Source organism: Bacillus sp. EB106-07-01-XG149 (assembly GCF_058791555.1).
The window spans coordinates 697,015-812,357 of the sequence record NZ_JBYTDP010000001.1; the positions used below are offsets into that span (position 1 = coordinate 697,015).

Annotated in this window: 113 protein-coding genes, 3 pseudogenes and 1 riboswitch (1 of these 117 running past the window's edge); of the genes and pseudogenes, 24 read left to right on the forward strand and 92 right to left on the reverse strand. The window is 34.3% G+C overall.

Annotated elements, in window-relative coordinates; translation table 11 throughout:
* Positions 1-168: 168 nt before the first annotated feature.
* The 3 genes from rluF to AC3WTA_RS03555 form a co-directional block, all read right to left on the reverse strand.
* Positions 169-876 carry a 23S rRNA pseudouridine(2604) synthase RluF gene (gene rluF / locus AC3WTA_RS03545; protein ID WP_001222161.1) on the reverse strand — a complete coding sequence of 236 codons (708 nt, stop codon included), beginning with the start codon at positions 874-876 and terminating at the stop codon, positions 169-171.
* A 186-nt stretch (positions 877-1,062) separates the two neighbouring features.
* Positions 1,063-1,683, reverse strand: coding sequence for a YdbC family protein (locus AC3WTA_RS03550; protein ID WP_000925141.1), 621 nt, complete (start codon positions 1,681-1,683; stop codon positions 1,063-1,065).
* A 206-nt stretch (positions 1,684-1,889) separates the two neighbouring features.
* Positions 1,890-2,255, reverse strand: coding sequence for a hypothetical protein (locus tag AC3WTA_RS03555; RefSeq protein ID WP_097860495.1), 366 nt, complete (start codon positions 2,253-2,255; stop codon positions 1,890-1,892).
* Between the two features lie 132 nt (positions 2,256-2,387).
* On the opposite strand from AC3WTA_RS03555, the gene AC3WTA_RS03560 reads away from it, so the two are divergent.
* From AC3WTA_RS03560 to AC3WTA_RS03570, 3 genes are all read left to right on the forward strand, one after another.
* Complete coding sequence (locus AC3WTA_RS03560) at positions 2,388-2,963, forward strand: hypothetical protein (RefSeq protein ID WP_000732314.1); 576 nt, start codon at positions 2,388-2,390, stop codon at positions 2,961-2,963.
* 208 nt (positions 2,964-3,171) lie between these two features.
* Positions 3,172-3,291: riboswitch (glycine riboswitch) on the forward strand.
* Positions 3,292-3,398: 107 nt separating this feature from the next.
* The gene (locus tag AC3WTA_RS03565) at positions 3,399-4,766 is read left to right on the forward strand and encodes an alanine/glycine:cation symporter family protein (protein WP_000451054.1); all 1,368 of its coding nucleotides are present in this window, start codon (positions 3,399-3,401) and stop codon (positions 4,764-4,766) included.
* Between the two features lie 232 nt (positions 4,767-4,998).
* Positions 4,999-6,192, forward strand: coding sequence for a S8 family peptidase (locus AC3WTA_RS03570; RefSeq protein ID WP_000790928.1), 1,194 nt, complete (start codon positions 4,999-5,001; stop codon positions 6,190-6,192).
* 100 nt (positions 6,193-6,292) lie between these two features.
* Here the strand turns inward: AC3WTA_RS03570 and AC3WTA_RS03575 are convergent, their stop codons facing one another.
* Both AC3WTA_RS03575 and AC3WTA_RS03580 read right to left on the reverse strand, forming a co-directional pair.
* On the reverse strand, positions 6,293-6,817 hold the full coding sequence (locus AC3WTA_RS03575; RefSeq protein WP_000666442.1) for a DinB family protein: 525 nt from the start codon (positions 6,815-6,817) through the stop codon (positions 6,293-6,295).
* 14 nt (positions 6,818-6,831) lie between these two features.
* A complete protein-coding gene (locus AC3WTA_RS03580) occupies positions 6,832-7,599 on the reverse strand; it encodes a DUF3891 family protein (RefSeq protein WP_000577278.1) in 768 nt (255 codons plus the stop codon).
* Between the two features lie 204 nt (positions 7,600-7,803).
* On the opposite strand from AC3WTA_RS03580, the gene AC3WTA_RS03585 reads away from it, so the two are divergent.
* Positions 7,804-8,076 (forward strand): HU family DNA-binding protein, encoded by a 273-nt coding sequence (locus AC3WTA_RS03585; protein ID WP_001043960.1) that lies wholly within the window; start codon positions 7,804-7,806, stop codon positions 8,074-8,076.
* A gap of 37 nt (positions 8,077-8,113) precedes the next feature.
* Here AC3WTA_RS03585 and AC3WTA_RS03590 read toward each other — a convergent pair whose 3' ends face one another.
* From AC3WTA_RS03590 to AC3WTA_RS03635, 10 genes are all read right to left on the reverse strand, one after another.
* Positions 8,114-8,656 carry a hypothetical protein gene (locus tag AC3WTA_RS03590; RefSeq protein ID WP_000959141.1) on the reverse strand — a complete coding sequence of 181 codons (543 nt, stop codon included), beginning with the start codon at positions 8,654-8,656 and terminating at the stop codon, positions 8,114-8,116.
* 35 nt (positions 8,657-8,691) lie between these two features.
* A complete protein-coding gene (gene sfp / locus AC3WTA_RS03595) occupies positions 8,692-9,441 on the reverse strand; it encodes a 4'-phosphopantetheinyl transferase Sfp (protein WP_000573029.1) in 750 nt (249 codons plus the stop codon).
* A gap of 63 nt (positions 9,442-9,504) precedes the next feature.
* Positions 9,505-10,947, reverse strand: coding sequence for an MDR family MFS transporter (locus AC3WTA_RS03600; RefSeq protein WP_000644766.1), 1,443 nt, complete (start codon positions 10,945-10,947; stop codon positions 9,505-9,507).
* Complete coding sequence (locus tag AC3WTA_RS03605) at positions 10,947-11,171, reverse strand: MbtH family protein (protein ID WP_000184070.1); 225 nt, start codon at positions 11,169-11,171, stop codon at positions 10,947-10,949. The genes AC3WTA_RS03600 and AC3WTA_RS03605 overlap by 1 nt, the downstream gene beginning before the upstream one ends.
* A complete protein-coding gene (locus tag AC3WTA_RS03610) occupies positions 11,168-18,328 on the reverse strand; it encodes an amino acid adenylation domain-containing protein (RefSeq protein WP_492332821.1) in 7,161 nt (2,386 codons plus the stop codon). The genes AC3WTA_RS03605 and AC3WTA_RS03610 overlap by 4 nt, the downstream gene beginning before the upstream one ends.
* Positions 18,329-18,361: 33 nt before the next feature.
* Positions 18,362-19,255 (reverse strand): isochorismatase family protein, encoded by an 894-nt coding sequence (locus AC3WTA_RS03615; protein ID WP_001007295.1) that lies wholly within the window; start codon positions 19,253-19,255, stop codon positions 18,362-18,364.
* 30 nt (positions 19,256-19,285) lie between these two features.
* Positions 19,286-20,902, reverse strand: coding sequence for a (2,3-dihydroxybenzoyl)adenylate synthase (locus tag AC3WTA_RS03620; protein WP_000948426.1), 1,617 nt, complete (start codon positions 20,900-20,902; stop codon positions 19,286-19,288).
* A gap of 12 nt (positions 20,903-20,914) precedes the next feature.
* The gene (gene dhbC, locus AC3WTA_RS03625; protein ID WP_001003905.1) at positions 20,915-22,114 is read right to left on the reverse strand and encodes an isochorismate synthase DhbC; all 1,200 of its coding nucleotides are present in this window, start codon (positions 22,112-22,114) and stop codon (positions 20,915-20,917) included.
* A gap of 26 nt (positions 22,115-22,140) precedes the next feature.
* Complete coding sequence (gene dhbA / locus AC3WTA_RS03630) at positions 22,141-22,926, reverse strand: 2,3-dihydro-2,3-dihydroxybenzoate dehydrogenase (RefSeq protein WP_001020439.1); 786 nt, start codon at positions 22,924-22,926, stop codon at positions 22,141-22,143.
* Positions 22,927-23,553: 627 nt separating this feature from the next.
* On the reverse strand, positions 23,554-24,756 hold the full coding sequence (locus tag AC3WTA_RS03635) for an L-lactate MFS transporter (RefSeq protein WP_000748913.1): 1,203 nt from the start codon (positions 24,754-24,756) through the stop codon (positions 23,554-23,556).
* A 481-nt stretch (positions 24,757-25,237) separates the two neighbouring features.
* Between AC3WTA_RS03635 and AC3WTA_RS03640 the strand changes: the two genes are divergently transcribed.
* Positions 25,238-25,423 carry a YkvS family protein gene (locus AC3WTA_RS03640; RefSeq protein ID WP_000646791.1) on the forward strand — a complete coding sequence of 62 codons (186 nt, stop codon included), beginning with the start codon at positions 25,238-25,240 and terminating at the stop codon, positions 25,421-25,423.
* Between the two features lie 58 nt (positions 25,424-25,481).
* Here AC3WTA_RS03640 and AC3WTA_RS03645 read toward each other — a convergent pair whose 3' ends face one another.
* Positions 25,482-25,781, reverse strand: coding sequence for an ArsR/SmtB family transcription factor (locus AC3WTA_RS03645; protein ID WP_000214798.1), 300 nt, complete (start codon positions 25,779-25,781; stop codon positions 25,482-25,484).
* Positions 25,782-26,111: 330 nt separating this feature from the next.
* Here AC3WTA_RS03645 and AC3WTA_RS03650 point away from each other — a divergent pair, with 330 nt between their 5' ends.
* Positions 26,112-26,285: a hypothetical protein gene (locus tag AC3WTA_RS03650; protein WP_001142748.1), complete on the forward strand. Its 174-nt coding sequence runs from the start codon at positions 26,112-26,114 to the stop codon at positions 26,283-26,285.
* 123 nt (positions 26,286-26,408) lie between these two features.
* Here AC3WTA_RS03650 and AC3WTA_RS03655 read toward each other — a convergent pair whose 3' ends face one another.
* From AC3WTA_RS03655 to AC3WTA_RS03670, 4 genes are all read right to left on the reverse strand, one after another.
* Positions 26,409-29,498 carry an AAA family ATPase gene (locus AC3WTA_RS03655; protein ID WP_492332822.1) on the reverse strand — a complete coding sequence of 1,030 codons (3,090 nt, stop codon included), beginning with the start codon at positions 29,496-29,498 and terminating at the stop codon, positions 26,409-26,411.
* Positions 29,495-30,652: an exonuclease SbcCD subunit D gene (locus AC3WTA_RS03660; RefSeq protein WP_000765143.1), complete on the reverse strand. Its 1,158-nt coding sequence runs from the start codon at positions 30,650-30,652 to the stop codon at positions 29,495-29,497. The genes AC3WTA_RS03655 and AC3WTA_RS03660 overlap by 4 nt, the downstream gene beginning before the upstream one ends.
* 15 nt (positions 30,653-30,667) lie before the next feature.
* Positions 30,668-30,907, reverse strand: a complete 240-nt coding sequence (locus AC3WTA_RS03665) for a DUF2584 family protein (protein ID WP_000667347.1) — start codon at positions 30,905-30,907, stop codon at positions 30,668-30,670.
* A 183-nt stretch (positions 30,908-31,090) separates the two neighbouring features.
* Positions 31,091-31,348, reverse strand: a complete 258-nt coding sequence (locus tag AC3WTA_RS03670) for a hypothetical protein (RefSeq protein WP_001119403.1) — start codon at positions 31,346-31,348, stop codon at positions 31,091-31,093.
* Positions 31,349-31,664: 316 nt separating this feature from the next.
* Here AC3WTA_RS03670 and AC3WTA_RS03675 point away from each other — a divergent pair, with 316 nt between their 5' ends.
* Together AC3WTA_RS03675 and AC3WTA_RS03680 are read left to right on the forward strand one after the other, a co-directional pair.
* Positions 31,665-32,720, forward strand: coding sequence for an enoyl-CoA hydratase/isomerase family protein (locus AC3WTA_RS03675; protein ID WP_000134917.1), 1,056 nt, complete (start codon positions 31,665-31,667; stop codon positions 32,718-32,720).
* Positions 32,721-32,944: 224 nt separating this feature from the next.
* Positions 32,945-33,577 (forward strand): LysE family translocator, encoded by a 633-nt coding sequence (locus AC3WTA_RS03680; RefSeq protein WP_000572332.1) that lies wholly within the window; start codon positions 32,945-32,947, stop codon positions 33,575-33,577.
* A gap of 70 nt (positions 33,578-33,647) precedes the next feature.
* Here the strand turns inward: AC3WTA_RS03680 and AC3WTA_RS03685 are convergent, their stop codons facing one another.
* From AC3WTA_RS03685 to AC3WTA_RS03720, 8 genes and pseudogenes are all read right to left on the reverse strand, one after another.
* Entirely contained in the window at positions 33,648-35,108 is a 1,461-nt protein-coding gene (locus tag AC3WTA_RS03685) for a CoA-acylating methylmalonate-semialdehyde dehydrogenase (protein ID WP_000633348.1), read from the reverse strand.
* A gap of 22 nt (positions 35,109-35,130) precedes the next feature.
* Positions 35,131-36,021 carry an NAD(P)-dependent oxidoreductase gene (locus AC3WTA_RS03690; RefSeq protein ID WP_000719429.1) on the reverse strand — a complete coding sequence of 297 codons (891 nt, stop codon included), beginning with the start codon at positions 36,019-36,021 and terminating at the stop codon, positions 35,131-35,133.
* A gap of 16 nt (positions 36,022-36,037) precedes the next feature.
* On the reverse strand, positions 36,038-37,747 hold the full coding sequence (locus AC3WTA_RS03695) for an acyl-CoA dehydrogenase FadE (protein ID WP_000416018.1): 1,710 nt from the start codon (positions 37,745-37,747) through the stop codon (positions 36,038-36,040).
* Between the two features lie 154 nt (positions 37,748-37,901).
* Positions 37,902-38,810, reverse strand: coding sequence for a methylisocitrate lyase (gene prpB / locus AC3WTA_RS03700; RefSeq protein ID WP_000312656.1), 909 nt, complete (start codon positions 38,808-38,810; stop codon positions 37,902-37,904).
* Positions 38,811-38,828: 18 nt separating this feature from the next.
* A complete protein-coding gene (prpD, locus tag AC3WTA_RS03705) occupies positions 38,829-40,265 on the reverse strand; it encodes a 2-methylcitrate dehydratase (protein WP_000598118.1) in 1,437 nt (478 codons plus the stop codon).
* A gap of 98 nt (positions 40,266-40,363) precedes the next feature.
* Positions 40,364-41,485, reverse strand: coding sequence for a citrate synthase (gene mmgD / locus AC3WTA_RS03710; protein WP_002096629.1), 1,122 nt, complete (start codon positions 41,483-41,485; stop codon positions 40,364-40,366).
* Between the two features lie 396 nt (positions 41,486-41,881).
* A pseudogene (locus tag AC3WTA_RS03715) lies at positions 41,882-42,072 on the reverse strand (hypothetical protein); the annotation flags it as partial.
* A gap of 68 nt (positions 42,073-42,140) precedes the next feature.
* The gene (locus AC3WTA_RS03720) at positions 42,141-43,286 is read right to left on the reverse strand and encodes an MFS transporter (RefSeq protein ID WP_000440677.1); all 1,146 of its coding nucleotides are present in this window, start codon (positions 43,284-43,286) and stop codon (positions 42,141-42,143) included.
* Positions 43,287-43,523: 237 nt separating this feature from the next.
* Here AC3WTA_RS03720 and AC3WTA_RS03725 point away from each other — a divergent pair, with 237 nt between their 5' ends.
* Positions 43,524-43,805, forward strand: a complete 282-nt coding sequence (locus AC3WTA_RS03725; protein WP_000270180.1) for a hypothetical protein — start codon at positions 43,524-43,526, stop codon at positions 43,803-43,805.
* 72 nt (positions 43,806-43,877) lie between these two features.
* Here AC3WTA_RS03725 and AC3WTA_RS03730 read toward each other — a convergent pair whose 3' ends face one another.
* Positions 43,878-46,385, reverse strand: a complete 2,508-nt coding sequence (locus AC3WTA_RS03730; protein WP_070168778.1) for a transglycosylase domain-containing protein — start codon at positions 46,383-46,385, stop codon at positions 43,878-43,880.
* A gap of 465 nt (positions 46,386-46,850) precedes the next feature.
* On the opposite strand from AC3WTA_RS03730, the gene AC3WTA_RS03735 reads away from it, so the two are divergent.
* The gene (locus AC3WTA_RS03735) at positions 46,851-47,060 is read left to right on the forward strand and encodes a KTSC domain-containing protein (RefSeq protein ID WP_000977084.1); all 210 of its coding nucleotides are present in this window, start codon (positions 46,851-46,853) and stop codon (positions 47,058-47,060) included.
* A 68-nt stretch (positions 47,061-47,128) separates the two neighbouring features.
* Here AC3WTA_RS03735 and AC3WTA_RS03740 read toward each other — a convergent pair whose 3' ends face one another.
* The 5 genes from AC3WTA_RS03740 to AC3WTA_RS03760 all read right to left on the reverse strand — a co-directional run bounded on the left by AC3WTA_RS03740 (position 47,129) and on the right by AC3WTA_RS03760 (position 49,836).
* Positions 47,129-47,341, reverse strand: coding sequence for a YqaE/Pmp3 family membrane protein (locus tag AC3WTA_RS03740; protein ID WP_000990228.1), 213 nt, complete (start codon positions 47,339-47,341; stop codon positions 47,129-47,131).
* A gap of 208 nt (positions 47,342-47,549) precedes the next feature.
* Positions 47,550-48,209, reverse strand: a complete 660-nt coding sequence (locus AC3WTA_RS03745; RefSeq protein WP_492332823.1) for a DUF6944 family repetitive protein — start codon at positions 48,207-48,209, stop codon at positions 47,550-47,552.
* 209 nt (positions 48,210-48,418) lie between these two features.
* Positions 48,419-49,126, reverse strand: coding sequence for an SDR family oxidoreductase (locus AC3WTA_RS03750; protein ID WP_001189475.1), 708 nt, complete (start codon positions 49,124-49,126; stop codon positions 48,419-48,421).
* A 132-nt stretch (positions 49,127-49,258) separates the two neighbouring features.
* Positions 49,259-49,459 carry a hypothetical protein gene (locus AC3WTA_RS03755; RefSeq protein ID WP_000977406.1) on the reverse strand — a complete coding sequence of 67 codons (201 nt, stop codon included), beginning with the start codon at positions 49,457-49,459 and terminating at the stop codon, positions 49,259-49,261.
* 41 nt (positions 49,460-49,500) lie between these two features.
* Positions 49,501-49,836 (reverse strand): hypothetical protein, encoded by a 336-nt coding sequence (locus tag AC3WTA_RS03760; RefSeq protein ID WP_001066871.1) that lies wholly within the window; start codon positions 49,834-49,836, stop codon positions 49,501-49,503.
* Positions 49,837-50,045: 209 nt separating this feature from the next.
* Between AC3WTA_RS03760 and gerPF the strand changes: the two genes are divergently transcribed.
* Entirely contained in the window at positions 50,046-50,261 is a 216-nt protein-coding gene (gene gerPF, locus AC3WTA_RS03765) for a spore germination protein GerPF (RefSeq protein WP_001141565.1), read from the forward strand.
* A 218-nt stretch (positions 50,262-50,479) separates the two neighbouring features.
* On the opposite strand, the gene AC3WTA_RS03770 is transcribed toward gerPF, so the two are convergent.
* The 6 genes and pseudogenes from AC3WTA_RS03770 to AC3WTA_RS03795 form a co-directional block, all read right to left on the reverse strand.
* Complete coding sequence (locus AC3WTA_RS03770; RefSeq protein ID WP_001000637.1) at positions 50,480-50,815, reverse strand: YolD-like family protein; 336 nt, start codon at positions 50,813-50,815, stop codon at positions 50,480-50,482.
* 457 nt (positions 50,816-51,272) lie between these two features.
* Positions 51,273-51,679, reverse strand: a pseudogene (locus AC3WTA_RS03775) (hypothetical protein).
* Between the two features lie 224 nt (positions 51,680-51,903).
* Positions 51,904-52,122: a hypothetical protein gene (locus tag AC3WTA_RS03780; RefSeq protein WP_000864294.1), complete on the reverse strand. Its 219-nt coding sequence runs from the start codon at positions 52,120-52,122 to the stop codon at positions 51,904-51,906.
* Between the two features lie 220 nt (positions 52,123-52,342).
* A complete protein-coding gene (locus AC3WTA_RS03785) occupies positions 52,343-52,594 on the reverse strand; it encodes a hypothetical protein (protein ID WP_002096635.1) in 252 nt (83 codons plus the stop codon).
* Between the two features lie 441 nt (positions 52,595-53,035).
* Positions 53,036-53,887 (reverse strand): peptidylprolyl isomerase PrsA, encoded by an 852-nt coding sequence (locus tag AC3WTA_RS03790; protein ID WP_000727485.1) that lies wholly within the window; start codon positions 53,885-53,887, stop codon positions 53,036-53,038.
* A gap of 192 nt (positions 53,888-54,079) precedes the next feature.
* The gene (locus AC3WTA_RS03795; protein ID WP_000540547.1) at positions 54,080-55,093 is read right to left on the reverse strand and encodes a glycoside hydrolase family 25 protein; all 1,014 of its coding nucleotides are present in this window, start codon (positions 55,091-55,093) and stop codon (positions 54,080-54,082) included.
* A 281-nt stretch (positions 55,094-55,374) separates the two neighbouring features.
* On the opposite strand from AC3WTA_RS03795, the gene AC3WTA_RS03800 reads away from it, so the two are divergent.
* Positions 55,375-55,569 (forward strand): hypothetical protein, encoded by a 195-nt coding sequence (locus AC3WTA_RS03800; RefSeq protein WP_000412573.1) that lies wholly within the window; start codon positions 55,375-55,377, stop codon positions 55,567-55,569.
* A gap of 907 nt (positions 55,570-56,476) precedes the next feature.
* Here AC3WTA_RS03800 and AC3WTA_RS03805 read toward each other — a convergent pair.
* From AC3WTA_RS03805 to AC3WTA_RS03835, 7 genes are all read right to left on the reverse strand, one after another.
* Entirely contained in the window at positions 56,477-57,088 is a 612-nt protein-coding gene (locus AC3WTA_RS03805; protein ID WP_050552152.1) for a hypothetical protein, read from the reverse strand.
* A gap of 106 nt (positions 57,089-57,194) precedes the next feature.
* Positions 57,195-57,731, reverse strand: a complete 537-nt coding sequence (locus tag AC3WTA_RS03810) for a C1q-like domain-containing protein (protein WP_001278094.1) — start codon at positions 57,729-57,731, stop codon at positions 57,195-57,197.
* Positions 57,732-57,974: 243 nt separating this feature from the next.
* A complete protein-coding gene (locus AC3WTA_RS03815; protein ID WP_000417675.1) occupies positions 57,975-58,286 on the reverse strand; it encodes a hypothetical protein in 312 nt (103 codons plus the stop codon).
* Positions 58,268-59,290 carry an anti-sigma factor gene (locus tag AC3WTA_RS03820; RefSeq protein ID WP_000180313.1) on the reverse strand — a complete coding sequence of 341 codons (1,023 nt, stop codon included), beginning with the start codon at positions 59,288-59,290 and terminating at the stop codon, positions 58,268-58,270. The genes AC3WTA_RS03815 and AC3WTA_RS03820 overlap by 19 nt, the downstream gene beginning before the upstream one ends.
* Entirely contained in the window at positions 59,280-59,780 is a 501-nt protein-coding gene (locus AC3WTA_RS03825) for a sigma-70 family RNA polymerase sigma factor (protein WP_000401928.1), read from the reverse strand. Before AC3WTA_RS03825 ends, AC3WTA_RS03820 begins: the two co-directional genes overlap by 11 nt.
* 614 nt (positions 59,781-60,394) lie before the next feature.
* A complete protein-coding gene (locus AC3WTA_RS03830) occupies positions 60,395-60,646 on the reverse strand; it encodes a DUF3947 family protein (RefSeq protein ID WP_000500106.1) in 252 nt (83 codons plus the stop codon).
* Between the two features lie 341 nt (positions 60,647-60,987).
* Positions 60,988-61,386, reverse strand: coding sequence for a CHRD domain-containing protein (locus AC3WTA_RS03835; protein WP_000464529.1), 399 nt, complete (start codon positions 61,384-61,386; stop codon positions 60,988-60,990).
* 200 nt (positions 61,387-61,586) lie between these two features.
* Here AC3WTA_RS03835 and AC3WTA_RS03840 point away from each other — a divergent pair, with 200 nt between their 5' ends.
* On the forward strand, positions 61,587-61,724 hold the full coding sequence (locus tag AC3WTA_RS03840; protein ID WP_000443219.1) for a DUF3956 family protein: 138 nt from the start codon (positions 61,587-61,589) through the stop codon (positions 61,722-61,724).
* 123 nt (positions 61,725-61,847) lie between these two features.
* Here the strand turns inward: AC3WTA_RS03840 and AC3WTA_RS03845 are convergent, their stop codons facing one another.
* The 3 genes from AC3WTA_RS03845 to AC3WTA_RS03855 form a co-directional block, all read right to left on the reverse strand.
* Positions 61,848-62,123, reverse strand: coding sequence for a hypothetical protein (locus tag AC3WTA_RS03845; RefSeq protein ID WP_000525902.1), 276 nt, complete (start codon positions 62,121-62,123; stop codon positions 61,848-61,850).
* A gap of 235 nt (positions 62,124-62,358) precedes the next feature.
* Positions 62,359-63,015 (reverse strand): DUF6944 family repetitive protein, encoded by a 657-nt coding sequence (locus AC3WTA_RS03850; protein ID WP_000431331.1) that lies wholly within the window; start codon positions 63,013-63,015, stop codon positions 62,359-62,361.
* A 280-nt stretch (positions 63,016-63,295) separates the two neighbouring features.
* Complete coding sequence (locus AC3WTA_RS03855; protein ID WP_000862002.1) at positions 63,296-63,649, reverse strand: hypothetical protein; 354 nt, start codon at positions 63,647-63,649, stop codon at positions 63,296-63,298.
* Positions 63,650-63,856: 207 nt separating this feature from the next.
* Here AC3WTA_RS03855 and AC3WTA_RS03860 point away from each other — a divergent pair, with 207 nt between their 5' ends.
* From AC3WTA_RS03860 to AC3WTA_RS03875, 4 genes and pseudogenes are all read left to right on the forward strand, one after another.
* On the forward strand, positions 63,857-64,465 hold the full coding sequence (locus AC3WTA_RS03860; protein WP_000807977.1) for a hypothetical protein: 609 nt from the start codon (positions 63,857-63,859) through the stop codon (positions 64,463-64,465).
* A gap of 516 nt (positions 64,466-64,981) precedes the next feature.
* A pseudogene (locus tag AC3WTA_RS03865) lies at positions 64,982-65,290 on the forward strand (site-specific integrase); the annotation flags it as partial.
* 86 nt (positions 65,291-65,376) lie between these two features.
* Positions 65,377-65,691 carry a thioredoxin family protein gene (locus AC3WTA_RS03870; RefSeq protein WP_000658778.1) on the forward strand — a complete coding sequence of 105 codons (315 nt, stop codon included), beginning with the start codon at positions 65,377-65,379 and terminating at the stop codon, positions 65,689-65,691.
* 300 nt (positions 65,692-65,991) lie between these two features.
* Positions 65,992-66,873: a cation diffusion facilitator family transporter gene (locus tag AC3WTA_RS03875; protein ID WP_000380378.1), complete on the forward strand. Its 882-nt coding sequence runs from the start codon at positions 65,992-65,994 to the stop codon at positions 66,871-66,873.
* Here AC3WTA_RS03875 and AC3WTA_RS03880 read toward each other — a convergent pair.
* From AC3WTA_RS03880 to AC3WTA_RS03900, 5 genes are all read right to left on the reverse strand, one after another.
* Entirely contained in the window at positions 66,863-67,498 is a 636-nt protein-coding gene (locus AC3WTA_RS03880; RefSeq protein WP_000833364.1) for a phosphatase PAP2 family protein, read from the reverse strand. The two genes, AC3WTA_RS03875 and AC3WTA_RS03880, sit on opposite strands and share 11 nt — an antisense overlap.
* 77 nt (positions 67,499-67,575) lie before the next feature.
* A complete protein-coding gene (locus AC3WTA_RS03885; protein WP_000486601.1) occupies positions 67,576-68,331 on the reverse strand; it encodes a sporulation protein in 756 nt (251 codons plus the stop codon).
* Positions 68,313-69,134 carry a serine/threonine protein kinase gene (locus AC3WTA_RS03890; RefSeq protein WP_000872029.1) on the reverse strand — a complete coding sequence of 274 codons (822 nt, stop codon included), beginning with the start codon at positions 69,132-69,134 and terminating at the stop codon, positions 68,313-68,315. Before AC3WTA_RS03890 ends, AC3WTA_RS03885 begins: the two co-directional genes overlap by 19 nt.
* Positions 69,134-69,316, reverse strand: coding sequence for a hypothetical protein (locus tag AC3WTA_RS03895; protein WP_000473373.1), 183 nt, complete (start codon positions 69,314-69,316; stop codon positions 69,134-69,136). The genes AC3WTA_RS03890 and AC3WTA_RS03895 overlap by 1 nt, the downstream gene beginning before the upstream one ends.
* Before the next feature lie 110 nt (positions 69,317-69,426).
* Positions 69,427-69,606: a YozD family protein gene (locus AC3WTA_RS03900; RefSeq protein WP_000658451.1), complete on the reverse strand. Its 180-nt coding sequence runs from the start codon at positions 69,604-69,606 to the stop codon at positions 69,427-69,429.
* A gap of 150 nt (positions 69,607-69,756) precedes the next feature.
* Between AC3WTA_RS03900 and AC3WTA_RS03905 the strand changes: the two genes are divergently transcribed.
* Entirely contained in the window at positions 69,757-69,924 is a 168-nt protein-coding gene (locus tag AC3WTA_RS03905) for a DUF3930 family protein (protein ID WP_000456535.1), read from the forward strand.
* Between the two features lie 4 nt (positions 69,925-69,928).
* On the opposite strand, the gene yodN is transcribed toward AC3WTA_RS03905, so the two are convergent.
* The 10 genes from yodN to AC3WTA_RS03955 form a co-directional block, all read right to left on the reverse strand.
* Positions 69,929-70,591: a germination protein YodN gene (gene yodN, locus AC3WTA_RS03910; protein WP_000101496.1), complete on the reverse strand. Its 663-nt coding sequence runs from the start codon at positions 70,589-70,591 to the stop codon at positions 69,929-69,931.
* 189 nt (positions 70,592-70,780) lie between these two features.
* Entirely contained in the window at positions 70,781-70,996 is a 216-nt protein-coding gene (locus AC3WTA_RS03915) for a YozE family protein (protein ID WP_000750728.1), read from the reverse strand.
* A 72-nt stretch (positions 70,997-71,068) separates the two neighbouring features.
* Positions 71,069-71,341 (reverse strand): YokU family protein, encoded by a 273-nt coding sequence (locus tag AC3WTA_RS03920; protein WP_000995761.1) that lies wholly within the window; start codon positions 71,339-71,341, stop codon positions 71,069-71,071.
* A complete protein-coding gene (gene kamA / locus AC3WTA_RS03925; protein ID WP_000902134.1) occupies positions 71,338-72,759 on the reverse strand; it encodes a lysine 2,3-aminomutase in 1,422 nt (473 codons plus the stop codon). The genes AC3WTA_RS03920 and kamA overlap by 4 nt, the downstream gene beginning before the upstream one ends.
* A gap of 210 nt (positions 72,760-72,969) precedes the next feature.
* Positions 72,970-74,355 carry an arginine utilization transcriptional regulator RocR gene (gene rocR / locus AC3WTA_RS03930; protein WP_078183181.1) on the reverse strand — a complete coding sequence of 462 codons (1,386 nt, stop codon included), beginning with the start codon at positions 74,353-74,355 and terminating at the stop codon, positions 72,970-72,972.
* Positions 74,356-74,454: 99 nt separating this feature from the next.
* A complete protein-coding gene (gene ablB / locus AC3WTA_RS03935) occupies positions 74,455-75,300 on the reverse strand; it encodes a putative beta-lysine N-acetyltransferase (protein WP_000878611.1) in 846 nt (281 codons plus the stop codon).
* Entirely contained in the window at positions 75,297-76,565 is a 1,269-nt protein-coding gene (locus AC3WTA_RS03940) for a peptidase (protein WP_000436671.1), read from the reverse strand. The genes ablB and AC3WTA_RS03940 overlap by 4 nt, the downstream gene beginning before the upstream one ends.
* A 15-nt stretch (positions 76,566-76,580) precedes the next feature.
* Complete coding sequence (locus tag AC3WTA_RS03945; protein ID WP_000525267.1) at positions 76,581-77,243, reverse strand: CoA transferase subunit B; 663 nt, start codon at positions 77,241-77,243, stop codon at positions 76,581-76,583.
* A complete protein-coding gene (atoD, locus tag AC3WTA_RS03950; protein WP_000208097.1) occupies positions 77,228-77,926 on the reverse strand; it encodes an acetate CoA-transferase subunit alpha in 699 nt (232 codons plus the stop codon). Before atoD ends, AC3WTA_RS03945 begins: the two co-directional genes overlap by 16 nt.
* Positions 77,923-79,233, reverse strand: coding sequence for an aspartate aminotransferase family protein (locus AC3WTA_RS03955; protein WP_001205890.1), 1,311 nt, complete (start codon positions 79,231-79,233; stop codon positions 77,923-77,925). The genes atoD and AC3WTA_RS03955 overlap by 4 nt, the downstream gene beginning before the upstream one ends.
* A gap of 1,003 nt (positions 79,234-80,236) precedes the next feature.
* Here AC3WTA_RS03955 and AC3WTA_RS03960 point away from each other — a divergent pair.
* On the forward strand, positions 80,237-80,986 hold the full coding sequence (locus AC3WTA_RS03960) for a DUF4397 domain-containing protein (RefSeq protein WP_000083268.1): 750 nt from the start codon (positions 80,237-80,239) through the stop codon (positions 80,984-80,986).
* Between the two features lie 33 nt (positions 80,987-81,019).
* Here AC3WTA_RS03960 and AC3WTA_RS03965 read toward each other — a convergent pair whose 3' ends face one another.
* On the reverse strand, positions 81,020-82,153 hold the full coding sequence (locus AC3WTA_RS03965) for a BA2291 family sporulation histidine kinase (RefSeq protein WP_000425102.1): 1,134 nt from the start codon (positions 82,151-82,153) through the stop codon (positions 81,020-81,022).
* Between the two features lie 234 nt (positions 82,154-82,387).
* Here AC3WTA_RS03965 and AC3WTA_RS03970 point away from each other — a divergent pair, with 234 nt between their 5' ends.
* The gene (locus tag AC3WTA_RS03970) at positions 82,388-82,780 is read left to right on the forward strand and encodes a YueI family protein (protein WP_000247569.1); all 393 of its coding nucleotides are present in this window, start codon (positions 82,388-82,390) and stop codon (positions 82,778-82,780) included.
* 121 nt (positions 82,781-82,901) lie between these two features.
* On the opposite strand, the gene AC3WTA_RS03975 is transcribed toward AC3WTA_RS03970, so the two are convergent.
* Both AC3WTA_RS03975 and AC3WTA_RS03980 read right to left on the reverse strand, forming a co-directional pair.
* Complete coding sequence (locus AC3WTA_RS03975) at positions 82,902-84,326, reverse strand: aldehyde dehydrogenase family protein (RefSeq protein ID WP_000716466.1); 1,425 nt, start codon at positions 84,324-84,326, stop codon at positions 82,902-82,904.
* A 132-nt stretch (positions 84,327-84,458) separates the two neighbouring features.
* Entirely contained in the window at positions 84,459-85,814 is a 1,356-nt protein-coding gene (locus tag AC3WTA_RS03980; RefSeq protein ID WP_002096645.1) for a hemolysin family protein, read from the reverse strand.
* Positions 85,815-86,169: 355 nt separating this feature from the next.
* Between AC3WTA_RS03980 and racA the strand changes: the two genes are divergently transcribed.
* Entirely contained in the window at positions 86,170-86,712 is a 543-nt protein-coding gene (racA, locus tag AC3WTA_RS03985; protein WP_000456015.1) for a chromosome-anchoring protein RacA, read from the forward strand.
* A gap of 96 nt (positions 86,713-86,808) precedes the next feature.
* On the opposite strand, the gene AC3WTA_RS03990 is transcribed toward racA, so the two are convergent.
* From AC3WTA_RS03990 to gntK, 14 genes are all read right to left on the reverse strand, one after another.
* Positions 86,809-87,405 (reverse strand): hypothetical protein, encoded by a 597-nt coding sequence (locus AC3WTA_RS03990; protein ID WP_000487799.1) that lies wholly within the window; start codon positions 87,403-87,405, stop codon positions 86,809-86,811.
* A 275-nt stretch (positions 87,406-87,680) separates the two neighbouring features.
* Entirely contained in the window at positions 87,681-89,531 is a 1,851-nt protein-coding gene (locus AC3WTA_RS03995) for a hypothetical protein (protein ID WP_001178707.1), read from the reverse strand.
* A complete protein-coding gene (locus AC3WTA_RS04000; protein WP_001236572.1) occupies positions 89,521-91,341 on the reverse strand; it encodes a DUF8727 domain-containing protein in 1,821 nt (606 codons plus the stop codon). The genes AC3WTA_RS03995 and AC3WTA_RS04000 overlap by 11 nt, the downstream gene beginning before the upstream one ends.
* 106 nt (positions 91,342-91,447) lie before the next feature.
* Positions 91,448-91,708: a hypothetical protein gene (locus AC3WTA_RS04005; RefSeq protein WP_000391452.1), complete on the reverse strand. Its 261-nt coding sequence runs from the start codon at positions 91,706-91,708 to the stop codon at positions 91,448-91,450.
* Positions 91,709-91,783: 75 nt separating this feature from the next.
* Positions 91,784-93,211, reverse strand: coding sequence for a basic amino acid/polyamine antiporter (locus AC3WTA_RS04010; protein WP_000129472.1), 1,428 nt, complete (start codon positions 93,209-93,211; stop codon positions 91,784-91,786).
* Positions 93,212-93,424: 213 nt separating this feature from the next.
* Positions 93,425-94,936, reverse strand: coding sequence for an ABC transporter permease/substrate-binding protein (locus tag AC3WTA_RS04015; protein WP_000129148.1), 1,512 nt, complete (start codon positions 94,934-94,936; stop codon positions 93,425-93,427).
* A gap of 3 nt (positions 94,937-94,939) precedes the next feature.
* On the reverse strand, positions 94,940-95,887 hold the full coding sequence (locus tag AC3WTA_RS04020; RefSeq protein WP_000614066.1) for an ABC transporter ATP-binding protein: 948 nt from the start codon (positions 95,885-95,887) through the stop codon (positions 94,940-94,942).
* Positions 95,888-95,987: 100 nt separating this feature from the next.
* Positions 95,988-96,545 (reverse strand): YdcF family protein, encoded by a 558-nt coding sequence (locus AC3WTA_RS04025; RefSeq protein WP_001045782.1) that lies wholly within the window; start codon positions 96,543-96,545, stop codon positions 95,988-95,990.
* A 79-nt stretch (positions 96,546-96,624) separates the two neighbouring features.
* Positions 96,625-97,161 (reverse strand): NADPH-dependent FMN reductase, encoded by a 537-nt coding sequence (locus tag AC3WTA_RS04030; RefSeq protein ID WP_000780363.1) that lies wholly within the window; start codon positions 97,159-97,161, stop codon positions 96,625-96,627.
* Positions 97,162-97,307: 146 nt separating this feature from the next.
* Positions 97,308-98,462, reverse strand: a complete 1,155-nt coding sequence (locus AC3WTA_RS04035; RefSeq protein ID WP_000420438.1) for a CgeB family protein — start codon at positions 98,460-98,462, stop codon at positions 97,308-97,310.
* 34 nt (positions 98,463-98,496) lie between these two features.
* Complete coding sequence (locus AC3WTA_RS04040; RefSeq protein ID WP_000526208.1) at positions 98,497-99,717, reverse strand: tetratricopeptide repeat-containing glycosyltransferase; 1,221 nt, start codon at positions 99,715-99,717, stop codon at positions 98,497-98,499.
* Positions 99,718-99,989: 272 nt separating this feature from the next.
* Positions 99,990-100,886, reverse strand: coding sequence for a phosphogluconate dehydrogenase (NAD(+)-dependent, decarboxylating) (gene gnd / locus AC3WTA_RS04045; protein WP_000765990.1), 897 nt, complete (start codon positions 100,884-100,886; stop codon positions 99,990-99,992).
* Between the two features lie 18 nt (positions 100,887-100,904).
* A complete protein-coding gene (locus tag AC3WTA_RS04050) occupies positions 100,905-102,254 on the reverse strand; it encodes a GntP family permease (protein WP_000260206.1) in 1,350 nt (449 codons plus the stop codon).
* Positions 102,255-102,268: 14 nt separating this feature from the next.
* Entirely contained in the window at positions 102,269-103,807 is a 1,539-nt protein-coding gene (gene gntK, locus AC3WTA_RS04055; protein ID WP_000450012.1) for a gluconokinase, read from the reverse strand.
* A 512-nt stretch (positions 103,808-104,319) separates the two neighbouring features.
* On the opposite strand from gntK, the gene AC3WTA_RS04060 reads away from it, so the two are divergent.
* The gene (locus AC3WTA_RS04060; RefSeq protein WP_000902494.1) at positions 104,320-105,222 is read left to right on the forward strand and encodes an ABC transporter permease subunit; all 903 of its coding nucleotides are present in this window, start codon (positions 104,320-104,322) and stop codon (positions 105,220-105,222) included.
* Positions 105,219-106,238, forward strand: coding sequence for an ABC transporter permease (locus AC3WTA_RS04065; protein ID WP_000836586.1), 1,020 nt, complete (start codon positions 105,219-105,221; stop codon positions 106,236-106,238). Before AC3WTA_RS04060 ends, AC3WTA_RS04065 begins: the two co-directional genes overlap by 4 nt.
* A gap of 130 nt (positions 106,239-106,368) precedes the next feature.
* On the opposite strand, the gene adhP is transcribed toward AC3WTA_RS04065, so the two are convergent.
* The 5 genes from adhP to AC3WTA_RS04090 form a co-directional block, all read right to left on the reverse strand.
* Entirely contained in the window at positions 106,369-107,406 is a 1,038-nt protein-coding gene (adhP, locus tag AC3WTA_RS04070; RefSeq protein WP_000649116.1) for an alcohol dehydrogenase AdhP, read from the reverse strand.
* A 388-nt stretch (positions 107,407-107,794) separates the two neighbouring features.
* On the reverse strand, positions 107,795-108,649 hold the full coding sequence (locus tag AC3WTA_RS04075) for a MurR/RpiR family transcriptional regulator (RefSeq protein ID WP_001119634.1): 855 nt from the start codon (positions 108,647-108,649) through the stop codon (positions 107,795-107,797).
* A 192-nt stretch (positions 108,650-108,841) separates the two neighbouring features.
* Complete coding sequence (locus AC3WTA_RS04080; protein ID WP_000694649.1) at positions 108,842-109,489, reverse strand: response regulator; 648 nt, start codon at positions 109,487-109,489, stop codon at positions 108,842-108,844.
* Between the two features lie 14 nt (positions 109,490-109,503).
* Positions 109,504-110,622 carry a GAF domain-containing sensor histidine kinase gene (locus AC3WTA_RS04085; protein WP_001008443.1) on the reverse strand — a complete coding sequence of 373 codons (1,119 nt, stop codon included), beginning with the start codon at positions 110,620-110,622 and terminating at the stop codon, positions 109,504-109,506.
* A 163-nt stretch (positions 110,623-110,785) separates the two neighbouring features.
* A complete protein-coding gene (locus AC3WTA_RS04090) occupies positions 110,786-111,679 on the reverse strand; it encodes a mechanosensitive ion channel family protein (protein WP_000055440.1) in 894 nt (297 codons plus the stop codon).
* 254 nt (positions 111,680-111,933) lie between these two features.
* On the opposite strand from AC3WTA_RS04090, the gene AC3WTA_RS04095 reads away from it, so the two are divergent.
* Positions 111,934-112,383: an NUDIX hydrolase gene (locus tag AC3WTA_RS04095; RefSeq protein ID WP_000540502.1), complete on the forward strand. Its 450-nt coding sequence runs from the start codon at positions 111,934-111,936 to the stop codon at positions 112,381-112,383.
* Between the two features lie 35 nt (positions 112,384-112,418).
* On the opposite strand, the gene AC3WTA_RS04100 is transcribed toward AC3WTA_RS04095, so the two are convergent.
* The 5 genes from AC3WTA_RS04100 to dat all read right to left on the reverse strand — a co-directional run.
* Complete coding sequence (locus AC3WTA_RS04100) at positions 112,419-112,967, reverse strand: cysteine hydrolase family protein (RefSeq protein ID WP_000816760.1); 549 nt, start codon at positions 112,965-112,967, stop codon at positions 112,419-112,421.
* A 114-nt stretch (positions 112,968-113,081) separates the two neighbouring features.
* Complete coding sequence (locus AC3WTA_RS04105; RefSeq protein ID WP_078183176.1) at positions 113,082-113,276, reverse strand: hypothetical protein; 195 nt, start codon at positions 113,274-113,276, stop codon at positions 113,082-113,084.
* A gap of 85 nt (positions 113,277-113,361) precedes the next feature.
* Entirely contained in the window at positions 113,362-113,850 is a 489-nt protein-coding gene (locus AC3WTA_RS04110; RefSeq protein WP_000713502.1) for a putative periplasmic lipoprotein, read from the reverse strand.
* 259 nt (positions 113,851-114,109) lie between these two features.
* Complete coding sequence (locus AC3WTA_RS04115; RefSeq protein WP_001105302.1) at positions 114,110-114,757, reverse strand: nitroreductase family protein; 648 nt, start codon at positions 114,755-114,757, stop codon at positions 114,110-114,112.
* A 98-nt stretch (positions 114,758-114,855) separates the two neighbouring features.
* A protein-coding gene (gene dat / locus AC3WTA_RS04120; protein ID WP_000648370.1) for a D-amino-acid transaminase crosses the window boundary here: on the reverse strand, positions 114,856-115,343 show its 3' portion. It continues 388 nt past the right edge of the window; 488 of the gene's 876 nt are visible here — the last part of the coding sequence; the start codon falls outside the window, past its right edge — the gene reads right to left on this strand; the stop codon is at positions 114,856-114,858.

Consider the following 115,343-nt stretch of genomic DNA (forward strand, 5'->3'; position numbering starts at 1 on the left):
GTATAACCGGATAAAATAACTCGTGTCCTTTTCTTTGCTTTTAAAAGTACATCCATTAATTGTTATTTACTATATCTTATTCATTTTATTTTTGCAAGTGTTTAAAAATGATTTTTTATTTAATAAAAAAGAAACCAAAAATAGATTTTGGGTTTCCTCTTCTCAATTTTACCAATCTTGTGGTTCATAATTTAAGTCTGAAAATAGACGTCGTTTCTCTTTCTTCGATAAATCTCTCCACTGTCCAACAGGTAAATTATTTAATTCTATATTCATAATTCTTGTACGCTTTAAAGTGTATACTTGATAACCTAAAGCTTCACACATACGACGAATTTGACGATTCAACCCTTGAGTTAAAATAATTTGGAATTCATATTTTGATAACTGTGTTACCTCACAAGGAAGCGTTTTCGTTCCTAAAATTTTCACACCAGCTGCCATTTTCTCTAGAAAATCAGGTGTAATTGGCTTATCTACTGAAACGATATATTCTTTTTCATGTTTGTTTTCAGCACGTAAAATTTCATTTACAATATCACCATCATTCGTTAATAAAATTAAACCGTCTGAGTCTTTATCAAGACGTCCAATGTGACTAATTCGTAATGGATGATTCACTAAATCGATAATATTACCTTTTACAGCTTTTTCACTCGTACATGTAATACCTACTGGTTTATTTAAAGCGATATATACGTGATCTCGAGCAATACGAAGCTGCTCTCCATTTACGCGTACATCATCACCTGGATTTACTTGGTCACCAATTTTTGCAACCTTACCGTTAATAATTACTCTTCTCTCATTAATTAATTTATCTGCTCCACGTCGAGACGCTTTTCCAGCTTCACTAATAAATTTATTGATACGCAAATTAGGCACATCCTTTTCTAAACAAAATTTCAAGCTCACACTGCTTCTACCGTACAATACAAAAGGGTAAGCCTTCTATTATAACTTAAATATATTAACATGAAAGGGTATATAACGTCTTCTATTAATTACTCGTTTATAAGAAAATATCTTTATTATACATTCATTTATGCACGTTTTGAACACTTAATATACAAGCCACTCTTCCTTACATACAGCTTGTTTACCTCTTATATCTTCTAAATCCTCATGAATATTAGCTAGTTTATACAGCTCTGAGAAAATCTCTTCTACATAATTTTGATGCGCCATTTCATCTTTCCAATAAGTTAACACTATGTAACGATTTTCAGTTTTTAAAGACTTCCCAACTACTCCACCTATCATCCCGTTTGCTTTTTTCATTCCTTTATTCCAAATTGTTTCTTGTTTATGTAAAAACTGCTTTTCCTGTTCCACCTTTACATCACATATAGCAACTCTGACAAATGACCCTTCTGTAACAACCTCTTTCAAAGGCATATCAGTTATATCATACAATGTTTGAAACAGTTCAATTTCACATGAAAGAAACGTATCCTCTTGATTACTATTTAAATAAATGGTATCGTGAGCACCATTCATAAATGATTGATACGCCCCCCTATCATTCCATAAAGTATAAACACACGCCTCATCTTCATTCCATCCACCAAATTGTCCGTGAAAACCATCTAGATGCTGTATATCACGCCATTTTTCTTGTGCGATTGAAAATAACTCTTTTTTCTCTTCTTCCACCTTACAGTAGATTGTTTTTAGTAACATTTTTAACTCCCCCTTAGGATATAATTTATCTTCCACTTATATTTTTTAGTTTACATAATATTTTTATAATCTCCTCATTGCTCTTTATGTGCATATAGAACTAATCATATTTATCACTATATCTATCAAACCATCTATCTGATTTCATTTCAAATAATTCAGAATAAAAAGAAAAGTTGTAACCCTTAACGAATTACAACTTTATCTTACCTCCCTTCCTTATTCATCTTTTTTTCAAATAAATAATACGTAATTTCTCCCGGATAATGTACTACCGTTACCTTCCTCTCCCCTTTTTTAAAACTATTAGTATGCCCGTTTTCCCCTAAGTGCTCCCATCCACTTGCCTTTGTAATAGGTATTACACTTATATATTTATAATCCGCTTCATTATCATCGTTAATATGGATTGCTGACATTGGTACTGGAAAATCTTCCATTTTAGATTCTTTGTCCAGATATATGAGTGCAAATAAGCCAACTAATATCATAGCCATTGAAATATTTGAAGCTAGCTTTTTTCTATTCGTTTTCACTAAAAACCCTCTTTTCTCACATATTACTTTCATCATTTTACTAATCTTAGTTATTTATGTATATAAAAAATATAATTAAAATCAATTACATACTATATTCTCTACCATTAATAATATTATTGTTATATATTATAATTATAAAATGTTTATTTTTGGAGGGATTACCCATTGAAGAAATTATTTTTTAATAAATGGACAATAGTTATTTCTATTTTTATTATTACCTGTACGATTTTCTACACAACTAAAGATAAAAATAATAACGAAAAAACCACCGTAGAAACAATTGATACAAAAACTTTTAAAACTAAATTACAACCAAAAATTGATGAATTAACTACAAATTATAATGACATCATCGAAAAAGATTGGTTGCCTGCCTGGGAAGAGATTAACACGAACGGAGATTCAGTAGACAGAAATAAACTATTAGTCACAATGACTGCTATTTCCAAGCAATATGAAAAAATAATAAACGAAATAGACACTGTGAAAATTAAAGAAAATATATCGGAAGTACAAATACAAGAACAACTAATTTATTTCACAACTGAATTTAAGACTGCTTCTAAATTTATGAAAAACGCAGCAGATTTAATTATAGACGGAGCAAATAACTCTACTCCTTCCAATGAAACAATTGAAAATACTAAACATGCTTTAGGACTTGCGGACCAACATATTGTCCTCGCTTTATCTACGTTAAATGAAGTTGAAGTTAAATTAGGACTTGCAAAAAAATAAAACTGGTTACTATTTTAAAATAAAAAAAGATTGCAATTCACATTTTGTCTGTCTATAATGTTTTTATTGATTTACAATCAATGTTTTTATAAATTTTATAATTCGGATGAACCATTCAGGAGAAGGTCTATTGATCTACCGACGGGGCAAAAAGTTGCTGAATCAACTTTGAAACTCTCAGGTCTTGGTTACAAGTAGAACTGCATGGGGACGAATCTCTGGAGAGACTCCCTCTCGCTTGATATAGCGCGGAGGAAAAAGAGCACCGAAGGAGCAAATCCGCTACTATAGCGGATAATCTCTCAGGTAAAAGGACAGAGACAAGCGAAAGAAAATGCCGATTTGTATCGGTTTATTTTTCTATCCCTTGTTTCTCCAGAGACCATTTCATTTACTTGAAGTGGTTTTTATTTTTTCATAAAAAGGAGAATACAGATGGAGACAGTAAGTACAGTATTAGAACAAATCAATCACTATGTGTGGGGATTACCAACGTTGTTGCTACTTGTTGGTACTGGTATCATTCTCACAGTGCGTTTAAAAGGTTTACAGTTTAGTAAACTATTATACGCTCACAAACTAGCTTTTAAAAAATCAGAAGATACATCCTCCTCTGGAGATATTAGCCACTTCCAAGCACTTATGACAGCTATGGCGGCAACGATTGGTATGGGGAATATAGCCGGTGTTGCAACTGCTGTGACAATTGGTGGACCCGGTGCAATCTTTTGGATGTGGATTACTGCTTTGTTCGGTATGGCAACAAAGTATGCCGAAGCCATTCTTGCGGTGAAATACCGTGTTAGTAATGAAAATGGTGAATATTCAGGTGGTCCAATGTACTATTTAGAACGTGGTTTAGGTAAGAAATGGCTTGCTGTTTTATTCGCTATATTCGGTACAACTGCTTCTTTCGGTATCGGTAATATGGTGCAATCTAACTCAGTTGCAGAGGCAATGCGAATTAATTTCTCTTTCCCCCCTGCTTTAACTGGTATATTCATGTCGTTTTTAATCGCCATTGTTATTTTAGGCGGTGTGAAAAAAATCGGGAAAGTGACAGGATACATCGTTCCTATTAAAGCTTTCTTTTATATCATTGCTGGACTTATTATTATTTTCTATCACTACGATCAAATTCCAGAAGCATTTTCACTTATTTTTTCTGGCGCATTCAATGGTACTGCAGCTGCTGGTGGTTTTATTGGCGCAACAATTGCATCTGCAATTCAAATTGGAATGGCGCGCGGTGTATTTGCGAACGAAGCTGGTTTAGGGAGCGCCCCTATTGCAGCAGCGGCTGCAAAAACAGATTCGCCTGCAAAGCAAGCTTTAGTTTCTATGACTGGTACTTTTCTAGATACGTTTATCGTATGTACAATTACAGGGCTAGTATTAATTACTACAGGTGCATGGAAATCAGGTAAAACTGGCGTTGAAGCGACGACACTTGCGTTCCAATCTGTATTTGGCACTGCTGGTAGTATGATTCTTGGTATCGCAATTATATTATTTGCCTACTCTACTATTTTAGGATGGTCGTATTACGGCGAGAAGTGCGTGGCTTATTTGTTTGGAGAAGGTGCTGTTAAATATTATAAAGCAATCTTTATCGTCATGATTGCAATTGGTGCGAATTTAAAATTAGGCATCGTATGGACGTTTGCTGATATTGCAAATGGACTTATGGCGATTCCAAACTTAATTGGCCTTATTGGGTTAAGTGGTATTGTTGTTGCTGAAACAAATCGCTTTTTACAAGCAGAAAAATTGAAAGAAAGTCATAAAAAACAGGCAAGTTAATCTATGAAAAAAGGAATGACTCATACATGATGAGCATTCCTTTTTTTATCCCCTCTTTTACTTAATTACTTTCATTAAAAATATATTTATATCAATGTTTACTCCTTTTTATTCCTCCAAAAGTTTTTCACATAAATGTCATAAATCGTATGGTCTAACTATATAGTTGAAAAAGAATGCGACATTAAAGTGTCGCTGAAAAACTCATACAAGAAAAGGGAGGAAAAATCTTTTGAAAAACAAAATCATTGTTTTCCTATCTGTTTTATCTTTTATTATTGGTGGTTTCTTCTTTAACACGAATACTTCAAGCGCTGAAACATCATCTACTGATTACGTTCCTAACCAATTAATCGTTAAGTTCAAGCAAAATGCATCTTTAAGTAATGTGCAATCTTTTCATAAATCTGTCGGAGCCAATGTCTTATCTAAAGATGATAAGTTAGGTTTTGAAGTCGTTCAATTTTCGAAAGGTACTGTAAAAGAAAAAATAAAGAGTTATAAAAATAATCCAGATGTAGAATATGCAGAACCGAATTATTACGTTCACGCCTTTTGGACTCCAAACGACCCATATTTTAAAAATCAATATGGATTGCAAAAGATTCAAGCTCCACAAGCTTGGGATAGCCAACGAAGTGATCCTGGTGTAAAAGTAGCTATTATTGATACAGGAGTTCAAGGCTCACACCCTGATTTGGCTTTGAAAGTAATTTACGGGCATGATTATGTTGATAACGACAATACATCTGATGATGGTAATGGTCATGGTACACATTGCGCTGGAATTACTGGAGCACTTACGAATAACAGTGTCGGAATTGCTGGTGTTGCCCCACAAACTTCAATTTATGCTGTCCGCGTATTAGATAATCAAGGAAGTGGGACTCTTGATGCTGTAGCGCAAGGTATTCGAGAAGCTGCTGATTCGGGTGCAAAAGTAATTAGTTTAAGTTTAGGAGCTCCAAATGGTGGTACTGCATTACAACAAGCCGTTCAATATGCATGGAATAAAGGTTCTGTTATAGTTGCAGCTGCTGGAAATGCTGGAAATACAAAAGCTAATTACCCTGCTTATTACAGCGAAGTGATTGCAGTTGCTTCTACAGATCAATCAGATAAGAAATCTTCATTTTCTACTTATGGTAGCTGGGTAGATGTTGCAGCACCAGGTTCAAATATATATTCCACATATAAAGGAAGCACGTATCAATCATTAAGTGGTACATCTATGGCAACACCTCATGTTGCAGGAGTCGCTGCTCTTTTAGCAAATCAAGGATATAGCAATACACAAATCCGCCAAATTATTGAGTCTACTACTGATAAAATTAGTGGTACAGGTACGTACTGGAAAAACGGTAGAGTCAATGCATATAAGGCTGTACAATACGCTAAGCAATTACAAGAAAATAAAGCTTCTTAAGAAATAAAGCAAAACTTTAATCAGTCGATCTATCATTAATACGAAATAAAATAGAAGGAGAGACTTCTACAATTAAAGCCTCTCCTTCTTACAAACTATATTACTCCCCCTGCTTTTTAACCATATGTAAATATAGCACAAAATCCGTCATTGTCGATGAATGACCAAGTTGACGGATCATCGCTGTTATATTTCCTCTATGATATGTCCCATGATTTACAACATGTTGTACTAACTCTAAAATTGAAGTTTCTAATTTCCCTGCATATGGATTCTCAATAACAAATACAGCATTCACGTCTTGTATTGTAATTAAGAAGTCTTTATATTGATTTGCCATGTTTTCAAACATTTTTTCTAATTCATGTAACGATTTAGTTTCGATTTGTTTGCGTAAATTTTCTCGGTCTTGTATTGCTTCATTCATACTTTTACCATGCAATACGTGTAACCACACTTGATCTGTAATATAAATATGCGTAAAAGTATCCTTAATTGATGGAAATACACTCTGTATCTGTTCATTAAAAATAGTCTCATAGCTTGGTAATTCTTTTAGTCGATTGAATAACCGTATATTAGCCCAAGCATGGTAATCCACCTGTTTTAACATGTACTCTTTCAATCTAAATCGCCTCCTTATTGTACGAAACGAATGTTTTGTTTCTCCATTTCCGATTCTCTATCAGCTTTTGCAATTCCTTTTTCTTCAATTTCACGTTTATTTATTGTTTTATAATTTACATACGTATGAAATTCCGTTTGAAATGGAAACGGTGTAATCCGAATTGTTTCCTCGTCCACCCATTCAGCTTGAATAGGTTTCTCCACTTTACTATTAAACATTTCTGTTCCTTCAAAACCATCTTTAAACAAATCAATTTCATCTGTCTTTTCTACGCCAGGTTTATTCATACACACATATAAAGAAAGTTCATCGCAAAACTTTAATAATCTATAATGTTTATCGAACATCGCAAATTGTTCTTTTGTTAACGTTTTCAATATTCTTTTTTGTCGTTCCAATTCCCCTGTATAAAATGAAAGCATCTCTTCATCTTCATCATTTAATGGAAATGATAAAAAATGTTTACTACAAAGTAATGCTCCGTATGGATTTGAATCTTCAATTTCATTCAAACCAATCGTATAAAAAACAAAACGCAATGAACTTGGACAATCCATAAATGTATATGGAATATTTTTAGCATCATTCAAAATTGGTACTTTATCAAGTTCTATCCATCCTCTATCATGCTCATATATTGCATCAATTGTCTCTTTTAAGTATGTTTCATCTTCAAAAAAATCTTCTTTTATATGCTTTGCAATCTCTCCAGCTAAAAAACCATGATCATGTTGACGAATTAATATACTTTCTTTCTCATTCTTTTCACGAAAAATCATTCATATTCTCCCCCTCATCCTCATATTACAGCGTTTTCTATACATCAATTCTTAATTAATCCCTAATTATTAGCAGGGATTCAGTCTCTTACAACGAAATTAACATAACTATATAGTATTCTTTCTAACCATATAAATAGCTTTCTCTATACTATCCATTATACTAAAACATTCATTCTAAAAAACTTTTTATGAGGTGAAAACATGAACAAAACAGAATTAGTTAAAAACGTGGCACAATCCGCTGATATTTCTCAAAAGGAAGCTTCTGCAGCGGTACAATCCGTATTTGACACAATTGCTACTGCATTACAATCAGGCGATAAAGTTCAATTAATCGGCTTTGGAACTTTTGAAGTGCGCGAAAGATCTGCTCGTACAGGACGTAACCCGCAAACTGGCGAAGAAATTCAAATCGCTGCCGGTAAAGTTCCAGCATTTAAAGCAGGTAAAGAGTTAAAAGAAGCTGTTAAATAAACAAGAAACCAGCCATTTTATAGGCTGGTTTCTTGTTTTATTTAAGTAATTCCTTTATATTCTCAGCATGATACACTTCACAAATATAAAATATACATTTGCAGTTACTTACAATTTGATATTTTCTAGTTGGATACACATTCGCCGTAACAGAGCATCCATCAAACAATTCAATAATATTCCCAGATGGCTGATATCCTTCGTATAGTACGTTTCTTCTTACTTCCATCTTTTCTATAAGTTTTTCAACTGGAATATTTCCACTCTCTAATTCACTCTTAATTGTATTTGGTAAAAACGAAGTGTCCGCAAAAATTAGATTCTCAGATAACACTTTTCCTTTATAACTAACATTGGATACACGGTAAAGAAATGTTCCGTTTTTATCAAAGAAATTCTTTGCTTCTTTTGGGATGTACTGTCTATCAAGTACCTCTTGTTCGAGAACATCAAACTGAACTGTATCATTCAAAAGCTTTTCTAATGCATGAATAGATGATGTATCTCCAGAAAATAAAATATTTTTTATTGCTTGTACATTATAAGTGAATTCATTTGTTCTATTTTCCGCTACTAACATGAGGAACACCTCTTCTATAAGATTTTTTATTTAACTTATTTATAATTTAAAAGCGCTACTGCATCTAACTGTGTGATTTCAGTTACTTCTTTACTAAATATTGCAATTGAAGCCATATAATCTACACTAGGCCTTATATCTGCCATCATTGTATTTTCTACTAATTCTTGCCTATCCTTAAAAACTAACAAATTTGGAGGATCATTTGGAGCCGACACAGTAATATGTACTGGCGGAATCATTAGTCCTTCACCTGTCGCTTTTAGTACTGCTTCTTTTCGAGTCCAATATGTTAAAAAACCTTCTATTTTCTGTTCATTAGGTAATTTCATAACTTGTGCTATTTCAATGTCTGTTAATACGCCCTCTGCCATTTTCATAACATCTACATTTGGATTCATTTGTTCAACATCAACGCCAACAAGTGCAGACTTTGTAAATGCAACAACAACCCACTCACCCGAATGTGAAACAGATATTTGCGGCATTCCTTCTGGTAATTGTGGTCTACCATGTTGTAACTTACATACAGGGCACATTCGATCAATCGGTACTTGAACTGGCGACATAGAAAGGATCTTTCCAAGAACTAATCTACTAATTACACAACCTATTATAAATCGTGCACGATCTGCCGATTGATGATATGAATTTGCTTTCTCTCGTTCAACATCGTTTAGTAAATTGTAATGCCCTGATTGTAAATCTGAAATTCTTGCCCACCATATTTGACAACTATTCTCATTAAGAGTTGGTACAGAATCTACAACTTTACTCTCTATCATGTAAACTCTCTCCTTCTTAGTACGAATATCACTTTATTTCAAAAATATTATCATGCTATTAACTTATTCGTTTACAGCTTCTTTCTCTTTTTGTAATACAGGTAACGGCTTTTTCTTCTTCTTTGCCATTACCTCTTTATCAGAAATACGTAAAGAAAATAGTAATGCTACAAGTAAAAATATTGCTGATCCAATTAATGCAGCTTGATATGGTAAGAAATCTGACTGAGCATTATTTTGTACACTATTATTTCCAAAACCGGCTAGTATACTAGCTAAAACTGCAACTCCTATCGCTGAACCTAATCGATTTTGCACATTAAATATAGTCGTAGCTCTCCCCATAGAAGGTGGCGTGATATTATTAAATGCCGAAAATTGAACTGCTCCAACAGACTGACCTAAGAAAATACCGATACCAAACAATAATGCCCGAATTTGCCATGGGTTCGTATCGTGATTTACAAAACTTAATAAAACAAAAATAATCGCCGTACAAATTAGTCCAATAGAAATTACCTTTCGAGCTCCTAATTTCTTATATGACCATGGGACAATCTGTGACGATATCATTAACCCAATCGCCTCTGGGAATGTCGTAAGACCTGATTCCAATGCGGAAACTCCTATTACATTTTGATACATAAGTGGAAAAACAAATAACATTCCTAGTAAACCAGCGGATGAAAACAATGAAATAAGACTCATTTTTCTAAAGACTGGTTCTTTTAATAAGCGTAAATCTAACATCGGTTGCTTTACTCTAAGTTCTACAATGATGAACAATGTAATGAGTACAATCCCAGCTATCCCAGTACTCATAATTTCTGGAGAAACCCAGCCTTTTGATGGTCCTTGGCTAAGTGCATAAATAAGCATCGCAAATCCTGGTGCTGAAAGAACAAAACCGCGAGAATCAAAGCGACCAGCTGATTTTTCAATATGCTCTTTTAAAAATAGAAGACCGAATAGTAACGCTAAGATTCCAAACGGTACATTAATATAAAATGCCCAGCGCCAAGACATTTGATCTACAAAGAAACCGCCAATAATTGGTCCTACTGCCGGTGCGACAGCAATTGGCAACACAATAAACCGTGAAATTTTCGGCCTTTCCTCTGGTGAGAATGTTCGGAATAACATCGCCATCCCAACTGGCGTTAAAAGCCCCCCGCCAGCACCTTGAATGATACGAAAAATATTCAATGAAGTAATATCGTTCGCTATTCCACATAATACAGACGCAGTTGTAAATACGAAAAGAGCAGTTAGAAATACCCTTTTCGTACCGAAGCGATCTCCTAACCAACCAGAAATCGGAAGGAAAACAGCTAAGCTAACTAAATACCCAACATTAACCGTCCCCATTGCAGATGGAGGCACTTGTAGTTCTTTACTTATTGTTTGGAGTGCTACATTCACAATCGTTGCATCCATCGCAGCCATAAACATCGCTGTTATATATACGATACTTACAACTATTTTTGGATTTATTTTTGCCTTCATTATCGTTTTCCTACTAATATTTTTTCGCCAACTTGATTACTTTTTGGATTCAAATCTTTCCAGTTATTTTCAACATATTGTAAACAATCATTCCTACTAGCCTCTTCATGTACGACATTCCAACCAATAGGTACATCAAGAAAGACAGGCCAGAGAGAATACTGGCCCTCCTCATTTTTTAATACTTTGTATGTGTAATTATCATTTTCAAACGGATTCGTCATACTGTACTTACCCCTTTCTTATTCTGCAAATATTTCGCTAATACTTGTCCAATTTCTGTAAGTGGTCCTGGTTGACATAAATCTTTATGTCTACAATCAATATCGTGTTGCACAATTTGCCCATCTAAATAATTTAGCCACGTATTTGGAGAGATAGGATCAAACCAGTCTGGTATAACAGTAGATCTAAAGAATAAAATATCTCCGTTATAAACTTTCGGTACATATTTCCCTAACAATCCTACCGAATTTACATATGTTTCTTTCAAGTTCAAAATAGTCTCTTCTTCAAGACTTGCTAATGCACTACCATCTTTACGAAGTATTTCTACTGCACTTTCCATCGTAAGTGGTTTACCATCCATATTATCTGGATCGTATCCGCCTAAAGCAAGTAATGCGATTAACGCTTCTTCTTCAGTAGGTGCTTCCGTATTCGGTAAGAAGTGACCTGGATAAGAATCTAACATAACGAGTAATTCTACTTCTTCTCCTTCATTTTGCAGTTGCGCCGCCATTGCATGAACAACATTTCCTCCGAGCGACCAACCGAGTAACCGATATGGTCCGTGAGGCTGTACTTCACGAACGTGTTTTAAATAATCCGCCGCCATCTCCTCTAAACTTCTTGGAAGTTCTTCATTTTTAGCGATACCACGTGCTTGGACACCGTAGATTGGATAATCTGTCCCTAAAGATTTCATAAGTCCTGCATAGCACCAACTTAATCCACCTGCTGGGTGTACACAAAATAGTGGTAGTTGTTCTCCGCTTGCTCGTAATGGAAGCAACACATCAAGTGCACTTTGTCCATTTCCGACCTCAAGTCTTTCAGCAAGACCCGCAACAGTAGGTGCGGCAAATAAAGTTCCGATATTTAGTTCAACCCCAAGTGCTTCTTTAATACGACTCATAAGCTGCACTGCAAGAAGTGAATGGCCACCTAGATCAAAGAATCCGTCATCAATTCCAATTTGCGGCACACTTAAAACTTCTGTAAACAAGTCACATAACATTTCTTCTTGCGGTGTTCTTGGTCCACGACTAGAAGATGATGCGATAAATTCTGGAGCCGGCAATGCCTTTCTATCTAATTTACCGTTTGGAGTTAAAGGCAACTCATTTACTACTACAAAAGCGTATGGAACCATGTAATCTGGTAAACTACCTCCAGCATACTTACGCATTTCATTCGTATCAATCATTTCATTATTTAATGCAACGATATAAGAAACTAACCGTTTATCCCCTGGTTGATCTTCCCGTACAATAACAGCTACTTGCTCAACTTTAGGATGTTTCATTATTACCGCTTCTATTTCCCCTAATTCAATTCGGAATCCACGAATTTTTATTTGATGATCTGCACGTCCTATATAATCTAGCGTCCCATCTTGACGCCAACGTGCTAAGTCTCCAGTACGATACATTCTTGTACCTGGCTTACCAAATGGATCTGCAATAAAACGTTCTGCAGTTAAACCTGCTCTTCCTAAATATCCACGAGCAAGCCCTGCACCTGCAACATACATTTCTCCAACTACTCCAGGTGGCACCGGTTGTAAATAGTTGTCTAACACATACACTTTAAGATCAGGTATACTACACCCAATTAAACTATTTGCTCGTAAAGAGACGATTGTTTCATCTAATTCAATATAACTAACATGTACTGTCGTCTCCGTAATACCGTACATATTAATAAGTTTTGGTGCGTTATGAGAATGTCGACTATACCAATCTTCTAATCGACTTAGCTCAAGTGCTTCTCCTCCAAAAACAACATATCGTAAAGATAATTTTTGGCCAATTTCTTCATTTTCACGATCTGCTTGCATCAATTGATAGAACGCTGATGGAGTTTGGTTTAAAACAGTTACCTTTTCTTTAACAAGAAGTTGTAAAAATTCTTTCGGTGAGCGACTTACAGTATGTGGTACTACGACTAAACGCCCACCATATAATAAAGGTCCCCAAATTTCCCAAACCGAGAAATCAAAAGCATATGAATGAAACATTGTCCATACATCGTTCTCGTCAAATTGGAACCAATGATCAGTTGCGCCTAAAAGTCTTACTACATTTTGATGAGGTATCATAACGCCTTTCGGTCTACCAGTTGAGCCTGATGTATAAATAACATACGCAATGTGGGAAGGAGATAACTGCTTCATGAGCTCCATTTCATCAATATTGTCTTCACTATATTTCTCAATTTCCCCTATTACTTTCACATCATCAACTAAAATTTTCAGTTCCTCATCACATTCAATTTCCACATCTGAATTTGTTAAAACACATGATGGTTTCGCATCGTGGAGCATAAATGAAATACGATCTGACGGATAATCCGGATCTAACGGAAGGTATCCCGCACCAGCTTTCAGAACAGCTAGTAAGCTTACAACCATATTTAAAGATCTCGGCATCGCTAAAGCAACGAGTTGATCAGGGCCAACTCCTTTTGCAATTAGCAATCGAGCTATTTTATTCGCTTTTTTATTCAACTCTTCATAAGTTAACTTTTCATCTTCAAAGACGACAGCAATAGAATTTGGATTTATATGAGCCTGCTTTTCAAATAATTGTGGCAATGTCATTTCTGGTACAATTTGAAAACCACCATTCCACTTTTCTAACACTGTATTTTTCTCTGCTAAAGTTAATATTTCTAATGTGCCAATTGATTGATCCGGATGTTTCGCTGCATCAGCCAATAACAAAATGAATCGTTCAATCAATTTTTGAATCGTTTCACGTTTATATAAATCCGTACTAAATTCTAGTAACCCGTGTAAGCCGTCTGGCGTACCATCAACTCCGTTACTCTCGCTAATTTCAAATGTTAGATCAAATTTCGCAGAACCAACGCTTTGAATTTCAAGGTTCGCTTCTATATCCGGAGCATCAAACGTTGCTTCTGGCGTATTTTGGAAAGCTAACATAACTTGAAACAGCGGATGACTATTTCGAGTACGTACTGGGTTTAACACTTCAACGAGTCGTTCAAATGGAACATCTTGATTTTCATAAGCTGCAAGATTTGACTGCTTCACTCTATTTAATAATTCTTTAAAACTTGGATCTCCTGATGTATTTGTACGTAACACTAATGTATTTACAAATAAACCAACTATGTCAGTGAGTGCATCATCGTTTCTTCCAGCAATCGGACTACCGATTGGTATATCAGTACCTGCACCTAATCTTGTAAATAGCGCACTAAGTCCTGCTTGCAACACCATAAACAAACTAACTCCGTTTTTCCGTGCAAGCTCTACTAACCTACTATGCATACCCGCATCTATTTGAAAATGAATTGTTTCTCCGCGATAACTCGTTTCAATTGGACGCTGGTAATCTGTAGGTAACTCCAGCTGATCTGGTAAACCTTCTAGCTCTTTCTTCCAAAACTCTAATTGTGTTGAAATAAGACTCTCTTGTGTAGTTTCATCACCAAGCAACTGTTGTTGCCAAAGTGCATAATCTGCGTATTGAACTGGAAGTGTCTCTAACTGAACTCTGTTACCTTGACATCGTGCTTTATATGCCGCTGTAAAATCTCTCGTTAACGGTTGTAATGACCAGCCATCCCCTACAATATGGTGCAATAGAATTAGTAATACATGTTCGTTTTCATTCACTGTAAATAGTTGCAGACGAACTGCTGGTTCAACATCAAGGTTAAAACTATATCTTACCGCCTCTACAAGCACACTTTCTAATTCATCTTTACATGTTTTTGTTATTATCATCTCTAGATTTAAATTTTCCATATCTAAAATTTTCTGATAGGAACTACCTAATACGTTAGGGAAAATCGTTCTAAGCGTTTCATGTTTCTCAACTACATCATAAAAAGCACCTTGCAATGATTCCTCGTTCAACTTTCCAGAAATACGAATGACTAATGGAATATTATAAGTAGGACTTGGACCTTCTAAACAATTTAAGAACCATAACCTGCGCTGCGCAAATGAAAGTGGAACTTCATTTGGTCTACTTACTTTCTTAATAGCTGGTCTTGCAGTTTTTGCTTGATCCAATTGTTTCGCAAGTTCAGCAACAGTTGGCGATTCAAATAGTTTTCCAATTCCTAATTCAACACTTAACGTTTCACGGATTCTTGCCATTAGACGAGATGCAAGAAGCGAATGGCCACCCATTTCAAAAAAATTATCATCAATACTAATGCGAGAAACACCAAGTACTTCTGCAAATAAATCACATAATATTTCTTCTTTCGGATTTCTAGCAACTCTCTCCTTATTCATTTCATTAAAATCAGGAGCAGGTAATTTCTTTCTATCAACCTTACCATTTGGCGTTAATGGTAATTCTTCTAGCACAACAAATGCCGATGGCACCATATAATTCGCTAAACTTTCTGAAATATAAGAACGAATTTCTGAAAGGTTAATCCCTTCACTCCCTTCGGCAACGATATACGCAATGATTCGTTTATCATTTGGGCGATCTTCTCGTACCATTACTACCGCTTGTTGAATATATTCATGTCGTTGTAATACCATTTCAATTTCAGCTAATTCAATTCGGAAACCACGAATTTTAATTTGATGATCTGCGCGGCTCATGTACTCTAACACTCCATCGTTACGCCATTTTACCAGATCACCTGTGCGGTACATGCGCTTCCCTGGTTTTCCATAAGGATCTGCAACAAACCGTTCAGCCGTTAACTCTGGTTTTCCTAAATATCCGTTCGCAAGCCCTTCCCCTGCAATATATAATTCACCAATTACTCCAGGTGGTACTGGTTGTAAACCTGCATCTAATACATACACATCTGTACTCCAAATTGGCTTTCCAATAGGAGGTATACCACTTTCCCTTTCATCGATGTTCATGAAAGTAGACCAAATAGTCGTTTCAGTTGGTCCATATAAATTTGTAATAGAGCAACCTAATTCTTTTAATGTATTTGCTAAATGGGCCGGAAGCGCTTCACCACCAACGAGCACATTTAGTCCTTGTAGCCTCTCTGGATATTCAGTTACTAACGCCTGCCATAGTGTCGGTGTAGCTTGCATAATTGTCACTCTTTCTTCTTGTAACAATGCCGTTAACGCCGAAGGCTCTTGAATCACCTCTTTTGGAGCGATTGTTATACTTGCACCACTAACAAGAGGTAAATAAATCTCTAGAGCAGAAATATCAAACGCAAATGTTGTAACTGCTAATAAATGATCATTTTCATGTAATGAAAACATATCATCCATGGACAATAAAAAGTTACTTAAAGCTTTCATAGGAACAATTACACCTTTTGGATTGCCAGTTGAGCCTGAAGTGTAAATTGTATACGCAGGCTTTAAAAGTGATTCTTCATTTCTAAATGGTAGATTCATATGAGAATATGTGTTTAACGCTAGTTGCATTTTTTCACTATTTAATTCGATCTTTTTTATATCATTTTCTATAACTAAAGTTGATGCAACCGATAAATGCGTTATAATACAAGCTGGTTTTGCATCATTTACTATATAATTTATTCGCTCGGCTGGATATTCTGGATCTATCGGTAAATACGCTGCACCAGCCTTTAATACTGCTAGCATACTAACTACCATTTCCGTTGATCTTGGAAATACTAAAGCTACAAACTGATTTGACCCTATTCCTTCTTCTACTAAATAGTGTGCTAGTTCATTCGCTCGTTCATTTAGCTCTTTATACGTAAGATTTATTCCATTACAAGTAACTGCTATTTTATTTGGATTTTTTTGTACTTGTTTTTCAAATAATATAGGTAGAGAAATTAACTCTTCCGCTTCTTTAGTTTCATTCCATTCGAATAAAACTTTTTGATTTTCTTCAGGAAGAGTAATGTTTATACTTCCAATCGACGCGTCTTTTTCATAATCATTTATCACTAATTCTAATACATTCATAAATCTTTCTTTATGCAATGCTAGTTCCGAATAACTATATACCTCCGGGTTCGCATCAAAATGAATCATTAACTCATTTTCATCGAAACGTTTATAAACATTTATCGATAAATCATCGACAGGTCCTGCTGATAAATTATGTGTAATACCACGATTCCCAGCAAAATTAAGCCCATAATCAAAAGGCATCACATTCACTAACGGCCCGAATAACCTTTGATTTTCACCTAGTAACTTTAAGTCTCTTCTTAATTCCTCATGACGGTATTTATGATGACGACGTACTTCTCGAATCTCTTTAGAAACTTGCTGTAATAATTCCGCAAGAGTTATATTTGGAGTTACTGTAATACGAAGTGGTACTAAATTCATTACCATGCTCGGTGTATAAATAGATGCAGAACCGAGACGCCCCATCATTGGTAAACCTAAAACAATATCATTTGCACCTGTTAATTTATGCATATAAATACTTGTTACAGCGACAATAAATTCCGGCCAATTTGTTAACGAAACATTGATATCTTCTAGTAAAGTTTTCGTGCTAGAACTGGATAAATAAGCTGTTTCTCGTAAAAATCCATTTGATGTTCTCGGCGCTCGTTCTGCTAAACTTATGACATCCGGTTCATCTGCAAACTTTTCTAACCAAAAAGTACGATCTTCCTGAAATTGTTTAGACTCACGATACTCCATATCTTCTTGTACAACTTTTGCAAGAGAACCAAATGGCTTTTCATTCTTTCTTATTTCTTCTATAAGTGATGTATACTCTTTCGCTACCTTTTGGCTAAGAAGTGAAAATCCATAGCCATCCATCACAATGTGATGGATGCGCTGATACCAAAAGAAACGATTATTTTCAACTTGAATAAGTGCTTCAGTAAATAATTTATCTGTTTTCAAATCGACTGGCATATATAAATCATTTTTCATCCATATTTTAGCAGCCTCTTCAGGATCTTCTTCTTTACGAACGTCAATAAAATGCATATGAAAATTTGACGATTTCTCAATAACTTGCCACGGGCCAATTTCATCCTCTTCGAAACGAACATGTAGTACTTCTGCTTCTGTTACAACTTTACGTACTGCTAATTCGAAAATTTCTTGATTAATATTTCCGTTTATTTCAACATATTCCCCAGTATTATAAATCGGATTTAGCGGATCTAATTGCTGTGCAAACCACATACCAGTCTGCGCAGATGATAACGAATGACGAACCTTTTGACTATTAGGCATTCTTTACTACCCCTTTATTATGTAGTCTATTTGTTACAGCACCTGTGCTGTCTGTGAAGATAGTAAACTGTACCAATCGGAAACAGTTGGACGTTCTGCTAAATCTGCAAAAGTTATTTCTTTCCCTTCGCGACGCCACTTCTCTACTAAACTCATAATTCTGACCGAATCAAGTCCTCTATTTAGTAAGTCCTCATCAATATCAATACTCTCTACTGGCTCACGAAGTAGTTGTGCAACTAGTTCATGCACTTCCTGTATAGTGATTCCTTCACTCTCATCACTTTTTACACTTTGTAAATCTTTTAACAGTAAGTTTGTTGATGTCGTTACTGCACATCTATTAGATGCATACTCCAATGCTTGTTTATGATGGTCTAGTGAAAAATCAGCAACTGCATCTGCTACAAAAAATGGCTCTATACCATCCATAAATGCTTCGCAAGCTGTTAAAAGGCAGCCGATATGCGCATAAATACCGCAAATAATAAGTTGATCTCTTCCCTGTTCATTTAAAATTCCTAATAGATTTGTCTTTTTAAATGCACTATATCTCCATTTTGTTAAGAATATATCATCCTCATCAGGAGTAAGTTCACCGACAATTTTCTTTTTATCTGGTCCAGCAGGAATACCGTCCCCCCAAAAATCTTGTAATAACCCTCGTTGTTCTAACGTTTGTCCACCTGGTTGTGCTGTATAAACAACTGGTATACCAAGTTCCTTACATTTTTCTCTTATCACCTTAATATTTGAAATAAGTTCTACTTTTGGTGATTCTTTATCGCTATATGCATCAAGAAAATATTCTTGCATGTCATGGATTAGAAGAACCGCACGTTTCGGATCTGGTGTCCAGTTCACTTTATTTTTTGGTAGTTCTGATTCAACTGGCATTTTGTATACTGAAATAGATGGGATAGCCATCTAATCACTTCCTTCCAATTTTTATATTTTTTATTGTTTTACCGTAATAAGTTTTTCAGTAATGACTTTACGTAACTCTTTTTTGCTTACCTTTCCAACACCTGTTTGCGGGAATGATTCAATAAATTCAATTCGATCTGGAATCTTATAAGCTGCTATACCGCGTTCTCTTAAAAACATTTTTAATTCGCTTACTGTTGGAGCTTGTCCTCGAGCTATAACAAAGGCACAAGTACGTTCTCCTAAATAATCATCAGGCATTGATACAATGGCTACATCATGTACTGCATCGTGTGCTAATAGATGATTTTCAACTTCTTCCGCAGCAACTTTCTCACCACCACGGTTAATTTGATCTTTATCCCTACCTTCTACAATGATGTAACCTTGTTCATTTACTTTTACAAGATCACCTGTGCGATAAAATCCATCCTTTGTAAATGATCGTGCATTATGCTCTTCTGCTTTATAATAGCCACGAATTGTATATGGCCCTCTTGTTAACAAACTACCTACTTCACCAGGTTTCACATCGTTATCATTTTCATCAACGACCCTTACTTCATCGAATGTAGACATCGGTCTCCCTTGTGTATGAATGATGATTTCTTCCGGATCATTTAATCTCGTGTAATTTACTAACCCTTCTGCCATACCGAACACTTGCTGTAACGTACATCCAAATGTAGGGTGTATACGCTTTGCAACCTCAGCGCTAAACTTAGCACCACCTACTTGAATCACTTCTAAGCTCGATAAATCGTTATTACGAGAAGAAGCTGCATCAAGCCAAATCATTGCTAATGGTGGAACTAGAGCAGTAATCGTAACTTTTTCTTTTTCTATAAGAGCAAATGCCTCATCTGGGCTACCACCAGTTGCTAACACTACTTTTCCACCCGCATAGAAAGTTCCAAATGTCCCTGGAGAACTCATCGGGTAATTGTGCGCTACTGGAAGAACTGCCATATAGACGCTATCCGTATTCAAATTACAAATTTCAGCGCTAACACGTAAACTATAAATATAGTCATCGTGTGTTCTAGGAATTAATTTAGAAAGTCCTGTTGTCCCTCCTGATAATTGGAGAAACGCAACATCACTTGGCTGAACTGCTGGTAATGGAACGGGATCTATATACAGATCACTTATGTTCACAAACTCTTCTTCTTCTCCCACTACAATTACATGTTGTAAAGTTGGTACTTTCTCTTTCACTTCTCTTGCTAGTTTTCGATAATCAAAGCCGAGAGCCTTATCTGAAATAACGTAAGCACTCGCCTCACCAAACTCACAAAAATAACTAATTTCACTGCTTCGATGTGAAGGTAGTGCAAAAACAGGAAGTGCTCCAATTCGAAATAGCGCAAAGCATATTTCGAAAAACTCGATAATGTTGGGTAACTGTATTACAACTCGATCCTCTTGCTTTATTCCTAAATTCAGTAAACCTGAAGCTAAGCGATCTACTTTTTTATCAAGCTCACTATACGTCATATGCATATTACCACTTACAACTGCAATTTCATCTCCATACTTTTCAGCACGTTCTCTTAACAACGAACCAAATGTTTCTCCAAGCCAACATCCTTCTTCTCGATAACGATTTGCAAATTCTTCTGGCCATTCCGTGAAACCTGATAACATTATTTCTTCCCCCTATTTTTCATTCAGCGAATTATCTCTTAATCCTAAAGCCTTCAGCATTGTTTGGAACTTAGCTGATGTTTCTGCTAACTCATCTTCTGGTTTTGACTCAGCAACAACTCCTGCTCCTGCATATAATCGAAGTGTATTTTCTTGCACTTCAGCACAGCGAATTGTAACAATCCATTCACCATCTCCATTTAAATCGCTCCATCCTAGCATTCCTGTAAAGAATTCACGATCAAATGGCTCAATTTTTTGAATCGCCTCTCTCGCTTCTTCCATCGGCGTTCCGCAAACTGCTGGCGTAGGATGAAGAGCAATTGCTAATTCCAAAGAAGTAGTATTCGGATCCTTTAGTTCACCTTTCACTTCAGTAGACAAATGCCACATCGCTTCACTATGAATAACGGATGGTTTTTCCGGAACATGTAATGTATGACAGTATGGACGAAGCGCAGCAGCAACCGCTTCAACTACTACCGCATGTTCATGTAAATCTTTTGGTGAAGAAAGTAATTCCTCTGCTCTTCTCTTATCTTCCACTGGATCATCACTACGTGGTCTTGAACCAGCTAATGGATTAGAAATAACTTGCATACCATTACGTGAAACGAGTAATTCAGGACTTGCTCCAATTAATGTTTTATTACACTCGTTTTCATCTTCCGGTAAATTCACAGCAAATGTATAACCGTGCTTATTATGCTCTGCCAATTCGCGAAGTAGTTTTTGTTTATCAATCTTCTCTGAAGATTTAACATCTAACGATCTAGATAGAACGATTTTCTTTAAATCTCCGTCCTGAATTTTTTCAATCCCTTGCTTCACACCATTCATATAAACTTCAGGAGCTGGAACCGGTGTCATTTCAAATGTCAGTTTCTCATTTCGTTTTATCTCATTTGTTTTCTCTAACTGTAAACGCTCAGTAATTCTACTATGTTCTGGTACGATAAGTTGAACTTCTTTTCTACGATCAAAAGGCAAAGCACCAACAACGATAGGATTCGGATTTCCAGCTTGTTTTGCATTACTTAATACCGCTTGTACAAGTTCTGTAAAACTTTCAATTTCATGATGTTTTACTTTAGTAAACTCTCCTTCTGTCAATATCGTTCGAGTTGGTGAAGCAAAAAAGAACGAAGATTCAGTTTTATAATCTTCTAATAATTTTTCCGACAGTTCCTTTACGGCTATAAGTTCATTCATAGTATTAAAACCTCCTGAATTTTTTATTAAACTCCTAATGTAGCTCCGCCATCGACACATAAATTGTGCATTGTAATATGACTCGCTTTATCAGAGGCTAAAAACAATACTGCTTCAGCAATTTCTGAAGGTTGTGCAATTTTTTGTAACGGAATACCGAGTCTATATGTATTTTGAGAACCAGCAATTATATTTTCAGCTCCATTCTCATCAGCCCATAATAATCTTTGCATTTCAGTTTCAGTAGAACCTGGAGAAACTAAGTTACAGCGAATATTGTATGCTGCAAGTTCTAACCCTAAACATTTCATAAACATCGTCGTTGCAGCTTTTGATGCAGCATACGCAGCCATCTCCATTCTCGGAGTATTTGCCGCATTTGAGCCAACTGTAACAATTGCCCCTGACTTTCTTTGCATCATATATTTACTTACTGCTCGGCACATATAGAAAACTCCTGTAGAATTTACAGAGAATGTTTTATTCCAATCTTCATCACTTAAAGAGTGAATCGCTCCCATACGTAAAACCCCTGCAACATTTACTAATATATCTATCGGTGCTATATCATTTTCAATCCGTTCTACTACTTCTTCAACAGCGGCACTATCACTCACATCTAAACGAAAGGTTTTCACACGTGTTTCATTTAATTCATTTTCATTTAAGAGTACGTTTAACCCCTCTTCAGTTTGATCAGCCCCAATAACTGTAGCTCCTCTTTCTAAAAACATGTTTGCTACAACACTACCTATACCTTGCGCTGCACCAGTTACTAAAACCGTTTTCCCATCAAATTCCCCTATGTTCATTTCCTCTATCCTTTCATTTGAAAATTAATCTAATTAAACAAATAATGATAATGATTATCATTATTGATGTAAAAAATAATACACTTACTAAACTAATTGGTCAAGTGTACTTTTCATCAAAATATTATTCATTGATAATGTTTTTCATTTAATATTCTTACACCGAAATGATAATCTTTCTCAATAAACTTGTCAACCTATTTTTATTTTTCAGATAAAATAATTTAATGATTCTCAACACAATTACATCTAAAAGCATTAATAAGTACTTACATTACACATTTAATTCATACTCCTCTTTTTAAACTTGTAGAAGACTAACTGTAGATACCTTCCTTTACAAAGCCTTATCAAAAAACCAAGTATATATTTTCTCAACATTTTTCTGAAAATATATCTTGCAATTACTGATGTATGTCTTGTTTATAATTTAAGATTTAAGACGTATTTCGAATATGATGTATCATTTTTTGATATTCCAATATAATCCAAATAGGCATTTCACTCACTTTTTTGTCTCAAAAAATCCCAAATGTTATATAACCTCGTTACAATCATTCATAAAAAAAGCACCCTATTTAATAGGATGCTTTTTCGTATTTATAGTGTGATAGAAGATTTATATACTTATGCTACGCTGCGATACTCTTCTTCTTGTTCTTTTTTCTGCTTAGGTGCTTGAATTAAAATTGCGATAACAAATGATACGACACATAATACACCGATCACCATGAAGGTTGGTTTGAATCCACCTAGAAGTGCACCGATAAAGGAACCTGCAAGTGCTCCAAATCCAAATCCTTGATACACAATCCCGTAGTTCTTACTATGGTTTTTCATACCGTAGAAATCACCAACGATAGCTGGGAAAATAGTGATATTTCCACCAAAGCAAAACGCTACGCTTGCTACACATACGAAGTAGATACCATAATTTAAATCTACGAAACTTAAAACCAAGACTGAAGCTGCCATAACAACAAATGTACCAGTAACGATTTTTAAACGGCCGATTTTATCTGATAACGGTCCTAAAATAATACGACCTAATGTATTGAAGATTGCAACCATAGCCACCGCATTAGCTGCTGTCGCTGCGCTAAGCCCTACAAGTTGAACACCAATGTCTTTTACCATACCAATTAAGTATAAGCCACTCATACATGATGTAAATAACATAATAAATAATAAGTATACTTGTTTTGTGCCTAACATTTCTTTCGTTGTATATTCCTGAGTTTTTGTTTCATGAACTGCTCCTTGATCTGCAGCTTGATGGATTAAACAAGCACCAAGGACAATCATAGCTGTAACAATTAAACCCCAGTATATAAACGCTTGTGATACACCAACTGATTCAATTAACTGTGCGTTAACGTATTTAAAGATTAAGCTACCCGAACCATATGCAGAGACAGAAATACCAGCAATTAAACCTTTACGCTTTGGAAACCACTTTATTAAATTGGATAATGAAGTGATATATGCTGTACCATCTGCATAACCTACAACAACCCCTGCTAGTACATAAAGCAATATTAATGAGGAAGCTTGTGAACTAAGTATTAATCCTAGTCCTAATGCTAGTCCAGCTATCATAATAAGTTTACGCAGTCCCCATTTTTCTTGCAATTTACTCGCAAATAAAGTTGAAAATGCTAAGAAAAGACTAGTAATTGAGAAAGTTATAGCAACAGCGTTTAGGCTCCAACCGTATTTACTAACTAAAGGCTGATTGAATAAACTCCATGTATATATCGTCCCAAGTCCCATTTGTACTATGACTGTGCCAAGGACAACAAGCCATGGATTAACTTTTGATTTTTTCATATCATTCCGCCTCCTCTTTCTATTTCAATGCTATTAGCTAAATTTTCTTTTTTTATGTTCATATTGGTCACCTCATTTGATTTAACACCTTCATTGTATAAGATGTCCCCGCTTATGTAAGCACTTACAAGATAGAGCGTCAAAAATATGGAATCAGTTACAGAAAACGAAGGTCGAAATACAAAAAACGAATTATTAAATACGTAAGTAGCTATTATAATGTTTTGCATCAATACGACTTACAGCTGTTTTATCATCTCTCTTTATAAAAATTATGTCTCAAGTTATACGATACCTATATTGCGATATTTCGATTTACCTATGCAAACAAAAAAAACTATTTTCACACTACGATGCACTTTATTTTTTATAAAATAAAAAATATTTTATTGATAAATAAAACTAAATATTCACTAATATATCTATACGTGGTTTAATATATATAATAAAAAAATATTTCTGTCTTTAATGAGGAGGTACTATGAAAGCAAACGTAGGGGATACTATACTTTTTCAACGAAATAATTTAAAGATTACAGGATCTGTATTAAAACTTTATACTGAATCGGTCTTAGTTGAAATTACAAATGTAAGCGGTGGTACTTTTGAATTTGATCGAACGATTGTAAATCATAAAAACTATAAAATTTTAAATACGAATACATAAAACAACAAAAAATAGCCCCTGCTCACCAGCAGCGGCTATTTTATATGAAAATACTTCATTAGTTTATATATCCTAAAACACTTACAATCTTACTCGCTTTTAAATTATTAATATGATAATAAATTTCTAAGCCCCTTCTCTCAGCTCGTAACACTTTACCTTTCATTTTTGATAAATGTTGCGAAACAGTCGATTGTGGAATATTTAGTAATTCTGTTAATTGCGTTACATTACATGTTTTTCTCGTACTTAATTCATTTACAATTTGTAATCGGATTGGGTGAGCCATAATTTTTAAAATATCTACATCTTCTTCTGAAACTAAACTTTTTCTCATTTCACTCGTATATGTTGTCATAAGACATTCCCCTTTTATATGAATTTCTCTTATTTAGATCTATTTCCAAAATATTTAAAACTCCGACAAGAAACCTTTATATAAAAATAATAGAATTTTAAATTTTTAAAAACAGAACGAAATACAATTCACTTTATTTATTTGGTACATATACATAATACAATGTTAATATGTGCTCTATGTGAAGTTAGCATATATTTATAATGAAGATTTTTCAAACAATTCACATCTAACTATATACTTCCTCATAATACTATCCAGTGATTTTAACATATTTTAGGCGTTTGTATATACTATCTACAAAATAAATGTTGTTTAGGGGGATTTCAAATGCCAACAATGTTACAAGAAGAAGTTGAAGAAGCGCGCGAAACATATGTCAGTCGTATCATATTGGTCGGTGGATCAGCTTTATTTTTAGTAGGTGGTGTTATCTCGGCAATTTCGGCCTTTAAAACATATAATCGCTTGGAAAATACACCGCCTTCTACAGATAACTCTTAGGTGAATTATTTAATTCTGAATAACAAACAAATGCCGTCTCTAAAAAGAGACGGCATTTGTTTGTTCATAAGTTCTTTACTAGAAAATCGCAAACAATACTTTGTGCATGAATTACAATTGAACTTACTTCACCACAAACTTCGTCTGACTACAACCATCCTTCTGCTTCGTTACTTCTAATACAGCCGGCATTGCGTTTTTCAGCTCTTGAACGTGTGAAATGACACCGATAAATCGGCCTGATTTTTGTAAGTCAATTAAGGCGTCAACTGCTTTTGTTAATGACTCCTCATCTAATGAACCAAAACCTTCGTCGATAAACATCGTTTCGATGGAAATACCACCTTCATACGATTGAATGACGTCTGCCATTCCAAGCGCTAAACAAAGTGATGCATTAAATTTCTCACCGCCAGATAATGTTTTTACATCGCGTGTTTGACCTGTATATGCGTCGTATACATCTAAGCCTAATCCACTTTGACGATTTCTCTTCTCAACTCGTTCACTTCGTTTTAAATAAAATTGTCCATTTGATAATTTACGTAATCGTTCGTTTGCAATTTGAACAATTTGTTCTAAATACTCAATTAAGATGTAACGTTCAAATGATATACGGCTTTCGTTATCACCTTTCATTACTTCATATAAATCAACAAGTTCTTGGAAAGCTTTTTCTTCCTCATGAATTTGTTCATCAATTCGTCTAATGTTTTCATGTAAATCAGAAATATATGTTACCGCAGTTTGCGCACGTTGGCGTTTTTCTTTTATTATATCGAGATTAATTTGTAATTCTATTATGTGTTCACCTAACGCCGTAATATCCATGTACTCTTTATCTTTTAATTCAGCATGTAACTCTTCAATTTGTTTTGCAAGCACTTCAAGAGATGAATAATAACTTTGAATTTCTTTTTGTAACATCTCCATCTCAATATCACTTAATTTAGCTTCTTTATACGTGGATTGATCTGTAAATCCGCTCTGTTCAAGCTCTTTCATAAAGCGCGTAAACGTCTCTTCTTTCTTTAATTTTGTACTTTCAAATTGATTAGAAGCACTTTCCTGTTCTGCTTGAATTCGTATATTTTCATTTTGCCAATGTTGATACGCTTCCTGCACTTTCTTCCATTCGTCCTCCATTAATTTGAGTTCATGCATAGCTTGGTCAAACTGGACTTTCCAAGCTTGGACTGTTTGTAAGTTTTCAGGAATATTTTTCTTATCATGTTCATATGACGTACGAAGCTGCATACACTCCATTTCTATACGGTGCTGCTCTGTTTCTACCTCACGCTTTTGCTTTTGAAGTGCATCTATTTTTTCTTCTACGCTTTTTATATTCACAGCAGTTTGCTTACGCGTTTCTTCGCTTGCTTTTAACGTATTCACTTCAGTTGCTAATTGCTTTCCCTTTTGAACAAGCGCACTATATGTTTCAACTAATTCTTCCGAGCGATAGCCTCGCTTCTTAACATCTTCTATTACCTGCTCATATTGAAGATGATAGAAATTCCATTTCTCCTCTAATTGAAAATGTAACTTTTCAGCAATATTCTTCTTGTCTCTTAAATCATTTAACTCTTTTTCATCGATCGCATTACTTTGTTCTATAGCTTTTTTCGGATGGTTCGTACTACCGCATACTGGACAAGATCCACCATCATGTAAATGAAGAGCTAATATACCAGCTTGTTCACTTAACCAGCGGCGTTCCATATTTTCATATGCGTTCACTGCCATTTGCATCTTATTGTATGCCGCTTCTTTTTCGTTCTCGAATTTTTGTTTTTCTTGCCAAACATCATATGCTTGCTTTAAAACTTTTGCATCTTCTCGCATATTCGTTAGTTCTTCTACTTTAGCTACATATTGCTCAAGTGCTCGTTCTAATTGCTGTAATTCACCAGACATTAGCTGTTTTTGATTTGTATGCTCCTCTAATTGTCGATCTAAGTTTTGCATACTTTCTTTTAGTTTCCCTACTTGAAGTTCTGCATTTTTTAAATTCAATTGTTTCTCAGCCAATGATGCAATAATCGGTTGTAACTCTTCTAATCTTTGAACAAGTTTTTTTGCATTTTCTCTCTCAGGTTCTTTATTCTTTACTGCTTCATATTTCTCCTGAGCAAGTTCAAAGCTACTCGTTATATTTTCTTTTTTGGCGATTATTTGTTTTAACAAACTTTCAGCCTTCTGCTCATTTTGCATTGCTTCTTCATACCATTGTTCAAATGGTAATAAGCGCTTCGCTTCTTCCGCACGTTTAAAAGATGTTTCTTTCATTTCAATAACGGTACGATTTTCCTGTAAAGTATTATATTTCTCATTCTTTTGTTGTAAATCTATAAATTTCTCATTTACAGATTTCGCTGTATGAAAACGAGTTTCAGCATCTTTTAATTGCTTCGTTTGAACATCTTGTTCTAGTTGTAATTGCTCAACCTCTACCTTATACGCAGCTGTTTCTTGTTCTAATGCTTCTACTACTTGATGCGTGTTTACATGTTCTTGTTCCACTAATGTCTCTAATAATGCTCCATCGCGGATTGGTAATTTAAAAACATTACGGAAGTATAACTCTCGCTCTTTCTGCTTTTCTTGTAAAACGTCTTTCCATTGTTTTCGTTTTTGATCAAGTAACTCACGCATTAACTTATAACGATCCGTTTTAAAAATTCGACGTAAAATTTCTTCTTTGTTTTCTGTCTCAGATGTTAATAGTTTTCGGAATTCCCCTTGTGGTAACATAACAATTTGGCTAAATTGATGTTTACTTAAACCAATTAAATCTTCCACTTTTTTATTTACATCCGTTACATGGAAACGATCAACAGCTGGAACATTTTCTTCATCAATCACTTCATATAGTTCTACTGCATGTCCCGTAATTGTCTTGTTCCCTTGTTTTTTATGTCCAAGTTGTCGTTTTATTTCATAACGTTTCCCTTTTAACTGAAAGGTTAGTTCTACACTTGTATACATATTATCATCAGCAAATTGACTGCGAAGCATGCTCGTATCACTACGTTCTTCTCCGCTTGCCTCACCATATAACACATAACAAATCGCATCAAAAATCGTTGTCTTTCCAGCTCCTGTATTCCCAGAAATGGCGAAAATACGATGATCTCCAAGATCGTTAAAATCGATTACTTCTTTCTGTTTATATGGCCCAAATGCTGTCATAATTAGCTGAATCGGTCTCATCCTCGTTCACCTTCCCGTTCTTGCACTGTTTGTAGTACTTCTACAAATAGACGTTCTTTCTCTTCTGATAAATCTAAGCCTTTCATTTCTTTATAAAAAGCCTTTAATAACGATAAATCATCCGTTTTATGTCTTGAAACAGTTACTTCATTTGACTCTGTGAACTCTCGTCTTTGAATAGATCTTTCAACATGCATTGCATTTGGATATACAGAGCGTATTTTTTCCATTGGCTGCAAGACAGGATTTTCATCTAATAATTTTACAAACACGTAATCTTCACTTACTGGATGTTGTAATAATTCATCTATTTTCGCTTCTACTGTTCGCATTTTACGACGTGGTGCAAGTAACCTTTTTTCAATTGTTGCTTCACCTTGCTCGTCCAGTTCCACCTTATAATATCCTTTTTTATGTTTTTCTTCAGAAATAGAATATGCAAGTGGAGAACCTGAATATCGAATTGTCTCATTACGTACGAAATGCGCTTGATGTAAATGTCCAAGCGCTGTGTAATGAAACTTATCAAAATAATGACTATTTACGTATTCAGCACCACCAATTGAAAGTGGTCGTTCTGCATCACTTGTATTCTCTTCCGCTTCTCCCGCAGAAGTCACAAATGCATGACCAACAAATACGTGTCTTGCTTCTTTATCCATCGTTTCAGAAAGCTCATTCATAAAAATACGCATCGCATCATCATGAGAACGTACATCTTCGTTTTTCAAAACATGTCTAACTATGCTTGGATCCGCATATGGAACGAGATGGAAGTGAACCTCGCCATATTCATCATTTAATATAATTGGCTCATATGGAAATTGAAATTGTCCCACAATAAATAATCCTTGTTTCTTCATTAAACTACTTCCAAAATGAATACGATCTGGACTATCATGGTTTCCTGCAACCGCAATAACTGGTGTTTGTAAATCAATCACTATTTTTTGTAAAACATCATTTAATAAGTCTACTGCTTCCGTAGGTGGAATTGCTCGGTCATATAAATCCCCTGCAATAATTACGGCATCTGGTTTTTCTTCTTCAACAGCTTGTACAAACTGATCTAATACAATCTTTTGATCTTCAGTCATATACACGCCATGAACGAGCTTTCCTAAATGCCAATCCGCTGTATGAAATAACTTCATAGTTTCCTGCTCCTTTTAATTTACTGATTTTAGTGATACGAGTTGATAGTTTATTGTAGTTTTTCCGTTTTCCCACTCTAACTTTTGTATCATTGCACTACCAATTCTTTCTTCATTTGATTTATATAAAGGCAATATTTCTTGAACTGTAAATAAGTGATAACCATCCAATTTTAATTGAAATATGTTTTCTTCTATATGTAATCTTACTTCTTTTTCATTTGAAATAATTTTTGTGTGCATCTCAAATTTCATGACAGATACAACCCCTTTTTCTAATCTCTACACTATTAATAGTATATTGGCTATGCAAGATTGACAAGTAAATACACGGCAAAGTACACACTTTTCTATCGCTATATGTTTTTTATTTTTACATATAATACGGTATGTGAAATTTTATTTATTGTAAAAATAAAAATGTCTAATATGACATCTTTATTTTTGTATAAAGTCTTTCATTACATAATATAAAACTGTAATGAAAACGATCGCTACAAAAAATGAAAATACTGCGATAATGTACCCATCCTTATTTAATAAAATGCAAAAAGAAATAGATATGATAAAAATCGGAAATACAAGTCGTACTTTATCCTTCACTTCCTCTGTCGTATCTGTATGATGAAAATACTGCGTTATCCCTATCATTAAAGAAGACAAAATAATCAGCGACAATAGTAAAGGTCCTGGCATTCCGATTTCTCCTTTCTCTATTTCTAATGAAAAGCAATTTTTCTTACATCATAATCACTTCAAATACTCTTTTTGAAGTGATTATGCACAATTTATACATATATAATAGCGTGTTTATCATGAAAATTTCAAATAATTACAATTACAGTAATGTTGTAATATTCATTTTCAACCTCAGAAATCCTGCAAATATATCTCGTCAAAATATGCGGTATACAAATTAACACGTACCGTCAACTTTAGACAAAATTTATAAAGGACATTTCAATACGTATCAAGAATTAAGAATAAGAAGATATGTAAGGGAGGATGAATTATGACTGAACACGTTTTATTTTCTGTTAGTGAAAACGGCGTTGCATCAATTACTTTAAACCGCCCAAAAGCACTTAATTCTTTATCTTATGACATGTTACAACCAATTGGGCAAAAACTGAAAGAGTGGGAAAATGATGAGCGAATTGCGCTTATCGTATTAAAAGGAGCTGGCACAAAAGGTTTTTGTGCAGGCGGCGACATTAAAACTCTTTATGAAGCGCGTTCAAATGAAACTGCATTGCAGCATGCGGAACGTTTTTTTGAAGAAGAGTATGAAATTGATACATATATTTATCAATATAAAAAACCGATCATCGCTTGTTTAGATGGAATTGTAATGGGCGGTGGTGTCGGTCTTACAAATGGTGCGAAATATCGAATTGTAACTGAGCGTACGAAATGGGCAATGCCAGAGATGAACATCGGCTTCTTCCCAGATGTCGGTGCTGCTTATTTCTTAAATAAAGCTCCAGGGTTTGCTGGCCGCTATGTTGCTTTAACAGCATCTGTTTTAAAAGCTTCTGACGTATTATTTATAAACGCTGCTGATTACTTTATGACATCTGACTCATTACCAAATTTCCTTACTGAACTTGAAAGTGTAAATTGGCATAAAGAAGATGATGTACATACTAATTTAAAAGAAGTCATTGGTACATTTGCAACTGCTCCAAACTTAGAAAGCGAGCTTTCTCCTTCATTAGAAGAAATTAATTCACATTTTGCATTCGATACAATTGAAGAAATCACCCATTCATTGGAGAAAGCTCAAAGTTCCTTTGCTTTAAAAGCGAAAGAAACGCTATTATCAAAATCCCCTATTTCATTAAAAGTAACATTAAAACAATTTATTGATGGACAAGATAAATCCGTTGAAGAATGTTTCGCTACCGACCTTGTACTTGCTAAAAATTTCATGAGACATGAAGATTTCTTCGAAGGAGTACGATCCGTTGTCGTTGATAAAGATCAAAATCCGAATTATAAATATAAGCAATTAAGTGATGTTTCAGAAGAAGATGTAAATCGGTTCTTTAACTTACTTAATGCATAAGGTGAAACATTAATAAGTGGGGGCTCATTACCCGCTTATTATTAGCCCTCACCGCTCGTCCGGTCATGCGGGATAAAATTGAGGCTATATAGTAGTGGAATTCCACTACTATATAGCCTCTTTCTCATTTAATATTTTTTAATAAAATTTAATTTTATTAAATCAAAATGTATGCTACACTATTTTTAATCAAATATTCTAAAAATAAAAAAGGAGGAGCAACTATGATTGAAAATTATTTTCTTTTCATCATTATGTCTATTTGTCTTATTATTTTACCCGGTCCTGATACTGCAATGGCGACGAAAAATACATTGGTTGCTGGTAAGGTGGGTGGAGTGAAAACTGTGTTCGGTACATGTGTTGCACTTTTAATTCATACTTTAGCAGCAGTAATCGGACTTTCCGCAATTATTGTAAAGTCAGCGCTTTTATTTTCTATTTTCAAGTACGTTGGAGCTCTATATTTAATTTATATTGGCATTAAAGCCCTTTTAGCGGTAAGAAACAAAGAAGGCTTTAATACGAACGATATATCTTTAAATAATGAAGATGAACACACTTCTTGCTTTCGCCAAGGGTTTCTTACGAATTTATTAAACCCTAAAGTTGCAGTCTTCTTTTTAACCTTTTTACCGCAATTTTTAAATCCAAATCATAATACGTTTATCCAACTTCTCGTAATGGGTCTTACTTACCTCGTTTTAACAGTTATTTGGTTCGCTTTTTATATATTTTTAATTGATAAAATTAGTGCTTTTATGAAAAAACCGAGGACGCAACGTTATATTCAAGGCTTAACAGGAATCGTCTTAATTGGTTTTGGTATTAAACTAGCTTTTGAAAAAAATAATTAACAAGACGAAAACCACCACTATTAATAGTGGTGGTTTTCATTTAACAACTGATTTGGCTGTTTACTCTCTATTAAAACCAGCGCTCAGTTACAACTTTTTTACGTGTATAGAATTGAACGCCATCTGTACCATTTGTACCTAAATCACCAAAGAAGGAAGCTTTATTTCCTGCAAATGCGAAGAATGCCATTGGTGCTGGAACGTTTACGTTTACACCGATCATACCAGCATCGATATTATCACGGAACGTTTGTGCATGTTTACCATTTGAAGTATAAATAACCGCGCCATTTGCAAATTTAGATTGATTTGTTAATTTAATACCTTCTTCTAAATCTTTAACTCGTACAATGCTTAATACTGGAGCAAAAATTTCATCTTGCCAAATTTTCATTTCTTGATTTACACCATCAAAGATTGTCGCACCTACAAAGTAACCTTCTCCAACTTCTTCCTTAACTTTACGGCCATCTACTAATAAAGTTGCTCCATCTGCTACACCGCTATTAATATAGCCTAATACGCGCTCTTTATGAGATTCACGAATTAATGGTCCAACATAATTATCTTCGTGGAAACCGTCACCTACTTTTAATTTCTTCGTCTCTGCTACTAGTACGTCGATGAATTCATCAGCAATTTCATCCACTACTGCTACTACTGAACATGCCATGCAGCGCTCTCCACTACTTGCGAATGCAGATCCAATTACACCTTGCACTGTTTTCTCAAGATTGCAATCTGGCATTACAATCGCATGGTTTTTTGCACCAGCTAACGCTTGTACACGTTTCCCGTGTTTCGTACCTGTTTCATACACGTAACGAGCTACTGGCTCAGAGCCAACGAACGAAACAGCTTGAATATCTTTACTTTCTAAAATGCTATTTACAACATCTTTTCCGCCTTGTACTAAATTTAATACCCCTTTTGGAAAACCAGCTTCATAGAATAACTCTACAAGTCGCTCTGCTAAAAGTGGCGTTCTTTCAGATGTTTTTAATACGAACGTATTACCGCAAGCAATTGCAAGTGGGAACATCCATAATGGAATCATCATCGGGAAGTTAAACGGTGTAATACCAGCAACAACTCCAATTGGATAGCGCCAAATCGATCCATCAATGCCGCTAGCAATATTCGGAAGAGCTTGTCCCATCATTAAATTTGGTGCTGATGTTGCAAGTTCTACCGCTTCAATCCCGCGCTGCACCTCACCAGTTGCATCCGTTAATGTTTTACCATTTTCTAGCGTAATGATTTTAGCAAGCTCTTCTTTGTTTTCTTGTAAAATCTGTAAATATTTGTATAATTGTCTTGAACGATTCGGAACTGGTACTTTAGACCATGTTTCATATGCTGCTTTTGCCGCTTCAACAGCTTTTTCAACATCTTCTTTCGGAGATAGCGGAACGTAAGCGATAATTTTTCCAGTCGCCGGATTCGGAACTGCTTCTACTTCTGTACCAGTAGATTCTACCCACTCACCATTAATATGATTTTTTACCCGTTTAATTTCAGTTGTAATCATTGTATTCTCTCCTTTTTATGATTTATTTTTGATTAGAAATTAATTGTTCACTAACTTTCTTATATAAAGCAGCCATATCGTTTTCGCCATACCCAGCTTCACTTGCTTCTTCATATACGTTTAATAGCATCTCGCTAACTGGTAAGTGCAGTTCGCTTTCTTTCGCTAAATCTACTGCAAATCCTAAATCTTTCTTTAATAAATTCACAGTAAAGCCTGGATCGTAGTTTTCAGTTGCAATGAAACTTTTATAATTACGCTCATAAATTCTACTTTGACCGTAACTTACATTTAAAATATCAAACATTTTATCTAAATCCATATTATTCTTTTTCGCTAATGTTAAAGCTTCACTCACACCAGCTGTATAAAAACCAATTAATAGGTTATTAATTAATTTAACTGTTGTGCCACTATCAATCTGCTCACTAACATGGAAAACATTCGCGCCTAGTACGCCCATGATCAATTCCGTTTTCTCATATACTTCTTTCGATCCACCAACCATAAACGTTAATGTACGGTTTTCGGCTCCAATTACCCCACCACTAACAGGTGCTGCTAAAAAGTCTACTTTCTTTTCCTTTGCAGCTTCCTCTAACTGTTTGTTTAATTGTGGAGATACAGTACTTGTATCAATTAAAACTACATTCGAGTGGCTATTTTCAAACAATCCTTCTTCCCCAAAATACACCGCTTCAACAGCGCGAGGTGAAGGTAAACTTGTAAAAATCACATCGCATGTTTCTGCTAGTTTTGAGATTGATAAGCCAATAATTCCTCCTTCATTTTCAAAGGAAGCTTCAGCCTCTTTATTTAAATCCACACCGTATACTGTGTAACTTGATTTAACTAAATTTTTAGACATTGGAAGACCCATGTTACCTAAACCGATAAAGCCAATCTTTTTCATATCGCTTTCCTCCTATTTACACAATATACTTTCCGCGATTTATAATAGCTTTCGCAATTTCTCTCTTTTTCGTAAACACGTTCGTGTATAAAGGCACTAATAATTGACGAATTTCAGCTAGAATTACGTGTCTATCTTGTTCTTCTGTGACAGCCGCTGAAAGTATAGAAATCGCTGCTTCTTCTACTTTACGATAGCCCTCTTCACAAATAACGTCAGTTATCATTTGTTTCGTACGCTCTTTCTCTTCACCATTTTTACTAATTGCTTTACTCGTACGTAAAAATGCTGATTCCATGACGTACACGTCCGTTAACATATTTGATAATACACGTGAATATTCTTGTTCTTGGTCAATTTTTAACCCTGGAGTTTTAGAGAGCGTTTTCAAAGATTGTTTCAACAATTTTTTCGCTAATAAAATGTAACGATGGTTTCTTTCAACATTTGCTACATCAACTTCTACTTCAGTATCTTCAATTTTTTCCATTTGCTTCATTAACATTTTAGCAACTGTTAATCTATTAATTTCGTTCGTTCCTTCAAAAATACGACTAATTCTAGCGTCACGATATAATCGTTCTACCTCGTACTCTTGCATATAACCGTAACCACCATGAATTTGTACAGCTTCATCTACGATATGACCAAGTGTTTCAGAAGCATTTACTTTATTAAGTGCACATTCAATTGCAAATTGAGACATTTTCTTCATAAGATCTTCATCACTCTCATGAATTGCTTCATCAATTACACCTGCTGTACGGTAGGCTGCACTTTCTGCTCCATATGTAGCAATGATCATATTTGCAATTTTCTCTTGAATCATCGTAAAATCTACTAATTCCGTTTGGAACTGTTTTCGCTCTTTTCCATATTGTACCGACAGACCAATTGCTTGTTTTGCCGTTCCAATATTTCCAAAAGCCAGCTTTAGTCTAGCGAAGTTAAGAATATTAAGAGCTACGTGATGCCCTTTGCCAACTTCCCCTAAAACATTTTCAGCAGGGATGACAACATCTTCTAAAATTAGAGTAGCCGTTGAAGAACCTTTAATCCCCATTTTCTTTTCTTCTAGTCCAATGGATACACCTTCACATGTTCTTTCGACAATAAACGCTGTCATTCCTTTATTTGTCTTCGCAAAAACAACGTATACATCTGCCATATGAGCATTTGTAATCCACTGCTTCTCACCATTTAACTTCCAAGCAGTACCATCTTCATTTAATACTGCACTCGTTTTTGCACTTAAAGCATCAGAACCAGCATTTGGCTCAGTTAAAGCATAAGCCCCAATCCATTCTCCAGACGCAATTTTCGGCAAATATTTTTCTTTTTGTTCTTTCGTTCCGTAATATATGTAAGGCAATGTACCTACACCAGCGTGTATATTAAAGGAAACGCTAAATGCACCAGCATATCCCATTTTTTCTGCTACAAGCCCTGAAACTGCCTTTCCTAACTCAAATCCGCCGTACTCTTCTGGGACTTCGATACTTAATAATCCAAGTTCTCCAGCTTTCTCAAATAATTGACGAGAAACTTTATAATTATGTTGTTCAATATTCTCTATTTGTGGAACAATTTCTTGTTTAACGAATTGTTCTGTCGTTTTTGCGATTAAATCTTCATCTCCTGAAAAATCTTCTGGCGTAAAGAAAGCATGATTCACATCTTTATTAAGTGAAAAAAATTCATCCCACGGTAACTTCGTTTTCTCCATCTGAATCCCCCTATCATTTCGGCCTTACTTGCTACTACGTATGCTCGTCTACGATGAGTGGAATTTCTTATTTTTGAAAACAGAAGGCGATGAATTGTCACATCAAGCAGTTCGTTTTGCCAAAGATGTATTCTCATCGCCTTAGTTGTTTTATCTATTGATCCTCTGATAATACTGTTTTTGCAATTCCAGTATCTAATTCTTCAAAGTCATGATATGAAATTGTTTCATATAACTCACTTCTCGTTTGCATACTTGAAAGTGCATCTTTTTGAGAACCTGTTTCCTTAATTAAAGTAAACACATTCTCATATGCTTTCGCTGCAACACGAAGTGAAGTTACAGGATAAATAACTATTTGGAAGCCCATATTTGCAAATTCCTCTGCACTATAATACGGCGTTTTCCCGAACTCAGTCATATTCGCAAGTAAAGGGGCATTTACTTTACTATTAAATAGACGGAACTCTTCTTCTGATTGAAGCGCTTCAGGGAATATTGCATCTGCACCTGCTTTTACATAAGCGTTCGCTCTTTCGATTGCTTCATCTAAGCCTTCTACACCGCGAGCATCTGTACGTGCCACAATATATAAGCTTGGTGCAACTTCTTTAATCGCTTTAATCTTTTGAACTAATTCTTCTGTAGTAACGAGTTTCTTACCATTTAAATGTCCACATTTCTTCGGTAATTGTTGATCTTCAATTTGAACAGCCGCAACTTTTGCTTCCACCATTTCTACTGCTGTTCTCGCTACGTTTAATACACCGCCAAATCCTGTATCAATATCAACAAGAACTGGTAAATCTGTAGCTCTTACTAGATCTCTTGCTCTTACTGCTACTTCAGTAGACGTCACGATTCCTAAATCTGGTAGCCCTTTACTTGCAGTATAAGCAGCTCCCGATAAATATAAAGCTGAAAAACCTGTATTTTTCGCAACAAGAGCAGCCATTGCATCATGAGCACCTGGAATTTGCAAAATCCCATTTGCTTCTACTAAAGCTCGGAAGCGATTCGCAAGCTCCTCTTGTGTTGACTGTTTATTCACAACCCAAGCCATTCTAAATTCCCCCTATTATTAATTTAAGAATAGATCTACAAATTCGTTTACATTCATATTTTCTAGTTTTTCTTCATTTAGACAAACTTCATGAATTTGTTCTTGTTGCTTACTAGAATAATGACCTGCCATATTTGCAGTGAACTTTTGAACAACTTTTGGAATTGCTTCGTCTCTACGGAAACGGTGACCAAGTGGATATTCACATTCCACATTTTCTGTTACAGTGCCATCCTTGAAATGAACTTGAACAGCGTTGGCGATTGAGCGCTTGTTCGGGTCAAGGTAATCTAAACTGTACTGTTTGTTTTCAACAACAACCATCTTATTACGTAATTCATCTACACGTGGATCATTTGCTACTACATCCTCATAATCATCCGCAACGATATCTCCTTTTAATAAACCGATTGCCGTAATGTATTGTAAGCAATGATCACGATCAGCTGGGTTATTTAATGGACCTTCTTTATCGATAATACGAATTGCTGATTCATGAGTTGTAATTGTAATACGGTCAATTTCATCTAATCTTTCTTTAATTTCTGGATGTAATTTCACAGCACACTCTGCAGCTGTTTGTGCATGGAATTCTGCTGGATATGAAACTTTAAATAATACATTTTCCATTACATAAGACTCTAATGGTCTTGCTAACTTTAATTCTTGTTTATTAAATAATACATCTTGGAATCCCCAACCTGGTGCAGATAATGCTGTTGGATAACCCATTTCACCTTTTAGAGCAGTCATTGCAAGATGAACACCGCGACTTGTTGCATCACCTGCTGCCCATGATTTACGTGAGCCTGTATTTGGTGCATGACGATATGTACGAAGACTAGAATTATCAATCCATGCATGTGATAATGCATTAAAGATTTCTTCACGTGTTCCGCCGAGCATTTTTGCAACTACAGCAGTTGTTGCTACTTTTACGTATAATACGTGGTCAAGACCGACGCGGTTTAAACTATTTTCTAAAGCAAGTACACCTTGAATTTCATGTGCTTTAATCATCATTTCTAATACTTCACGTACTTTTAATGGTTCTTTTCCTTCTGAAATACGAACACGGCTAATATAATCTGCAACTGCTAAAATTCCGCCTAAGTTATCAGATGGATGTCCCCACTCTGCTGCAAGCCAAGTATCGTTATAGTCTAACCAACGGATCATACATCCGATATTAAATGCACCTTTCACTGGATCAAGCACATATGACGTACCTGGTACACGTGTACCATTTGGTACGATTGTTCCTGGTACAACTGGTCCTAGTAATTTCGTACACTCTGGATATTGTAGTGCTAAAATTCCGCATCCAAGTGTATCAAGTAATACGTAGCGAGCAGTACTGAATGCTTCTGCACTAGTTACCTCTTTATTTAATACATAATCCGCAATTTCTTCTAATAATGCATCTTTTTGTTTAATTTCATTTGTTTTAATCATACTATTCTTCCCTTTCTGTCGAAAATTCGTTATTATTAATGATGGGTGTCGGTCAAACACCCATCTAGCGGGCGGCGCTAACAACTCCCGAGTTGTTCTTATTTACTAAGTACATGTCGCTCGCCAACATAATTTACACGTGGACGGAACAATCGATTGTTCGCATGTTGCTCAATTACGTGCGCACATAGTCCCACTGTTCTAGAGCTAAAGAAGATTGGTGTGTAAAGTTGAATTGGAATACCAAGCATCCAATATACTGGAGCTGCATAATAATCAAGGTTCGGATAAATTCCTTTTTCCTTCTCCATAATCTTTTCTCCAGCTTCACACATTTCATATAGTGTATAATCACCTTTTACATCACATAACTGCTTTAAAGCTTCCTTCATCATCAGTGCTCTTGGATCCATCTTCTTCATGTACACACGATGTCCAAAGCCCATAATTTTTTCTTTGTTATATAATTTCTTCTGTAACAACTCTTCAAACTTCTCAACATTACCAGCTTCTAACAGCATGTACATAACCGCTTCGTTCGCACCACCGTGTAAGCTACCTTTTAAAGATGCAACTGCCCCTGTTAAAGCACCATATAAGTCCGATTGCGTTGATGCAATAACGCGCGCTGTAAATGTAGAGTTTGGCATTTCATGTTCACTATATAAAACAAGGGAACGATCAAAGATCTTCTCCTCAAGTTCAGTTGGTTTTTTACCTGTTAACATATAGAAGAAATTCGCGCTATATGATAATTCTTGAAGAGGCTGGATTGGCTCTTCATTATTTAAAATATGATAGCTATTCGCTACAATGTTTGGTACTTTGCTCAATAATTTGTACCCGCGGCTTTTGTTTACTTCTAACGAGCGGTTTTCGATATCATTATCGTAACCAGCTAATGCGGACACACCTGTACGCAATCCATCCATCGGGTGCGTTTCTTTCGGTAATGCCTTTAATACGTTGAATACACCTTCTGGTACCGCGTATTCTTCTTTTAATTTCTTTTCAAGTTGTGCTTTTTCATCCTCATTCGGTAGATGTTCTTCCAATAAAAGGTGCACAATATCTAAATACTCTTTTGTTTTTGAGAGTTCGATTAAATCATACCCTTGAATTACAATTTCACCTTTCACTGTGTCAAGAAACGAAATTTTCGTCTCCGCTGCCACTATACCATCTAATCCCGGGGAAAATTTTTCTTTAGCTTTCATCATTATTTCCTCCAATCCTAATAGATCTTCGTGCACATAACTGTAAGCCTTTACAAATTCGTGAAACTACATTTCTATTTCAATGTATCAGAGTTTTTAGAAGATTTCAATTTATTTTATAATGATAAGTTTCCTATACTTTTACCGATGTAACAATACAATTTTTCAAAAATAATTTTCACATTTTATAAAGAAAGGACTGACTTCTTTATGTGTCTTATTAAAACAAAATATAAGGATGACTCAGAAAATCCCACAGAATATATCATTCAACCAATTTTTTTAAGAAAATAAAAAAAACGAGCTGTACACATATACAACTCGTTTCTACATGATATTTATTTCACTATCTCATCAATATAATTCTTATATAAAACTTATTTATTTTTAAAAAAGTTATTATTTCACATAATTAAATTGAATTTCTTCCGTTTCCTCATAGTAACATTTAACTAAATGATAGTTTTTAAAGTACCAAAGATTATAAACATCTCCCAAAATAGAATGACTTCTTTCTCAACTGACACGATTTCCCCATCTGATTTCTCAGAAACTATCCCTAAAGAATAGTCCGGCTGAATTGAACTATTATTATGTTATCCTTTAACCATTGTAAATCGTTAAGTTCAATTGAAATTTTCCTCTTTGTTACTCCCGTTTACGCAAATTCTTTTTTACCTAATCGCTGTTTTACAAAAATGACAAAAATAATGAAAGCGATTAGTCCTGAAATTGCACTACCTGCAAATAAAATACGGTAACCAAACATTTGCGAAACAACTCCAAGTAAAATCGCACCAAGTCCAATCCCTAAATCAAATGCAGTAAAGAATGAAGCGTTAGCAACTCCTCTTTTACTCGGATCAACAATTGTAAGCATCGCTGCTTGTAATGCGGGCTGTGCTGAACCGAATCCAACACCGTATAATGCAGCTGCGATAACTACCCCTATTAAACTATTTGAAATCGTTAATACAACTATCGCGATAATCGTAATACATAGTGCCGGGAGTATAATAAATACTTCTCCATACTTATCTAATAGTTTTCCTGAAATTGGTCTTACAATCGTTAAAGCAACTGCATATACAAGAAAGAATGTCCCAGGATTCACATCGATTGAAGATGCAAATAGCGGTAAAAACGTCGTAATTCCTCCATATGCAAATGATAAAAAGAAAACTACAATTGTAATGGATAGAACCGATTTTTCAAACAACTGCATTTTCCCTTTTTCTTTTTGTGGTGTGAATGGCATTTTCGTCATGAACGATAATAGGACTGCCATAAAGGATAAAAGAGTTGCCAACAAGAATAGGCCGTGAAATGAATAATGTTGTACAACCGATAATCCAATCATTGGGCCGATTGCCATTGCAATTGTCATAGCCATCCCGTACCAACCCATACCTTCACCACGGCGTGAATCTGGAATAATATCAGTTATCGCTGTTCCAACAGCTGTTGTAGAAACAGCCCATGTCACCCCATGAATAACCCGTAAAACAGCTAAAAGAACAATAGTCGATGCTAAATTATAAGAATACATCGTTATCCCAAAAAAGACGAGTCCGAAAATAATAAAAGATCTTCTCCCATATTGATCTAACATTCCTCCGATAATCGGTCGTATTACAACTGCTGCTATTGTAAACATTCCCATCATAAGTCCAACTTGTGATTCATTGCCGCCTATCTCTTTAATAAAGAGCGGGAGCGTTGGTACAAGTAAATAAAATCCTGTAAATAAAAATAACATTGCGAAAGTCATTTGAATAAATGATTTCGTCCATAATCGTTCCATTAAAATTCCTCCATAAACACGTATATTCTTGCAATTAACACCTCCATTTTACATTTTCTTAGTCCCTTTTCCCTCCGTAAATAGACGTAACTTTTTATAATAAATGGTCCACCATCAATATAAATTGGTCTTACAACTTTATAAGTATACATTAGCCTAAAGTCCTATCTATATGTACCTTTATACGCGTGAAAAGAATATACTACTTTATTATCACAACTTAGGAGTGATTATGTTATGTGGGTATCTTCAAGAGTAACAGCCGTCGTTCCTTCGACTCCTGGGATACACGTTCCAGCCGTTCATACAGCTAGTTCCGATGTAGGAATTGAACTTCCTGCAACTTGGCAACAATATCAAATTCCAGGTCAAGTTACTCCCTCATTTTGGCATCATGGCGCACATCCAAGTAGTACTACCTTTCAAAGTCACAGTTATCCTCCACTACCCCAGGCTCAAGTTTTTTATCATTTTCCTTCCATTTATTTTCAAAATTTCTATGGTACTTTTAACATTTAAACGAAAAAAGCACTTAAGATTTGTAATGTTTACAAATCTTAAGTGCTTTTTAATATTATTCATAAAATTTTCTTATTGTCCATTATTAGCAGGAGCTTCTCCTGCATTCCCACCAGTCTCTGGTTGTGTGGTCGCTGGTGGAGTTGTATGTCCTTGACCTCCCCCATTATTTGCTGGAGGTGTCGTATTTCCTTGACCTCCTCCATTATTCGCTGGAGGTGTTGTATTTCCTTGGCCTCCTCCGTTATTCGCTGGAGGTGTCGTATTTCCTTGGCCTCCTCCATTATTCGCTGGAGGTGTTGTATTTCCTTGGCCTCCTCCGTTATTCGCTGGAGGTGTCGTTCCTTGGCCATTTCCATTATTTTGTTCATTTTGTTTCTTTTCTTCTTCTTGTTTCTTTTGCTCTTCTAGTTTCTTTTGTTCTTCTTGCTTCTTAAGTTCTTCTTGTTTCTTTTCTTCTTGTTTTTTAAGTTCTTCTTGTTTCTTTAATTCTTCTTGCTTTTTCTCTTCTTCAGTTTTTTGTTGTTGATCTTGTTTTGGTTGTTCCGTTGTATCCGGTACGCTCGTATTTGGAGAAGAATCACGTTTTTCCCCTTTTATACGTAGCTCACTACCTTCTTGAATTACACTACTTGGCATTTTAAATCTTGATTTATCTGTAGCCATCTCGCTCATCATTTCTTTAAAGATCAACTGTGCAATTTTCGTATTTTTACTACTAATATACTCTTCTTTACCATCTTTCATATACCCAGTCCATACTGCCATCGTATATTGCGGCGTATAACCTGCAAACCAACTATCACGAGTTGCACTTTCTGGAATTTTATATTGAGCTAATTGTTTTGAAGCATAGTTTGTTGTACCTGTTTTTCCAGCTACATCTAAAGAACTTATATTTGCCGCTGTACCAGTACCTGATGTCACTACTGAACGAAGCATATCAGTAATCATATATGCTGTAGAGTCAGCTATAACTTGTTTTGGTTTTTGCTCAAAACTTTGTGACTTGCCGTCTGGATAAACTATTTTCTTAACAAAATGCGGTTTTGCATACTTTCCACCATTTCCAAATGTCGCATAAGCACCCGCCATTTCAGTTGGCGATACTTCGTTTGTACCAATAGCTGTAGATTCTGCCAGCGGTTTATTAAATGTAATACCTAATTTCTCAGAGAATTCCTTTGATTTATTAAGTCCTACTTCTTTCGCAGTTTTAACTGCTGGAACGTTACGTGACATTTTTAACGCTTCACGCATAGTAATTGGGCCTAAATGAGTTCTGTCCGCATTTCGAAGTTCTTGTCCAGTTGAATATTTAAATGGAGAGTCATCAATTTGATGATACGTAGCCCATTTTAAGTATTCAATTGCAGGACCGTAATCAAAGATTGGCTTCATAGTTGAACCAGCTGCACGATCTAATTCAATTGCCATATTATGCCCTTTAAATACTGCTTTATTTTCACCGCGCCCACTACCTATAGCACGAACTTCTCCTGTTTTCGTGTCCATAAATGTGAAAGCACCTTGGAATTTATCATTTGGATAATTAATAATATTTGTATTTAAAATATTATCAGCTAATTTCTGTGCATCTGGATCCAAAGTTGTATAAATTTCTAAACCATCAGATCCAATATTAGCATCGGGTAATTCTTTTTCTACTTCTTTCACAACTGCATCCATAAATGCAGGGTATGGCATTGCTTGAAGTTCAGTTGCAGGTTTAAGACCATCTGTTACTGAAACTTTTGATGCTTCTTCCATTTCTGCCTTTGTAATATAACCATGTCGGTTCATTAATTTTAGTACAACATCTCTTCTTTCTGTTGCCCTTTGAACATTTTCTGGTTTCGATGGATCATAGTTATTTGGTGCTTTCGGTAAACCTGCAAGCATCGCAACTTCTGGTAATGTTAAATCTTTCAATTCTTTACCATAGTAGTTTTGTGCTGCTGTTGCGATACCATATGAACGGTTTCCTAAATTAATTTTATTTAAATACATTTCTAAAATTTCATGTTTTGAATACTGTTGTTCTAGCTTATACGCTAAATATATTTCCTGAACTTTACGTTTTGATGTTTTTTCCATCGATAAGAAGTAGTTTTTAATAACCTGTTGCGTTATTGTACTTCCACCTTGTGAGCCGTAATCTCCTTTAAGACTCACCAACACAGCACGGGCAGTACCTTTAAAGTCTACTCCACTATGCTCATAAAAACGTGCATCTTCAGTTGCTAAAAATGCATTTTCTACTAATTTAGGAATTTGATCATACGTAACATTCGTCCGTTTTTCTTTCCCGTATTCATATACCAAATCGCCATTTTTATCATAAATTTTTGAGGATAACGGATTAACAAGTTTTGCTTTCTCAAGTTTTGGTGCGTCCTTAATCATTACGAAGAAGGTAGCAACCCCCGCCACTAAACCAACAATACCAAGTAATAAACAAGTAATTAAAAACTTACGAAAGAACGATGTTTTCCCTTTTGGTTTTTGTGTTTTAGAAGCTGGCTGTTTTTTCTTTTTAACTTGTCGTCGCTCCTCTCGAGAACGATAATTTTCTGACATGTTACTTTCTCCTGCCTTTCAATTCTCCCGTTGATTTACTTAAAAATATTGAGGTCACTTTCTAAACTGAATTTAATTAAGAAAGTAAATTGACCTGGAGCATTCAATATTTTCCTAATTCACAGATTATAAATTTTAGAATTCTTCTTATGCAAACTATTTTCACTTCTATTTTCCTAATAATGCTGCCCCTTGAAGCATAGAATGTAAAAAGTGAATTTTTCATACCTCGTATAAATAATATACCTTTTTTTCAAATGGTCAATATTTTCTTATTTATAAATCAAAGGTGAAATAAAAATAGCACAACGATATGTACTTCGTGTGAACTTCCTTATCATTACGTATAACGAACATTTAATATATTGTATATAAGTATAATACCTCTTTAATTATAAGGATTTCAACACCACAACCTCAACATCTACAAGAAATTATTAAAAATGAAAAGTGAGGAGTTGCATAATGATGAAGCTATCTCCCGTGAGTTCTAAAAATATTGTTGCTGTTGGCTATAATCCTTTTTCTATGATTTTACGCATTCAATTAAGGAATGGAATGTATGATTTCTTTAACGTGCCTGAAAACATTTACACCGGTTTATTAAGCGCACACTCTAAAACTAATTATCACAATACTTATATTAAAAATTCTTACCGCTATACTAAAATTTAAACTTAAACAGAATGAAAAAAAGAAAGGAGGTAGTCCCCCTTTCTTTTTACAATCATTTCACGACTTAGCTATCTTCTATTCCTCTTATTCATTTCATCATATGCTTCAATTTGTTTTTTTAATCTCCGGTCTGCTTTTTTATCATGTACAACTAATATCGCATGTATAACTCCTGGAACCCAAAATATTAATGTTAATAGGAAGTTAATTATTGCTTGAAATGGTTTTCCACAAAATAATACGGCTACTGGTGGTAGTAGAATTGCCAATAAATACATCATCTCTTGAAAACTCCTTGTTTTGTATTTTTTATCTCTCTTCTTATCATACGCTCACAAAACCAATTATTTTTATATTTCATACATTCCAATTAAGCATAAAAAACTTTTCTACTCTTATATATTCTATTCAAATGCCTAAAAACCTACTACTTTAATCTTACCACGTATGTAAAATTGAAATCCCCCTTCCTTTATCAAATGTGTATTTTCACATTTTTATTTTTTCTAATCTTTCTTCTTTCTCTATTATAGTTAATCCAATCGCAGAAATAATAGTTCCTATTGCTTGTATCCAAATACCAATGAGTGCTATTATCTTCTCATTCTTCTTATCAACCATACTGTCTTCATTTTCTATTTCGTTCTTCGATACATTAATAATACCTTGATACGCCTGAAGTCCAGCACCTAAACTTTGCAAAGAATTACCTAGTATTATAATTCTCTGTATTGCTTTCATCTGAAGCAAAGCTGCTTCTACTCCTAAAAAAGCACCAATCGATTGTAAACTGTTCCCGATAATTATGAGATAATCATTCTCTTTCAATTGTTTATTTATATTAAAATATGTTCCTATTACATTTGATATATTCCCTAATGTTAATAATTCAATGCCCATTTTATCAAGCATTTCGCTTTTATTCTCCAAACACATATTTTGATTTTCTCTTTCAGCTTCATCTCCGGTATCATTACTCGCTATTATTTGTAATATATAACCGAGGGCTTGTAATGAGCTTCCTACAATTATAAGATCTGATTCAACTTTCTCTTCTCCAATAAATCCTCTTGTCGTCCCAATAGCCGCAGTAAGATTTCCTCCTACTTGAAACCATGCTCCTGTCACTTTTAAACCGCTTGGATTCATTTTTATCACCTATTTAGAAATTTTCTAGTGCTTTTTTCGCCATACACAAATGACATCCTTTATCTCATATTTATTTTCTATATGTAATTTTGTGCATTCTAAAATGTGTTAATCATACAAAAAAGCACCTTTAAGGTACTTTTTTTAGACAAAGCGTATATCACTGAAAATATGCTAATTAAAAGATACGTATACACTTCAAAATATATTTACATACATTCTGGGCATGTCAATGAAGCTCCATTTTTATCTATTGTTATATTTAATATATATTGAATCGCATTACGTGACCACATTTCAGGTGTGGGTGATTCATTTACATACTGTGGTGCACATGAATACAGCATTGGAGTGCTAATGCTGCCGCCTGGATCTAAAGCGACAACAGCCATGCCATAGGGCAATTCAAGTGCCATAGATTTCGTGATACCTTCAATTGCAAACTTTGAGGCACAATATGGCGCCAGCTCAGCTTCTCCCTCTCGGCCCCAACTAGAACTCATATTAATAATCATTCCTTCTTTCCTAGCTACCATCGCTGGGACAAATGCCCTAATTACATTTACTACACCATTTACGTTTACATTCATTACATTTTCGAATTCTTGAGCTGTTACTTTCCACAGTGGCGCATTTTTATTAACAATCGATGCATTATTTATTAACAAATCAGGTGCTCTATATCTATGAAGTATATAATTCGCCCAATTACTTACTTGCTGGGAGTCTGAAACATCGATTATTTGAAAATCATGTATATTACCGTAATATTTTTTCAATTCTTCAATTTTATCTTTTGAACGTCCACAGCCATATATATTCCATCCCAATTCATGAAATCGATCAACCATTGCACGACCTAATCCTTGCGTCACTCCTGTAATCATTACAATTTTTCCAGTTTCGTTTCGTTGCATGTACCTCTCCTCCTTTATAAAATTTTACACTCTCCCTTTTCATTCAGCCATTTACTAAAGTATCAACTCATTTCATACTTTAGTAGGAGTTTTTATGTAAGCAAAAAGAGTAACCATAACAGTTACTCTTGCTTATATATCAAAAAAGTCATTATTCATTTCGTTATTACTTTTATATTTCAGCTTCTCTTTCCCGCATTTCTCACACCGATACATAAAAGCTACACCTAGATTACTTCTTTTAAAATCTTCATTATCCTGCATCTTAATAAACCCACATTTATGCTTACAGTGAGATTCATCTGAAAAAATTTCAAACCAATTTTTCATCATAGAACAGTTCACCTATATGAAAGAATCTTCATCTAGTCTGATTACCTATTTTTATTTAAATTCTCAATCTCATTTTGCAACTTTTTGAATTGTTCAAAATGCATAGTGATAGATTGACTGTTACCATAATCAACACTATGCTTCACAAATAAAACACCAGTGTCATGAAAAATTGCTTCCAGTTCTTTTCTGATAGTTACTTTCATTATATGTGCTGTTTTAATAGCCGATAAAATTGCAATTTCATTAAACTTTAATTTTATTTCATTTGGACAAAATGCTTCTTCAACCAAAATAACTTCATTGCTATAAATAAGCGCAACAAGATTACTTGATTTTGCATCTGTTAAATCTACTTTTTTTATAACATTATTCATTACATTTTGCCTCCTTTGATTTCGTATATATTAATTATACAATTGTTATTATTAATTACTCAACCTTACATTAATTTTAGCATACTTTTATTACGGGATTAAGCTACACTTCAAACGTTTTACGATTCCACAATTTTTGTTACATGAACTATTTGGACTATAAGACCATATAGTAGTGTTAACAAATGATTGTAAAGCGGGTGAAAAATATGCCCTCAGTTGTAGGGAATTTAGTTGTACAAAATAGTAACGGTTCATTTAACTTAGGTGATTTCTACAACGTTTCTCCGAAAGAAAATACGAAGGCTTATAATGGATCTGGTGCTTCAAACGTTGGTTTTGTTGTTAATACTTTTAATGGCGTGAGCGCGACTAATACGTTTGATTCTGACCTTGCAGATCAAAACCAAGTGGGTACAGCCTAATCCTATTTTTTTCATCGTTCTGTTTAGGAATTTTAAATTTGTCTATACTATAATCAGGCTGTTACACAGCTATTGTTGATTTTTGGAGTACCCTATCTTTTTCTCCCTTTCCCTGGGGCTAAGCAGCTAGTATGAAGCTAGCTGCTTTTTCTTTTCATTATTTATATCCCTCATCTAACATAACGTAAAGGAAGCTAAAATTGAAATTCCAGCTTCCTTTACGTTATTTCAATAATATCAGAAGTATTAAATACGTAAGTTTTATAAAATGCGTCAGTACATATTACAATGCACTTTAGCGGGTTTATATGCACTACTGTCATATAACTTGTAAGGATGTAACCATCTTCAAAATATGTCACCAATATTTCTTTCTCAGACAATAATGACGTTAATAATTTATCAGAAATTCTCTCTTTTGCTTCGTTTGTTAAGAACGGTTTTTGTACTTTAAACTTCTCTCCAATAACCTTTCGCAAACTTAACAACTGTTCCGACATTACTGTAAATGGAACCCATTCTTTTTCTATTTTCTGCACCTTTACATCATTCATTTCTTTATCTCCTTGATCATTTATCCATTCAATTTCACACTTAATGGTACTCAATTATTCTTTCATAATGCTAGGCTCATATTTATCCCGCATTAACAGGTAGTGAAGCTCCTACCTCAAAATCCGCTATATACGAGGAGGTAAGACGAAAATCAACTGCCCGTAAACGCTTAATTGGTGAAAGCTAATAAATAACGGACGATGAACACCCCGCTAATTAAAGTTTCACTTTATTTCTTATTCGCATACTATCTGCATATACAAGAACATTCGTTCTAATTATACACGAACCTACGTTCTTTTGGAATGATTTAAATTATATTTTTATACATCATTTATTGTTTCTTCATCAAATGAGCTTTTCACTTCTTATATAATAGGCCGTTCACATATCAACAGAAAAAGCGACTTCATACAAAATGAAGTCGCTTTTTTCTAAAAACGTATATTTCTATATTTACTTTTCTATCCTGACAAGCGTTCTTTCCGGAATACAAATCTCATCTATATTAAAATGATTTATTTTTAATTTTAATTCTCCCACTCGTTCCTGATCTTCATCACCAACCCAACAACTGAATAATTCAAAATAGTCCCCCTCAATTAAATAACCTTCCATAATCGAGCATAAAGCTAATAGCTTTTTTTAGCTTCTTTCTTCTCCTTTTCACTTTGCTACTCAACAAGTTCAATGCCCCAGCTCATTGAAACTTCATACGTGTAACTTGTTTGAAATTGAAACTCTTGTAAAATTTCAAGCATACTTTCATCTGAAAAGCACGATCCAAAAACAATTACATCATTAGAATCTGGATCCGTTAACTGAATTTCTACATTGCATCCTATATAACTTGCCAAACTCATTTTTACTCCTCCAATATTCATATGTAAAATACTTTATATTAACATTTATCTATTTGGATATAAAATCCCTGCCTAAACTAAAAAGCTTTTTTCAAGTTTATTAACCAACTATAAATGAAAGCATATATTATACAGAACGAACTCACAAAATTTCTATAGAAAAGAGAGCAATGTAAACACTCTCTTTTCGTACATACTGTTTAAGAATACATAATCTCCCCTTACTACATATATTTTGGTTGTACTATTATATATAATTCCCTCTCCGTTACTGCTTTTTTTGGGTTACGAAAATACTCTAATTCGTATTTTAATACTTCATAGTCAACCATCCCAATCTTAACCCCTTTCGTTTCTTTTAAAATAGCTAATAAGTTACTTATATCTTCATCATGCGATTCAAAAACCTTCCCTCCGCCTTCTCTTTGAAAAATTACTTTCATATTTTCTCCTCCTACATAATATATTTATCTATTAAGTAATTCGTTTAAAAGCATTCTTTATTTATCCTAAAAATTTCATACTAAAAAGAACATCTTTTTTTAGTAGAATGCTCTGCTTTTCACTTCCTATAACCTCACTATTTTTTAATACTATTGTATGTATCACCGATGATTTTATGAGTTTTTTAGATTAGTTAGTTCAAATTTGTTTATGGCTATTTCATAATGAAATACCAGGCCTTTCCTTTCGTATGAGAAATATTCTTGTTGCACGTTGTTTCTTATACCTTCCATGCCCTTGCCCCTTCTCCATCACGTTCAGTGCCATACTATATACATACACCGATATTCCTTTCATTCGTTCAACATATTTCAATTGTTTATGTTCGCTACATCCCAGTCCCCCTTCTTTTAAATCAATTACACACAAATGGGCATAATCTAAATTTACTAACGATAATGAAGCAAACATATTTTTAGGAAGACCCTCTTCTTTTCCTATTCAAAAAGTATTTTCATATATTCTGTACTTGTAATATGATATATAAATTTTTCGACATTTTTCTACACAAATAGACATTTTTAGTGTATTCTATAGTAGAAGAATAATTAAAAGACTTATTCTTTGCTATTGAGAGAAGAGCCTGAGAGCCATATCAGGCTCTTCTTTGCTTATATATGATGTATGATTCTTCAAATTATGTTTATTCACTTCAATCAAATTAATCAATTAAAACATTATAATATCAACATTCTATGAAGTGCTTATTTTCCCCATTCGAAAAAACCTATAATTTTCCATTGTAATTCTTAATATTTAAATGTAATATTATATTGTCTTACTATCTATTTATAACTCACACACTAACTAGAAAAGGGAACCTATAAAGGTTCCCTTTTCTAATTACAGTCATTATTTCTTTTCTAGAAATTCAAATGTATTTTTAAAGTCTTTATCGTTCACTTTAATATCAGCATCTTTCAGTAAATCATTGACTACTTGTTGTTTCCATTTTCCAGTCGTATCTTGTAGTCTTTGCTGTTCTAAATCTTTACGAATTTGATCTTTTACTTCATCAAATGGCTTCAATTCTTTTTTATCTGTCACTTTAATAATATGGTAACCGTGAGTTGTTTTTACTGGCTCACTTACTTGTCCTGCATCTAATTTATATGCAGCTTCCTCAAATTCTTTCACCGTTTGCCCCGGAGCAAAACCAGTTATTTCTCCGCCTTGTTCTTTTGAACCAGGATCCTCTGAGTATTGCTTCGCTAAAGCTGCAAAATCTTCACCATTATTTACTTTCTCTTTCACTTCTTTAGCAGTCTTTTCATCTTTCACTAAAATATGACTTACCTTAATCTCTGGTTTATAGTTATCTTTTACATCTTTTTCTGTGACAGTCGCTTTAATCGCTTTCTCAAATGCGATTTCCGGCTTCATTTTTTCTTTTAATTCATCTTCATTTTTCAATCCAACTTGCTCTAAAGTCGCTTTGAAGTTGTCACCCATTTTATCTTTTGCTTCTTCTACTTGTTTTTTTGCTTCCTCATCTGAAACTTTATATTTATCTAGTAACGCCTTACTTAACACCATTTGGTATAAAGTACTTTCCCCATATTTTTGTCTTAATTCTTTACTTAACTCTTTCTCTGTAACATTTCCTACTTTTGATGTTACTACGTTGTCTGAGGAACCGCATGCCGATAATGCCAGTACTACGCATGAAATAATTGTTCCTAAAAATAACTTTTTCTTTTTCAATTCAAAATACCTCACTTTTATTATTATATAAGAATAACTATACAATATACTTGTGTTAACAATGTGTTTTCCACATGTAATTCATTTCATTTGAATAAACTATGTATCGTGTCCTTTTTTCAATACGTAAAGGGTCATCTTACTATGTATTAGTAAGATGACCCTTTACGTATTCCTAAAACATTTATTTACTTATAGGTACTTAATATTTAAATGTTCTTCCAGTATCCAATTATTTTGCCCGATATCTACCGCATTTTTCGCTCTGCCCCACACACGAAAAGATTTTGATCCATCAATATTTCCTTTATAATTTATACATTCAGGCTCTGCATAATAATTTACTCGATACCCAACAGGATATTTTGAAACTGCATAAAACCATTTCACATCAAAATGTTTTACATATACCCACTGTTTATCATTGCCTAAGCAAATCATATCTTTATCTGCGTCTTCCCAATAACCATGTAAGATTAAATATGGATTTTTTTGAGTGATTGTACCTGTAAACTGAGGATTCGCAGGATTTTCATATACGTTTATGCCATATCCATCAGGATATTTTGAAACTGCAATACCAATACCATTTGATTGCTGTGTATTCTTTTTGTTAAATTGAATAGGTTGATTTACTTGATCCGAACCTATAAACCAAGAAAGCGACTTATTTCCTATTAATTGATTTAAATCACATTTCCCAATACCAGGAACATTTCCCGCATCAGTATATTGCCAAATATCACACGGATATGCTGGCTTATTTCCTCCATAACGAGGAATCCATACAAAATCAACTTCAATATTACGTGCTCCAAATGATACATACGTGTGATGCCCCACGTATAGCCCTACTTTTTTCGCACCTAAACAGCATAATTCATCTATAAACGCTTGTGTCCCCCCTTGCATATCCATCATCGTTTGAATTTCTATGTCCACCACCCAAAACTTAGCAGATTTATCGCCACGACTCCAAAAATCTTGTGCCTCTTTCCTTGCATCAGCAATAGATATAAAGCGACAAAATGCATAATTACCAAATGGAATACTGCGTTTCTTCATTTCATTCACATAATTTTGATACATAAAATCTACTGTATTCGAGCCATCTTGAACTCTAGCAATAACTAAATCTAGCTGAGATGCTGCAATATCCCAATAAATAGTTCCATTCCATTTTGAAATATCGATAATATACCCCAATACAATTCATCTCCTTTTTAATATCATATTCAAAGCTTGTCTTATTGAAAGCCTCTTATGCCTAATACTAGCTATCTATAATATAAATAAGGAGAATCTATATTTTTTTCAAAATATATGATCTTTTAATTAAGTTTCTACTAATTCCTCATAATCTAATTACACCATTAAACTCCATATCATTATCAACTCAACTAAAAATTTCATATTATATATTAATACGCCTTTATCATCTAAACAAAAAACGCAGTATACAATACTGCGTCTTAGGAGCTGATTTCATGGAAAAAAAACCTATCGTGGTCAAAGTTCCACCAAACTCAAAACTAAAAATCACATTTTTCGGTCCTTGTAACGAGGTAATTACAAATGTTTCTATAATAAATCAACTTTCCACACCTAAGTGTCAAACTATTACGCAATATCCAAACTATAAGAAATACGAAACTGAAGTACGATCATTATCCAGTTGTTAATCCATTCTATTCACAATCCTTACAATTTGGTTAGCTCCGCGACTTCGGGAATAGACCAAAATTACTCATTTTATGTTATTCCATTGATAATCTATTGATTTTTTACACGTTTTTATTAGTCGAGCATATATTATCGTATGGAGATTATCCACTCATAAAACCTATCTTTCTTTAGAGCGTACTTTTTATGTATGCTCTTTTTTTATTTATCTCTCATTCTGTACACATAAACCTGCTTACTTTTATATTTCACAGGCAATCAACCTACCTGCTGCTTATAAACAATTTAATCAATGTGTAATCAACAATACTCCTTTATTTATTATACATTCACTACACTGTTAAATTAGTGTATTCATTCAATCATCTTTCATCTAATATATTTCCCTTCTAAATTGACCATAAATGTATTAAAATTCTTTATATACTCAAGGAGGTCAGATATGTTCAAGTTGTATCCAATACTACTCATCTTAGGATTTATTTTATTTTTATATAGTGTAATCGTCTTAATGTTTTTCCTTTCCATACAATAGCAATACCTACACAAACCTATGTTAAATATGTAATTTCTATATAGTAAAGAAAAAGCCCGTAATTATACGGCCTTTTATGTATTTATAAAATAAGATGTCTTTTCTATTCCATAAGACGACTAGCAAATGTAATGCCTAAGAACTTTCACAACCATGTTACTCGTTTCGTTGTACGCTTTTTATTACCTGCAGAATATCTAATACTCATAATAAGCTAGCACTTTCAACCTTACATCCTAGCATGTGAAATTCTCCTGAAACAAACTATATTTAACCTATTTACTTATATATTTTAGAAAAACAATAATAATCCCCCACCATTTGGTAAAGGGGATTAACTAAACCTACTGAAAAGTAATATATTCTCTTCGTTATTTTATTGGAGAAGGAAATCTTGCAGCTTCAAAATGAACCGTATTCAAACCATTAACATTTTGAACAATTACTCCAGCAACACTACTCTCAGCAAAAACTTCAACTGAATCCCCTGCTTCTAATTGAAGAATAGACGTTACTGAAACATCATTGTTAAAAAATACACCGGTCCCAAAGAAATCATTATCAATTGCTATTGCTAGATTTCCATTCACACGAATTTCAACTCTAGCTCTGTAATTTACATTAAAATCATTTGGAGAGAATGTTATATTCCCTAATACACTATATACCCCTTTAGTCTTCGGAATAAAAATAGATGTTGCTGCATTATATTCATTCGCTAAATCAAACTGTTCATTTTGAAATAATACTTTAACTGAAGTATTTTCCGGAACAGGTTGATTCATTGTATTAACAGCTCTAAATGCAGACGCCCTTACAAGCTTTTCTTTCTTATCATCACAACAATTCACTTGTACATACTTTCTATCACATTGACTATTTTTTCTAAAGCAATCGTGACTTTTCTTTTTGTAATCTTTACAATACTTACAGTAATAATAAGACGTAGTAAGTCCCCCTTTAAATTTATTATTACATACTATGCAATATAGATTAGAATAGCTTGGACAAACTGTTACTATTTTCAATAAAATAAAATATCCCCACCATTTGGGTGAGGATTATTCTTTCTCTTTTGTTTACTCGACTTTATTTAATTGGAGAAGGGAATCTTGCAGCTTCAAAATGTGAGCCGTCTTCTGAAGGACTTAAAACTCCGTCTATGCTACTTTGTGCATAAACCTCAACTTGATCTCCTTCATTCAATTGAATAATCGTCGAGACACTTACTACATTTCCAAAACCTATTGGGCCGAAAAAGTCATTATCTATAGCTATTGCTGCGTTTCCATTTACACGAATTTCTACACGAGCTCTATAATTTAAGCTAGGATCGTTTGGAAAGAAACCAATCGTTCCAATAATAGAGTAAACTCCCCTAGTCTTCGGTATAAAAATAGACGTTACTGGATTATACTCATTTGCTAAATCAAATTGTTCATTTTGGAACAATACCTTTACAAAAGTATTGGCAGGAACCGTTTGATTCACCGTATTTCTAGCTCTAAATGCAGATGCCCTAACAAGCTTCTCCTCGTTGTCATTACACTTACTCGTGCTCTTACAACAATCATGCTGTTTCTTTTTATACTCTTTACAATACTTACAGTAGTAATAGCAAGACATACTAGTTCCCCTTTCATGCTTATTACTACATATTATGTAAGAGGGATTCGCAATGTTTGGACGAGCTATTGTTTTAGCACTATACTTGTCGCCTATTTATATACACTTGAGAGGAAAACATATTAATAAAAACACAACCTAGATGTATCGTGCAATCCATTCAAATTTAATGGATTGCACGATACATCTATTTTACTTTCATTACAAAAAAGAGCGAATCTACATTCGCTCTTTCCCACATATTTATGGCCCAAAGCTTACCATCCAACCTAACATAAATCCAAATATAGCAAACAGCAGCATAAAAACAAATAAACTACATGCCCACAATGCATATTTTCGACTTTTGCTTTTTGTGATCATACCTACGACTGAGCACACCACTCCAATACCAACTATTTGTAAAAAACCTTTACCTATAAATGTTTCTTGAATAAGCAATATAATGTTTAAATACAATAACGCTAAAAAGGCAATAATTAATGAAAGAGTCCCCATCCACGTTTCCTGTTTATAAATACGATTCTTTCTTTTTTTTAAGAATGCCAATTCCATAACCTCGCTTCACCTACTTTCAATTTTCTAACTTTTTCGTGGCTCATCAATTTTTCAACTTCTACTTTAGGCCCAGTTACAACCATCCCGTATGTTTTTACCCCATTTTTTTCAAGGAAAGAAATACGCTTTGACAACTCTAATACTTTTGCTCTAGATAGCTTCACTGCTAAATTTTCATGCTTCTGTAATGACTTTAAAATATCAATAAATTGTTCCTCATGAGGTGAATCACTTTCAAAAGCACCACTTGGCCTTGAAATCATATCTGCTGGGAAGCCAATCGGGGCTACATACATCCCCTCATCATTCATTTGCTTCTCCTCTAATCCTGTATTAACGGCATACCAAACGATATCAATAGTAGGAAACATATTTGTTACCTCTTGTACACTTAATAATTCTCTAAAAGATACAAATGCTTCTACAACAGATTCTTGCGGAAGACCCTTTAATACCTGCGCTTCTTCACCACTATTATAGGACGCATTATAATTATTAGGATGAGATAATACTTCGTTATCTATATACGGGATTTCTGGAATTTTCTCATCTGTTGTATATTCACGGCTTACTTTCGTTGCTCTACTAAATACATAATCTGTTTTCTCTTCTCCTATTCGAATATCTTTCTTCCCTACCCTTTTATATAAATCAAAATGCAATTGCAAACTAAGTGGTAACAATGTTTGCTCCATGTCCCTATCTTTCAAAAATACATTTGGTTCTGTTACACTTAACGTTTGATTCACTACATTCCGTATCTCCATTGCGTTTGTAGGTGCCAATGTATAATATAAGAGTGTTGATATATATAAAATAGGTTGAATAAGTAATAAAAAAGTAAATACAATTAAAACATTCGTAATACGCGCTCTTTTTTTACCTATTTTCAACACTTGCTCTTGTTTTCCATCAGGAAGGGCAGCCGGTCTTTGATGAAGAGCTTCTTGTAACAATTCTTTATAATCATCTTGTTCAGAATGAGGTTTATCATTTGTCATTTTGACTCTTTTCCTCCTTTAACAATTCTTTTAATCTCTTTCTCCCACGAAATATGTGACTTTTATACGTATTTAACTTTAAATCTAGTACAGAAGCACCCTCTTCGTACGTTAATTGATGTACGTCACATAATAAAATAGCTTGTGCCTCTACCACCGGTAAAGTATGAATAATCTGAATCAACTTTTCATAACTATTTTTTGCGACTACATACTCTTCTGTAGATTCCCCCGCTTGTATCGTCTCTAATTCCTCCGTTCCTACAAAAGTTACTTTATTTTCTTTCCTAACAAAATCAATAAAAGTATGATATGCCACTTTAAAAAGCCATGATTTTACCTTTTGATTTTCATAGTCTTCTAAATAAAGATACGCTCGATAAAAAGTCTCTTGCATCAAGTCCTCTGCTACGTGATGGCTACGAGAAAGGGAAAATAAATACCGGTACACATCGTTTATATAAACCTTATATATTTCTTCAATCTCCATCCCCCTCCTCCTTTCATATATAACACGAATAAACAAATTAAAAAGTTGCATTATTTTTCCTATTTTTTTTATTAATAAAAAAATAACATTTACACATTTCAATAACTATTTACAATTATAAACAAAATACTAGATATTATGGCTGTAAATATCTTTCAAAACCAGTAAAAAAACTATTCAGATGTTCTCCTGCTTTTTGTAGGTTGATAGTTATAGGACAATCATCCTGTACGATATACCCGCAGATAGGACTTCGTTGTTACATCTCGATCTGGTCCGCGTAAATAAATGTTCATATATCCTTGCATACAGAGCCACTAACCATCATTTGTCATGATAAGATAATTCTCACTTTTTCTTTAATCGGTATCTTCTCATCAAAAAAAACACTTGTAGTATGTACGGAGATTATCTCATCGGTTAATTACAAATTGTAGGTGAGGACTATTTGGCGCTTACATATACCCCTCTCCATTTGCGGGTAATAAGACGCCCAAAAAAATTTCGGAACATGCAAGAAAGGTAGGTAGGAGCCGGATCGTCCGTATATGTCCAATTGGCGAGGACTAATAATCGGTTTGGGATACCTGCCCCCTACTGATTAAACTTTCAATTTATAGATTAAATACAGTTCCATATGGGATAGTAAGAAAAGAACTTCCATACGGTGTGATTTGATGCACTGGGTAAAAATACTCCATAGATGAATAATACGGCTGGATACCTTGTTGCTGCATTTGCATTTGTTGTTGCATTTGTAACGCTTGTTGAACAGCTTGAACCGTACTTTGTGCTCCGCTAAACGTTATTGATGTACCATACGCTGGTCGTATACCTGCTTGGGTAGTAAAATATGAATAAAACATTATTTTCATCTCACTTCCTTAAAAGTAATTACAATTTATGTTATGATTTTTATTTCAGTGGGTGTGGAGAATTAATCTATTAGCTTTGATTAAGTTTAAAGAATTTTTATTATCTGTTACACTTGCATATGTCATTTACAAGGTTCATCTACTAATACTAATTTAATTTTTGGAGGAGCATTTCATTAACAAGTTTCTGATAACTATTTTTTAAATTCGACCACTTTCAAAATTTTAGAAATGAATGTTCAAGATTACTAAAAATAGATTACTTCTCTATACAACCTTCACAAAATAAAAACACCCTAAACGGATGCTTTATTTTTCACTACTTTTATTCATTAACAATACTTCAATTGTCCACGAATTTCACCATTAGGATGTTGTACGGTATGAACATTAATATATATGTTTCCAGATATGATTTCATTTACAAGAGTACCTAATGTTTGACCGGCTAACGGCCCGACCAAATCATCTTGAGTAATCATTCCTGTGAGGGTTGCACACTCTATTGAAACTGGATTTGTTATAGGTCCAAATAAAAAAGCTACAACAGGACCGTTCGTTCCTTTTGATCCAAGATGCAGATGGGCAACAACTACATCCTCTATATCGAATAAATCTAATTTGAATTTTAAGCTAAGCTTGTCCAGGCTTAATTTAAAGAAAGCCTCTCCTCGAGCATCTGTTTCTACTGATGGAACTTCATTCCTACCGCATAACTTTGCAAAGAACATATTTACCACTCCTACGTTTTTATATACTCCTAATATATTCTTGCCCTTCATATATGGTGTTAATAAATCGGCTGTTAGTCTACTTGAATTTTTTATACCATAGGTTAAATTATCAATTCTATTAAATTCTATAATCTGACTATTACGTATTAAATTTTTATTCATATACTATATTAGATTACTCGAAAGGAGGCGTAAGTATGGAAAGTTGTGTTTTGTTCGTTAATGGACAACCTCTTTTAGTGGTCTCAGTCGCTGGAATCGAAATTGCTAGATTAGAACTTTCTCTTCAAGTAGCATTGACCTTAATAGCATTAGGAATTCCAATCTGTGCATAAACGTTAGGTATCTATTCAAAAGAGAGCTTAGGCTCTCTTTTTTATTTATATCTTTCCTTCACAATAAAAAAGACGCCACTAAAATCACGGCATCGTGTAAAATAATTGCTATTTGTTTAATCATTACTTCACTAGCAACCCTAATTCATATAGAATTTCTGAGAACGAATAGCCATATGCAAAACCTACAATACGAATCCCTGGAATCCATCTATGTTCTAAATTTTCATTGTATGTTTTCTTATAATACTTTAATTTAGAATCTATACTGTATTTGTCGTTAATAATTACTTCATCACTATGAAATCCATCCATTTCAATCTGAACAGCTACGTACTCTGCTCCCTCAATAAAGGCTTTATTATAACACTTTTCTAATTCTTCTAATGTCATCCCCATTAATAACCTCCTATCCAAATGGGTGTTTTGTTTAATAAAAAAGAGCATCTAGATCAGTAAATGCGAAGATATATAAAAGGTAAGCTCTTTGAGTATTTAATAGATTATAAGCTGGTTGCTTGTCCTCCAATATATTATATGATTTTCATATAAAAATAGTTCATCAAAAACAAGGTAAACATTACTCATTGTCATTTTAGAAAATAGTTACATTTTAATTTTTTAAGCTAGTCTATCAATCGCTCCCTTCCAACTCCTCACTTTCTTCACGTATTTGTCCAATTAATGAAATTACGGAACCTACGGCTTGTATCCAACTTCCTGTTATTTCTATAAGTTGTCCTTCTTTATTTTTTTCATTCGGTTCGCTGTTCACTTGAATGTTTGAATTTTTTTTAATATCATTTAATCGATTTTCTTTACCATACTGTCTCTCTTCTCTATTAGTTTTCAGTTCATAAATACCTCCAATTGCTTGCAATGAATTCCCTGTAGCTTGCATTAAGTTTCCTACTATATTTAAAGATTCATCTTTATCTGAAGTATCCTCAAATTCATCTGCTAATGCTGTAAGTCCTCCTAAAGCCTGTGTCCAATTCCCAGCAATCACTAATTTAATTTTTGTTTCATCTTTAAACTCAATAACCAATCCAGATATTACAGTTACATTACCAATTGATTGAATTTCATTCCCGATTTTTTCAAGAGATATTTCCCCTTGACCATCAGCCTCTAAAGCATTTCCAACTGCTTGTAATACGTTCCCGTATACACTCAAATCTTTCCTTACATTACTGCTTATAAAATAAAAAGGTGTACTTCCAATAGCGGCAGTTATTGTACCTATAGCTGCTATCAATGCACCAAATATTTCTTTTAGTTGGTTCTCCATTTATAACCTATCCCAACATTAAGTAATTACTTTCATCTTATTCAATCCCACATCTACCTGTTAAAAATTCAAATTATCTCTTCGTTTTCCCTCTTTTATTAGGTTGCTTTATAAAAGCAAATTTTCTAAGTAATCATGCTCATATATTGAGCGTAATTCTGTATTATTTTTATACATATTGCTACTTCTTTTTTAATGACTATACATTTGTAAGGTATTAAAATCCCCACTTTCTTTCTACAAAATAAAAAAGCAACTGTTAAGCTACTTTACATTCGTTTTATCCCCAAGAGAAATGATATATATATTCCCCCGTTACACTTTGATTAATTCCAATAATTCTGGCAAACCTCATTAAGTCCGCACCCTGAAGAAAATACATCGCAAGCGTGACTGGCACTTGTGACCACATAAATTGATAAAACTCCTCGACTCTCTGATTTGTTGAAACAATTAAATCATTTACAGGCCCTTGATTCCATACAGAAGTTCTAACTGAATTAAACGGAAGATCCTTCCCATTAACCACTATTCTTGCCATGCTTTGAGTTATGTCCACATCAATTCCCTCCATCATTACAAAAATCGGACCTGTATATTTACTCCTATGGTTATAAATATTCTCGACTTTCATAAATGACTAAGGCAAACCTCTATTTTTCACTTCTATTCAAATGAATTTATTTATTACAGTAAAAAAGCAAATGAAATTTTAGTATTACTCTCCCTCAACTTCCATGTGTATGAACATCGTTTTTTCTAACATCTAGTTCACCTACTTAAAAATGCAGGATTTCCCTTTCCAATATCGAATTAGTAATGTTTGGAAAGGGGGTGTAACATGGCGGAAATTAAAGTGGGACTTACACAATTTTTAGACTTCACACTGAAAAGTAGTACTGCTAAAACAAATTTTGTAAAGAATTTAAAATCTCAACCTGAATATCACCCGGTTTTTGATTACTGGAAACAATTACGAGAAACTGTTATTAAATTTCATAAAAACGAACTACCTTTTGAATGTTTTGAAACATTAGTACAAACTGTTGATCAGAAGAAAAAGCAAAACTACATTGATGTTATAAAGCAGTACAAAAAATTTATTAAAAACAAAGACGTCTCTTGGTTTGATCCAGGTAAATCGCATTGGTTATCAGATAATTTAATCGTCCGCTCATCACCTGAACTCGGTTTGCTCATTAATGATGACCCGCATCTTATTAAACTATTTTTCAAAGGAAAGAAAGAGCGAATTGATAAATATAACATCAACTCAACACTAACATTATTAAATGAATCAACATTTTCAAATGAATATAACGATGTGAATTATACTGTCCTTAACATCCAAAAGAACAGAATGTATACGAATAACTCTATTAATAATGATCATTTAATAGCTCTTGAATCAGAAGCCCACCAGCTTTCTTATTTATGGAATAAGGTGTAAAAGGGTATAGGTATCTATTTCAATACCTTGTTCATGCGTAATTTGGGCACAATTTTCAAAAATCCAATTCGTTTCTTTTAAGTGAAGCTCACCTTGCATTGTTTCTCACAAACAATGCAAGGTGGGCGTTTTTTGAAAACAGTTTCTTTACCCATTTCAACATCCTAATTCCCCCTCTGAAAGAATAATATAATAATCTTTTTCTACCGCATCTACATCCCCCTTGTTAGTCACGCTTCTTTCACCCACATTTCTTTATTTGGTTGTGATTATTGCTGGTACTCAGATAACGCCGCCCTAATCTCTTCTCTCACAACTTCACGAATAAGTTCTTATAACGATTCCTCTAAATTCATATATGCACCCCCTACATCTTTTTTTGAATTTCCTGCTTGTTGTTTAATTCACTCATAAAATTTATGAGTAATGATCATCCACCATTTACCTTCTCTAAGTGCCGGAAAGAGATTGCTTGTTTTATCCGACATTATATTATAGGCGCTTCATAAACATCTCATAAAAATATGTGAGAAAAGAACTTTATAGCAATGGCTATCATGAATACAATTTGATTTACCCTACTTAAAATAGTAACCTTACAATTCATAAGTTTGACACAGCTCATGAAAAAGCTTATAAAGAAAAGTGAGGTTCCTAATATTCGTTTCTAGTTTCTAAGGTATACATCCGAAGATCATTAGCGAACGTTTAGGACTTAACAGAGTAGGTATCACATTGGACAATTTTTTCCATGTTGTACCAGGACTTCAAGAAACTGCGGTGGATCAATTTGCAAACGAATTATTCAGAAAGAAAACTCTCGTTAGAATTTCGTTAGAAGTTTTCATTTCACAGCAAATACACCAACTAAACAACCAAAAATATTGATAGTGAAAAAGGAGAAACAAAACATGAAAGAAATCAAATCTGAACAGGAATTCAAAGACATCATCGCAAGTGAGGAGCCAGTAGTTGTTAAGTTCTTTACTACATGGTGCCCTGATTGTGTGCGTATGGACAACTTTATCGGAGATGTAATGGAAGAGTTCAATAAGTTTGAATGGTATTCTATTAATAAAGATGAGTTCCCAAGTATCGCTGAAGAGTATCAAGTAATGGGTATTCCAAGTTTACTTGTATATCAAAATAGCGAGAAGCTAGGCCACTTACATAGTGCTAACGCAAAAACTGAAGAGCAAGTTACTGAGTTTTTAGAAGCATACTAAGATAAGATGAAGACCCTCTGAAAAATATTTTCTAGAGGGTTTTTATTTTGCCCAATCACCTTTGAGCGGTGTAGTATACGGATTCATCATAATATATGTATCCTTTCCCCTATCCCCTCGATCCAAATCGCGTTCACACCCTAACTTTGCACTTTACAACATATTTTTCCTTTACGAAACTTTGTTATCCCCTTCTTAAAAACCTAAAAAACGTCAACAATGTTTGTATAGACCCACACGAGTTTCGTTTGGTACTCTATTTATAGAAAGAAATTCCTTGTAGAAAGGTGAGTGATTAAAATGGATACTCTTTCTCATAAAGAAGCTGATAAAGGTGCGATTGTCAGCATTATGGCCTACATATTTTTATCCTCTATGAAAATCATCATCAGTTATATTACCCTCTCTAGCGCATTACGTGCTGACGGTTTAAATAACTTAACGGATATCGGTGCTTCTTTAGCGATATTAATTGGTCTAAAAATCTCTCGTAAACCTCGTGACCCAGATCATCCTTATGGGCATTCGCGCGCAGAACAAATTGCATCACTCGTTGCTTCTTTTATTATGGCAACGGTCGGTTTAGAAGTTGTTATTAGCGCCATTCAATCTTTTTTTAATCCGAAACAAGCAGCGCCTAATGTACTTGCTGCATGGGTAGCCTTATTTTCTGCTGTCGTTATGTACTTTGTGTATTTGTATACGAAAAAGATTGCAGCGCGCACAAAAAGTAAATCATTAGAAGCCGCTGCAAAGGATAATTTATCAGATGCTCTCGTAAGTATCGGTACAGTAGTAGGTATTGTCGGTTCGCAGTTCCAAATGCCTATTTTAGATCCTATTGCCGCTTTAATTGTCGGCCTTATTATTTGTAAAACTGCATGGGAGATTTTCGTAGAAGCTTCTCATATGTTAACGGATGGAATCGATCCAGATAAGATGGAAGAGTACGCTGGTGCTATTGAACATATTGGTGGCGTGGAAAACATCGTAGACATTCGCGCGCGTATGTACGGGAATCAAACGTACGTTGATATTACAATCGAGGTAGATGCTCGTATGGATGTTGGTGAAAGTCATTGTATTACTGACAACATCGAGGCTATGCTTCGGAAAAAGTTTGGCATTTACCATGCACACATTCATGTTGAACCAATGGAAAAAGAACCTATTATGACATAGGTTCTTTTTTAATGAACGCTTTATGAAATATAACACATAAAACGAGCCAGCTACCGCCAGCTGCCCATCCTGCTAATATGTCAGATGGATAGTGAACGCCAAGATATATTCGGCTAACTGAAATAGATAATACAACAAAGCTCGCTATAAAAATAATCAACAATTTTTTATGCAATGTAATACGTTCTTCAGTAATTGTGACGTATGCAATAAATCCTAAAAAAGCAGTAGCATTCATCGTATGACCGCTCGGAAAACTATATCCAGTTGCAGTAACAAGCTGCGTTACATCAGGTCTTGCTCGTTCGTACCATAGTTTAAGCATACTGTTTAAATAACGAGATCCATAATAATTAATTGTTAGAAGTAATGCACTAAGCAACTTTTTTCTAACGAGAAAATACATTACAAGAATGATGAGTAACGGAAAATATATTCTTTTGGAACCGATAAAAGACACCCAAGTAAAGTAGGCTGTCAAGTAATCGTTTCGAAAGCTTTGAATAAAATGCGCGACTATATTGTCAAATTTCTCAATACAAGCGGTATGATACGAAAGTGATAATACGACAAAACAAATGAGTAGCGTAAAACTTAACAAGTATAAATGTCGATATCGTTTCACATACATAACCTCACTATGCAAAAAAATGGAGCGGTTGTTTTAGTTTTCCTCTCCATTTCTTTTTTATGCATAGTTTATTAAAAAATATAATTGTTAATTTTTTCTTGCATTGTTGGAATATCTTCGTTCGTTACTGTAAAGCGAACCACTTTCTCGTCAAGATCAAGCGCTTCCGCAAATAAACCTGCTAATCCACGAGATTTTCTGTCTACTTCCATAATAATTTCTAAGCGATCGTAAGCGCTTGGTAAGATTAATAATTCTAGTTCATCTAATTTCCCATAATACTCTCCGGAAACAGGAACAAACTCAAATTCTTGTGCAAACGGAACTTGCTTACGTAATCGATACGGTAATTCTTCACATTCTATATGACGCGCTTTAAAACCTAATTGATTTACACTCTCCAACACACTATTTAATAGTGCATTGGGCAACACTTGAATGTAATCACGATCAATTGGATCTATACTGCGTTTAATATCAAGACCTGTATGCACCCAAACGGTTTTCATTCCAAGTGTAAGCGGCGTTTCAACTGGCATTATAAATGAAAATGGAATTTCTTTTTTTTCATTCGGCTCAACAGAAAAAGGTTCTGTTAAACGAACTCGCTCTAAATCATATGTTGCTGTTACTTTTTTATCATCCACTTCTCGTACATACGACGTCGATAACGTTAAGTAAATGCTTTCAATTTGTTGGCTAACTGAACCACCAGTTATATGAACCTTCCCTAGTATCTCTTCTCCAACAATATACTCATCTTTTTCAAGAACTGTATCTACTTTTGCATTACCAATACCAACACTTGCTAAAAACTTTTGAAACATGGAACCTCCATCCTTTCTAAAGCAAAAGCTATATCTTTTTTTAAATCTTGTACATTCTCATAGTACGGCGTTTTTATTTGTAACATTCGCATAAGCATCTCACGGTTATAATTTTCCAAAGTTAATTCGTCATACCATGGTTTTTCATGTTTTTCATGAGATTCATAGCCTGCATATAATAAAAATAACGAGAAATGACCAAGCGCATAAAAATCGCTACGAAAGTGAACTTCTCGCATCAAAGCTTGTTCACCTTCATAAGTTGTAGCTCGTTCATCACCCTCACCCTTCAATTTAGCCAAACCAAAATCAATAATACTAATTCGATTTTCTTTCATTAATATATTCGGAATACGTAAATCTCGGTGAATAATACCTTTACTATGAAACACCGATACAATTTCTAATATTTCATATAAAATTTTAAAAACTTCACGTTCTGTATATGCATGCCCATCTAAGAAAATATAATCTTCGAAATTTTTACCAGGCATATATTCCATCACGAAAAAGCTTTTTTTCTCCCATACGAAATGATCATATAAACTAGGAATTGCATGATGATTTAATGTTTGTAAAATCATTTTCTCTTGTTCAAATGATTTTCTACCAGACTCATATCTTTGTTTACTCTGTCTTAATTGTTTTAAGACTTTATATCTATTTATTTGTAAGTCATTAACGACATATGTAACCCCATAACTGCCCATTCCAATTACTGATTCAATTTTATAACGTTCTGCAACGATTGTATTTTTTCGCAGTGGTCTATCAAATAAAGCTAGTATACGACGCCATTTCATCAGCTACTTGAAAAGAAGCTACGACTTTTACGTTTTCTTTTATAATGCTGATGCCCATAACCAGATGAACGTCGTTTATAATCGCTACTTGAATAAGAGCGACCTCTATGGCGATAATCACTACTAGAATACGAACGATTTTTTTTCCTACCTAATAAAGAATCAATAATTTTTTTGAACATCCCTTCACCTCTTGAGTAAAATTTCCTTTTAATTATACCAATAATTTCCGACTATATTTGTGACAAGTTTGTAAAGAGTAAAAAACGACGAGTTAAGCCCGCCGTTACTTTCACTCATCCTCTTCATCAAAAACTTCATCAATCATACATTTCTCTAATAAATACTCGAATGTAATATCTGCGAGATCTTCAATTTCTTCTCGTTTTGGGACGTACCCTCTTTCAATTAGTTGCTCATAAAAAAACTCCGCAATCTCTTCCGTATCAATTACGACCTCAATTTCCTTCATGAGCATCACTCCTTTATTTCTGTTTTATGAAAAAATCTCAAAATTATGTATATGAGATTAGAAAAATAGTTTTTCTTTTTTTATAGGTCATATCCTTTGGACGAGATGCATACGATGGTAGTACAAGCTATCAAAAAGGGGGATTTAATTATGGAATACCAATATGAGGTAGAACAAGAAGTAGGGCAAACAAAAGAAGAGTTCATGCATGAAGATCAATGGGCAGACTCTCTTATTAAATGGCTTTTTATTTTTTTAATAATTGTAGGCATACCTTATACTGCATATGTTGTTGTTCAATTCATTCTCTCTTTCTAGTTAACTATTTTTTCTCTGTCAATTTAACTAAATAATTATGAACAACATCCATAACAATTTTGTATTCTTCATCTTTAAATGTATCGAATAACAATTGATAATCGTTATAAATATCAAGTAATCCATCAATGATTTCTTGACGATTTGTCTTAACACTCACTTTTTTTGAGTTGTTAATTGACTTTAATTTTCCTAAATCTAATTTATTCATACCAGCTTTATCTTGTTTCATTTTCTTCAAAATTGCATTTGCCGTTTGAGCATTAGCAAGTAACGTTAAATCTGACTCATCCGCTTCTAACCATTCTCCATCCGTAATTCGTGACAATTCGTATATAGTATCTTCCCATGCGTCATTTTTATATCTCCATACTTCTGTACGAAAACCAACAATACGAAACACATCTTTATCATATCCTGTTACTTGCACGAGATCACCAAATGTGAAATTATAGTTTAATTCAATCCACTCAGTTTCACCTTTTTTCATATCTTGCTCTGAAACGTGCTGCAACGTTTGCTCTACGTAAAACCCATCGTGATTATTGACTTCGTAAACGTAAACTCCATCTAAAACCTTCATATTTGTGATTTTACCAACGGTTCCATATAGCGTAATCACGACTATGTCCCCTACGTTATATTTAGGTTGCTTTTTTCTCGCCATCTATATCTCTCCTTTTTTTGACGTCGTGATTTTGATAACAGTATATGCAACCTACATAAAAACGCTTATCACAGAAGCGTATATTCATAAATTTTTTCAATAAAAAATATCACCGTATAAAAAAATTATTTACAACGTAAAAAAAGCTAGCAAATAGACTAGCTTCACGTCAAAAATTTCATATAGTTCTTATCTCTCTTGTATGTATAAATCCCAAGCTTCATCAAATATAGACATACTTTCTAGCAATCCACTTAACTCTAAGTATGAACTAATTTCATCATAATCTTCAGATTGCTTTGGAAAGCTTAAATCATCATACATTGCTTCTGCTAAATTCGATACTTCATTACTAAATAAAGCTGCACGATGCTTCATCATATAGTGGTAAAATGTCTTTTTCAAAAATATTCCCTGCCTTTCTAACTTGGATACATTATACAAGGCAAAAAAGAAAAAAACCAGCATAAAAGCTGGTTAAAAGTCGAAATAATTTCTTTTTAATAGACGTGGTCTTCCCATTAATTCTTCATATGTTAGTTGTTTTGGTAAATCTTTCGTATAAATTAGAAACAATTGATCTTCTATTTCTTTCACTGTTTGATCTGCTTGATAGTCCATACCACATGAGGAACAAGAAATGCATGGTGTCTCTTGGATTTCAATGGCTTTCGTACCATCTGGTAATTCCCAATATACAGTATTCAAGCTTTCTTTCGCTTCTGTACTGTCACACCACATACAATTCATACTGCATCACCCTCATTTTTTTTGTCGTTTTCTTCTAATTTAGCCATTTGCGATTGATACTTTTTGTCTTTAAGTTGATCACGCTTATCACGTTTATCTTTTAGTGATGCATGAGTGTCATTATCTTCATAGTCTTTACGACGGCTCATACGCTGTAAGTCGTCTGGAACAAGGTTAAATTTCTTATCACTCATAAGACCTGCGATACCAACATCTGAACGTTTTTCTTCGTAGTTTGGATAGATTTCTTTAAAGTACCCTTCTGCTCTTCCTGGGATATAGCTCTCTGGCTCTGGATACGTTGTAATAACACCTTCAAAGTTACGAAGCACAACTTTATCTGCACTTTGCGAAATTAAATAGTTTGGTTGAAGCGCAATTTTCCCGCCGCCTCCTGGTGCATCTACAACGAATGTTGGAACCGCATAACCAGATGTATGACCGCGTAAACCTTCAATAATTTCAAGACCTTTAGATACTGGTGCACGGAAATGACCAATACCTTCAGATAAGTCACATTGATAAATGTAGTATGGACGTACACGGATTTTTACTAAGTCATGCATAAGTTTTTTCATAATTGGAACGCTGTCGTTAATACCAGCTAAAATTACTGCTTGGTTTCCGACTGGAACACCAGCATTCGCTAGCATTTCACATGCTTTTTTCGATTCCTCTGTAATTTCAATAGAAGTATTGAAATGTGTATTTAACCATACTGGATGGTATTTTTTAATAATGTTACATAAGTTTTCTGTAATACGCTGCGGGAATACTACCGGCGCTCTCGTTCCGATACGAATAATCTCGACATGCGGAATCTCTCGTAAATTTTTTAATACATATTCTAAAATTTTATCGTTAATAAGAAGACCGTCTCCACCAGAAATTAATACATCTCGTACTTGTGGTGTATCACGAATGTAACCGATTGCATCATCTAATTGTTTCTTCGGCACACCCATTCCAATTTGTCCACTAAAACGACGGCGTGTACAGTAACGACAATACATAGAACATTGATTCGTTACTAAGAACAATACGCGGTCTGGATAACGATGTGTTAGCCCTGGAACTGGTGAATCTTCATCTTCATGAAGCGGATCTTCTAAATCATATTTTGTTTTATATAACTCTTCCGAGATCGGTACAGATTGCATCCGAATCGGACAGCGTGGGTCATCAGGATTCATTAGCCAAGCATAGTACGGTGTAATATTTAACGGGATCGTTTTTGTTGAAATTTTAACGCCTTCTTCTTCTTCAGGTATTAAATTAATTACTTTCTTTAAGTCATCCAAAGTTTTGATCGTATTCGTTAATTGCCAAACCCAGTCATTCCATTGCTCTTCCGTAACATCCTTCCACAACTCGATATCCTTCCAGTGACGATTTGGTTTGTATACATCATGTAACATTGCTATTCCCCCTTTTTATACGCTCATCCTTTATATAAGCAATAGTTATGCCAACTTTACATTATTGATAAGTAAATGTACGGAGAACGCTATTACATAAACAAAAAAATATTTGTAAACACTGTATGAAATCCATACATACTATCATATTCATTACTTTTTATATATGTAAACACGCTTTTATTGGTGCAAACACACAAAAACCGCCAATTATTCGGCGGTTTTGTCGTACTTACTCAATTTATATTGAAGCGTTTGGCGAGGGATACCTAACATTTTTGCAGCTTGTAATATATTCCCTTCCGTTTCAATTAGCGCTTGATCTATTAATTCCTTTTCCGTTTGATGAAGTGCTTCTCTAAGTGGCAATATGCTCTTCTTCTTTGGCAGATTCTCTTTCCGAAATGTACGCGGTAAACAATTGGCTGTTAGTGTATCCCTTTCTGCAATAATGACAGCATGTTCAATTGTATGTTTTAGCTCACGAACATTGCCAGGCCATTGATAAGCTTGTAGTCTTTCTTTCGCTTCCTTATCCATTTGAAGTACACCTTTTTTATAACTTTTATTATATTCGTTCAAAAAATAAGACGCTAATAATAATACATCCTCAGTTCTTTCACGTAGCGGCGGAATATATAATGAAAAGACATTTAATCGATAATATAAATCCGTACGAATTTTATTCTCTCTTAAACATACTTCTGGTGGCTGATTCATTGCGGTAATAACGCGAACATCTACTTTTCTCGTCTTATTATCACCAATTCGACGAATTACACCATCTTCTAATACACGTAGCATTTTCGCTTGTAAATCGAGAGGCATTGAATTCAGTTCGTCTAAAAACAATGTCCCACCATCCACAAGTTCAAATAACCCCGCTCGTTCAATTGCCCCAGTATAGCTACCTTTCGTCGTTCCGAACAATAAACTTTCTAATAGCGACTCTGGCAAAGCTGCGCAGTTTTGTGCAATAAATGGCTTGTTCTTCCGTTTAGAAGCTTCATGAATCGCTTGTACAAATAACTCTTTCCCTGTTCCTGTTTCCCCATATATTAAAACATTTGCATCAGTTGGCGCTACTTTTTGTGCTAATTCTTTCGTCTGTTTAAATCGAGCATCATCCGTCACGATCGTCTCAAATGCAACATGCTTTTTAATTGCTTTTTTTCTAGATGACCGCTTTATTTTTGACTGCAAATCTACAATTGTATCCGTAAGTTTTTGAACTGTAGAATAGTCCTTTGCAATTTCAACAGCTCCAGCAATATTTCCATCTATAAAAATAGGTAACGTCGTATTTACTGTACAAATGTCTTCCCCATTTAAATTTTGATAATGCTGAACTTGATGAACGATTGGTTTTTTTGTATCTAACACTTTCATTAACGTACTTGTTTCCCTAGATAAAGAGGGAAACGCTTCTAACAAATGTTTACCTAACACTTTTTCAATTTTTGATCCATCGTGTTTTGCAGCTACAGTATTATAGAAAATTGTAATACCATTTTCATCTACTGCGTGTATAGCCTCATCAATACTGCCCAAAATCGCTTCAATGACTTCTTGTGTCGAAACTGCTAGCAATGTCATCCCCCCTTTTGCCGAAAATCCAGCAATAACATGCCGGATTTCCGGCATACCTATATGCGATTATAAGCATGACGATTCCGTTCTATTTTTTATACCGTACTATTTAGACAAATCTTTCACCCATATATTCATATCTTCCAGCTTATCGAAAATGTAGCAATTGTTCGCCAATCTTCCTGTATACGTATAACCTAACTGATGAAAGGCCGCATTCATTCCGAATGAAAGTGATCGAGCAATTGTATAGGAGCAGAAAATCGATTTTTCTTGCAGTTCTTCTTCTAACTTAATTAGTAAACTTTTCATAAACCCATGTTTACGATATTCGGGTAAAGTAGCACAATTCGTTAATTCTGCATTTCCTTCTTTTATATTCATTTCTGCAGATGCTGTACTAATTATTTTTCCCTCGAATTCATACACATAGTAAATTGTATCGTCTTCTTTCATCGTTTGTTTTACATAACTCGCTTCGTTTAAAGGCGTCGGATAAACTTCAAATACTTTTCCAAAGACGGCTGCTAATTCTTCCGCATCCTCTTCTGTCGCTTTTCTTAATAAAAATTTCTCTGGGACTATTTTTTCCTTTACTTCTTTTGCTTTAACACCGCTTAAAATGGTATCTTCCTCTGCCCAATGAATACTATTTCGTCTTTCATCACTAATAAATTTCACAAAGAAGTATGCATCGTGACCTTGAAAATAATGCGGTATTGTTGCTTCCAATAAAAAACCGAAAGAGAGCCATGTAGAAACATGCTCTCCCTTTCCTTTAATAATACATTTAGTGAAAGAATGCTTCTCTGCTAATTCGTCAATTGTTTGGATAATCCTCTCAATATTTCCTGTGTAGTGGTCTACTCGAATACGTTTATTAAAATAGTCTAAAACACCTTCAACTGTATAGCCATTCGTCTGTTCTCTAAAAGATTCATAGTATTTCATTTTTTCACCTCACACCAATCTAGTAATGTACATGCAATTATTTTTGCGGCAGCTATCATTTTATCAACTTCTATATATTCGTTTGGATAATGTGCTACTTTCGTCTCTCCTGGACCAAATACTATCGTTGGTACGTTAGCGATTTGTGTAAATAAACCTCCATCAGTCCCCCACGGAGATGCTTCAATAATTGGTTTGTTCCCTTCGATTTCAACAAAGTTATGCTCTAGTGTCGTAATTAACTCATGATTTTCTTCTAGTTCACCAGGAACCCATCTCGCTCCAAACCACTCTACTTCTACAGGATTTTCAACAAACCAATTGTCCACATCATTTAATTCAGCGATCCAATTCTCAAACTCTTCTTTTGCTGCCTCTATAGTCTCATTCGGCGCAATACCACATCTTCCTTCTAAATTTAATGAATCAGGAACAGAACTTGGCCAGCTCCCTCCTTCAATTTTCCCAATATTAATTGGAATTGGAATTGGAATTCCTTTAAATAATGGATCTGTAATTCGATTATTTCTCTTCTCTTCCAATTTTCTCAAATGATCTACAACAAACATACTTTTTTCAATTGCACTTACTCCTTCATAACGTGTACCACCGTGTGCTGCTTTGCCTTTCACATGTAGACGAAACCACATGGACCCTTGTTGTTTCGGGAAAAACTTCATATTTGTCGGTTCTGGAATAATGACACCATCTGCTTTATATCCTCGTAATATAGTCGCTAATGTTCCTGCCCCGCCGCTCTCTTCTTCTATTACACTTTGAAAATAAATATCTCCTTTTAATTCAATACCAGATTCAATAATGGCTTCCATCGCAAGCATCAGTGCGACATTGCCGCCTTTCATATCCGTTGTTCCACGACCATATATACGATTCCCTATTTGCTCACCACTATAAGGGTAATGGTCCCACTGATTCACATCTCCTTCTGGTACGACATCAATATGTCCATTTAATATCATAGATTTCCCGTCGCCACTTCCTTTTAAAGTTGCCACTATGTTCGGGCTATCTGAAAAACTTGTACGCGGTGATACAAAATAAGGATGCTCTTTCATTTTAGAAAATGAAGGTTCCCAAATATCAAGATCTAAACCTAGCTCACGTAATTTTTCAATCACAATTGCCTGCGCACCACTTTCATCACCAGATACGCTTTTTTCTTGAATTAATCGTTTTAAAAATTTTACGCTCTCCTCTTCATGACTCTCGATATAATCACAAATTTTCTTTTTTAATTGCTCCATATATTACATCTCCCCTCATTCGATTACTAGTAAGTTAGAACCAATTTTAAAATCAGCTTCTGTATGTTGTTTTATATCTTCCACTGTGTATGGGCTCATTAATTCTTGTAAAACGAGTCCACCCTGCGTCACTTCCATAACTGCCATATCCGTAATAATTAAATCTACACATTTCTTTGAAGTTAATGGTAATGTACACTCCGAAACAATTTTTGCATTTCCGTATTTATCAACATGATTCATCACAACAACGACCCGCTTCGCTTTTTGTGCCAAATCCATCGCTCCCCCAATACCTGGAACGCGTTTTCCTGGTACAATCCAGTTTGCTAAATCCCCATTCTCACTTACTTGTAATGAACCAAGAATCGTTATGTCTAATAAACCTTTTCGAATCATCCCAAACGCTGTGCAACTATCAAAATAACTCGCTCCTGTAATAAGAGAAGTCGGTAAACCTGCTGCGTTACATAAATTTTCGTCTTCATTCCCTTTTCTTGGCGTAGGTCCCATACCTACAATTCCATTTTCCGCATGAAACATAACGTTTATATCGTCAGGAAGATGATTCGGTACAAGCGATGGTATACCAATACCTAAATTTACAATCATACCATTTTGTATTTCTTTCGCCGCGCGCCTAGCAATCTTATCTCTCACTTCTACGCCCATACCCATTTCCAATTCACTCCTTCCGACGGTACGATATAATTTACAAATACTCCTGGGACAACAATTTCTTCTGGATCTAAACTTCCAAGTGGAACGATTTCTTCTGCTTCTACAATCGTTATATCCCCCGCCATAGCTACGTGAGGATTCATATTACGAGCACTTTTATCAAACACAAGATTACCAAACGGATCCGCTTTTTTCGCATATACAATTGCAACCTCTGCAGTTAATGCTGTTTCAACTAAATATGTCTTGCCATTCATTTCAACTGTACGTTTTCCCTCCTCTACAATCGTATCAACACCTACATCAACTAATACACCTCCAAGTCCTACACCACCAGCGCGAATACGCTCTGCTAATGTTCCTTGAGGAGAAAACTCGATTTGTAACCTTCCTTCGTTTAGCTGTCTTCCTGCATTTGGATTTGAACCAATATGTGAAGTAATTAATGATTTTACTCTTTCATTCGTAACAAGACGACCGATTCCTACATCAGGAAATCCCGTGTCATTTCCTATTAAATTTAAATTTGTAACTCCTTTTTCTAAAATCGCCTGTATTAAAGATGGAGGGGATCCAATCCCCCCAAATCCTCCAAACATTAATGTCATATCATCGTGGAACAAAGAAATTACTTCCTCTATCTCTTTTAATTTATCGAATGTATTCGTAATAGTTGTCATGCGATACTATGCCCTCCTTTTTGCATCATTTCTTCTACACTTTTTGCAAAAATTGAAAGTAATTCATCTAACTCGGAATATGTAGTTGTCATCGGCGGTGCTACAAGCAGTGCACTATCTTCTTTTCCTGCTTGCCCTGAAACAGCTTGATATAAAAGAAGACCATTTTTAGCTGCAACCGAAATAAGTTCCGACGCCTTTGTAAACGATTGCAATTCTACTCCAATCAGCAACCCTTTTCCGCGCACATCAGCAATGATTGTCGATTGTTGCTGAACTTTCTGTAGTCCTTTTATTAAATACTCTCCCTTTTCTGCTGTTTTTTCAGGTAGATTATGTTTCTCCATATATTCAATAACAGCTAGAGCTGTTGCTGCAGATAATGGATTTGCACTTAACGTATGCCCACTCATTACAGAACGCGATCCACGTAAAATTGGCTCCATAACACGGTCACTTACAATCGTCGCTGCCATCGGTGTATATCCAGCTCCTAAACCTTTACCAAGAGTCATAATATCCGGTTCTACACCCCAATGCTCCATCGCAAACCATGCGCCAGTACGACCAAGCCCTGTCATTACTTCATCAGCAATAAATAAAATATCGTAATGACTACAAATATCTTTAATGACTTTATAATATTCTTTCGGCGGAACGACTGCGCCTCCAGCTGCTCCAATAATCGGTTCAGCGATAAAAGCTGCGATATGTTCTGCACCAATTCTTTCAATGGATCTTTCTAGTTCAGTCGCACAAGCAAGCTGACAAGTTGGATATACCTTTTGCACCGGACATCTAAAACAATATGGAGCTGGAATAGTTGGATAATCTTCTAAAATTGACACGAAACGTTGTCTGCGCAGTGGATGCCCAGACATTGATAAGGCTCCCATCGTAATACCGTGATAACTCATCCATCGTGACAAAATTTTATGCTTCCCTTGAATACCTCGCTCTTGAAAATGCTGGATTGCAATTTTCATAGCTGTTTCATTTGCTTCCGTACCACTATTCACAAAAAAGCTCCAGTTCAAATCTCCTACACTTAAATCGCTTAATTTCTTCGCTAATTTTTCAGCTGGTTCACTCGTAAACTGTGATCTATAAACGAAAGCAATCTCCTCTGCTTGCTTTTTTATAACATCTGCAATCTCCTTTACGCCATGCCCAATCCCTGCCGTAATTGCCCCTGACGAGCCATCAAAATATTTATTTCCGTTTTGATCATACAAATACACACCTTTTCCATGTGAAATCATTGGATACGGCTGACCAACAAGTGGTTTAATTAAGTAATCGCGCATAGCGCTCCCCCATTTCTCCAATTTGTATATATATATGAAGAAAATTGACGTTTCTTTCATAAAAAAGAACCCTCTGCGAAAGCAGTGATTTTATCAAAAAACTATTATAAAATATACAAATGAGTGCTAAATATTAATTTCAAAAACAGAAAATTCAGAACTTAAAATGAAGACCAACCCTTATCTATACGCTCAAATAACCCTCCTTTATATAAAATAAACGCTTCACTACATACTTTCTCAAAATAATATCAGCTTCCCTCAATTGCCGACATTGTGTAAACTTCGACGAAACTCCCTTTAAACTCCTTCCTATTCTCCTACTTTATATTGCATATTTTCAAACAAATATCGACAATTAATCCCACTAAATACATAGCAATTATTTTTATATAAACCAATATTTCACATACATTCTCCTCCGTTTTATACAATAAAAAAAGAACCGATTAACCACATTAATCAGTTCGGCACGACGCTCTTTTATCGGTTAATACTGCCACTTGCTAACGTAAATAGAAAAAATAATGTTACAAATTCAAAATTCATCCTACATCCTAAAGCACAAAATCGTCCATAACTCCATTCACAATTCCTTTTGGGATATCCCCATCCCAATATTTCATTCCTTTCCTTATATTTAAACTACCTTTCCTTTATAATTTATGTAGGACAATTATCACTTTGTATGTGTATTTGCCCATTATTAAAAAAATCCCTAGTTTCCTAAGGATTTTTGGACATGTTTTCGATATTTTACTTCATACGCTCTTAAGGTTTTTTATTTCGAAATATACATTGTAATCGGTACATCATCATCCAACATAGATGATATATTGCTGTATACTCTAGAAAATTATAAGGCTCTTTCGCCTAAAAAACACTTATCCATAAGCAATACTCTTTATTAATTTTCAACTTTTCTCCTTCAAAAAACAATTTTTTCGCATAACCTCTTTCTTGTTAAGCATATAGTTTTAATGATGACAAAGGAGGAATATTCATGTCTCAATCTGAAATCGAAAAATATGGACAAGAAGCTGCACGTTACGAACAGCTCGCTCGTTACTATCAATTTAATAATCCGAAAAAATATGTAGAACTATATATGAAATATTACGACGCGCTTACGAAACTTGTACAGGCGTATGAAAAAAGAGATTCACAAGAAGCTGCTTTACCGTCACACATACGTTTTTTTCACTCTGCTTCAAATACACCTGCGGTTGACATTTTAGTAAACGGGCAAAAGGTTATTAAAAATATTTCATTTAAACAATTTAGTCCCTATTTAACATTAGTGCAAGGTAAATACCGTATAGATATTGTCCCTGTTGGAAATGAAACTCCCATCTTTTCAGCTTTAGTACCAATAATGGGGAATCACACTTATACTTTTGCCGTAATAAATAGTGACAATCATCTACAATTACAACCTATGCTTGATAATACACATTTACCAGCTGGTCAAGCAAAAATACGCTTTGCACATTTTTCTCCAGATACCCCTGTTGTAAATGTAGATTTAAAAGGTGGAGATCATTTATTTGAAAATGTACTCTTTAAACAAATAACAGATTTTTTGGAAGTTAGTCCTGGTACAGCAGATATTGAAGTTTCACTCGCCGATAATCCCAGCGTCTTACTAACTATACCGAATTTCAAAGTCGAACCGAACATCATATATACAATTTCACTTTTAGGTTATTCAACTAAAGATCCTAAATTAGAAGCCGTTATACTTACGAATTAAAACAGTCTACACCATTCATTTGGTGTAGACTGTTTATTTTTGAAATACAATTTGAAATTCTGTCCATTCGTTATCTGAACGGCACATGATGGACCCATTATGTTTTTCTACAATTTGTTTACATACAAATAATCCAATACCAGTTCCTAACTTTTTAGTAGTTACAAATGGTTCGAAAATCATTTCTACACTTTCAGCTGGAATCATTGGCCCATTATTTTTTATCACAATTCGAATCGATTGATCTTCTTCAAATACATCAATGATAATCTTCCGTTCTTCTTTCATTGATTCTAGAGCGTCAATTGAGTTCATTAATATATTTAAAAATACTTGTCTCACTTCACTCCGATAGCCAACAAGTGGAATTGGATACGGTAAATTCTTTTCAATCGAAACATTTGCATTGACCAAACTCGGATATAAGAACTGTATAATATCTTGAAACAAATCATTAAGCCAAAATTGTTCTGATTCATTCCACATTTCTTTTTTCGATACGAGTAAAAATTGCGAAATACGAAAATTTAATTGGTCTAATTCATGCGAAATAATATCTAAATAAGATAAACTTGGATGATCTGCCTTTAATAATTTAACAAATCCCATAATTGAAGTGAGTGGGTTACGGAATTCATGTACAAAACTTGCTGACATTTGCCCTAAAATCGTCAGCCTTTCTTTATGTGTTTCGTTAATATATTGCTGTTTTTCCTCTAAATTTTTTGATATAATTTCCGAGTATTTTAAAACAGTATAATAAATTAATTTATCAAAACAAGTATGTATTTGGGCCATAATCGGTTTCAATTCACGTGCGCTAACATCTAATTCACACATCGCTTCGAAAAGTTCATTTCTTCCCACATTTGCATTATAAACAAAGTCTCCAATATTCGCATCTGCCCCTGCACGTTCAATAGCAATTTTCTCGCATAATGGCTGAAGATAATCTATATCTTTTTCTTCCATAGTAAGTTCGATAATTAACTCTAATAAATCCTCTCCATTTTGAACTACTTCTAGTTTAAATGGATCTTTATCGGAAATTATCATTTTGTTTTTCCAGTTCTCAACGAATTGGTGCCTGTTGTTTTTCAAGTGCGAACAAAATACTTCTTTAATATCCTTATCGATTGGAAAAACCCCCATTCCCTCCATTTCCATGCGACGAACACCCTTTATATTTTGAATATTAACACAAAAAATGCGATTCGTTAATAGATTATTGTCACATTTTGTTAATATGTGTTGATAAAATTTTTAATGTCTTTATTAATTGTTTGGATTGATACATTCCATTTTCCTTCCTTTCATTCAAAGTTTATTACATTCAATGCGACTTTTTTTTGCATCCTGCTTCATTCTTTCGTACAATAGAAAATGAAAGGTGTGAAAAATATGGTAAATAAAAATGTGGAAGATTATCTCCAAGAAGGCATTTACGGCCAAAAGCAGAACAAACCAGAAGAACGTAATATGTATTTAACTACATTACGTGAGCGTGTAGAAATCGCTTTAACTATCGGTCAAGTAATGCAAAGTAATGTATATTCTGAAGTAGCTAGTAGCATGCGCTCTTCTCAACCATTACAAATATTCCTAAATGGTGGCATTGCTTACCCACATTTATCAAAATACATTAAATTAGCAAATGAAAAAAATGTTCCTTTTACAATTGTTCAAAATAAAGGCATAGAAACACCAATCGGTTTAGTATTATCTCATAGCACTGCTGTTGACAAAGAACAAATTTATGTAGAAGATGCTATTTTCAAACAAGAAATGAAGTAAAAGGTACACTTGGTTAAATTAAATCGTTCCGAGAAACGTAAAACAAACAATAAAAAAACGAGTATGGAATCGTAAACATTTCCTGCTCGTTTTTTATTAGAATGTTTAAGCTCGATCTACTTTATTTTTTAATACACACTAATTTCATTTCTGTCATTTCTTCTATTGCATATTTAATTCCTTCACGCCCCGTACCACTTTCCTTAACACCACCGTAAGGCATATGATCTACCCTAAACGTTGGAATATCATTAATCATGACACCACCAACCTCTAGCTCATCAATTGCACGCATTGCTTTAAACAAATTATTTGTAAACACACCTGCTTGTAGACCGTAACGTGAATGATTTACTTGCTCAATTGCCTCATCAAATTCTTTAAATGTATTTACTGTAATGAGTGGACCAAATACTTCTTGGCACTGAACAGATACATACTCTGGAACATTTGTTAATACAGTTGGTTCAAAAATCCTTGCATCACGTTTCTTACCACCGTATAAAACAGTTGCACCTTCCTTAATAGCTTCTTGCACCCACATTTCTATTCGCTCTACATCTTTTTTCGAAATTAAAGCCGATACGTCCGTTTCTTCCAGCAATGGATCACCAACAACAACTGTTTCCATCGCTTTCTTTAGCTTTGAAAGAAATTCATCCATTCTCTTTTCATGTACAAAAACACGTTGTACCGAAATACAAACTTGTCCATTGTTTACAAATGCTCCCCATTTTACACGTTCAATTACTTCATCTGTTAATTCTACATCTTCATCAATAATAACAGCAGCATTTGATCCCAGTTCCAACGTAACTCGCTTTAATCCAGCCTTTGCCTTAATTCCAATTCCAACTTTCGGACTTCCCGTAAAAGTAATGGAAGCAACATCATCATTTGTAACTATCGCCTCACCTACAGTTGAACCGGGACCAGAAATAATATTTAAAGCTCCTTTTGGCAATCCTGCCTCTTCAAATAATTCAACTAATGCATAAGACGATAATGGCGTTTGATCAGCTGGTTTTAACACAACGGTATTTCCGGCAGCAATTGCAGGGCCGACTTTATGTGCCACTAAATTTAATGGGAAATTAAATGGTGTAATAGCTCCTATAACCCCTATCGGTTTTCGTATTGTGTATGCAATACGCCCATCTGCACCAGGTGCTGCATCAAGTGGCAGTGTCTCGCCGTATATACGCTTCGCTTCTTCCGCTGCAAATTTGTATGTCTGAACGGTACGATCTACTTCTCCCCTCGCAGCACGAATTGGTTTTGCAGCTTCTTTTGCAATAATCTCTGCAAATTCTTCTCTTCTTTCATCCATTTTTTGTGCAACCTTCTCTAAAATAGTCGCACGATCATATGCAGATAATGTATTCATTTTTTTCATTGCATTTTTTGCAGCAGTAACAGCCTCTTGTACATCTTCTTCCGTTCCTTGTGCAATTTCCGCTAACGTTTCTTCAGAATATGGTGCGTATAATGGTTTATACGTGTTTACAGACTTCCAATCTCCATTTATATATAAATGCTTTTTCATAATTCTTCCCCTTCCGAATATATGTATACAACAATATTTCACCTAGTAAAAGGTCTGACTTATACCATTGTATCATAGCCCTTATTCTGCCAAAAACATTATGCTCAAAAAAACCCTGCCATATAGCAGAGTCTACGAACTAATTTGTTCTTGAAATGGAATTTGTTTTTCATCTTCTAAAATAACAATTGATTCTACAGTTTTTGTAACTTCTAATCTCTTTATATAGTGTCCATCTAATTCTTTTACACAAAACTTATAATTTTCAATTTCAATGAAATCCTCTTCAGCAATTTCTATATTCTTCGTTAAAATCCAACCACCGATTGTATCAACACCATTATCATCAATCGTTAAACCTAATAACGTATTCACTTCACTAACAAGCACTTTTCCCTCTAGTATTGTTTTTGTTTCACTAACTTGTTGAATTTCTGGCTGTTCATCCGTATCAAACTCATCTTGAATATCTCCCACTATTTCTTCTAAAATGTCTTCAACTGTAACAAGTCCAGACGTACCACCATATTCATCTATCAATATAGCAATATGCGTTCTTTCTTTTTGCATTTTTAAAAATAAGTCGTGTATTGGGATAGAGTCGATAACTAAAATGATTGGCCTAATATATTGCTCTACTTTCTTATTACTTACTGCATTATGCTGCACAAAATCTGTGAAAATATCTTTAAAGTTTACAAAGCCTATTACGTGATCTTTGTCCCCATCTACAACTGGATATCTCGTATATTTTTCCCGAGACATTTTTTGCAAAGCTTCTTCAGCAGGCATTTCTTTACTTATAATATGCATCTCAGTTCGGGGTACCATTATTTCTTTCGCTATACGATCATCAAATTCAAAAATTTTATTTACATATTTATATTCAGACTGATTAATCTCTCCATTTTTGTAACTTTCTGAAACTAACAACCGTAATTCTTCTTCTGAATGAACCTCATCGTGCCCTTTCGGTGGTTTCAGCCCTAACAACTTCGTAATAACTCGGGCTGATCCATTTAATAGCCAAATAAATGGAAACGCCATACGATAAAAGAAAATTAACGGTTTAGCAACAAACAAACTCACTTGTTCAGCTTTTTGAATCGCGAATGTTTTTGGGGCCAATTCCCCTATTACAACATGTAAAAATGTAATAAACAAAAACACTAAAATTACAGCAAAAATGTCTGCTAGTTGAGTAGAAATGTTCAAATTTACAAAAAGCGTGTCAAACATTTGCTTTAACGCCGGTTTACCAAACCACCCAATCCCCAGAGCTGTAACTGTTATTCCTAGCTGACAAGCAGATAAATATTCGTCTAAGTTTGTAATGACTGTTTTGACAGATGTTGCGCGATTATTTCCTTCTGCAATTAAATAGTCAATTCGTGAACTTCGCACTTTAACAATTGCAAATTCTGCTGCGACGAAAAATGCCGTTAAGGCAATTAAAACAATCACTATACTTATACTATATATGTCCAAATACTTCTCCTTACTTACATTGTAAGCAAGGAAGCCACCTCCTACTTAATTTTATTCAAGTGAAGTAAGCATTCTAATACTCTAACAAAATTCTACATTAGCAACCACCTTTTTATATATATTATATGCATACATAAAAAAGATATTTATCATTATGATAATCTAATTCATTTCCATCAGTCAAATAGTTCTAAATCTTAAGATAAAATATTTTATATAAACGATATATTCTTCACAGCTTCATTTCGTGAAAAAACACTTTCTTTGCCGATTCCACACTTCTTTTGTCACACTAGAAGGGAACTTCCTTCATAGCTCGAAATCATTCAACAGGATATATCTAGGAGGGATTATTTTGGAATATAAAACACCATTTATCGCAAAAAAATTAGGTGTTAGCCCAAAGGCTGTTGTCCGGATTGCACAACAATTAAATCTTACGATAGAAAAAAATAAATATGGTCACTTTATTTTCACACAAGAAGATTTAGATCAAATGTTAGAATTCCATCTTTCACAAATAGAGCAGTCTCAAAACTCTCACCCTACTCAAAAAACATCATCAAATGATGTTGAAGAATTAAAAACTCAAGTAAATACAATTATTCAAGAAAAATCATCACATGAATTTGAGCAATTAGCAGCTCAATTAAACACTATTACGAGAAGGCTAGATCGAATGGAAGAACAAATGCAAGATAAGGCAAATGATGTTGTTACGTACCAACTTTTACAACATCGCCGTGAAATGGAGGAAATGTTAGAGCGAATTCAAAAGCTAGAAACTTCCCTGAAGAAAGAAGAACCAATATATATTACTCCCGATTCAAAACCAACATATGAACGAGAAAAGAAGCCGAAGCGCCGCAAAATGATTTTTAGTATATTTGGATTATAATTTTTAGACCCTTATTAAAATAATAAGGGTCTTTTTTCATGAAGAATGACTTCATATTAAAATAGCATTCTCTTTATTATATATATTCATTTCGCCTTATTTTGTTAACATAATATTTTTACTGTATTCTGCGATTAATGCCTGTGCATGAGCATTCCCTTGAATCACATCTCGAAATTCTTTTAAAGAATACAAATGCGTAGCCCCTTTTCGGGCATGAATTCGCACTGGTACACCTTGTAAAGTATCATGAAACTGAAATGGCTTATCTACCGGTTCAATTGGGAAACCGAGTGTTAATAAATACATATACATTCTTTTTGTAACTGCTGCAATATACCATTCTGCTTTCGTTTCTAATGCATGCATAAATAAAATAGCTGTTAGTCTTTTAAAGTGTCCTCTCCCACGAGACGTTTTCGCAATACTTAACTTGCCTATTTCATACACATTTTTCAAATCTTTCACTAAATCATTTTTAGAAAACGGATAGAAAAACTCAGAATTTGATTGTTCCGGTTCCGTATACTTAATACATTCTACTGTACCAATATGATGTTCATCTTCTATTAATAAAAATCGTGATGGATTTAAATTACGTTCTACGAACATTAAGTTTCTTTCTTCACAAAAATCTCCCCATAGTTGCTCGAACCAAAAATGTTCTTCTTTTGTTTGAACACGCTGGAACATATTTACCCGCCTTTCCCATCGCCGCTCTGTTTTTTGATAACGCTTTCACCATCTATCATATAAGAACAAATCTTCGTATGCAACTAAAAATATTTATGACTTATTATATTCTGCACAATGAATTAAATTCCATCTTAATCGTCTTTTATCCCTCATGTACCGTTCTTCTAACAATATATTTATATTACCTTCAAATTCAAATCGTATAAAGTTGTCTTCCATACAGCATATATTTCTTCTTAATCTAAAAAAATCCTTTATAAAAAAGGATTTTTTTACTTCTTCATGCTTTTTAACCACTTCTCAAAAATTTGTACCATTCCATGTTTTCCGGCTAATTTCTCTTCCCCTTGTTTCGTTTTATATGGATATAATTGCAAGAACACACCACATCCAGACTCAATTTTTTTACTATGCATATGACTTCCTGGATATACACAAATAACTTCATAAATGGCCCTTCGAAAATAGACTCTCTTTCCATCCTGTTCTTCTACATATTTTATAGACCAGTACTTATACATTTGTTCAGTTGCCTTCGTATTTCCAACGTGCTGAAAAATGTTGTACATTGGGCTATACTTCACTTCAATAATAATAGAAGATTGATATACGTATTTCCCTTCTTCCTTTACATAACAGTCTAAGCGAATGTCTGGCTTCTTCGTATCTTCTCCATTATAAAAATTACTCCCTTTACTTAATGCAATAAGAGGATGAGTTTCAATTAAATCATTAAATGCGACATGTACTCTAATATCATCTCGGTGTAAAACTACTGTCGTTCCATCCTGTAATCCATCTACATAAAAATGTTCTTGAATTTGTTCACGAATGGAAATTCTAGCCTCAAAACCAATTTGCTCTAACATGGAAATAACGATAAAAAAAGCGTAATATTCATACACTAAAAATGTTGGTTTATAAACAAATAATAAAGATGGAGATTGTTCTGTATATTGTGGAAGTACATCTAAATGCTGTAGTAGTTGTTGATGTGGTATCGGTAAATTATGTGAGTACATGTTACCCGTTTCGGAAACTTCTCTCCAAAATGGAGAATGCATTAAAGTTTGAAAGTATTGTACACTTTCATGTACAAAGTGCGCTAATATTTTATATTCTTGTATCTTCATAGAGCTTTTTCGCAAATCCGCCTCTTTTAGTAAATGGATATTTTTATATTTTTGTTTCTCTCTATCCGTCACTGATCCATTACGCTCAATTGTTTGTATAATCGTTTTTACAGCTTGAAACTCTTCTGATTTCTTCTTTTTTGCTCTTTCTAATATTTCAATTGTTTGACGTAAAAAACTTTCAGCTTCAAGTAAATAGAAATAAAATTGCATCGCTTTAAATTTAAGAAATGCATTTTCCTTACTATTTTTTTGTTCTATAAACTTACGATTATAATATTTTGCATACGGTTTTCTTTCCGCCACTATTGCTCCTTTTCTCGTTGCTTTCCGCTCTTTTTCTTCCCATTTATATTCATGTATAAATTTTGAACTCGATTCTATTTTCTTAAAAATTTGCTTTATCTTTTTCATTTTTTGCGGCAACTTTCTAAGTAACACTAAATAAGAAGAATCTTCAATATCACTAAGTGCAGAGAAAGTCTTTTTATAATAACCTCTATCTAAAATCAACTCATTCAGAATTGACTTTACATAGTTTTGAATCATTTCAAATTGATCATCAAAAAAATTTTTGGGAACGATTTGAAATGCGCCATAATACGTTCTATCTTCTATATTCACTTCAAAATGATATAATCCACAACGCCATGGATAAAAGAATTCCGTTTTTCCATGTTCATATATTAATACTTTTTGTTTTTTTTCATTTATTTCATATTTTGACTCTTTTATATTTTTCTGTCCCTCATATACTTTATTCCATATAAAAGTAATATTCATTGGACTTTCATAATGGTAATGCAATCTAATTGGTTTTAATTCTTGTACTTTATAAATACATTGAACTAATGCTGTAGTAGATGTACAAAGACGATTTAATAAAATATATTCCCCTTTTGCCTCAGTTCCAATGATTAACTTTAATACAAAAGGGAGTGTTTCTTTCGTATCAACGATTTCTGTTTCATATCGCCCTTCATTTTGCATAGCCATACAGCTCCAGTTCTCTACGCTTTTCTCTTATATATGCTAAAGAGTGTTCAAATGTAGATACTCTGTTTGCAAGTGGCGATTGCAAAAGAGGTAGTAATGTCGCCCCCCTTTTTACGTCTTCAGAAAGTAAAGACCCAACCATCATTTCAGTCCCTCTTATTTTCGTCAATACACGTTGCTTGATTTGTAAATCAAATCCCTCTTCTCTACTGATCATATAGGAATGATTATTTTGGAACGGTATATTTTGCAAGTAAGTAGCGATTGCGTTTGCACATCGAAATGAAATTCCCTTTGACATATCATGTGATGACAATACAACATGTAACTTATCTAATAGTTCTAACTCTTCTTCAGAAAACACCTCAATCATCGCTTTATTCCTGACCCAGCTTATACGAAATTCTCCTGCAGTTACTTTCAGAGGTGGTTGTAATACAATTTTCTCTTGTTCCATACACATCTCACAAAACGGAATCTTTTGTAACGTTATTAAATTCGTCCGATCTAATAATCGATCTGAGAGTTCTTTCGTTGTTTCATCAAAATTTACTGTACCTACAAATATAATATTTTCACCAATTTCAATTGTTGATGGAATTGAATTTTCTTTTTCTTGTACACCTTCATACAAATTTAGAATACGGTTTTGCTTTTCAAGTTGAAGAACAGATAGAAATGGAGTAAACCAATGCTCAATATGTGACATATTCATTTCATCAAAAACGATTATATATAGTTGATTTTGATTTTCTTTTGCCTTCATTAACGCCCTAACTAATTTTGTTTCACTTTCAATAAAAGTACCATTTGGGTGAAGGTAACCAAGTAAATCATGTGGTTCTTGATACGATGGTGAAATTGGAATCCAAACCAACTCTTCCCCATACTGTAATCCAAGTGCTTCTGCATAAGCTTGCACAAATCGGGATTTCCCAGCGCCTGGTATACCACCTAGAATCGTCAACATATTTGTTTTCGCACTTATATGGAAATTATAAATGTCCGTTTCATCCAAATATAGCCCTTTATTACGTACAAAACTTTTTACATACTGTAAAAAGACGGATTCACGCTCATCCCATTCCCATTCATCCTTGTGCACTTTTATTTCCTCTACTTCTACATGCTTACCTTCTTCAGTCATTCGTTTTTTTAATTGCTCATACATGTGATTGCTTACAAAATACAATTGATCTTCTACCGCTATTTCCACATACTTCATCCAGTCATTTAAGTCTATATACTTACATTCCCGCTGCTGTTCAAAATATGCGATTGAACTAATTGATGATGATTTTAAAGATATATTTCCATATAACCTTCCATCGTGCCACAATAATTCGGGAGGCTCAAAGTCTTTCGGATATTTTGGCATTAGAAATGACAAATAGCCATTTCCAAGTTTTCTTTCTAAAGACTCTCCTTTTTTGTATTCGGAAACTTTAGGTACTGGAATCATTTTATAGCCATTGGCCATTTCTCGTGGTTCTTCTGCACAAATTAACTCCACGTATATATGTCCTCTTTCATAATAGAGACGAAACATAACCAATTGCTTTTCTAATTTTCTTTTCTTTAATTCCGAAAAGACTTTTTCATTCTTTTTATTGCTACATAAACCTTCAAATACGTATGGTTCATTTTTTAATTGCTCTTGTAACGTGAATGGTATTGGCGATAGGCATTGTACAAAGAAGTTCTCTCCATTCTTCTCTCTCTCTGCTTTTGTAAACTTTCCGATAAACCTCATATAGTACATTCTTTTTATAAAACTTGGCTGAAGAGCTTTATGTAATCTCACCTTCGTCACCTTCTTTTTTTCATACTATTCTTAGTGTATGAAAGAAACGAAAAACTAGAAACAAAAAACCTGACGTTATCCGCCAGGTTCAAAATGAAAACGTATATTAATGAGATGGAAATGCTTTTTTCTCTTGTAAAATGGCATTATGAGCAATTTTCATTTTAGCAAGTACATATCGTAATCGATCTTCAGCGTTTTCATCTGTATTTTGCTGTAATTCCGCCAAATTCTCTACAGCACTCGCTAAATTTTCAATCACTCCTCGTAGTTCAGGATGGTGATTAAAAAAGGATTCTTGCACTAATACTTTCCTTACTTCACTCGCTAAATCAACAATTCTGGTTAACTGTTCTTTTTCTTCCATTTTTATCCCTCCTGAATATCTTATGTATTAAATATTCTCTAGACAAAGAAAAAAGCCCTTTATTTAAAAGGACTTTTACATTTTTATATTTCCAGTTAATAGCATATAAAGTGATGTGATAGCTGCGATAACAATTGCCCACATTACATATCTCTCAATACCTTTAAAACAACGATTTCCTTTTTCTTTTCTTGCATACATGTAAACAATAATCCCGATTCCATACACGATTGAAACAAGTAATAAATTTTTCAAACCTGCTGCATATAGAAGCCATACAGAATAAATAGAAGCAATTAAAGCTAACGAGCCGTTTTTTACTTTTGCATCTTTTAGTTCGTTTGTAATAACTAATTTGAATTGGAATAACGCTGATAATAAATATGGTACTAAAATTGATGTTGAAGCTATGAAATACATAATTTGATATGTTGATTCTGAAAACAGAACGATTATAAATATAATTTGGGCAACGCAATTTGAGATCCATAATGCCATATGTGGCGTTTGTTTTTTATTTGTTTTCGTAAAGACTTTCGGAAACACGCCATCTTTTCCTGCTACGTGGGAAATTTCAGAAACAAGTAAAAACCAGCCTATTAATGTACCTACAAGTGAAGCAACTAACCCAATGTTAATCGCAACTGCGCCCCATGTCCCAACAACATGTTCTAATACATGTCCCATTGATGGGGTTTCTAACACGGAAAGCTCTCCTCTTGTCATCGCTCCCATAGACAAGACAGAAATTAAAATATAAATAGACATTACTAAAATAAGTCCAAGTACTGTCGCTTTACCAACATCTCGGCTATTTTTCGCTCTACCAGATAATACAACCGCTCCTTCAACCCCAATGAAAACCCAAAGAGTTACAAGCATTGTATTTTTCACTTGACCAAGTATAGAGGAAACTGATATAGTTCCTTCTCCCCAAAAATCATGTGTAAACGTATCCCAGCGAAACGCTGTTACCATTACAACAATAAATAATACGATTGGAACTAATTTCCCTATCGTTGCAATAACATTCATAATAGATGCTTCACGAATTCCAAATAAAATTAGAAAATGAAGTGTCCATAATAAAAGTGATGCTCCAACAATAGACGCAACATTATTTCCACCTTTAAAAATGGGGAAGAAATAACCTAATGTACTAAACAGTAACATGATTGTTGCAACGTTTCCTAAAATTCCTGCTAGCCAATATCCCCAAGCACTGTTAAATCCGATATATTCTCCGAAACCAGCACGTGCATAACTATAAATTCCGCCCTCAAGCTCCGGTTTTTGTCTTGCTAACGTTTGATATACGAGCGCGAGTGGAATCATTCCCATCGCTGTAATACACCAACCAATTATTATAGAGCCGCTATTCGCTCCTACTGCTAAATCATGCGGTAAACTAAAAACACCGCCACCAACCATCGTTCCGACTACTAATGCAATTAATGGAAAAAACCCTAACTTCTTTTCTATTTGTACCACCCCATCTGTCATTCTAGGTGTTATGTTCGTTCAACTATTAAAGTCACCTTTTTCTCTAATAGACGTTTCTCTTATATTTTTTCAGGAAAACATTACTTATTCTAAAAGAAAATGAAGAAAAATGGAATACTTTTTTGAAAAAATGTATAAGTATGCACAAAAAAACCGTTCATTTTGTAATGAACGGTCATTTCATACATATAAATTTGTATATTTCTTATAAAATTAACGAAGTAAATTCTCTTTTTGTAAAAATTGTTTCGCAACTTCTTCACTACTTTTTCCATTCACATTTACTTCATAATTCATTTTTCGCATTTCTTCATCTGTAATCTTCCCAGATAATGTATTTAATACTTTTTCAAGTTCAGGATATTTCTGTAACGTCTCTTTTCTTAATAGTGGTGCACCTTGGTACGGTGGGAATAACCCTTTATCATCTTGTAGCACTTTAAGTCCATACTGCTCAAGTTCACTATCAGTTGAATATGCATCGATTACGTTAACATCCCCTGATTGAATTGCACTATAACGTAGTTTCGGTTCCATCGTTTTCACATTTAAAAACTTATAGTTATATAATTTTTGCATTCCTTTATAACCGTCTTCACGATCAGCAAATTCTAATGTGAATCCTACTTTAGCATCCTGTGCCATTTTTCCTAAATCAGAAATTGTATTTATATTATTTTGATCTGCTATTTTTTTCGGCATAGCTAGTGCATATGTATTGTTATACTCCATCGGCTTCAACATAACCATATTATATTTCTTTTCCATTCCAATGCGAGCCTGCTCATATACTTCATCCCGATTTGTACTTTTTGGCTCTTCTTTCACGAAAGTAGATAAAGCTGTTCCTGAAAATTCAGGGTATATATCTACTTCTCCTGATTTCAATGCTTCAAATACAAATGCTGTTTTTCCAAGACCTGGTTTTAATTCTACGTGTAAATCGGTATCTTGTTCGATAAGTTGCTTATACATTTGAATTAAAATTTCAGGTTCTGATCCAAGTTTGCCGGCAATAACAATATCTTTCTTTTGTGTGTTCCAAAGAAAGGGAGAAGCAATCATTATACAAGTAATACATATCGTCAATATAATACGCTTAGAAGAGCGTTTTGGACTCTCAAGCACTCTAAGTACTACATCAAAGAATAAAGCGAGTAACGCGGCTGGTACGGCCCCTAAAATGATAAGCGCATGATCATTTCGATCGATACCAAGTAATATGAGTTTTCCGAGCCCACCAGCACCTATAAGAGCTGCTAATGTAGCTGTTCCAACAATTAATACCATCGCCGTACGAATACCGGCCATAATAATTGGTAAAGCAAGAGGAAGTTCTACATTCCACAGTCTTCTCCAGCTATTCATCCCCATAGCTCTCGCTGCCTCGATTAAAGATTCATCTAACTCCCTTATTCCTGTATATGTGTTTCGTAAAATAGGTAATAGTGCATACACAACTAATGCAATAATGGCCGGAAGTTTTCCAATTCCTACTAACGGAATTAAAAGTCCGAGTAATGCCAGTGATGGGACAGTCTGCATAACTGCAGAAGTTCCTATTATAAATTCAGCCATTCGTTGTTTTCTCGTTAATAAAATGCCAAGTGGCACCGCAATAATTACTGCAAAAAATAGTGAAATAAGCGATATTTGTAAATGCTCACTTAATGCAGTTAGTAATTCTATTTTTCGCTCTTGGAACGTTTGTATAAAATCAGTCACTGTTTAGCCTCTTTCCTTCATTTGTTCAACAATGTAATTAACAATATGACGACTTGTTAAAGCTCCAACATATTGACCATTTTCTTCAACTGGAACGACTTCGTCAGCTCGTACACGAATTAATGCTTCTTGTAAAGAAGAATGCAATGATAGTGCATCCCCTTCTATCCGCATACTTTTATCAAGTGGTAATACATCTTCTACACTTTTCCCCTCATACCAAGGCCGCCCACGATTTCCAATGAACTCCTCTACAAACTCATTTTTCGGATTATGTATAATACCTTCTGGTGTATCTAATTGAACAACTTTTCCTTCTTTCATAATACAAATACGATCTCCAAGCGATAATGCTTCTTGCATATCATGTGTTACGAACACAATTGTTTTTTGAATCTTTTTTTGCAATTGTACGATATCCTTCTGAAGCTGTTCCCTACTTAATGGATCTAACGCACTAAACGGTTCATCCATAAGAACGATTTTCGGGTTTGCGGCTAATGCCCTTACGACACCAACGCGCTGCTTTTGCCCTCCTGACAATTCATCAGGCATACGATCGCGATATACGTCTGGATCTAGCCCGACCATCTGTAGCAACTCATCGACACGAGCTTTTATTTTTTCTTTGCTCCATTTTCTCATTTCAGGAACAACTGCAATGTTTTCTGCAATTGTCATATGCGGAAACAAAGCGATTTGCTGCAATACGTATCCTATATTCCAACGCAATTCATTAATATTATATTGTTGAATATCTTTTCCATCGATTAAAATAGATCCTTCAGTCGTTTCAATTAAACGGTTAATCATTTTCATTGTCGTTGTTTTCCCGCAACCACTCGGACCAATGAGAACAAAAAATTCTCCCTTATTAATTTCTAAATGCAATGAATCCACTGCTTTCGTGCCATCTTCATACGCTTTTGACACATGATTAAATTGAATCACAAATACAGCTCCTTTAATGTTGTTTCCTTTATTTTGATGGAATACGGCATTCATTTCAAATGATACGCTTTATAATTAAAAAAGAGCCCACATTTGAGCTCTAACGGTCGAACAATATTGTTTTCATTATTGCAGCATATTCACGTACATACATTTTTTTCTTAGAGCGCATTGGTGTTTCAGCAGCTAGTGCCTCCATCTTCATGCCTAAACGCTTTGCAATTATTTTCGTTCTATATAAATGATACGTATTACTTACAACTACCGCATGTTTCACATCATATAAATCCATACTAAACTTTACATTCTCATACGTATTTGTAGATTGATCTTCTATTAAAATACGACTCTCATCTATACCATGTACCATTAAATAGTTTCTCATACTGTGAGCTTCTGGTATATCTTCGTCTTCTCCTTGACCACCTGAAACAATTACTTTCGCTTCAGGATGGGAAAATAAATATTCCAACGCTACTTCCAAACGGTTTTGTAGAGATAATGACGGTCTATCTCCAAATAACTTTGCACCTAATATAAGAACGTACGGAGAGTGATTACTCAATTTTTCACGAGCAACTTTCTTCATTCGAAACGTCATATAAAGAATGTACAGTGGTGGAAATAATAAGATTATAAGCAAAATCCATTTGTTCATAAATAAGTTTGCACTCCCTTTCTTTTTATTATATAGAAAAAGATAGGAAGGCAGAAGTATTTTTTATACGATTAATTTATCACTCAACTCCTAGTTGTTTTTTCACCTCTTTATATACGCTCATATATGCTTTTAATTCTTTAACTAAATCATGAATTAATGGTTTTGCATCTTCTCCCAGTTCACCGTCTTGTACATGAAGTCCATCAAGCACAACTTGTTTTGGGATTGCATTTGCGTACACCCCTCTAGCAACAATCCGCATATTGTTTAATGCGTTAATGCCACCTTTACCGCCTCCAGCAACTGCAAGTAATGCGACAGGTTTATGAACAAATTCACTACTGCTTAAATAATCTAACGAATTTTTCAACGCCCCACTCATTGCATTATGATATTCAGGTGTACATAGTACTACACAGTCTGCAGTTTTCACTAATGTCTTTAATTTTTTTACCGCTTCTAATTCACGTTGTGATTCTTCCCCGTTATATAAAGGCAGTTCCTCTACTGATAAATCGTATAACTCCCCTTCAAATTGATCAGCAATATATTTTGCCACCACACGAGTTCTACCGAATTTTCTTGGCGTACCGTTAATAACGACTAGTTTCATAATTATTTCTCTCCTTTGTTTTTCAGTTATACTTATATATTATCAGAAATTTCTATACAAAACACAATATAAAGAGGGAACTAGCTTGATAAAATAGTATGATAGACGAAAAAAAGAACTCATACGAAAGTATGAGTTCTTCACAATTACTTTTCCTCCTCTTTATGACACAGTATGCCAATGTTTCCTTTCGCTTCAAAATGGTTATACGCTTTTTCTGCTAATTTAATACGCTCTTCTGGTAAAGCTACATATTTCATAATACTTTCTATTATTTTTTCGTATGGAGTAAACACAATTCCTGGCCACTCTATCTCGTCCTCTCGATTACTATTTTCCGAAATAATAAATTTCTTATTTGCCACCGCATAAGAAACTCGAGGTGTTTCAAGAATGCCTGATAAGTAAAAATGAATATTTAATATAATTTTAGACCTAGCAATCAACTCATTTCTAACAATTCCCCACGCATTATTTTTAAAAACAATATTTAAATTTGGGGCAACTGCTTTTAATTGATCTAAAATAGCTTGCCGCCTCGGATTAAGAGCACCTATAAACAGTATATCGATGTCTTCAGTCACCTCATCTTCAAATGCATCTTTTTTTATTTCCAAAGTTGGGGCGTAGTTCATTCCTACATGTTTTATTTCTGTTCCTACACCTTTTTGTTTTAACCATTCTATATTTTGTTTACTATAATCCCAAATTTTCTTATCTTTTAATAACATTAAATAAAGTGGGTGTGCATAAGGGCTTCCTTCATATAGTTGTTCTAAATTATAAATAATTGCATTTTTCGGAAGTAGATTTGGATTATGTGCATACGTATGCGCTCCAAAAACAATTGTATTTTTCACATTTTCTAGTATTGTTTCTGAAATAATTGCTGTATTTCCCTCCTGCTCCAATCGCCATTTCAAAGCTCGCGCGACATCTATGAAACTACCATACGTCTTTGGGCATATAAAAAGACAATAATCATATTCTTTATTTAAATAAGCTTCCATTAGCCTTAAATTATTTTTATACAAATCCACATCCGGATATTTAAGTAAAAGCTCATTTGCATGTTTTTTTGCTACTTTATATAATCCAGCATAATAAGCAGCAATGCACCTTCTTAATTCAATTCTTTGCCGATGCTCATCTGCTACGTCCATATCTAAAAGAAGATTTGCAATACAATACGCTTTTAAATGATCACGATCATAATAATAATCTAGTAGTGGCATCAATTCTTCATACGTATTTCCATGCACAGATTCCCCTAGTTCTAGCGCCCATCGTATTAATTCCATTATTACTCCACTACTCCTTTAACCAAAATTGTATTTAATAAAATTTCGCATTACTTTCTACCATATTTGCTATATGCAACGGTAACTCTTCTTTTTTCGATTCCAAAAATTTTTGTGACACTGCGCCTAAATGTTTTTTATGCGGTATATAAAAAGCACTTATAGAAATCTCATAGTCAAATAAGTAATCATACACATGATAATCTACAAATAGAAGATCATTATTCGGAAAAGGAACTTCCTTCCCTTGCAACGCATACATCAAAGCAATATTATTTTGAGATTTTAATCGATACATTCTTGCAAGTTGGTATAATGGCTCAGCCCTAGTTGGTCGATATTCCCACGCTTTTTGAAAATAAAGAATTGCTAATGCTGTATATTGTTCTTCTTGCTTCTTCATAGTTTCTTTTTCATCCGCTTCTGTTACTTCATGTTGCTGATTTGCCGAACGGTTTGCTAATTGTTCATAACAAAATCCTATTCGCAATAACGAATAGAAAACTTCTTCAACCCATCCCCCTGCTTCCACTCTTTTTTTGTACCATTTAATCGAATCTTCAAATTGACTTAAATGAAAATAAGTTTGGGCTAAATAAAATAAATATCTTATATGCAAATCAGGCGTTGTTTCTGGATCATTAATCCCTTCTAACAACAATCTCTCATCTCTCTCAAATTTATCAGCTTTACTCCCACCATCCCCAGGGTCGTTAACGACAAGCGTCTCTAACCTTGCTACTCTCGTATTGTAATTCGCACCAACTTTGGAACGATCTATATCCCAATACTCATGAGTAACACCGACAGATTTCCATGGTAAAGAAGCTTTCAAAAGGCGTGTAAGCCAATACTTAATATGAATATCATATTGCAATGTAAGATAATGGTCTTCCGTTAAACTAGTCTTATCAAACTCAGGATCAACTTCTAATATCATATCTGCATCTAATATTAATAAATAATCTGCTTCTGGATATGTTTTTTGTGCCAATGAAACAGCTAAACTTCTGTTATAACCAAAGTTTTTAAATGGTTCATGATGAACTGTTCCTGGGATTTCATTTTCTTTACACCAACTTTCAATAATTTCAGGTGTATGATCAGTTGATCCCGTATCACAAATAGAAACAAAGTCTACAATTGATTTTGTAGCATTTAAACATCTTTCCATAATTCTAGACTCGTTCTTAACAATCATACAAAGACATAACTTTTTTTCTTCCCCTGCATTCTTCACTTGCTCATTTCCCATTTAACCACCCCATATTTTATTAACACGCTCTTTTCATATGTAACACCACTTCATAGCTACACTGATGACATAATCATCCTTTTACTATTTATGAAAATTTCATTTTATTTATTCTTATTTTTATGTTGGGACATCTTTCATGCTTCCTTTTATATTTGATACAATCAGTACAAATAGACAATGATTGAATGGTATTTTTAAATTAGAGATTTCTTACACTATAAAAAAAGAAACTTGCGCCTATGCACAAGTTTCTTTTCAAAAATCATTTCCTATTTTTTCACAACTTCATGTCCACCGAACTGATTACGAAGAGCTGAAACTACTTTTCCGTGGAATGTATCATCTTCTTGAGAACGGTAGCGCATAAATAATGACATCGCGATTACCGGTGCTGCCGCTTGAAGTTCAAGTGCCGTTTCCACAGTCCATTTCCCTTCTCCTGAAGAATTCATCACACCTTTAATACCATCTAGTTTTGGATCATCTGCAAACGCCTTTTCAGTTAAGTCCATTAACCAACCGCGGATAACCGATCCGTTTGCCCATACTTTTGCAACATCTTCATAATTGAAATCAAAATCACTTTTATCTAACACTTCAAAGCCTTCAGCGATTGCTTGCATCATACCGTATTCAATACCGTTATGAACCATTTTTAAGAAATGACCACTTCCGACGCGGCCTGCATATGAATACCCATTCTCTACTGCTAAATCTTTAAATAAAGGTTCTAATTGATCATATATTTCTTTTTCTCCACCAACCATTAAGCAAGCACCGTATCTAGCTCCTTCTACACCACCTGATGTACCGATATCTACGTAATGTAAGCCAAAGCTTTCCGCTTCTTCCGCACGGCGTAACGTATCTTTATAGAATGAATTTCCGCCTTCAATAACGATATCGCCTCCTTCTAATAATGGATATACATCTTTTAGTACCGATTCAACAACTTCTCCCGCAGGTACCATTACCCAGATTGTACGAGGAGCTTCTAGTTCAGCAATCATTTCTTTTAATGTATGACGAGCAGTAATCCCTATTGCACCTGCCTTTTCAACAAGCTCTTTATTAACGTCGTATACAACTACTTCATGCTTGTCTTCATATAAATGTTCTGCTAATGGGAATCCCATTTTTCCTAATCCAATTAAACCTAGTTTCATATTAATCAATCTCCCATTCTATACAAATATATTTAATAACGAAATTAGTCCAAGTGCTACAACAGATAATATCGTCTCCATTGCAGTCCATGTTAATAATGTTTCTTTCACAGTCATTCCAAAATACTCTTTAATCATCCAAAATCCAGAATCATTTACATGTGATAAAATTAATGATCCTGCACCTGTTGCAAGTGCTAGCAGTTCAACATTTACACCTGGTGTACTTGTTGCAATCGGCGCAACAATACCAGCTGCTGTCATCATAGAAACCGTTGCCGATCCAGTTGCAATTCGGATAAGTGCCGCAATTCCCCAGCCTAATAATATCGGTGAAATATGAGATTCTTTCGCCATTTCTGCGATTGTCGTTCCAATTCCAGAATCTAATAATACTTTATTAAATGCGCCGCCTGCACCAATAACTAACAGTATGTTCGCAATAGGCCCAAGGCAATCGTTTGTAAATTGTAATACTTTATCCTTTGAGAAACCTTTTGCATAACCAAGACTAAAGAAAGAGTATATCGTTGCAATTAATAACGCGACGATTGGATCTCCAATAAAGTGCAATACTTGTGCAAGTTGACTTGTTTTGTTTAGTGCTACTTCCGCAATTGATGCACCTAGCATTAGAAATACTGGAAGTAAAATTGTAAACAATGTATTTCCGAAACTAGGAAGCTCCTTCTTCTTATCTCTTTCAATAAATTGCTCCGCTATATCTAATGGTACTTCTTTATGTATACGAGCACCAATCCATTTCCCGTAAAGCGGACCTGAAATGATTGCAGTTGGAAGTCCGACAATTAAAGCATATAAAATTGTCTTCCCTACATCTGCTTTAAAAATACCTACTGCTGCCATCGCTGCTGGATGTGGCGGAACAAGTCCGTGTACAACAGATAAACCTGCTACTAGTGGTATACCAATTGTAATAAGTGATACCCCTGTTTCTAACGCAATTGTAAATACTAATGGAATTAACAGTACAAATCCAACTTGGAAAAACACTGGAATCCCCACTAAAAATGCAACGAACATCATTGCCCAGTGAACACGTTTCTTCCCAAAACGATTAATTAATGTGTTAGCAATTCGTTCAGCACCACCAGATTCGGCCATCATTTTTCCAAGCATCGTTCCTAATGCTAATACTATCGCTAAAAACCCTAACGTATTACCAAGCCCTAGCTTAATAGAATCGATAATCCCTGGATCTTTTGGTGAAGTTCCAATCAATGGCATTCCCATTGCAAGTCCTACACCAATTGCTGTTAAAATTAACGCGACAAACGGATGCCATTTTACTACTGTAATAAGTAAAAGTAGTATGACAACTGCCGCTAGTACGATTCCAACTACCATTTCTCCCAATCCCCCTATTGTTTACGTTGGAAAGCAGCTATACAATCAAATTCTTCTTTCAAGCGATTGTAAAGTCGTTCATACATATAAAACATTTCTAAATATATAGCCGTATTTTCTTTATTCGGTACATGATGATGAACAATATCAATCCAATCCTTTACCTCTTCAAGAGAATCAATTTTTCCTACAGCATATAAAGCAACTGCCGCTGCCCCAAGCGCAGATGCTTCATGACTTTCAGGAACAAGCAATTCTTTTCCCATCATATCGGATAACATTTGTCTCCAAAATGCAGATTTCGCAAAACCTCCTGAAACGCGTATTTCAGTAAGTGGCCCTGTACAATCCCTGATTGCGAGTGCAACAGAATATACGCTCATACAAACACCTTCCATGACTGCACGTATAAAATGTTCTCGTTTATGCTGAAGGTTTATTCCAAAGAATGTACCACGAGCATTTGCATTCCAGTAAGGTGCACGCTCTCCAGATAAAAACGGTAAAAATAGCAATCCACCCGCTCCAGCTGGTACACTTTCCGCATACTTAATTAATAAATCATACGGATCAATGCCAAGTTTTTTTGCTACTTCTTGCTCTGGGCTACCAAATTCATCACGTAACCATCTCAGTAATATTCCGCCGTTATTCGTTGGTCCGCCGATCACCCAGTGCTCGTCTGTTAATGCATAACAAAACGTTCTTCCTTTTTCATCTGTATTAACACTTGATGAAATTGTTCGAACCGCACCACTTGTACCAATTGTAATTGCAGCTGAGCCAGGCGATATTGCTCCAACGCCTACATTCGCAAGAACACCATCACTTGCACCAATAACAACTGGCGTATCTTCACGAATGCCCATCTTTTGTGCTAATTCAGGTTTCATACCCGATAAAATATATGTAGTTGGCACAGGTTTTGATAATTGTTCTGGTGACATATGTAACATCGTTAAAACATCTTCATCCCAGTTTAATGTTTCTAAATTAAATAACCCAGTAGCAGATGCTATTGAATAATCCACTACGTAACGTGAAAACAATTGATAAATAACATATTCTTTAATGGAAATAAATTTATAAGCGCCCCTATATAATTCTGGCTCTTCCTCTTTCATCCACAATAATTTAGAAAGCGGCGACATCGGATGAATTGGTGTGCCCGTTCGTCTATAAATGTCATGCCCATTCATATGTTGTAATAATTTTTCCGATTGTTTCGTACTTCTATTATCTGCCCAAATGATAGAACGCGTTAATGGTGCACCGTTTTCATCTACTGCAATTAATGCGTGCATTGCTGTACTAATACCGATTGAAGCAATATCTTCTGGTAACACGTTACCTTTTTCAATGGCAACGCTTACAGTTTTGTATACAGCAGCACATATTACATCAGGATCCTGCTCAGCCCATCCGACCTTTGGTTGAATAATTGGATAATCAACTGCATGTGATGCAACGACTTTTCCTTTTTCTGTGAACACAACCGTTTTTGTACTTGTGGTACCGATATCAATCCCGATTACTCTCCCCCTTGTTTCCATGCGAATCTTCCCTTCGTTTCTAGTAAAATACGAACTAGTAAACCGTTTACATGAATTAGTATATAAAATATTTTTTCATTAATCAAGTTTTAAAAAGAAAATTTTTTTCATAACAAAAAACAAATCCCCTCATTCCATTTCACTTACATACTAAATTTAGCTTTTACGTGCGGTAAAGTTGCATTATATTCGTTTCGCAACACATTCTTTTTCTTTCATTAACAACACATATATAGTCCTTCCGTACTTTCTACTCATTTGTCTGAAAAATGAGTTGTACAGCAACTACCTCCGCAATGGAAATTTTGTGCACTTTGCTCGTTTTTATTGTATTAAGTTCACTCTTCCTTTTATCTTAATAGTCTTAGAGTGCGGATCCTACTATCACTTTATTAACTTGTAAATATATGTTCCATACTATAAAATCTAATAGTATTTATATTTTTCAGAAAAATAAAACAATATTTTAGACTTTATTGTATAATGTTGTAAAAAGATGTCGGAGGGATTTAATGTTACATAAAATATCTCAATTCACAATTAAGCTTTCATCAATTCTTTTATCACTGTTACTATTATTAAATTTACCTTATTTATTTATCACTCAACAAGGATTCACCTTTCAACCAATTTATTTTTTTAACCAGATCGTTACTATGTTAAAACAGGTTTTCTCACCTGAATCATTGTTGGTTATAGGATCAGACCCAAAGTTTGGTCATTTAAAAACAACACCATTATTTCCAACTGTTTTAGAACCTTACCTATATTCGTTTATTATATTATTCGTAGCCTTTTTGCTTGCGCTCTTTATCTCATCTAGCATGGCATTTTTTTATTTTTTAGCAAAAGATTATATAAAAAAATGGATAAACCGAATTGTGTTCATATTAGAAGCTGTCCCTGATATGATGATGATGATTTGTTTACAAATATTTTTCATATGGTTACTGCGGAAATTCGGGGAATTACCTGTCACCATTATTTCTTTTAATGAAAATCGAGCTTATTTACTCCCTATTTTATCTTTAGCTGTCTTACCTACATTACAAATGTTTCGGATGATGGTGTTATACATAAAAGAAGAACATGGAAAACATTATGTAGAGGTTGCATATGGAAAAGGGTTTTCATCAAGTTATATACTATGCATTCATTTATTCAAAAATATATCTATCCACTTCTTCCACCATTTAAAAACGATTTTTGTTTTCTTACTTTCTAACTTATTCATTTTAGAATTTGTTTTTAATATGCAAGGCATTATTCAATTTTTATTTAAAAAGGCGTTTATTTCACCTCCGGCTGCATTTATTATACTTGTCATGATTATCTTACCGTTTTATGCCATTTTTCAAATAATCTCTTTCATGATGAATAGATGGCAAAAGCAATTGAAAGGAGCAGCTTTATGAAATCTATTTGGAAATCAAAACGCTTTTTAATCGGCTTTACTTATTTATTCATACTTGTTTCAGCTAGTTTTATTTATAGTTGGTTCTTTAAAGATAACATCCCAAAACCTCCTCAGTTACTTTACAATGACAATAACGAATTACTTGGAAAGGCCCCCTTTCCACCATCGTTAATACCGCCTTTTGGATCTGATCGTTTTGGAGAGTCTGTTTTCTTACAAATTATAGAAGGAGCAAAATTCACTATCTTATTAGCTGTGGCAATTAGCTTCTTTCGAATTTTATTCGGAACATGTATAGGAATTCTCTTAAGTTTATATGCTCCAAAATTCAAGAGATTTTTCCAGGCATGCTCAGAAGTGTTTTACTATATTCCTACTTTATTTATCGCATTTATACTCATCACGCCCGTTAATATTGTAATCATATCAAATGCTGATAGATTAGATCCAAATATTTCATTTGCGTTTTATCAAGTACTCGTACTTATTTTCGTCGCTCTGCCTACACTTTCTTTATATATATCCTCAGAGGTTGATGAATTTATGAAACAAGATTATATTTTAAGTTCACAATTACTGGGTGCTAGCCGTTTTCATATTATCAAAAAACACTTACGAGTCTTATTACTTGACCGCTTATTTGTGTTATTTATGGAACATATCGTCCAAACTCTCATACTCGTTATCCATTTAGCGTTGCTTGATATTATAATTGGTGGGATACAAATGCGTGAACTCTATGACGGAGTACTCAAACCTGTTTCTCTATCGAATGATTGGGCAGGCCTTATTGGATTAAATCGTTATGAAATGAATATTTCATGGTGGATTATTTTGTATACTCTCGTTTCATTCTTTATTACGATTCTATTTATTAAGCTTATGACAATCGGGATTCAAGATGCACTGAAAGCAAGAGATTCGCAAGTTGTAGCAATTCAAACCGTTCCAAATCATAAAAAATTTGTTAAAAGTAAAGACTCTTTTTCGTTTGTAGATAAAGTGAATCTTTAATCATTTCTCATTAATCGGCATTGATATAAAAGAAGCTGATCCCTATTGAATACAGGGATCAGCTTCTTTATGCCGTCTAACTTTTTTACATGTCCTTTGCTAGACTCATGCTTTTTATATTTAAAGTGAATTATTTACAATCACAATTATGCTGTTTAAAATCGATTACCATACGTCCTTGAATTCTGCCTTGTTCCATTTCTTCGAATACATTTTGTACTTTATCTAGAGAACAAGTTTGAACAACCGGCACTACTTTTCCTTCTGCACCGAACATGAACGCCTCCTCTAAGTCTTTACGAGTACCAACTAGAGAACCAACTACTTCAATTCCATCTAGTACAAGTCGCGGAATGTTTAAATCCATAGTTTCTACTGGTAAACCTACTGCAACGACTTTACCACAAGCACGTACTGCATCAACTGCTGAATTGAATGCTACTTTAGAAACGGCTGTTACTACAGCAGCATAAGCACCACCAAATTCATCTTGAACAATCTTATCAGCAGGACCTTGAGAAATTGGATTGATAGTCATATCCGCACCAACTTCTTTTGCTAACGCTAATTTATCGTCATTAATATCTACTGCAATTACCTTTGCACCAAATACGTTTTTAGCATATTGGATAGCTAGGTTACCTAATCCACCACAACCATAGATGACGATAGGTTGACCAGGTTTAATGTCTGATACTTTTATTGCTTTATATGTAGTTACGCCCGCACATGTGATTGATGATGCTTGAGCAGGATCTAATCCTTCTGGTACTTTCACAGCATAATCAGCTGTAACAATACATTGTTCTGCCATACCACCATCGACTGAATAACCAGCATTTTTAACTTCACGGCAAAAAGTTTCTCTACCAGTTATGCAATATTCACAACGCCCACAAGATTGGAACATCCATGCAATACTTACACGATCACCTATCTTTAGTGAAGTAACATCATCAGCAATTTTCGTAACAATACCTACACCCTCATGACCAAGAATACGGCCATCTGTGTTTCCAAAATCATGATTTGCAACGTGTAAATCAGTATGACAAACTCCACAATACTCTACATCTACAAGCGCTTCACCTGAGTGTAACGGACGTAATTCTTTTTCAATAACTTCAATGTTTGCTTTACTATTTTTATTAACTACTACTGCTTTCATATATGATCTCCCCTTTAGTGTTTTAGAATTTTAATGAGTACATCTCAAATCTTCTGTCTTCACTGATTTGGCTAATCATTATGCCAAATTTAAATGTTCAATCATCATTACACGTTCATCATAACATGTAATTTTAAAAGCTTATTGTTAAATATTGAACAATATTTGAATTATTAACCAAATGTTTTCTTACTATATTTGAAGGGAAAACTGAGATTTCATCTATGTATCGTTTATTAGAATTCAAGACGCGGAGTAATAAATAAAAATTTTTTTAATATAGGAAATTATTATCATCATATTTTCAAAAAAATTATAACGAGTAAACCTAGATTATATATCATCAAACTATTGACGAATATAAAAAGCCCTTCAACTGAAGGACTTTTTATATTCGTTTCATCGAAATTGTTTCACGTATACTTTGTAAATTTTGCAACGTTTCTTCTTGGCGTTGTAACGATAACCCAACGTATAATGTATCTAACAAACTTAACTGTGCTAATCTTGATGAACTTGCTTCTGTACGGAATTCTGTCTCACGTGTTGAGGTATACAAAGTAATACCAGCAAGTTGACTTAATGCTGATTTCTGATAGCTCGTAATTGCAATAATGTGAGCTCCCCTTGCTTTTGCTACTTCTAACGCTTCTAGTAACCCTTTATTGCTACCAGAATGAGAAATTGCAATTACCACTGCTTCTTTAGTAAGTAAACCCGCACCCATAATTTGAAAATGTGAATCTGTATGAGCAATACAAGAAATACCCGTTCTCATAAATTTATGATATGCATCCATCGCAATAATACCAGAACCACCATTTCCATAAAACTCAATACGACTTGCATCTTGCAATACCTTTACGGCTTGCTCTAGCGCTGTATCATTTAACAAATGCAATGTATCTTGCAGTCCTGTAATATGCGAATGAAAAACTTTTTTAGCAACTGTTACCATACTATCTTCTGCCGATACTTCTTCATGAATATTTTGCATAGGAGTATGTACAATTTCACGAGCTAATGTAATCTTTAAATCTTGAAACCCTTGAAAACCGAGGTGCTTACATAAGCGGAATATCGTAGCTTCAGAACTATTCGTAACTTCAGCTAATTCTGTAATAGATTTATGTACAACATCTTGTGGATGTTTCAATATATGTTCGGCAATACTTCGCAATTTCGGTGATAAACCGTTTAACGAAGCTTGAATTTTTCCAATCCCACTTCTTGTACCTGGCATAGCATATCTTCCCCTTCCATCGTAGTTTTATTGTACCTAATTATAGAAAGAAGAAAAACCTTTATTTAGCACTACTATAAATTGAAACTTTAATCAGTGAGAGTATTGTACATCTACCACTAATTATAAGCCCGCAAATAGCATGATAAATTTTAAATACTCCTATGTATTCTGTCGTAATATGGTACATAATTATTCATACTTATTATTTCCCCCGTGCTTCACCGCATATAATGCAGCTTGCGTACGATCATCTACTTCCAATTTAGCTAAAACATTTGAAACGTGTGTTTTCACAGTCTGTTCTGTAATATGAAGCTCTGCTGCAATTTCTTTATTACTTCGCCCTTTCGCAATTTCACGAAGTACTTCTTGCTCTCTTTTCGTTAACATGGAAAAAGGGTTCTCTTTTTCTTTCTTGACTGCTGATTGTCCGAATAGTGCTGGTGTTACTTTCGGATGAAAATTCGCATTTCCTTCATGTACTGCAATGATAGAAGCAACAAGTTGCTCTGGTTGTACTTCTTTTAATTGATAACCATCTGCTCCAGCTTCCAGTGCTGGTAAAACATAATCTTGCTCTGAAAAACTGCTTAATATAAGTATCTTTATTGTTTCATCATATTGTTTTATCCGTTTTGTTGCTTCTATACCATCCATCTTCGGCATTGATAGATCCATTAATACTATATCTGGTCTTTCCGTTTGAATGAATATTAATGCCTCTTCACCATTTTCTGCTTCCCCAACTATTTCAAATTCTTCTCTCGTTTTTAAAAAGAATACAAGTCCTCTTCGAACGATATGATGATCTTCAACTAGTAGTAATTTAATCTTCAATCTTCTTCTCCCCTTTAAACCGGCAATTGAATTTCAATTTTCGTACCCTTTTTCAGCTCAGTTTTTATTTGAAATGATCCCCTCATTAACTGAATACGTTCCTTCATACTTTTTAAACCGAGCGCTGACTCTCTTACGTGATCTTGTATAAATCCTATTCCGTTATCCTCTATGTAAAAATACAACTGGTTATTTTCTATTTTTAAAAGAACATTTACCTTTTCACATGAAGCATGTTTTTTACAATTATGTATTGCTTCTTGACTAATACGCCATAAAACTTCTTCTATTTCATCTCCAATTGAAACCATACCATCAATTCGAACTTCCACGTGGATCCCTAACAACTTTCCGTAATTTTTAATTGCTTCTGCTAAACCTTTCTCTAATCCTTCCGGTCTTAATTGCCAAATTAAAAGTGTCATTTCTTGTAATGCTTCCTGTGATAATTCTCCAATATAGCTCAACATCTCTTGCAAGTCTCTATCTTGCGTCATATTTAAAGTACCTTTTGCTGTTAGCATAATAGAAAATAACAATTGTTTTACTGAATCATGTAAATCACGTGCAAGTCGATTTCTTTCAGCTACCACTACGTATTTACGTTCTTTCTCTACTAACTGAATACGTTGTATTGTCGTTCCTATTTGAAATGTAATTGATTCTAGTAATGCTAATTCTTCCTCTGAAAAATGTGTTTTTTGAGGTGAAGCCACATTTAATAGACCAAACTTCTCCGATCCAGACCTAAGGGGAATTGTCGCATGATGCGTAACATCTTCGGTCTCTCCCCAATTACATTCAATCGCATCCTCTATCCGCTTACATTCAATAATATTTGTTGCTTTTTCTAATCTCCCATTCACAAAACGCTCTACACACCAGCAATCTCCTTCACACATCGGCTTCTTCTCTTTCCATGTAAGAGCCGGTGGTAAGTTTTCATCTACAAGCATACGGTGCTTTCCACTTTCATCGATAAAGAATATCCACCCTGTTTGTAAATTCATAACTTGTAACAATGTATGTAACACTTTTTCTAACATGTCCTGTAAGTCTGTTGCTTCATTTAATAATTCAGCAATTGCTTTTAATGCTTCTAAACGATGCATCTCTTTTTCTTCAAAGTTCATTTTCATCACCAACTACCATTATAACATTAAGAAATTTCTAAATTCTACAAATAAAGAAAGAACCGAATTCCTTCAGTTCTTTCTTTAAATTAATCATTTTATTATTGTGTTTCTATCCAATATTAAAAACAGAATTTTGTTAATAAACTGTTCTTGTTCTTCTTTAGCTGTCCGATAAAGATTGTCCACCATGGTTATGCTGTAAACTTTCAGTAGTAACGACCATATTTGCTGCTGGCATTTGCACTTGATTCTTATGGAACATAGACATTAATTCAAACCTTACTTGTCTAGAAGTTTCAAAATAATCTTCTGGCTTTATTAAACCTGTAATACAAAATTCATATCCAACATATTTAAGATTCGGGTTTAAATCTGTGACACCAACATATTTAAACGGTTCAACAGCTTCATCCTCTACTTTATAAAGACTCGAAGCCAATTTTTCATTACAATTAACACAAACTTCTTCTAACAATTCCTTAACTCTTGTAGGATCTTCCTGATAACTTACCGTAATCCGTTCAATTACGCGCATCCATCCTTTATTAAAATTTTGTATCGTCCTAATCTCTCCGTGTGGTATCGTAAGAAGTTTTCCCGACCATTCACGAATTTGCATAAAACGAATACTAATTTCCTCAATCGTTCCTGAATTTGTTCCGTTAAAAGTAACAAAATCGCCAACACGAAACTCTTTGTCCGCTAATCTCGCAAAGCCTAATATAACATCTTTTAACATCTGTTGTGCAGCAAAACCAATAACAACTCCCGCTATCCCTGCACCTGCAATGATACTTTTTATATCTACAAATTGGCTAATTAAATATATGATTAGACTGATGATAATGATATATCTAAAAATAGATCGAATCACACTTTGAATCGTTTGCTCTACCTCTTCATCAAAAAAGCTTGATTTCCTAAAAAACCAATCAATAATGCGGTTAATTACAAAAGAGATAATGATTAGTACTAAAGCAAATAGTAAAAATCTTAAAAGTAAAAACTCTCTTACATAATTAAAAAATTCTTCAGTATACGTTAATAAACTCATCCATCCACACCCTTAACTAATGAAAATTTCATGAAAAACTAATTTATTGTCATACTTTTTGATTTCCTTAAAACTTGTTACACTTTCTTCTATAAATATACCCTTTTTTATTATCTAAAGGGAGATAACAATAGAATTTTTTATAAATGACTTTATGTTAAGACCTCAATACTTACCTAAACAAAAAGGGGAATATTAACACAACGCCGAATTGTTCATTTGAAAATATTTTGACTCGCGGAGGTTAACTAACAATGGGCTATATCGAAGAACTAAGAGAAGTTATTGGATCAAGACCACTCAATCTAGCTGGCGTTGCTGTAGCTGTTTTCAATGAACAAGGACGAATATTACTACAACAAAGGCGAAATGGTGTTTGGGGTGTTCCCGGTGGATTTGTTGAACTTGGTGAATCAACAGAAGAAGCCGGAAGACGTGAAGTTCTTGAAGAAACAGGGATTGAAATAGGAACTTTACAGTTAATACATGTATTTTCCGGAAAAGAATTTTTTGTGAAATTACCGAACGGAGATGAATTTTACCCTATAACAATCGCATACCTTTGCAAAAATATTACAAGTGGTACGTTAAAAGCTGATGGGTTTGAATCATTGCATGTACAATTTTTTAATTTAAATGGATTACCAGAAAAAATTAGTCCATTCATAAAAAAACTAATCGAGCAAAACGTCGTCACAATTTAAACGAAAAAAGAGACCTTTTTAAAGGCCTCTTTTTTTCACTTCACTTCTGCATGTAAGCATGACTTAAAATGTCCAAGTGCAAATTCATGTCCTTGCGCATTAAAAGATGCAACTGCCTTTTCATAAACTACAATTTTAAATCCTTTATTATAAGCGTCTACTGCTGTGTGAAGAACACAAATATCAGTACAAACACCTACAAGATGAACTTCTTCTATTCCTCTTTCTCTTAACTTCATCTCTAAGTTTGTTCCTGCAAATGCACTATATCGTGTTTTATCCATATAATATACATTCTCTGCATTTTTATATGTTTCGTACACATCTTGTAATTCACCAAACAAATCACTTCCATTTGTACCAGCTATATTATGAGGCGGGAATAACTTTGATTCTGGATGATATACATCGTTTTCTTCGTGTTTATCGATCGCAAAGACAACATAATCTCCATTTTCAATATATTGCTTCGTTATATGGACAATTTCCTTCTCAATTTCTTGTCCTGGTTTCCCGCAGGTTAAAGCACCTTTTTCAGCTACAAAATCATATGTATAATCAATATTAATAAGCGCTCGTTTCATAACTACTATCTCCCCTTCTTCTGTTTCACAGTAAACAATAGAAAATTTGTTATTACGACATCGTATGTACTATTCGACATTTCAAATGAAATACCTACATTTTTCATGTAAAACTTACCTTAATCTGAGTTTATCATATGATAGATAAACAATGGTAAAACAAATAGCTCCTATTAACAAATCATGAATTTGTTCATTGAGCGTAATTTGAATTACTTCTTGTATCATAAACCAAATTAATGACATCGTTATACGAATAAAGACGATACGAATACACCGATTCACATCTTCAGCCTCTTTCTCTGTCATAGTAGAAACAAGTGATTTACTATGACATCCTCTAGTATAAATAAAAAAGTACACTACTTTTTGAGTAATGTACTTTTTATTCTTCTTAAGACGCAGGTTTTGTTTCAAATGTTGCTTGATTAAAACTAATAACCTTTCCTTTCGGGTCATTGTTTTCATACTGAACTGCAGTAACCGTATGATTACCTGTCTCAAGCGCCTTTTCTTTTAATTGTACTGTTGTCTGTGTTGTACTAGTGACTTGATGTTTATCTGCATATACTTGATCTACAAATATAAATGTTTCTTTATCGTTTTGAAAATTAGAAAGCTCTAATTCAACTTGCTGAATTAAAGTATCCTTTTTGATGAACACAGCCGGTATATTGCCATTTTCAGAGGTGCCATCTGGAGTAATAACTTTCACTTTTCCTTCTCCGACTGGCACCGCTCCTTCAGGAAATACAACTATATTCTCATTACTTGCGTTTACAACTTTTTCTTCCTGCTTTGATTGTGTGCCCTCTTTTTCCTGTGGAGTACCGCAACCAACTAGTAACAATACAGACAATCCAGTGATTATGAATTTTTTCAAAATTCATCCCCCCTGTCATTTCATTATAATTTATTATACAAAAATAACTTTTAAATTTTAAAACTAATTTTAAAACTTTCATGAACAAATAGAATCTTGCCCACGATTAATGTATCATATTTTCCTTAATAGAACATTAATTTTTTTTATGAAATAAATAGTAATTCCCTCTTATCTATCATTTTAGCCCAACAAATTAATTACATACCTGTCCAAAATAAAAAGACATTGTTCATTCAATGTCTTTTTATTTTAGGCTTTAAAAAACAAATGTTGTAATCTCATCTACTTCTTTTCTTGGAAGTTTCTTCGGCTTATCTTTCGGAAAACCGAGTGAAATAACCATATTTATTTGTTTTTCAGGCTCAACTTGTAAATATTGTCGTAGTTCATCTTGAGCTAACAATACCGGTCCTGTCATCGGGCAAGTACCAAGCCCCTTTGCATGTGCAGCCAGCATTAAATTTTGTGCCGCTAAACAGCTACTCTTAATTCCTTCTTCTTCCCAAACTGAATCTGGAACAAAAGCAATTGGATCAAATATCTTTTCACGAAACTTTGATTCATATGGTGTTGCCAAACATACGATTAATACTGGCGCCTCCGAGAAAGCTGTTGCATATGGTCCGAAAGAACGTGTAAGTAATTTCCCTGCTTTCTCTTCTCCGTTTTCTGCCGCTTTTGCCGCAAGTTTATGTAATGCATCCCATGTCATTTGTTCAATTTCTTTAATTTTCTCTCGGTTCATAATGACCAAGAACTCCCAAGTTTGTGAGTTTGTATCACTCGGTGCATAACGAGCACAATCAATAATTTCTTTTATATCACTAGTGGATACTTCTTGTTCTGTGAACTTCCTAACACTTCGTCTACCGTGAATTACTTCTTTAAAATCTTCATAATTCATACATTAAATCCCCTTTTTACAGCGTTTTCAAATCTTGTCCTATGCTTGAATTATATCATGAAAAAAAGCTGGAGGAATACCAGCTTTTTTCTTCAATATTAGTTCGTAACTTTAAACAAACGAATACTTTCTTCATATGCAACTTGGAGTTTCTTTGTAATTGGTCCTCTTTCGCCGGTTCCAAACTGTTCATCACCTATTTGAACGACTGGGAATATTTCAAGTGGTGTCGCTGTAAAGAAGCACTCCTCAGCCTCATATACTTCTTGTAGTGAAAATTCTCGTTCTTCTACTTCAATATGTAACTCTTCCGCTAATGTAATAACGAAGTGACGTGTAATGCCGTGTAGAATGAAATTGTCAGCCCGATGTGTAATCAATTTATTATTCTTCACCATAAAGAAATTTGAATGACACCCTTCAGTTACAATTCCATCTCGTACTAATATCGCTTCTTGATAGCCTTGTTCATTTATTTTATTTTTAATCATAATATTAGGTAGCAGATTTAAAGATTTTATATGACAGAACTTCCACCGTATATCCTCTTCTACAGTAACTTTTATTCCTCGTTCCATAGCAGCAA

Excerpts from the sequence above, each read along its gene's own strand:
- AC3WTA_RS03860 (WP_000807977.1), top strand. The coding sequence starts at position 63,857 with ATGGCGGAAATTAAAGTGGGACTTACACAATTTTTAGACTTCACACTG.
- AC3WTA_RS03945 (WP_000525267.1), bottom strand. The coding sequence starts at position 77,243 with ATGGGTATGGGCGTAGAAGTGAGAGATAAGATTGCTAGGCGCGCGGCG.
- AC3WTA_RS03565 (WP_000451054.1), top strand. The coding sequence starts at position 3,399 with ATGGAGACAGTAAGTACAGTATTAGAACAAATCAATCACTATGTGTGG.
- AC3WTA_RS03820 (WP_000180313.1), bottom strand. The coding sequence starts at position 59,290 with ATGACAAATGATAAACCTCATTCTGAACAAGATGATTATAAAGAATTG.
- prpB (WP_000312656.1), bottom strand. The coding sequence starts at position 38,810 with ATGGCTTGGGTTGTGAATAAACAGTCAACACAAGAGGAGCTTGCGAAT.
- AC3WTA_RS03605 (WP_000184070.1), bottom strand. The coding sequence starts at position 11,171 with ATGACGAATCCGTTTGAAAATGATAATTACACATACAAAGTATTAAAA.
- AC3WTA_RS03760 (WP_001066871.1), bottom strand. The coding sequence starts at position 49,836 with ATGAATAATGTTATAAAAAAAGTAGATTTAACAGATGCAAAATCAAGT.
- AC3WTA_RS03680 (WP_000572332.1), top strand. The coding sequence starts at position 32,945 with ATGATTGAAAATTATTTTCTTTTCATCATTATGTCTATTTGTCTTATT.
- AC3WTA_RS04050 (WP_000260206.1), bottom strand. The coding sequence starts at position 102,254 with ATGGTAGTTGGAATCGTACTAGCGGCAGTTGTCATACTACTTTTACTT.
- AC3WTA_RS03740 (WP_000990228.1), bottom strand. The coding sequence starts at position 47,341 with ATGATGTATTTATTGGCAATTCTACTACCACCAGTAGCCGTATTATTT.
- AC3WTA_RS04075 (WP_001119634.1), bottom strand. The coding sequence starts at position 108,649 with ATGCCAGGTACAAGAAGTGGGATTGGAAAAATTCAAGCTTCGTTAAAC.
- sfp (WP_000573029.1), bottom strand. The coding sequence starts at position 9,441 with ATGATAGAGAGTAAAGTTGTAGATTCTGTACCAACTCTTAATGAGAAT.
- AC3WTA_RS03960 (WP_000083268.1), top strand. The coding sequence starts at position 80,237 with ATGTCTCAATCTGAAATCGAAAAATATGGACAAGAAGCTGCACGTTAC.
- AC3WTA_RS03665 (WP_000667347.1), bottom strand. The coding sequence starts at position 30,907 with ATGAAATTTGAGATGCACACAAAAATTATTTCAAATGAAAAAGAAGTA.
- AC3WTA_RS03830 (WP_000500106.1), bottom strand. The coding sequence starts at position 60,646 with ATGTTTTATTCATATTTTACTACCCAAGCAGGTATACGACCAGCGTAT.
- AC3WTA_RS03610 (WP_492332821.1), bottom strand. The coding sequence starts at position 18,328 with ATGCCTAATAGTCAAAAGGTTCGTCATTCGTTATCATCTGCGCAGACT.
- AC3WTA_RS03900 (WP_000658451.1), bottom strand. The coding sequence starts at position 69,606 with ATGAAGGAAATTGAGGTCGTAATTGATACGGAAGAGATTGCGGAGTTT.
- AC3WTA_RS03725 (WP_000270180.1), top strand. The coding sequence starts at position 43,524 with ATGTGGGTATCTTCAAGAGTAACAGCCGTCGTTCCTTCGACTCCTGGG.
- AC3WTA_RS04100 (WP_000816760.1), bottom strand. The coding sequence starts at position 112,967 with ATGAAACGAGCGCTTATTAATATTGATTATACATATGATTTTGTAGCT.
- AC3WTA_RS03695 (WP_000416018.1), bottom strand. The coding sequence starts at position 37,747 with ATGGAGAAAACGAAGTTACCGTGGGATGAATTTTTTTCACTTAATAAA.
- AC3WTA_RS03600 (WP_000644766.1), bottom strand. The coding sequence starts at position 10,947 with ATGAAGGCAAAAATAAATCCAAAAATAGTTGTAAGTATCGTATATATA.
- AC3WTA_RS03640 (WP_000646791.1), top strand. The coding sequence starts at position 25,238 with ATGAAAGCAAACGTAGGGGATACTATACTTTTTCAACGAAATAATTTA.
- AC3WTA_RS03905 (WP_000456535.1), top strand. The coding sequence starts at position 69,757 with ATGGAATACCAATATGAGGTAGAACAAGAAGTAGGGCAAACAAAAGAA.
- AC3WTA_RS03995 (WP_001178707.1), bottom strand. The coding sequence starts at position 89,531 with ATGCAAAATGAAGGGCGATATGAAACAGAAATCGTTGATACGAAAGAA.
- AC3WTA_RS03675 (WP_000134917.1), top strand. The coding sequence starts at position 31,665 with ATGACTGAACACGTTTTATTTTCTGTTAGTGAAAACGGCGTTGCATCA.
- AC3WTA_RS04030 (WP_000780363.1), bottom strand. The coding sequence starts at position 97,161 with ATGAAACTAGTCGTTATTAACGGTACGCCAAGAAAATTCGGTAGAACT.
- AC3WTA_RS04065 (WP_000836586.1), top strand. The coding sequence starts at position 105,219 with ATGAAATCTATTTGGAAATCAAAACGCTTTTTAATCGGCTTTACTTAT.
- AC3WTA_RS03895 (WP_000473373.1), bottom strand. The coding sequence starts at position 69,316 with ATGTTCAAAAAAATTATTGATTCTTTATTAGGTAGGAAAAAAAATCGT.
- AC3WTA_RS04040 (WP_000526208.1), bottom strand. The coding sequence starts at position 99,717 with ATGGGAAATGAGCAAGTGAAGAATGCAGGGGAAGAAAAAAAGTTATGT.
- AC3WTA_RS03835 (WP_000464529.1), bottom strand. The coding sequence starts at position 61,386 with ATGTTCTTTGCAAAGTTATGCGGTAGGAATGAAGTTCCATCAGTAGAA.
- AC3WTA_RS03890 (WP_000872029.1), bottom strand. The coding sequence starts at position 69,134 with ATGAAATGGCGTCGTATACTAGCTTTATTTGATAGACCACTGCGAAAA.
- AC3WTA_RS04025 (WP_001045782.1), bottom strand. The coding sequence starts at position 96,545 with ATGAACAAATGGATTTTGCTTATAATCTTATTATTTCCACCACTGTAC.
- AC3WTA_RS03990 (WP_000487799.1), bottom strand. The coding sequence starts at position 87,405 with ATGTTCCAGCGTGTTCAAACAAAAGAAGAACATTTTTGGTTCGAGCAA.
- AC3WTA_RS03845 (WP_000525902.1), bottom strand. The coding sequence starts at position 62,123 with ATGGGGATGACATTAGAAGAATTAGAAAAGTGTTATAATAAAGCCTTT.
- AC3WTA_RS03670 (WP_001119403.1), bottom strand. The coding sequence starts at position 31,348 with ATGCCAGGACCTTTACTATTGTCGCTGATTATTTTGTCTTCTTTAATG.
- AC3WTA_RS04105 (WP_078183176.1), bottom strand. The coding sequence starts at position 113,276 with ATGACAGAGAAAGAGGCTGAAGATGTGAATCGGTGTATTCGTATCGTC.
- prpD (WP_000598118.1), bottom strand. The coding sequence starts at position 40,265 with ATGATTAAAACAAATGAAATTAAACAAAAAGATGCATTATTAGAAGAA.
- AC3WTA_RS03650 (WP_001142748.1), top strand. The coding sequence starts at position 26,112 with ATGCCAACAATGTTACAAGAAGAAGTTGAAGAAGCGCGCGAAACATAT.
- AC3WTA_RS04115 (WP_001105302.1), bottom strand. The coding sequence starts at position 114,757 with ATGAATTATGAAGATTTTAAAGAAGTAATTCACGGTAGACGAAGTGTT.
- mmgD (WP_002096629.1), bottom strand. The coding sequence starts at position 41,485 with ATGATGAAAGCTAAAGAAAAATTTTCCCCGGGATTAGATGGTATAGTG.
- AC3WTA_RS03730 (WP_070168778.1), bottom strand. The coding sequence starts at position 46,385 with ATGTCAGAAAATTATCGTTCTCGAGAGGAGCGACGACAAGTTAAAAAG.
- AC3WTA_RS03885 (WP_000486601.1), bottom strand. The coding sequence starts at position 68,331 with ATGTTTCAAAAGTTTTTAGCAAGTGTTGGTATTGGTAATGCAAAAGTA.
- adhP (WP_000649116.1), bottom strand. The coding sequence starts at position 107,406 with ATGAAAGCAGTAGTAGTTAATAAAAATAGTAAAGCAAACATTGAAGTT.
- ablB (WP_000878611.1), bottom strand. The coding sequence starts at position 75,300 with ATGAAATACTATGAATCTTTTAGAGAACAGACGAATGGCTATACAGTT.
- AC3WTA_RS03690 (WP_000719429.1), bottom strand. The coding sequence starts at position 36,021 with ATGAAAAAGATTGGCTTTATCGGTTTAGGTAACATGGGTCTTCCAATG.
- AC3WTA_RS03580 (WP_000577278.1), bottom strand. The coding sequence starts at position 7,599 with ATGATTTTTCGTGAAAAGAATGAGAAAGAAAGTATATTAATTCGTCAA.
- kamA (WP_000902134.1), bottom strand. The coding sequence starts at position 72,759 with ATGTTACATGATGTATACAAACCAAATCGTCACTGGAAGGATATCGAG.
- dhbA (WP_001020439.1), bottom strand. The coding sequence starts at position 22,926 with ATGAACATAGGGGAATTTGATGGGAAAACGGTTTTAGTAACTGGTGCA.
- AC3WTA_RS03850 (WP_000431331.1), bottom strand. The coding sequence starts at position 63,015 with ATGGAGAACCAACTAAAAGAAATATTTGGTGCATTGATAGCAGCTATA.
- AC3WTA_RS03970 (WP_000247569.1), top strand. The coding sequence starts at position 82,388 with ATGGTAAATAAAAATGTGGAAGATTATCTCCAAGAAGGCATTTACGGC.
- AC3WTA_RS03735 (WP_000977084.1), top strand. The coding sequence starts at position 46,851 with ATGATGAAGCTATCTCCCGTGAGTTCTAAAAATATTGTTGCTGTTGGC.
- AC3WTA_RS03940 (WP_000436671.1), bottom strand. The coding sequence starts at position 76,565 with ATGGAGCAATTAAAAAAGAAAATTTGTGATTATATCGAGAGTCATGAA.
- AC3WTA_RS03825 (WP_000401928.1), bottom strand. The coding sequence starts at position 59,780 with ATGGAGATTGAAGAAATATATAAGGTTTATATAAACGATGTGTACCGG.
- AC3WTA_RS03550 (WP_000925141.1), bottom strand. The coding sequence starts at position 1,683 with ATGTTACTAAAAACAATCTACTGTAAGGTGGAAGAAGAGAAAAAAGAG.
- AC3WTA_RS03920 (WP_000995761.1), bottom strand. The coding sequence starts at position 71,341 with ATGAATTGTATGTGGTGTGACAGTACAGAAGCGAAAGAAAGCTTGAAT.
- AC3WTA_RS04090 (WP_000055440.1), bottom strand. The coding sequence starts at position 111,679 with ATGAGTTTATTAACGTATACTGAAGAATTTTTTAATTATGTAAGAGAG.
- gnd (WP_000765990.1), bottom strand. The coding sequence starts at position 100,886 with ATGAAACTAGGTTTAATTGGATTAGGAAAAATGGGATTCCCATTAGCA.
- AC3WTA_RS03720 (WP_000440677.1), bottom strand. The coding sequence starts at position 43,286 with ATGGAACGATTATGGACGAAATCATTTATTCAAATGACTTTCGCAATG.
- AC3WTA_RS04005 (WP_000391452.1), bottom strand. The coding sequence starts at position 91,708 with ATGGAAGAAAAAGAACAGTTAACCAGAATTGTTGATTTAGCGAGTGAA.
- AC3WTA_RS03965 (WP_000425102.1), bottom strand. The coding sequence starts at position 82,153 with ATGGAAATGGAGGGAATGGGGGTTTTTCCAATCGATAAGGATATTAAA.
- AC3WTA_RS04085 (WP_001008443.1), bottom strand. The coding sequence starts at position 110,622 with ATGAACTTTGAAGAAAAAGAGATGCATCGTTTAGAAGCATTAAAAGCA.
- AC3WTA_RS03855 (WP_000862002.1), bottom strand. The coding sequence starts at position 63,649 with ATGAAAGTCGAGAATATTTATAACCATAGGAGTAAATATACAGGTCCG.
- AC3WTA_RS03745 (WP_492332823.1), bottom strand. The coding sequence starts at position 48,209 with ATGAATCCAAGCGGTTTAAAAGTGACAGGAGCATGGTTTCAAGTAGGA.
- atoD (WP_000208097.1), bottom strand. The coding sequence starts at position 77,926 with ATGACAACTATTACGAATACATTCGATAAATTAAAAGAGATAGAGGAA.
- AC3WTA_RS03875 (WP_000380378.1), top strand. The coding sequence starts at position 65,992 with ATGGATACTCTTTCTCATAAAGAAGCTGATAAAGGTGCGATTGTCAGC.
- AC3WTA_RS03800 (WP_000412573.1), top strand. The coding sequence starts at position 55,375 with ATGGAAAAAAAACCTATCGTGGTCAAAGTTCCACCAAACTCAAAACTA.
- AC3WTA_RS03975 (WP_000716466.1), bottom strand. The coding sequence starts at position 84,326 with ATGAAAAAGCATTTATATATAAATGGAGATTGGAAGTCTGTAAACACG.
- AC3WTA_RS03555 (WP_097860495.1), bottom strand. The coding sequence starts at position 2,255 with ATGATGAAAGTAATATGTGAGAAAAGAGGGTTTTTAGTGAAAACGAAT.
- AC3WTA_RS03620 (WP_000948426.1), bottom strand. The coding sequence starts at position 20,902 with ATGTTATCAGGTTTCACGGAATGGCCAGAAGAATTTGCAAATCGTTAT.
- AC3WTA_RS03660 (WP_000765143.1), bottom strand. The coding sequence starts at position 30,652 with ATGAAGTTATTTCATACAGCGGATTGGCATTTAGGAAAGCTCGTTCAT.
- AC3WTA_RS04010 (WP_000129472.1), bottom strand. The coding sequence starts at position 93,211 with ATGACAGATGGGGTGGTACAAATAGAAAAGAAGTTAGGGTTTTTTCCA.
- yodN (WP_000101496.1), bottom strand. The coding sequence starts at position 70,591 with ATGGCGAGAAAAAAGCAACCTAAATATAACGTAGGGGACATAGTCGTG.
- AC3WTA_RS04035 (WP_000420438.1), bottom strand. The coding sequence starts at position 98,462 with ATGGAATTAATACGATGGGCGCTAGAACTAGGGGAATCTGTGCATGGA.
- AC3WTA_RS03585 (WP_001043960.1), top strand. The coding sequence starts at position 7,804 with ATGAACAAAACAGAATTAGTTAAAAACGTGGCACAATCCGCTGATATT.
- AC3WTA_RS03870 (WP_000658778.1), top strand. The coding sequence starts at position 65,377 with ATGAAAGAAATCAAATCTGAACAGGAATTCAAAGACATCATCGCAAGT.
- AC3WTA_RS03655 (WP_492332822.1), bottom strand. The coding sequence starts at position 29,498 with ATGAGACCGATTCAGCTAATTATGACAGCATTTGGGCCATATAAACAG.
- gntK (WP_000450012.1), bottom strand. The coding sequence starts at position 103,807 with ATGGAAACAAGGGGGAGAGTAATCGGGATTGATATCGGTACCACAAGT.
- AC3WTA_RS03780 (WP_000864294.1), bottom strand. The coding sequence starts at position 52,122 with ATGAAAGTAATTTTTCAAAGAGAAGGCGGAGGGAAGGTTTTTGAATCG.
- AC3WTA_RS03955 (WP_001205890.1), bottom strand. The coding sequence starts at position 79,233 with ATGCGCGATTACTTAATTAAACCACTTGTTGGTCAGCCGTATCCAATG.
- AC3WTA_RS03750 (WP_001189475.1), bottom strand. The coding sequence starts at position 49,126 with ATGCAACGAAACGAAACTGGAAAAATTGTAATGATTACAGGAGTGACG.
- AC3WTA_RS04095 (WP_000540502.1), top strand. The coding sequence starts at position 111,934 with ATGGGCTATATCGAAGAACTAAGAGAAGTTATTGGATCAAGACCACTC.
- gerPF (WP_001141565.1), top strand. The coding sequence starts at position 50,046 with ATGCCCTCAGTTGTAGGGAATTTAGTTGTACAAAATAGTAACGGTTCA.
- AC3WTA_RS03615 (WP_001007295.1), bottom strand. The coding sequence starts at position 19,255 with ATGGCTATCCCATCTATTTCAGTATACAAAATGCCAGTTGAATCAGAA.
- AC3WTA_RS03815 (WP_000417675.1), bottom strand. The coding sequence starts at position 58,286 with ATGGAATTGGCATTCTTAAAAAAAAGAAAGAATCGTATTTATAAACAG.
- AC3WTA_RS04060 (WP_000902494.1), top strand. The coding sequence starts at position 104,320 with ATGTTACATAAAATATCTCAATTCACAATTAAGCTTTCATCAATTCTT.
- rocR (WP_078183181.1), bottom strand. The coding sequence starts at position 74,355 with ATGACATTGCTAGCAGTTTCGACACAAGAAGTCATTGAAGCGATTTTG.
- AC3WTA_RS03590 (WP_000959141.1), bottom strand. The coding sequence starts at position 8,656 with ATGTTAGTAGCGGAAAATAGAACAAATGAATTCACTTATAATGTACAA.
- AC3WTA_RS03755 (WP_000977406.1), bottom strand. The coding sequence starts at position 49,459 with ATGATGAAAAATTGGTTTGAAATTTTTTCAGATGAATCTCACTGTAAG.
- AC3WTA_RS03770 (WP_001000637.1), bottom strand. The coding sequence starts at position 50,815 with ATGAATGATGTAAAGGTGCAGAAAATAGAAAAAGAATGGGTTCCATTT.
- AC3WTA_RS03840 (WP_000443219.1), top strand. The coding sequence starts at position 61,587 with ATGGAAAGTTGTGTTTTGTTCGTTAATGGACAACCTCTTTTAGTGGTC.
- AC3WTA_RS03645 (WP_000214798.1), bottom strand. The coding sequence starts at position 25,781 with ATGACAACATATACGAGTGAAATGAGAAAAAGTTTAGTTTCAGAAGAA.
- AC3WTA_RS03785 (WP_002096635.1), bottom strand. The coding sequence starts at position 52,594 with ATGTTTGCTTCATTATCGTTAGTAAATTTAGATTATGCCCATTTGTGT.
- AC3WTA_RS03810 (WP_001278094.1), bottom strand. The coding sequence starts at position 57,731 with ATGTCTTGCTATTACTACTGTAAGTATTGTAAAGAGTATAAAAAGAAA.
- dhbC (WP_001003905.1), bottom strand. The coding sequence starts at position 22,114 with ATGAATGAACTTATAGCCGTAAAGGAACTGTCGGAAAAATTATTAGAA.
- AC3WTA_RS03685 (WP_000633348.1), bottom strand. The coding sequence starts at position 35,108 with ATGATTACAACTGAAATTAAACGGGTAAAAAATCATATTAATGGTGAG.
- AC3WTA_RS03635 (WP_000748913.1), bottom strand. The coding sequence starts at position 24,756 with ATGAAAAAATCAAAAGTTAATCCATGGCTTGTTGTCCTTGGCACAGTC.